This is a genomic window from Dyella telluris (assembly GCF_014297575.1).
GTDB lineage: Bacteria > Pseudomonadota > Gammaproteobacteria > Xanthomonadales > Rhodanobacteraceae > Dyella > Dyella telluris.
Window position 1 is genome coordinate 1,192,393 of sequence record NZ_CP060412.1, and the last position, 115,343, is coordinate 1,307,735.

The 115,343-nt window shown below is 65.6% G+C and carries 92 protein-coding genes and 2 riboswitches; of the genes, 32 read left to right on the top strand and 60 right to left on the bottom strand.

Annotated elements, in window-relative coordinates; genetic code table 11:
• Window positions 1-12: 12 nt before the first annotated feature.
• The 5 genes from H8F01_RS05590 (at window position 13) to H8F01_RS05610 (ending at window position 6,732) form a co-directional block, all read left to right on the top strand.
• Complete coding sequence (locus H8F01_RS05590; RefSeq protein WP_187058039.1) at window positions 13-552, top strand: shikimate kinase; 540 nt, start codon at window positions 13-15, stop codon at window positions 550-552.
• The gene (aroB, locus tag H8F01_RS05595; protein WP_187058040.1) at window positions 549-1,640 is read left to right on the top strand and encodes a 3-dehydroquinate synthase; all 1,092 of its coding nucleotides are present in this window, start codon (window positions 549-551) and stop codon (window positions 1,638-1,640) included. Before H8F01_RS05590 ends, aroB begins: the two co-directional genes overlap by 4 nt.
• Window positions 1,641-1,851: 211 nt before the next feature.
• On the top strand, window positions 1,852-2,112 hold the full coding sequence (locus H8F01_RS05600) for a WGR domain-containing protein (protein ID WP_187058041.1): 261 nt from the start codon (window positions 1,852-1,854) through the stop codon (window positions 2,110-2,112).
• Between the two features lie 113 nt (window positions 2,113-2,225).
• A complete protein-coding gene (gene hemE, locus H8F01_RS05605) occupies window positions 2,226-3,293 on the top strand; it encodes a uroporphyrinogen decarboxylase (protein ID WP_187058042.1) in 1,068 nt (355 codons plus the stop codon).
• A 631-nt stretch (window positions 3,294-3,924) separates the two neighbouring features.
• Entirely contained in the window at window positions 3,925-6,732 is a 2,808-nt protein-coding gene (locus H8F01_RS05610; protein ID WP_187058043.1) for a valine--tRNA ligase, read from the top strand.
• Between the two features lie 145 nt (window positions 6,733-6,877).
• Here H8F01_RS05610 and rimI read toward each other — a convergent pair whose 3' ends face one another.
• From rimI to pssA, 3 genes are read right to left on the bottom strand one after another with little or no spacing between them, the layout of a single operon-like run.
• Complete coding sequence (gene rimI, locus H8F01_RS05615; protein WP_187058044.1) at window positions 6,878-7,354, bottom strand: ribosomal protein S18-alanine N-acetyltransferase; 477 nt, start codon at window positions 7,352-7,354, stop codon at window positions 6,878-6,880.
• Between the two features lie 7 nt (window positions 7,355-7,361).
• Window positions 7,362-7,847 (bottom strand): hypothetical protein, encoded by a 486-nt coding sequence (locus H8F01_RS05620; protein ID WP_187058045.1) that lies wholly within the window; start codon window positions 7,845-7,847, stop codon window positions 7,362-7,364.
• Window positions 7,847-8,617 (bottom strand): CDP-diacylglycerol--serine O-phosphatidyltransferase, encoded by a 771-nt coding sequence (pssA, locus tag H8F01_RS05625; RefSeq protein ID WP_187058046.1) that lies wholly within the window; start codon window positions 8,615-8,617, stop codon window positions 7,847-7,849. Before pssA ends, H8F01_RS05620 begins: the two co-directional genes overlap by 1 nt.
• Before the next feature lie 198 nt (window positions 8,618-8,815).
• On the opposite strand from pssA, the gene H8F01_RS05630 reads away from it, so the two are divergent.
• From H8F01_RS05630 to H8F01_RS05640, 3 genes are all read left to right on the top strand, one after another.
• On the top strand, window positions 8,816-9,253 hold the full coding sequence (locus tag H8F01_RS05630) for a DUF4124 domain-containing protein (protein WP_187058047.1): 438 nt from the start codon (window positions 8,816-8,818) through the stop codon (window positions 9,251-9,253).
• 92 nt (window positions 9,254-9,345) lie between these two features.
• Window positions 9,346-11,043 (top strand): proline--tRNA ligase, encoded by a 1,698-nt coding sequence (locus tag H8F01_RS05635; RefSeq protein WP_187058048.1) that lies wholly within the window; start codon window positions 9,346-9,348, stop codon window positions 11,041-11,043.
• 379 nt (window positions 11,044-11,422) lie between these two features.
• Window positions 11,423-11,749 (top strand): H-NS histone family protein, encoded by a 327-nt coding sequence (locus H8F01_RS05640; RefSeq protein WP_187058049.1) that lies wholly within the window; start codon window positions 11,423-11,425, stop codon window positions 11,747-11,749.
• Window positions 11,750-11,818: 69 nt separating this feature from the next.
• On the opposite strand, the gene H8F01_RS05645 is transcribed toward H8F01_RS05640, so the two are convergent.
• The 21 genes from H8F01_RS05645 to H8F01_RS05745 form a co-directional block, all read right to left on the bottom strand.
• Complete coding sequence (locus H8F01_RS05645) at window positions 11,819-13,093, bottom strand: threonine/serine exporter family protein (RefSeq protein WP_187058050.1); 1,275 nt, start codon at window positions 13,091-13,093, stop codon at window positions 11,819-11,821.
• Window positions 13,094-14,497: 1,404 nt separating this feature from the next.
• A complete protein-coding gene (locus tag H8F01_RS05650; RefSeq protein ID WP_187058051.1) occupies window positions 14,498-14,944 on the bottom strand; it encodes an NfeD family protein in 447 nt (148 codons plus the stop codon).
• Between the two features lie 9 nt (window positions 14,945-14,953).
• Window positions 14,954-15,907, bottom strand: a complete 954-nt coding sequence (locus tag H8F01_RS05655; protein WP_187058052.1) for an SPFH domain-containing protein — start codon at window positions 15,905-15,907, stop codon at window positions 14,954-14,956.
• Between the two features lie 68 nt (window positions 15,908-15,975).
• The gene (locus tag H8F01_RS05660; RefSeq protein WP_187058053.1) at window positions 15,976-17,355 is read right to left on the bottom strand and encodes a sensor histidine kinase; all 1,380 of its coding nucleotides are present in this window, start codon (window positions 17,353-17,355) and stop codon (window positions 15,976-15,978) included.
• Window positions 17,356-17,383: 28 nt separating this feature from the next.
• Window positions 17,384-17,689 (bottom strand): hypothetical protein, encoded by a 306-nt coding sequence (locus tag H8F01_RS05665; RefSeq protein ID WP_187058054.1) that lies wholly within the window; start codon window positions 17,687-17,689, stop codon window positions 17,384-17,386.
• Between the two features lie 173 nt (window positions 17,690-17,862).
• Entirely contained in the window at window positions 17,863-19,200 is a 1,338-nt protein-coding gene (locus tag H8F01_RS05670; protein WP_187058055.1) for a sigma-54-dependent transcriptional regulator, read from the bottom strand.
• Between the two features lie 157 nt (window positions 19,201-19,357).
• A complete protein-coding gene (locus H8F01_RS05675; protein ID WP_187058056.1) occupies window positions 19,358-21,160 on the bottom strand; it encodes a DUF885 domain-containing protein in 1,803 nt (600 codons plus the stop codon).
• Window positions 21,161-21,249: 89 nt separating this feature from the next.
• Window positions 21,250-22,458, bottom strand: a complete 1,209-nt coding sequence (locus H8F01_RS05680; RefSeq protein ID WP_187059171.1) for an ABC transporter permease — start codon at window positions 22,456-22,458, stop codon at window positions 21,250-21,252.
• A gap of 11 nt (window positions 22,459-22,469) precedes the next feature.
• Window positions 22,470-23,792, bottom strand: coding sequence for an ABC transporter permease (locus H8F01_RS05685; RefSeq protein WP_187058057.1), 1,323 nt, complete (start codon window positions 23,790-23,792; stop codon window positions 22,470-22,472).
• A gap of 18 nt (window positions 23,793-23,810) precedes the next feature.
• Window positions 23,811-25,034, bottom strand: a complete 1,224-nt coding sequence (locus H8F01_RS05690) for an ABC transporter permease (protein ID WP_187058058.1) — start codon at window positions 25,032-25,034, stop codon at window positions 23,811-23,813.
• A gap of 11 nt (window positions 25,035-25,045) precedes the next feature.
• On the bottom strand, window positions 25,046-26,350 hold the full coding sequence (locus H8F01_RS05695) for an ABC transporter permease (RefSeq protein WP_187058059.1): 1,305 nt from the start codon (window positions 26,348-26,350) through the stop codon (window positions 25,046-25,048).
• 31 nt (window positions 26,351-26,381) lie between these two features.
• On the bottom strand, window positions 26,382-27,611 hold the full coding sequence (locus tag H8F01_RS05700; RefSeq protein WP_187058060.1) for an ABC transporter permease: 1,230 nt from the start codon (window positions 27,609-27,611) through the stop codon (window positions 26,382-26,384).
• A gap of 13 nt (window positions 27,612-27,624) precedes the next feature.
• Window positions 27,625-28,938, bottom strand: a complete 1,314-nt coding sequence (locus tag H8F01_RS05705) for an ABC transporter permease (RefSeq protein ID WP_187059172.1) — start codon at window positions 28,936-28,938, stop codon at window positions 27,625-27,627.
• A 66-nt stretch (window positions 28,939-29,004) separates the two neighbouring features.
• Window positions 29,005-30,237: an ABC transporter permease gene (locus H8F01_RS05710; RefSeq protein WP_187058061.1), complete on the bottom strand. Its 1,233-nt coding sequence runs from the start codon at window positions 30,235-30,237 to the stop codon at window positions 29,005-29,007.
• Window positions 30,238-30,247: 10 nt separating this feature from the next.
• A complete protein-coding gene (locus tag H8F01_RS05715; protein ID WP_187058062.1) occupies window positions 30,248-31,561 on the bottom strand; it encodes an ABC transporter permease in 1,314 nt (437 codons plus the stop codon).
• Between the two features lie 59 nt (window positions 31,562-31,620).
• Entirely contained in the window at window positions 31,621-32,343 is a 723-nt protein-coding gene (locus H8F01_RS05720) for an ABC transporter ATP-binding protein (RefSeq protein WP_187058063.1), read from the bottom strand.
• A 27-nt stretch (window positions 32,344-32,370) separates the two neighbouring features.
• Window positions 32,371-33,642, bottom strand: a complete 1,272-nt coding sequence (locus H8F01_RS05725) for an efflux RND transporter periplasmic adaptor subunit (protein WP_187058064.1) — start codon at window positions 33,640-33,642, stop codon at window positions 32,371-32,373.
• A 181-nt stretch (window positions 33,643-33,823) separates the two neighbouring features.
• On the bottom strand, window positions 33,824-34,516 hold the full coding sequence (locus tag H8F01_RS05730; protein WP_187058065.1) for a hypothetical protein: 693 nt from the start codon (window positions 34,514-34,516) through the stop codon (window positions 33,824-33,826).
• Between the two features lie 71 nt (window positions 34,517-34,587).
• Window positions 34,588-34,812 carry a hemin uptake protein HemP gene (gene hemP, locus H8F01_RS05735; RefSeq protein ID WP_187058066.1) on the bottom strand — a complete coding sequence of 75 codons (225 nt, stop codon included), beginning with the start codon at window positions 34,810-34,812 and terminating at the stop codon, window positions 34,588-34,590.
• 117 nt (window positions 34,813-34,929) lie between these two features.
• A complete protein-coding gene (gene bla, locus H8F01_RS05740) occupies window positions 34,930-35,814 on the bottom strand; it encodes a subclass B3 metallo-beta-lactamase (RefSeq protein WP_187058067.1) in 885 nt (294 codons plus the stop codon).
• Window positions 35,815-35,957: 143 nt separating this feature from the next.
• Window positions 35,958-36,926, bottom strand: coding sequence for a potassium channel beta subunit family protein (locus tag H8F01_RS05745; RefSeq protein ID WP_187058068.1), 969 nt, complete (start codon window positions 36,924-36,926; stop codon window positions 35,958-35,960).
• 148 nt (window positions 36,927-37,074) lie between these two features.
• Between H8F01_RS05745 and ahr the strand changes: the two genes are divergently transcribed.
• Both ahr and H8F01_RS05755 read left to right on the top strand, forming a co-directional pair.
• A complete protein-coding gene (gene ahr, locus H8F01_RS05750; protein WP_187058069.1) occupies window positions 37,075-38,082 on the top strand; it encodes an NADPH-dependent aldehyde reductase Ahr in 1,008 nt (335 codons plus the stop codon).
• Window positions 38,083-38,099: 17 nt separating this feature from the next.
• Entirely contained in the window at window positions 38,100-38,345 is a 246-nt protein-coding gene (locus tag H8F01_RS05755; protein ID WP_222615726.1) for a DUF6868 family protein, read from the top strand.
• Window positions 38,346-38,411: 66 nt separating this feature from the next.
• Here the strand turns inward: H8F01_RS05755 and H8F01_RS05760 are convergent, their stop codons facing one another.
• The 14 genes from H8F01_RS05760 to glyA form a co-directional block, all read right to left on the bottom strand.
• A complete protein-coding gene (locus tag H8F01_RS05760; protein WP_187058070.1) occupies window positions 38,412-38,987 on the bottom strand; it encodes a hypothetical protein in 576 nt (191 codons plus the stop codon).
• 1,672 nt (window positions 38,988-40,659) lie between these two features.
• Entirely contained in the window at window positions 40,660-41,214 is a 555-nt protein-coding gene (locus H8F01_RS05765; protein WP_187058071.1) for a phosphatidylglycerophosphatase A family protein, read from the bottom strand.
• Entirely contained in the window at window positions 41,211-42,188 is a 978-nt protein-coding gene (thiL, locus tag H8F01_RS05770) for a thiamine-phosphate kinase (RefSeq protein ID WP_187058072.1), read from the bottom strand. Before thiL ends, H8F01_RS05765 begins: the two co-directional genes overlap by 4 nt.
• 25 nt (window positions 42,189-42,213) lie before the next feature.
• Window positions 42,214-42,753, bottom strand: a complete 540-nt coding sequence (locus H8F01_RS05775; protein ID WP_187058073.1) for a GNAT family N-acetyltransferase — start codon at window positions 42,751-42,753, stop codon at window positions 42,214-42,216.
• Window positions 42,753-43,196 (bottom strand): transcription antitermination factor NusB, encoded by a 444-nt coding sequence (nusB, locus tag H8F01_RS05780; protein ID WP_187058074.1) that lies wholly within the window; start codon window positions 43,194-43,196, stop codon window positions 42,753-42,755. Before nusB ends, H8F01_RS05775 begins: the two co-directional genes overlap by 1 nt.
• Window positions 43,196-43,657: a 6,7-dimethyl-8-ribityllumazine synthase gene (ribH, locus tag H8F01_RS05785; RefSeq protein ID WP_187058075.1), complete on the bottom strand. Its 462-nt coding sequence runs from the start codon at window positions 43,655-43,657 to the stop codon at window positions 43,196-43,198. Before ribH ends, nusB begins: the two co-directional genes overlap by 1 nt.
• A 43-nt stretch (window positions 43,658-43,700) precedes the next feature.
• Window positions 43,701-44,666 carry a muramoyltetrapeptide carboxypeptidase gene (gene ldcA, locus H8F01_RS05790; RefSeq protein WP_187058076.1) on the bottom strand — a complete coding sequence of 322 codons (966 nt, stop codon included), beginning with the start codon at window positions 44,664-44,666 and terminating at the stop codon, window positions 43,701-43,703.
• Between the two features lie 169 nt (window positions 44,667-44,835).
• Window positions 44,836-45,930, bottom strand: coding sequence for a bifunctional 3,4-dihydroxy-2-butanone-4-phosphate synthase/GTP cyclohydrolase II (gene ribBA, locus H8F01_RS05795; RefSeq protein ID WP_187058077.1), 1,095 nt, complete (start codon window positions 45,928-45,930; stop codon window positions 44,836-44,838).
• A 154-nt stretch (window positions 45,931-46,084) separates the two neighbouring features.
• Window positions 46,085-46,726 carry a riboflavin synthase gene (locus tag H8F01_RS05800; RefSeq protein ID WP_187058078.1) on the bottom strand — a complete coding sequence of 214 codons (642 nt, stop codon included), beginning with the start codon at window positions 46,724-46,726 and terminating at the stop codon, window positions 46,085-46,087.
• A gap of 133 nt (window positions 46,727-46,859) precedes the next feature.
• Window positions 46,860-47,028, bottom strand: a riboswitch (FMN riboswitch).
• Window positions 47,029-47,169: 141 nt separating this feature from the next.
• Complete coding sequence (locus tag H8F01_RS05805) at window positions 47,170-48,186, bottom strand: Gfo/Idh/MocA family protein (protein WP_187058079.1); 1,017 nt, start codon at window positions 48,184-48,186, stop codon at window positions 47,170-47,172.
• Window positions 48,183-49,040, bottom strand: a complete 858-nt coding sequence (locus H8F01_RS05810) for a phytanoyl-CoA dioxygenase family protein (protein ID WP_187058080.1) — start codon at window positions 49,038-49,040, stop codon at window positions 48,183-48,185. Before H8F01_RS05810 ends, H8F01_RS05805 begins: the two co-directional genes overlap by 4 nt.
• Window positions 49,041-49,082: 42 nt before the next feature.
• Window positions 49,083-50,183: a bifunctional diaminohydroxyphosphoribosylaminopyrimidine deaminase/5-amino-6-(5-phosphoribosylamino)uracil reductase RibD gene (gene ribD, locus H8F01_RS05815; RefSeq protein WP_238481160.1), complete on the bottom strand. Its 1,101-nt coding sequence runs from the start codon at window positions 50,181-50,183 to the stop codon at window positions 49,083-49,085.
• Between the two features lie 1,182 nt (window positions 50,184-51,365).
• Entirely contained in the window at window positions 51,366-51,884 is a 519-nt protein-coding gene (nrdR, locus tag H8F01_RS05820) for a transcriptional regulator NrdR (RefSeq protein WP_187058081.1), read from the bottom strand.
• Window positions 51,885-51,969: 85 nt separating this feature from the next.
• Window positions 51,970-53,223, bottom strand: coding sequence for a serine hydroxymethyltransferase (glyA, locus tag H8F01_RS05825; RefSeq protein WP_187058082.1), 1,254 nt, complete (start codon window positions 53,221-53,223; stop codon window positions 51,970-51,972).
• Window positions 53,224-53,367: 144 nt separating this feature from the next.
• Between glyA and H8F01_RS05830 the strand changes: the two genes are divergently transcribed.
• The gene (locus H8F01_RS05830; protein ID WP_187058083.1) at window positions 53,368-54,435 is read left to right on the top strand and encodes an alpha/beta hydrolase family protein; all 1,068 of its coding nucleotides are present in this window, start codon (window positions 53,368-53,370) and stop codon (window positions 54,433-54,435) included.
• A 1-nt stretch (window position 54,436) separates the two neighbouring features.
• The gene (locus H8F01_RS05835) at window positions 54,437-55,036 is read left to right on the top strand and encodes a TetR/AcrR family transcriptional regulator (RefSeq protein WP_187058084.1); all 600 of its coding nucleotides are present in this window, start codon (window positions 54,437-54,439) and stop codon (window positions 55,034-55,036) included.
• Between the two features lie 86 nt (window positions 55,037-55,122).
• On the opposite strand, the gene H8F01_RS05840 is transcribed toward H8F01_RS05835, so the two are convergent.
• Window positions 55,123-55,938, bottom strand: a complete 816-nt coding sequence (locus tag H8F01_RS05840) for a DUF817 domain-containing protein (protein ID WP_187058085.1) — start codon at window positions 55,936-55,938, stop codon at window positions 55,123-55,125.
• Between the two features lie 259 nt (window positions 55,939-56,197).
• Between H8F01_RS05840 and ettA the strand changes: the two genes are divergently transcribed.
• From ettA to H8F01_RS05855, 3 genes are all read left to right on the top strand, one after another.
• Window positions 56,198-57,859, top strand: coding sequence for an energy-dependent translational throttle protein EttA (gene ettA / locus H8F01_RS05845; RefSeq protein ID WP_187058086.1), 1,662 nt, complete (start codon window positions 56,198-56,200; stop codon window positions 57,857-57,859).
• Between the two features lie 175 nt (window positions 57,860-58,034).
• The gene (gene pyrF, locus H8F01_RS05850) at window positions 58,035-58,847 is read left to right on the top strand and encodes an orotidine-5'-phosphate decarboxylase (RefSeq protein WP_187058087.1); all 813 of its coding nucleotides are present in this window, start codon (window positions 58,035-58,037) and stop codon (window positions 58,845-58,847) included.
• A gap of 91 nt (window positions 58,848-58,938) precedes the next feature.
• On the top strand, window positions 58,939-59,889 hold the full coding sequence (locus H8F01_RS05855) for an MBL fold metallo-hydrolase (protein ID WP_222615727.1): 951 nt from the start codon (window positions 58,939-58,941) through the stop codon (window positions 59,887-59,889).
• 7 nt (window positions 59,890-59,896) lie between these two features.
• Here the strand turns inward: H8F01_RS05855 and H8F01_RS05860 are convergent, their stop codons facing one another.
• On the bottom strand, window positions 59,897-61,084 hold the full coding sequence (locus H8F01_RS05860) for an acyltransferase family protein (protein WP_187058088.1): 1,188 nt from the start codon (window positions 61,082-61,084) through the stop codon (window positions 59,897-59,899).
• Window positions 61,085-61,770: 686 nt separating this feature from the next.
• On the opposite strand from H8F01_RS05860, the gene H8F01_RS05865 reads away from it, so the two are divergent.
• Complete coding sequence (locus H8F01_RS05865) at window positions 61,771-62,967, top strand: aspartyl protease family protein (RefSeq protein WP_187058089.1); 1,197 nt, start codon at window positions 61,771-61,773, stop codon at window positions 62,965-62,967.
• Window positions 62,968-63,138: 171 nt separating this feature from the next.
• Here the strand turns inward: H8F01_RS05865 and H8F01_RS05870 are convergent, their stop codons facing one another.
• The 3 genes from H8F01_RS05870 to H8F01_RS05880 form a co-directional block, all read right to left on the bottom strand.
• Window positions 63,139-63,930, bottom strand: a complete 792-nt coding sequence (locus H8F01_RS05870; RefSeq protein ID WP_187058090.1) for an AcvB/VirJ family lysyl-phosphatidylglycerol hydrolase — start codon at window positions 63,928-63,930, stop codon at window positions 63,139-63,141.
• Complete coding sequence (gene mprF / locus H8F01_RS05875; RefSeq protein WP_187058091.1) at window positions 63,927-66,491, bottom strand: bifunctional lysylphosphatidylglycerol flippase/synthetase MprF; 2,565 nt, start codon at window positions 66,489-66,491, stop codon at window positions 63,927-63,929. Before mprF ends, H8F01_RS05870 begins: the two co-directional genes overlap by 4 nt.
• A 190-nt stretch (window positions 66,492-66,681) precedes the next feature.
• The gene (locus H8F01_RS05880; RefSeq protein WP_187058092.1) at window positions 66,682-68,679 is read right to left on the bottom strand and encodes an OPT family oligopeptide transporter; all 1,998 of its coding nucleotides are present in this window, start codon (window positions 68,677-68,679) and stop codon (window positions 66,682-66,684) included.
• Window positions 68,680-69,414: 735 nt separating this feature from the next.
• Between H8F01_RS05880 and H8F01_RS05885 the strand changes: the two genes are divergently transcribed.
• On the top strand, window positions 69,415-72,528 hold the full coding sequence (locus tag H8F01_RS05885) for a TonB-dependent receptor (RefSeq protein ID WP_238481161.1): 3,114 nt from the start codon (window positions 69,415-69,417) through the stop codon (window positions 72,526-72,528).
• 366 nt (window positions 72,529-72,894) lie between these two features.
• Here the strand turns inward: H8F01_RS05885 and H8F01_RS05890 are convergent, their stop codons facing one another.
• Together H8F01_RS05890 and def are read right to left on the bottom strand one after the other, a co-directional pair.
• Complete coding sequence (locus H8F01_RS05890) at window positions 72,895-74,499, bottom strand: tetratricopeptide repeat-containing sulfotransferase family protein (RefSeq protein ID WP_187058094.1); 1,605 nt, start codon at window positions 74,497-74,499, stop codon at window positions 72,895-72,897.
• A gap of 94 nt (window positions 74,500-74,593) precedes the next feature.
• Entirely contained in the window at window positions 74,594-75,133 is a 540-nt protein-coding gene (def, locus tag H8F01_RS05895) for a peptide deformylase (RefSeq protein ID WP_187058095.1), read from the bottom strand.
• A 305-nt stretch (window positions 75,134-75,438) separates the two neighbouring features.
• Between def and H8F01_RS05900 the strand changes: the two genes are divergently transcribed.
• From H8F01_RS05900 to H8F01_RS05910, 3 genes are all read left to right on the top strand, one after another.
• Window positions 75,439-77,514, top strand: coding sequence for a carbon starvation CstA family protein (locus H8F01_RS05900; protein WP_187058096.1), 2,076 nt, complete (start codon window positions 75,439-75,441; stop codon window positions 77,512-77,514).
• A 10-nt stretch (window positions 77,515-77,524) separates the two neighbouring features.
• Window positions 77,525-77,719 (top strand): YbdD/YjiX family protein, encoded by a 195-nt coding sequence (locus H8F01_RS05905; protein WP_187058097.1) that lies wholly within the window; start codon window positions 77,525-77,527, stop codon window positions 77,717-77,719.
• Window positions 77,720-77,966: 247 nt separating this feature from the next.
• On the top strand, window positions 77,967-78,491 hold the full coding sequence (locus tag H8F01_RS05910) for a DUF2127 domain-containing protein (RefSeq protein WP_187058098.1): 525 nt from the start codon (window positions 77,967-77,969) through the stop codon (window positions 78,489-78,491).
• Between the two features lie 91 nt (window positions 78,492-78,582).
• On the opposite strand, the gene H8F01_RS05915 is transcribed toward H8F01_RS05910, so the two are convergent.
• From H8F01_RS05915 to xerD, 6 genes are all read right to left on the bottom strand, one after another.
• A complete protein-coding gene (locus tag H8F01_RS05915; protein WP_187058099.1) occupies window positions 78,583-79,482 on the bottom strand; it encodes a DMT family transporter in 900 nt (299 codons plus the stop codon).
• Window positions 79,479-80,384, bottom strand: a complete 906-nt coding sequence (locus H8F01_RS05920; RefSeq protein ID WP_238481162.1) for a glycosyltransferase family 2 protein — start codon at window positions 80,382-80,384, stop codon at window positions 79,479-79,481. The genes H8F01_RS05915 and H8F01_RS05920 overlap by 4 nt, the downstream gene beginning before the upstream one ends.
• Window positions 80,385-80,436: 52 nt before the next feature.
• Window positions 80,437-81,147 (bottom strand): hypothetical protein, encoded by a 711-nt coding sequence (locus tag H8F01_RS05925; RefSeq protein ID WP_238481163.1) that lies wholly within the window; start codon window positions 81,145-81,147, stop codon window positions 80,437-80,439.
• Between the two features lie 66 nt (window positions 81,148-81,213).
• Window positions 81,214-85,074, bottom strand: coding sequence for a phosphoribosylformylglycinamidine synthase (purL, locus tag H8F01_RS05930; RefSeq protein ID WP_187058101.1), 3,861 nt, complete (start codon window positions 85,072-85,074; stop codon window positions 81,214-81,216).
• Window positions 85,075-85,258: 184 nt separating this feature from the next.
• The gene (locus H8F01_RS05935; RefSeq protein ID WP_187058102.1) at window positions 85,259-86,008 is read right to left on the bottom strand and encodes a DsbC family protein; all 750 of its coding nucleotides are present in this window, start codon (window positions 86,006-86,008) and stop codon (window positions 85,259-85,261) included.
• Window positions 86,009-86,134: 126 nt separating this feature from the next.
• On the bottom strand, window positions 86,135-87,046 hold the full coding sequence (gene xerD, locus H8F01_RS05940) for a site-specific tyrosine recombinase XerD (protein ID WP_187058103.1): 912 nt from the start codon (window positions 87,044-87,046) through the stop codon (window positions 86,135-86,137).
• 7 nt (window positions 87,047-87,053) lie between these two features.
• On the opposite strand from xerD, the gene H8F01_RS05945 reads away from it, so the two are divergent.
• The 3 genes from H8F01_RS05945 (at window position 87,054) to H8F01_RS05955 (ending at window position 89,748) form a co-directional block, all read left to right on the top strand.
• Entirely contained in the window at window positions 87,054-87,611 is a 558-nt protein-coding gene (locus H8F01_RS05945; protein WP_338017294.1) for an RDD family protein, read from the top strand.
• Between the two features lie 42 nt (window positions 87,612-87,653).
• Window positions 87,654-88,397 carry a class I SAM-dependent methyltransferase gene (locus tag H8F01_RS05950; RefSeq protein WP_187058105.1) on the top strand — a complete coding sequence of 248 codons (744 nt, stop codon included), beginning with the start codon at window positions 87,654-87,656 and terminating at the stop codon, window positions 88,395-88,397.
• 97 nt (window positions 88,398-88,494) lie between these two features.
• Window positions 88,495-89,748, top strand: a complete 1,254-nt coding sequence (locus tag H8F01_RS05955; RefSeq protein WP_187058106.1) for a polyhydroxyalkanoate depolymerase — start codon at window positions 88,495-88,497, stop codon at window positions 89,746-89,748.
• Window positions 89,749-91,005: 1,257 nt separating this feature from the next.
• Here the strand turns inward: H8F01_RS05955 and ltaE are convergent.
• Complete coding sequence (gene ltaE, locus H8F01_RS05960; protein WP_187058107.1) at window positions 91,006-92,022, bottom strand: low-specificity L-threonine aldolase; 1,017 nt, start codon at window positions 92,020-92,022, stop codon at window positions 91,006-91,008.
• A gap of 148 nt (window positions 92,023-92,170) precedes the next feature.
• Between ltaE and H8F01_RS05965 the strand changes: the two genes are divergently transcribed.
• The gene (locus H8F01_RS05965) at window positions 92,171-93,934 is read left to right on the top strand and encodes a glucan ABC transporter ATP-binding protein/ permease (RefSeq protein WP_187058108.1); all 1,764 of its coding nucleotides are present in this window, start codon (window positions 92,171-92,173) and stop codon (window positions 93,932-93,934) included.
• 121 nt (window positions 93,935-94,055) lie between these two features.
• Here H8F01_RS05965 and lptG read toward each other — a convergent pair whose 3' ends face one another.
• Window positions 94,056-95,156 (bottom strand): LPS export ABC transporter permease LptG, encoded by a 1,101-nt coding sequence (lptG, locus tag H8F01_RS05970; protein ID WP_187058109.1) that lies wholly within the window; start codon window positions 95,154-95,156, stop codon window positions 94,056-94,058.
• Window positions 95,156-96,253, bottom strand: coding sequence for an LPS export ABC transporter permease LptF (gene lptF, locus H8F01_RS05975; protein ID WP_187059177.1), 1,098 nt, complete (start codon window positions 96,251-96,253; stop codon window positions 95,156-95,158). The genes lptG and lptF overlap by 1 nt, the downstream gene beginning before the upstream one ends.
• 210 nt (window positions 96,254-96,463) lie before the next feature.
• Between lptF and H8F01_RS05980 the strand changes: the two genes are divergently transcribed.
• Together H8F01_RS05980 and H8F01_RS05985 are read left to right on the top strand one after the other, a co-directional pair.
• Window positions 96,464-97,954 carry a leucyl aminopeptidase gene (locus tag H8F01_RS05980; protein WP_187058110.1) on the top strand — a complete coding sequence of 497 codons (1,491 nt, stop codon included), beginning with the start codon at window positions 96,464-96,466 and terminating at the stop codon, window positions 97,952-97,954.
• Between the two features lie 80 nt (window positions 97,955-98,034).
• On the top strand, window positions 98,035-98,457 hold the full coding sequence (locus H8F01_RS05985; protein ID WP_187058111.1) for a DNA polymerase III subunit chi: 423 nt from the start codon (window positions 98,035-98,037) through the stop codon (window positions 98,455-98,457).
• Window positions 98,458-98,569: 112 nt separating this feature from the next.
• Here H8F01_RS05985 and H8F01_RS05990 read toward each other — a convergent pair whose 3' ends face one another.
• Entirely contained in the window at window positions 98,570-102,166 is a 3,597-nt protein-coding gene (locus tag H8F01_RS05990; RefSeq protein ID WP_187058112.1) for a hybrid sensor histidine kinase/response regulator, read from the bottom strand.
• 168 nt (window positions 102,167-102,334) lie between these two features.
• Here H8F01_RS05990 and H8F01_RS05995 point away from each other — a divergent pair, with 168 nt between their 5' ends.
• The 3 genes from H8F01_RS05995 to H8F01_RS06005 are packed head-to-tail and all read left to right on the top strand — an operon-like array spanning window position 102,335 to window position 104,084.
• Window positions 102,335-102,952 (top strand): YceI family protein, encoded by a 618-nt coding sequence (locus H8F01_RS05995; RefSeq protein ID WP_187058113.1) that lies wholly within the window; start codon window positions 102,335-102,337, stop codon window positions 102,950-102,952.
• Window positions 102,949-103,521, top strand: a complete 573-nt coding sequence (locus H8F01_RS06000) for a cytochrome b (RefSeq protein ID WP_187058114.1) — start codon at window positions 102,949-102,951, stop codon at window positions 103,519-103,521. The genes H8F01_RS05995 and H8F01_RS06000 overlap by 4 nt, the downstream gene beginning before the upstream one ends.
• A complete protein-coding gene (locus tag H8F01_RS06005; RefSeq protein WP_187058115.1) occupies window positions 103,521-104,084 on the top strand; it encodes a YceI family protein in 564 nt (187 codons plus the stop codon). The genes H8F01_RS06000 and H8F01_RS06005 overlap by 1 nt, the downstream gene beginning before the upstream one ends.
• Before the next feature lie 95 nt (window positions 104,085-104,179).
• Here H8F01_RS06005 and H8F01_RS06010 read toward each other — a convergent pair whose 3' ends face one another.
• Window positions 104,180-104,416 (bottom strand): glutaredoxin family protein, encoded by a 237-nt coding sequence (locus H8F01_RS06010; RefSeq protein WP_425490080.1) that lies wholly within the window; start codon window positions 104,414-104,416, stop codon window positions 104,180-104,182.
• A gap of 232 nt (window positions 104,417-104,648) precedes the next feature.
• Here H8F01_RS06010 and H8F01_RS06015 point away from each other — a divergent pair, with 232 nt between their 5' ends.
• On the top strand, window positions 104,649-106,805 hold the full coding sequence (locus H8F01_RS06015; RefSeq protein WP_187058117.1) for a TonB-dependent siderophore receptor: 2,157 nt from the start codon (window positions 104,649-104,651) through the stop codon (window positions 106,803-106,805).
• A gap of 187 nt (window positions 106,806-106,992) precedes the next feature.
• Window positions 106,993-108,375, top strand: coding sequence for an L-serine ammonia-lyase (locus H8F01_RS06020; protein WP_187058118.1), 1,383 nt, complete (start codon window positions 106,993-106,995; stop codon window positions 108,373-108,375).
• Between the two features lie 243 nt (window positions 108,376-108,618).
• Here H8F01_RS06020 and H8F01_RS06025 read toward each other — a convergent pair whose 3' ends face one another.
• Window positions 108,619-109,626: a tetratricopeptide repeat protein gene (locus H8F01_RS06025; RefSeq protein ID WP_187058119.1), complete on the bottom strand. Its 1,008-nt coding sequence runs from the start codon at window positions 109,624-109,626 to the stop codon at window positions 108,619-108,621.
• Between the two features lie 279 nt (window positions 109,627-109,905).
• Between H8F01_RS06025 and H8F01_RS06030 the strand changes: the two genes are divergently transcribed.
• A complete protein-coding gene (locus H8F01_RS06030) occupies window positions 109,906-111,513 on the top strand; it encodes an APC family permease (RefSeq protein WP_187058120.1) in 1,608 nt (535 codons plus the stop codon).
• Window positions 111,514-111,747: 234 nt separating this feature from the next.
• On the opposite strand, the gene H8F01_RS06035 is transcribed toward H8F01_RS06030, so the two are convergent.
• From H8F01_RS06035 to metX, 3 genes are read right to left on the bottom strand one after another with little or no spacing between them, the layout of a single operon-like run.
• Window positions 111,748-112,833: a homoserine dehydrogenase family protein gene (locus H8F01_RS06035; protein WP_187058121.1), complete on the bottom strand. Its 1,086-nt coding sequence runs from the start codon at window positions 112,831-112,833 to the stop codon at window positions 111,748-111,750.
• Window positions 112,830-114,038, bottom strand: a complete 1,209-nt coding sequence (metB, locus tag H8F01_RS06040) for a cystathionine gamma-synthase (protein ID WP_187058122.1) — start codon at window positions 114,036-114,038, stop codon at window positions 112,830-112,832. Before metB ends, H8F01_RS06035 begins: the two co-directional genes overlap by 4 nt.
• A gap of 39 nt (window positions 114,039-114,077) precedes the next feature.
• Window positions 114,078-115,121: a homoserine O-succinyltransferase MetX gene (metX, locus tag H8F01_RS06045; RefSeq protein WP_187058123.1), complete on the bottom strand. Its 1,044-nt coding sequence runs from the start codon at window positions 115,119-115,121 to the stop codon at window positions 114,078-114,080.
• Between the two features lie 86 nt (window positions 115,122-115,207).
• Window positions 115,208-115,323: riboswitch (SAM riboswitch) on the bottom strand.
• Between the last annotated feature and the right edge of the window lie 20 nt (window positions 115,324-115,343).

Consider the following 115,343-nt stretch of genomic DNA (forward strand, 5'->3'; position numbering starts at 1 on the left):
TAGCATTCACCCATGAATCCATCGTGCAACCTGTTCATCGTCGGCCCCACCGGCGCCGGCAAGACGACCATCGGGCGTCGGCTGGCGGACCATTATGGGCTGAGCTTCGTCGATCTCGACCAGGAGATCGAGCGGGTCTGCGGTGTGCCGGTCAGCACCGTGTTCGAGATCGAGGGCGAGGCGGGCTTCCGCCAGCGCGAAAGCATGCTGCTGGCCGAGTGCAGCGCGCGCGGCGGCGTGGTGATGGCCACCGGCGCCGGTGCGGTGCTGGATGCGGCCAATCGCCGGCTGCTGGCCGAGCGCGGCTACGTGCTGTGGCTGCAGGCCACGCTGGAACAACAGCTGGAACGCCTGGCACAGGATCGCGCACGCCCCCTGCTGGCCGGCGTGGACCGCGCCGAACGACTGACCACCATGGCGCAGAAGCGCACGTCCCTCTACGAGGAAGTGGCGGACCTCGCCATCCCCGGCGAGCACGAAACCGTCCACGCGGCCAGTGCACGCAGCATCCTCCTGATCGACCAATACTGGCAGCGACAACACGCAGCATGACCACTACGCCCCGCACCATCGACGTCGTCCTTGGCGACCGCAGCTACCCCGTCTGGATCGGCCCCGGCCTGCTCAACGACCACGCCCGCTGGCGCGCCGCGTTGCGCGGCCGGCATGCGCTGGTGATCAGCAACACCACCGTGGCCCCGCTCTATCTGGAGCGCATCGCCGCAGGGTTCGAAGGCCTGAGCTGGTCATCGTTCCTGATCGACGACGGCGAGGCGCACAAGACCTTCGCCAACGTCGGACTGGCGCTGGATGCGCTGGCCAGGCTGGGCGCCACGCGTGATGCCTGCGTCATCGCACTGGGCGGCGGCGTGGTCGGCGACCTCGCCGGCTTCAGCGCGGCCTGCTGGATGCGCGGCATCGACTTCATCCAGATGCCCACCACCCTGCTGTCGATGGTCGACTCCTCCGTGGGCGGCAAGACCGGCGTGAACCTGCCCGCCGGCAAGAACCTGGTCGGGGCGTTTCATCAGCCGCGTGCCGTCATTGCCGACACCGATGCCCTGACCACCCTGCCCGACCGCGAATACCGCGCGGGCCTGGCCGAGGTGATCAAGGGCGCGGCCATTGGCGACCCGGCCTTCTTCGCCTGGCTGGAAGCCAACGCTGCCGCGCTGAATGCACGCGAGACCGGCCCGCTGATCGAGGCCATCGCGCGCAAGGTGCAGTACAAGGCCGGCGTGGTGGCGCGCGATGAAACCGAACAGGGCGAACGCGCCCTGCTCAACCTGGGCCACACCTTTGGCCACGCGCTGGAAACCGCCGGCAAATACAAAGTGCTGCTGCACGGTGAAGGCGTGGCCGTGGGCATGCTGCTGGCCGCGCAGTTGTCCGAGCGCCTTGGCATGAGCGAAGTGGCCGACACGGCGCGCCTGCATCGCCTGCTCGATGCCGTAGGCCTGCCCACCGCGATCCCCGCCGGGATGGACCCGGCGCAGCTGCTGGCACTGATGCGGCTGGACAAGAAGAACCTGGCCGGCACGTTGCGGCTGATCCTGTGGCGGGGCATTGGCCGCGCGGAGATCGTCGGTGGCGTGGATGAGGCGCAGGTGATGGCGGTACTGGAGGCGGCGGTTCGCTGACAAGCTCTGCTTCGCACCGGGTCGCGCACAAGTGCGCTCCTACAGGGAATGAGGGTTTTCTGTAGGAGCGCACTTGTGCGCGACCGCACCGCCTCACATCGCCTGGCCCCGGCACACCCCCGGCACGCGACGCATCGCCGCACTCGCCCCCCAGGCCCCAAGCCTTCTAGAATGCGGGTTCCACACGCCGCATTCCTTCGAACCCGACTCCATGCGCCTTTATCTGCAAGCCGTGACCGCGACCACCGAAGCGCCGCGCTACGTCCAGATCGTGCTGGAGCAGGATTTGCTGGGCGGCTGGACGCTGTATCGCGAATCGGGCGTACAGGGCGGCAAGGCCACGCTCAAGCGCGAACAGTTCCTGGAGCGCGACGACGCACTCGCCGCGTTCGAAAAGGCACGCGATGCGCAGATCAAGCGCGGCTTCCGCGTGATGTTCAGCCAGGGGCAGGACGGCCCCTACGGGGGTTGAGAAGTGAGTGAAGAGGAGTGAGCAGTGAGAGAAGGCATGCCTCGCCGCCACTTTCCCGCCCTTCTCTGACTACTCGCTCCTCGCCCCTCACTCCTCGCTCTATCAGGATTCCCATGACCGAAGCGCTCCAGAACGACCGTTTCCTGCGCGCCCTGCGTCGCGAAGCCACCGACACCACGCCCGTGTGGGTCATGCGCCAGGCCGGTCGCTACCTGCCGGAATACCGCGCCACCCGCGCCCGCGCCGGCAGCTTCATGGCGCTGGCCCAGAGCCCCGAGCTGGCCTGCGAGGTGACGCTGCAGCCGCTGGAGCGTTTCGAGCTGGATGCGGCCATCCTGTTTTCCGACATCCTCACCATCCCCGATGCCATGGGCCTGGGCCTGAGCTTTGCGCATGGCGAGGGCCCGCAGTTCGCCCACCCGGTACGCACGCGGGCCGACGTCGAAAAGCTCGGTGTGCCCGACATGGAAGGCGAGCTGCGCTACGTGATGGATGCGGTGCGCGTGATCCGCCGCGAACTGCACGGCCGCGTACCCCTGATCGGCTTCTCCGGCAGCCCGTGGACGCTGGCCTGCTACATGGTGGAAGGCCAGGGTTCGCGCGACTTTGCCCGCCTGAAGGCCATGTGCTGGAACGAGCCCACCCTCGCCCACCGCCTGCTCGATACGCTGGCCCATTCCGTGGCCGCTTACCTGATTGCCCAGGCCGCCGCCGGCGCCCAGGCGCTGATGGTGTTCGACACCTGGGGCGGCCTGCTCGGCCCCGCTGCCTTCCGTGAATTCTCGCTGCGCTATATGGCGCAGGTCGTCGAGGCGCTGAAGGCCCACCCGGCCAGCCGCGACCTGCCGTTGATCCTGTTCTCCAAGGGCGCCGGCCAGCACCTGGGCGCCCTGGCCGATACCGGCTGCGCCGGCCTGGGCGTGGACTGGACCATCGACCTGGCCGACGCCCGCCAGGCCGTCGCCGGCCGCGTTGCCCTGCAGGGCAACCTGGACCCGGCCGTGCTGCTGGCCAGCCCCGACGTGATCCGGCGCGAAGTGCGCCGTGTGATGGACAGCTACGGCAACCACCCGGGCCACGTGTTCAACCTGGGGCATGGGATTACGCCGGAGGTGAATCCGGAGCACGTGAAGGTGCTGGTGGATGAGGTTCATGCCTATGGGCGGCAACTGCGCGGTTGAGCCGAGCTTTTTCTCCCTCTCCCCTCCGGGGAGAGGGCTGGGGTGAGGGGTCAATCTAGCCTTACCGTTTCATTTGCGCCGTCATTCCTTCGAAGCCAGGAGGCGCTTTTCAACGGCCAAAGGGCTGGTCATCCCGTGACTTTGCGTTGGGTCTTCGCCTCAAGCGTTAGCGCGACCTGGCCGCCTACGCGGCGGGCGTTCCGACCTCCTGCCGGAGGCCGGGTCACTTTTCTTTGCTTGCCCAAAGAAAAGTAACCCAAAGAAAGGGCACCCCCATCGCGGCGCCGGCCGATAAAGCCGGCCGGTCCGTGAGGGTCGGCCGGGCTTTTCGACGGGGCTCCTGCCCCGACGAAAAGTGCCGGGCGTCCTGCCCGGCACCCCTGCGGGGCCTCCTCGTCCGCCCCTCACCACCGCTCAAGGGGGCCCGAAGGTCAAAAGCCCGGAGCCGAAGGCTCGTGCAGCTTCGCTGCACATCGCTCCTTGCTGCCCGTGGAAAGTTGCCAGCGTCCTTTTTTTCCGGGGCTGGCGCGGTTGCCTCCCAAAAATGGCACCCCGCCGCCCCCACCCGTACAATCGACCCTTTGACACCCATCCCCACGCGCCCGCCCCGGCGCGCAATCGCGAGCCCCTGATGGACAAGAGTTTCGAGCCCGGCCAGATCGAATCGAAGTGGTACACCGCCTGGGAAGCCAGCGGCGACTTCAAGCCGTCTGGCCATGGCGACCCGTACTGCATCCTGCTGCCGCCGCCGAACGTCACCGGCACCCTGCACATGGGCCACGCGTTCCAGCAGACCGTGATGGACATGCTGATCCGCTACCAGCGCATGCGCGGCATGAACACGCTGTGGCAGGTCGGTACGGACCACGCCGGTATCGCCACGCAGAAGATCGTGGAGAACCAGCTCGCGGTGGAGAACAAGACGCGCCACGACCTGGGCCGCGACGCCTTCATCGAGCGCGTGTGGCAGTGGAAGGAAGAATCCGGCTCCACCATCACCAACCAGATGCGCCGCCTGGGCGTCGCCGCCGACTGGTCGCGCGAGCGCTTCACCATGGATCCGGGCCTGTCCGAGGCCGTGCGCAAGGTGTTCGTGGAGTGGTATCGCGCGGGCCTGATCTACCGCGGCAACCGCCTGGTGAACTGGGATCCGGCACTGGGTACGGCGGTGTCCGATCTTGAAGTGAACAACGTGGAGCGCGACGGCCATATGTGGTCGATCCGCTACTTCACGGCCGATGGCACGGACAGCGTCGTGGTGGCCACCACGCGTCCGGAAACCATGCTGGGCGACGTGGCCGTGGCCGTGCATCCGGAAGACGAGCGCCACGCGCGCCTGATCGGCCAGATGCTGCGCCTGCCGCTGTCGGGCCGCGAGATTCCCGTCATCGCCGACGACTACGTCGACCGCGAATTCGGTACCGGCTTCGTCAAGATCACCCCGGCGCACGACTTCAACGACTACGCCATCGGCGCACGCCATGGCCTCACGCCGATCAACATCTTCACGCTCGACGCGAAGGTCAACGAGAACGCGCCGGAGAAGTATCGCGGCATGGACCGCTACGAAGCACGCAAGGCCGTGCTCGCGGACCTGGAGGCCGAAGGCCTGCTGGTGGAAACCAAGCCGCACAAACTGCAGGTGCCGGTGAGCCAGCGTTCCGATGCAGTGATCGAGCCGATGCTGACGGACCAGTGGTTCCTTGACCTGACCAGCGAAAAGGGTCGCAAGGAAATCACCGAGCCGGCGCTCGAGGCCGTGCGCGGCGGCGAGATCAAGTTCGTGCCGGAAAACTGGAGCACCACGTACACGCAGTGGCTGGACAACATCCAGGACTGGTGCATCAGCCGACAGCTGTGGTGGGGCCATCGCATCCCGGCGTTCTACGACGAGGCCGGCAACATCTTCGTGGGCGAGGACGAAGCGGACGCACGTGCGCACGCCACCACGCCGCCGGTGGGCGCGCTGCGCCAGGACGAGGACGTGCTCGACACGTGGTTCTCCTCCGCGCTGTGGCCGTTCTCCACGCTGGGCTGGCCGATGGACGGCCCGGTGAAGGACGAGCACGGCAACGTGGTCGCCAACTGGGAAACGGACAACGTGTTCCTGCCCAGCGCCGTGCTGGTCACCGGCTTCGACATCATCTTCTTCTGGGTCGCGCGCATGGTGATGGCGACCAAGTACTTCACCGGTCGCGTGCCGTTCAAGCACGTCTACATCAACGCCATCGTGCGTGATGCGGAAGGCCAGAAGATGTCCAAGTCCAAGGGCAATACGCTCGATCCGCTGGACCTTATCGACGGCATCGAGCTGGAGCCGCTGGTGGCGAAGTCCACCAGGTCGCTGCTGATTCCGCAGGTGCGCGAGAAAGTCGAGAAGCGCATCCGCAAGGATTACCCGGCCGGCATCCCCGCCATCGGCACCGACGCGCTGCGCTTCACCTTCGCCGCGCTGGCCAGCTACAGCCGCACCATCAACTTCGACATCAAGCGTGCCGAAGGCTACAAGGCGTTCTGCAACAAGCTGTGGAACGCCGCGCGCTTCGTGCTGATGAACCTGCCCGAAGGCGAACTCGCCGCGCCGGCCAATGGCCCGGTGACGGAAGCCGAACGCTGGATCCTCACGCGCCTCAAGCAGACGCTCAACGACGTGGAGCAGCACTTCGCCAGCTACCGTTTCGACCTGCTGGCACAGGAGCTCTACGAGTTCACCTGGAACGAGTTCTGCGACTGGTTCCTGGAGCTCTCCAAGCCCGCGCTCAACGGCGACGACGCCGCAGCCGCCGCCTCCACGCGCCACACGCTGGTGGTGGTGCTGGAAACCATCCTTCGCGCGCTGCACCCCATCGTGCCGTTCATCAGCGAAGAGATCTGGCACTCGGTGGCGCCGAAGCTCGGCCTGGACGCCAAGTTCCTGCTCGAGCGCCCGTGGCCGAAGGCCGACGAGATCGTCGCCGACGAAACCGCCACCGCCGAAATCGAATGGTTCAAGAACGTGCTCAGCGGCATCCGCCGCATCCGCGCGGAAATGAACATCGCGCCGGGCAAGACCATCCCGCTGCTGCTCGCCGACGGCGATGCCACCGATCGTGCGCGCGCAGCGAAATTCGCCGCGCAGATCAGCTTCCTGGCCCGCGTGGATGCACCGCAGTGGATCGAATCGGGTGCGGATGAACCGGCCGCCGCCGCCGCGGTGGTGGGTTCGATGCGCGTGCTGATCCCGCTCGCCGGCCTGATCGACCTGAGCGCCGAGAAGGCTCGCCTTTCCAAGGAAATCGCCCGCATCGAAGGCGAGATCAAGAAGTGCGAAGGCAAGCTGGGCAACGCCAATTTCGTCGCCAATGCACCGGCCGAAGTGGTGGCGCAGGAACGTCAGCGCATCACCGACTGGACCACGCAGGCCAACGCACTGCGCGAGCAGGCGCAGAAGCTGGGGTGAAAGCGAGGAAACAGTAGAGAGGAGTGAGAAGTGAGAGGGCGGCGCTCGTACGCGCACTCACCTCTCCTTTCTCCTGTCCTCCCGTGAAAAGCAGTGAGGAGTTGGAGGCTGGCGCTCTGCGCTCTCTCTCACTCCTCACCTCTCTTCACTCACTCCTGTCTTGAAGGTCCAGCGCCATCACGATGGCGTCTTCGCGACCGTCTTTCGCCGGGTAGTACTTCGGGCGGCGACCGATCTCCTCGAAGCCGATCGAGCGATACAGGCTCTGCGCCACGGGGTTGGACGGGCGCACTTCCAGGAACACCCGGGCCGCGCCGTTCCAGCGCGCGATATCCAGCAAGCGACGGAACAGGAACCGGCCCAGGCCCAGGCCGCGGTGATGCGGACCCACGCAGACGTTGAGCACATGTGCCTCGCCGGCGGCCACCGAAAGCACGCCATAGCCGGCGATGATTCCGTCCACCCACATGACCCAGCAGGGATGGCCGGCTTTCAGGCAGTCACTGAAGATGCCGGCCGTCCACGGGAAGTCATACGAGGCAGCTTCCAGCGCCGCCACAATGGGCACGTCGTCGCGACGCATGGCGCGGATTTCGGCGTGTGGACGGGCCACGGCGACCATGCAGGCGTTACTCCGCGGTAGAAACCAGGGCGCGGCGCAGGGCGCGCAGCGCATTCCATAGCCTACGCTTGCCGGCACCCGAGGTCAGCACGCTGGACGGTTCGTCTGCCAGCACGATATGGGCCTTGCTCAGCGTGGCGGCGGGCAATTCGCGCCCCAGCGCATGGGCCTGGGCTTCGCCGAAAACCAGATAGGCCCGGGCTTCCGGCACGGCTTGCAACTGGCCGTTGCTCACTTCGATGCGCGGTGCGCGGGCCACCGCCGGCCCGCAGGTCATCAGGGCCCGTCCGATCAGGTCGAGCTCCCGTGGCGAACACCCCGCCGGCAACACCACCACGCAGTCGCCCGCCGCGATGGCCGCCGAAACGTCGACCAGCGCCGTCTCGGGTTCCGAGGAAAACTGCGCCACGCTACGGCGCACCCAAGGGGTCACCCCGAGTGCGCGCAGCACGCGCTCGCGATGCGGCAGCGAACCCTGCGCGAGCCCGGCCATCAGGCGGCACCCCGGCGGCGACGGTGGGTGGCGCGACCCCACAGGGTCATCACCGGGCCGGACAGCAGGTACAGGCTGAACACGGCAAACAGCACGCGGGGCGGGTCGATGAAGAAGGGCACCAGCACCAGCACGCCGATCAGCACCCACAGGAACGGCACCCGGTCGCCCATCGACAGCGACTTGAAGCTGTAGTAGCGGAAACGGCTGACCATCAGCAGTCCCACCACCACGGCGATGACCGGCGTGATGAAGCACACGTCGGCGCCAAGCACGTTGAACTTGTCCATGCTCCACACGAAGGACATGCACACCGCGGCGGCGGCCGGACTGGCCAGCCCCTGGAAATAGCGCTTGTCGACCACGCCTACCTGGGTGTTGAACCGTGCCAGGCGCAGGGCGGCGCAGGCGGCGTAGATGAAGGCGGCAGCCCAGCCGATCTTGCCCCAGGTGGGCCCGAAATCCTTCAGAGCCGAAAGCGACCAGGTGTACATCACCAGCGCCGGCGCCAGGCCGAAGCTGATCAGGTCCGACAGCGAGTCGTACTGCACGCCGAATTCGCTCTGGGTATTGGTCAGGCGGGCCACGCGGCCGTCCATGCCGTCCAGCAGTGCCGCCACGAACACGGCAACGGCGGCCGAACTGTATTCCCCCCCGATGCTCGCCACGATCGCGTAAAAGCCGGCAAACATCGCGCCGGTCGTGATCAGGTTCGGCAGCAGGTAAATGCCCCGGTGACGCGGGGGGCTGAGGGGCTTACTGTCGGTCATGAACCAATCCGTGACGGAATGCGCGCAGTGTAAACCATCCTCCGCTTGAGTCCGGCCGGTGGGGATGCAAGGATGCTACCGGCCTCGCGGGGGGAGGTCGCCAGCCTGTCCGGCCAACGGACTCAGGTCCGGTAAACCCTCCGCACGAGCCCGCGTTGCTCAACTCATACGTCCCTGCCCTACGCTCCGGAGTCCATCATGCGTCGCCTGTTGATTGCCACCACGTTGCTGCTCGTCGCGCCTCTGGTTGCCGCCCAGGCGTACAAGTGGAAGGACGCCAACGGCACCGTGCACTATTCCGATGCACCGCCGCCGCAGGGCACCAATTTCAGCAAGGTGAAGACCAGTGGGTCGGTTGAGGCCCCCACCGCCCCTGCGCCGGAAAGCAGCGCCCAGGCCGGCGAATCCGACGCCAAGGCTGACAAGCCTGCGCAGGCCCAGTTGCCGGTGATGGACACCCCGGAGAACCGTGCGAAGCTCTGCGCCAATATCAAGAGCAACATGGAAGCGCTCAAGAGCGCCGCCCCGGTGGTGATGCAGGACGGCGGCCAGCAAAAGGTCATGACCGCCGACCAGCGCTCTCAGCAGCTGACCACCAACCAGACCCAGTACCAGCAGTACTGCTCGGGCGGCTGACCCCGGCAAACCCCGGGAAACTCGACGCAAGCTGCGGAGTCCGGTGCCGCAGGCCGCTATACTCGGCCTCTTTCTCCGCCGGATCCGCTCGCATGCGCCTCAGCCAATTCCACCTGGCCACCGTCAAGGAAGTCCCTGCCGACGCCGAAATCGCCAGCCATCGCCTGATGCTGCGTACCGGCATGATCCGCAAGCTCGCCTCCGGCCTGTACACCTGGTCGCCGTTGGGCCTGCGCGTGCTGCGCAAGGTGGAGGCCGCCGTGCGCGAGGAAATGAACGCCGCCGGCGCGATCGAAATGCTGATGCCCACCATCCAGCCCAAGGAGCTGTGGGAGGAAAGCGGCCGCTGGGCCAAGTTCGGCCCGCAGCTGCTGAAGATCAAGGATCGCAAGGAGCAGGAGTTCTGCTACGCGCCCACGGCCGAGGAAGTCATCACCGATTTCGCGCGCAACGAGCTGAAGAGCTACAAGCAGCTGCCGCTGAACTTCTACCAGATCCAGACCAAGTTCCGCGACGAGATCCGCCCGCGCTTCGGCGTGATGCGCGCGCGCGAGTTCCTGATGAAGGACGCCTACTCCTTCCATCTCAGCGCCGAATCGCTGCAGGAAACCTATGACGTCATGTACCAGGCGTACGCGCGCATCTTCACCCGCCTGGGCCTGAAGTTCCGCGCCGTGCAGGCCGATACCGGCGCCATCGGCGGCAACGCCAGCCACGAATTCCAGGTGCTGGCCGATTCGGGCGAGGATGCGCTGATCTTCTCGGACGGCTCCGATTACGCAGCCAATATCGAGAAGGCCGAGGCTCTGGCGCCCACCACCACGCGCCCGGCCCCCGCCGCCGCACTCCAGCGCGTGGACACGCCCACGCAGAAGACCATCGAGGACGTGGCCGCCTTCCTCAAGGTCACCCCGCAGCAGTGCGTGAAGACCATCCTGGTCCGCGGCAGCAAGGGCCTGGTGGCCCTGTGCGTGCGCGGCGACCACGAGGTCAACGAAGTGAAGGCCGGCAAGCTGGCCGAGATGCCGGGCGAGTCGGAGCTGGCCACCGAGGAGGAAATCCTCGCCGCCACCGGCACCCGCCCCGGCTTCATCGGCCCGGCCGGCCTGCCTGCCGGGATTCCCGTGATCGTCGACCGCGACGCGGCCGTGCTGGCGGACTTCGTCTGCGGCGGCAACCAGGACGGCACCCACTACACCGGCGCCAACTGGGATCGCGACGCCCACGTGACCCGCGTGGAGGACATCCGCAAGGTCGTTGCCGGCGATGCCTCGCCGGACGGCAAGGGCACCCTGCAGATCGCCCGCGGCATCGAAGTGGGCCATGTGTTCCAGCTCGGCAACAAGTACGCCGAGGCGCTCAAGGCCACCGTGCTCGACGAGAACGGCAAGGCGCAGGTGATGCTGATGGGCTGCTACGGCATCGGCGTCAGCCGCATCGTGGCCGCGGCCATCGAGCAGTGCCACGACGAGGCCGGCATCATCTGGCCGGAGCCGATGGCTCCCTGGCGCCTGGCGGTGTGCGTGATCAACCCGAAGAACGCGCCTGAGATCAGCCAGGCCGCCGATGCGCTGTACACGTCGCTGCAGGCCCGTGGCGTCGATGTGGTACTGGACGACCGTGGCCTGCGCCCCGGCGCCATGTTCGCGGACATGGAGCTGATCGGCATCCCGCATCGCGTGGTGGTCAGCGAACGCGGCCTGGCCGCCGGCACGCTCGAATACCGTGCCCGCAACGAAGCCGAAGCCCGTCCGGTCACGCAGGACGAGCTGTTCGCACTGTTGGGCTGAAACCCGCCCCGCACCATGGAAAACGGCCGCTGATGCGGCCGTTTTTCTTTATGTCCCGCGCTGCCATTTCCAATGGATTTTCCCGGCATGACGCCGCGGCATCCCATCCTGCTTATGGCAGGCGCAAGCAAACCCAAGGGCCATCGATTAATTGTCATGTGCCAGCGGTAATCACTGCCTGGCCTTTCCGGACAGGAGCGTCGGCATCCGCCGCTGTGCATTATCGGATTCAGGCGAAACAAATCGATTTTCAGAAGTATTTGCCAGATAAGCTTTGCAACAAAACCTTGAATAGGTAAAAATTGATAATTCATAAGTGGTACTGCCATACGGCGCAGCACCCATTCAAGCAGCCACACTCACCCCCCGGGAGTTACGCATGGCAGTGGATATCAAGAACCTCAACCATAATCAGCTCAACGACCTCATCACCAAAGCCCAGGCTCGCCAGGGCGAACTGCGCAAGGAAAAGGTCGCCAAGCTGCGTGAGAAAATCCACGCGCTGATCAAGGCCGAGGGTTATTCATTCGAAGATATTTTCGGCAACGCCCGCGGCGGCAAGACGCGTCGCAGCGGCGGCACCGTGGCCCCGAAGTATCGCAACCCGGCCGACCCCGAGCAGGTGTGGTCCGGTCGCGGCAAGCGCCCGCGCTGGTTCAACGATGCGCTGAAGGCCGGCAAGAAGGAAAAGGATCTGGCGATCTGATCGCCTGATCCAAAAAAAAAGAAAATGCCGGCCCATGGCCGGCATTTTTTTGCGTTTCCCGCGTGATTATCAGAGTGATCGCCGTGGTGCGATAAGCAGATCGCCAAACAGCAAACCCGCTACCAGCGCGATTAACAGGGTCACCAGCAACAGAAACGTATCCATGCCCAGCGTCGTATCGCGCTCCAGCAGATAGGACACACTGCGGAATCCCGTGCTTCCCGGCACCAGCAGGATGATCCCCGGTTCGCGGATGATCGCGCCCGGTCGATGCACGAAACGCGCGTACAGGTTGGCCAGGCTGCTGAGCAGCAAGCCCCCAAGGAACACGCCGAACGGCGCTGCCGGCAACTTGCCCGCCAGCGCACCGCCCCAGCGCGTGGCCAGATAGCCCACCACCACCGCCGCCATCACCACCAGCCAGTCCCGCCGCGCAGCGCGGAACGAAATGGCAAAGGCGAAGGCGCCGACGATCAACGCAGGGTAATCCGTCCACGACGGCAACGGCGGCAGCGCGTAATCGCGCCCCTCAATGCCAAAGGCCGTGCACAACGTGGTGGCGGCCACCGTGCCGAAGGTGAGCTTGATGAGCGTGGCGATAGCGCCACCCATGCGCGCCACGCCAGCCACCAGGTGCTGGCTGGATATCTCGCGCACCGCCGTGGTGAGCGCCATGCCGGGCATCAGCACGATCAGGCCAGCCAGGATCACCGACTTGATCGCCAGCGGCACCACGAACTGGCTCACCACGATGGCAATGGTGGTGGCCACCAGCGCGCTGATCGCCTCGCTGGCCACCGCCAGTCGCGGCCGCGTGGCGGAAAGCACGGTAATCGTGCCGATGATCAGGCCGATCAGCGCCGCCGTGATCAGGTCCGCCCAGGAGCTGTGCAGCAGCAGCGCCACCACGCTCGCCGCAGCAAGCCCGTAGCTGGCGATCACGCCCGCCTGCGCGCGGCGTGTATCCGGCCGCCCCAGCTCGCGCAACTGCCGAAAACCCTCGCGCAGATCGATGGCGCCGCCAATCACCTGGTCGGCAATGGCATCCGCATCACTCAGCCGCGCCAGGTTCACGTCGCCCGGCGCCAGGCGCATCACCTGCGTGACCTGCGCCACCTCGTCCTCGCCCTGCGCCAGATCGGTGAACGAAATGATGATGGCCGTGGGACTGGACCACACATCCGCCAGGAGCCCAAGCCGCTGCGCCGCCCCGCCGATGGCATCCTCCAATCGCGGCGCTGCCGTGCCGTACTGGTGCAGGCGCCGCGCGAGTTCCAGCAGGAAGGCGATGCGCGTGTTAAGTGGCGCCAGGGCCAGCGGCGTCAGGACGACGGGAGGATTCATCGCGTCGTGATCCGGGCGGAGCGGGCCGTGGATGGAGTCGCGTGGCGGTTGGCGATGGTCAGGAGCATGGGGGTAGTAGAACGGATTTGGACGGCTATGTCAGGGGGAGGTGACATGAGTGATTTGGTGTTTGTAGGGGAGCGCTTGAGGGGTGGCGTGGTTGTGGCGGTGTCAGATGCTCGATCTTCTGGGCATTTATCCGGCCGCATCAGGCTTTGATTCAACATCTCTTCCTTTGGTGGTCATTGCAGCGGAGGGTGGAGAGGTGTTTCGACAGCCGCAGGTTTGGATCACCCTCGGATCAGAGCCGTCATTCCCGCGAACCCCGAAAAGGGGGCAAGACGGGAGGCGCTTTTCAACCGCCGAAGGGCGGATCATCTTGTGCCTTTGCTCGTGGCCTTTGCTCGTGGCCTTCGGTCTCGTGCGATGCCGCCAGGTTGCCGCTTACGCCGCGGGGGCGTTTCGACCTCCTGCCGGAGGCCGAGTCACTTTTCTTTTGCTGGCCCAAAAGAAAAGTAACCCAAAGAAAATGGCCTTAAAGGCTGGCAGCATGCCGATGGGATAAGCCCGGGCGGCTGAGGAGCGTTGTTGCTTGGCACCCTTCGCCTCTACACAGCGGGTACTGCAATGCGCTTCGCAACGCGCCGAAGCGGAGAGGACTTAACGCGGAGCGTCGTGCCGCGAAGCGGCACATCCTTCCTTGCCACTAGGGTGTTCACGTTGAACATCCCCTGTCGCTCGTCCTCTCCCGTTCGGGAGAGGACTGGGGTGAGCACTGAGGTGAGAGCGGCTCAGGCCCGATATCAGTGCGAGACCCACTGTAGGAGCGCACCTTGTGCGCGACCGCAGCGTCCTGTCGATACCGCTCCGTCAGGTGGTCGCGCACAGGGTGCGCTCCTACAGACAAGCTAAGCCGGCGCTCAACAGACCGTCGCCCCTCGACGCGATGTGCAGCGCAGCTGCACGAGCCTTCGGCTCGGGCTCCGGCTCTGGCTTTTGATCGTCAGGCCCCCTTGAGCGACGGTGAGGGGCGGACGATCAGGCCCCGCAGGGGTGCCGGGCAGGACGCCCGGCACTTTTCGTCGGGGCAGGAGCCCCGTCGAAAAGCCCGGCCGACCCTCACGGACTGGCCGGCTTCACCGGCCAGCGCCGCGATGGGGGTGCCCTTTCTTTTGGTTACTTTTCTTTGGGCAAGCAAAGAAAAGTGACCCGGCCTCCGGCAGGAGGTCGGAACGCCCGCTGCGTAGGCGGCCAGGTCGCGTTAGCGCTAGAACCCGAAGGCCAAGAGCACAGTCACTGGATTCCTGCCTTCGCAGGAATGACGTTGAGGGGAATACAGCTTGAGGCGAGCACCCACCCCTCACCCCAACCCTCTCCCCGGAGGGGAGAGGGAGCAAAGCCCCCCTACTCCACCGCCCTCACCAACAACGTCGTCCCATTCACCCCCACCACCTCCACCATGCTCCCCACCGGCAGATCCGGCCCCGACACCAGCCAGAGCCCGTCACCCACCTGTGCCTTCCCCCGTCCATGGACAATGGCTTCGGCCAGTACATACCGCTGTCCGACCTTCTGCTCACCACGACGGTTGAGCAGCGCATCGCCCGGTTCGTCGCGCATCAGTCGCGGACGCAGTGCGTACCAGTACACCGCGCACGACAGGAAGGCGAGCACGGCGAATACCAGCGCCTGCGCCAGCATCGACATGCCGGGCAGCACCAGCACCACGACGCCGGTAAGGCCGGCGGCAATGCCGATCCACAGCATGAAGTAGCCGGGCATGACCACTTCGATGGCGATCAGCACCAGTGCAACGATCCACCACAGGTAATGCAGCGCGATCTGCTCCATGGCGGTGGCTCAGCTCATGGCCGGCGGCGTGCGGCGGCCGGTGTTGCTGGCCTGTTGCTGGCTGAGTGAGTCTTTGGTGAGCTCGGCGATGCCGGCCAGCGAGCCGAGAATGCCGGTGGCTTCCACCGGCAGCAGCAGGGTCTTCTGGTTCGGCGAATGCGCCATCTCTTTCAGCGCCTCGACGTACTTGTTGGCAACGAAGTAGTTCAGCGCGTTGACGTTGCCGTTGGCAATCGCCTCGGACACCATCTTGGTCGCCTCGGCTTCGGCCTCGGCCAGGCGGATGCGGGCCTCCGCTTCGCGGAAGGCGGCTTCCTTGCGGCCTTCGGCGGCCAGGATGGTGGACTGCTTTTCGCCGTCGGCCTTGAGCACGGCGGCCTGGCGGAAGCCTTCGGCCTCCAGGATGTTGGCGCGCTTCTCGCGCTCGGCCTTCATCTGGCGGGCCATGGAATCGACCAGGTCGCGCGGCGGCGCAATGTCCTTGATCTCGATGCGGTTGACCTTGACGCCCCACGGGTGCGTGGCTTCGTCCACCACCTTCAGCAGCTTGGCGTTGATGGCGTCGCGCTGGCTGAGTGATTCGTCCAGATCCATGGAGCCCAGCACCGTGCGGATGTTGGTCATCACCAGCGCCAGTGCGGCCTGTTCCAGGTTGGCCACTTCATAGGCGGCCTTGGCCGCGTCCAGCACCTGGTAGAACACCACGCCATCCACACGCACCACGGCGTTGTCCTTGGTGATCACGTCCTGCGACGGAACATCCAGCACCTGCTCCATCATGTTCATCTTGCGGCCGATGCTGTAGATGAAGGGCACCAGGAAATGCAGGCCGGGGGTGAGCGTGCGGGTGTAACGGCCAAAGCGCTCCACCGTCCACTCGTAACCCTGCGGCACGATGCGCACCAGCTTGGCGAGCACGATGAACGCCACCACCACCACGACCAGAGCAAACAGCTGTCCCATTGCCAGATCCCCGTTCCATGAAGAGAGGGGTCGAGTATAGGCGAGCGGAAAGGCGCCGGATGAAGCGCTCAGCGCGACCCCAGCGGCAACAGCAGGCTGACCCGCAGGCCACGCTCTTCCCGGTTGGCCAGCGCGATGCGGCCACCGTGGGCTTCGGCGATCTCGCGCGCCAGCGCCAGGCCCAGGCCGGTACCGGAGCGCTTGGTGGAATAGAACGGCAGCAGGGCCTGCGCCAGCACGGTCTCGCTCATGCCCGGGCCACGGTCGGCCACTTCGATGCGCACGTCGCGGCCGACCACCGCCAGCGAAATCGTCACTTCGTCGTCCGTGCTGCCCGATTCATGGGCGTTCTTCACCAGGTTGATCAGCACCTGCTCGATCTGCGCGGCGTCGAACCAACCCGGATGCTCCGGCAGAGAACCGCGCAGCTGGAACTTGCAGTGCAGAGACAGGTTGTCGAGGAACGGCTTCCAGTCGATCGATGTCGGCTGCGGCGCCGGCAGCTTCGCAAAACTGGCGTAGCCGGCGATGAAACCGTGCAGGTGGCGCGCGCGCTCACCGATGGTGGCGAACACGCCGGGCAGGCGTGCGGTATCGCCGCGACGCGCCAGCTCGGCGCCCGAATGGGCCATCGAGGAAATGGGCGCCAGCGAGTTGTTGAGCTCGTGGCTGATCACGCGAATCACGCGCTTCCACGTCGCCACTTCCTGCCGCGACAGTTCGCGCGTCATGCGGCGGAACAACTGCAGGCGGTGTGGCCGCCCCTGCAGGCGGAAGTTGCGTTGCGACAGGTGGAAGGTTTCCTCGCCGCCGTCCATCTCCACCGTGAGCAGGGCATCCTCGCCGCCTTCCACGGCGCGACGCAGGGCTTCGGGGCTGTCGCTGATCAATTCGGCGAAGTTCAGACCGTGCAGCGTGCGCCCTTTGTTGAACAGATGGCGCGCCGCGATGTTGGCGTAGGTCACGCGACCGCTGGCGTCGGTCAGCACCAGCGCCACCGGCGTGTTCTGCACCACGGTGTCCAGCAGCAATTCGCGCTGGGTCAGATTCTGGCGTTGCTCGCGCAACGTCTGGCCCAGCGCGTTGTGCATGCGGATCAGCTCGCCCAGCTCGTCACGACGCGTGGCGGCGATGGAGAAGCTGAAGTCGCCATCACGATAACTGGCCACGGCGCCTTCCAGCGCACGCAGCAGCTTGGTGATCGGCGACATCACGCGATGGCCCAGCCACAGGGACAGTGGCAACAGGAACGCCATCGATACCAACAGGCCGCCGTAGAAACCGAAGTGCGCCGGCGTGCCCAGGTCGATGCCTTGCTGGCGCATCCACACCAGCACCTGCGGCAGCGGCCACTGGGTGACGCCGGCATAGATCAGCGCCCCCGACACGCCGGCAAAGCCCAGCAGCATCACCATGCGCGACTCGAGCGAACGCAGGCCCAGCCGCATCAAACTTCTCCCCTGTGCCGCGCACGCATCAGTGACACGCGCCACCCGGGCCCATGGGCACGCAATTGACGTGTGCGCCGCGGCCGTTGTTGATGATCACGCGAATCGGCGTCTGGTCTGGCGGTGCATTGTCCTTCATGGGTCCCTCGCTGAAGTTGAAGCGCTGTGCGTCCTTGGCCGCCGTGCTCAGCGTGTCGCGATATCCGGCCACGGCCGTGCTCGCCGGCGCCGGTGTGGGTATGCGCAGGTAGCCACTGGACGGCGGCGCCACGCCCTGTGCCGCCACGCTGGTGCACAGGCACCCGATGACCAGAAGCAGGTAGCGACAGCGCATGACGGACTCCATCGACCCTCTGCACATCATCCTCGGCCTTCATGGCGAGGGCAATTGTCCCCACCGTTGCCTTCTTCTGCGGGAGCGCAGCCTATGCGCGACGAGGTTCGCCAGAGGCCATCGCGCACAGGGTGCGCTCCCACAACAAAGCTACCGCAGTGAAACGGCCTGCCTCAGGCCTGCGCCAGGCCGTAACGCTCCATGCGCCGATACAAGGCCTGCCGTGACAGCCCCAGCGACTGGGCGGCGCGGCTGACCACGCCGCCGGCCTTGTCCAGGGCCGCCTCGACGGATTCACGACTGGGCTCGTCCAGGTTGCGCGCACCCGCCACAGCCACCTGCGGCAAGTTGAGCTGTTCGGGCGTGATGCGGCCATCGCCCGCCAGCAAGGCAGCGCGCTCGATGGCGTTCTTCAGTTCGCGCACGTTGCCCGGCCACGGATAGGCCAGCAGCGATTCGCGCGCCGCTTCGGTGAGTTCCGCGCGACTGTCCAGGAAGAAGTCGGCCAACGGCAGGATGTCGTCCACGCGCTCGGACAGTGGCGGCAGATTCACTTCGATCACGTTGAGGCGGTAATACAGATCCTCGCGGAAGGTGCCCGCGCGGATCATCGCCTTGAGGTCGGCGTTGGTCGCGCTCAACACGCGTACCTTCACGCCGCGCGTGCGGCCGGAGCCCAGCCGTTCGAACTGGCCGGTTTCCAGCACGCGCAGCAGCTTCACCTGGCCGGACAACGGCAGGTTGCCGATTTCGTCGAGGAACAGCGTGCCGCCGTCGGCCATTTCGAAACGGCCTTCGCGCGCCTTGTTGGCGCCGGTATAGGCGCCCGCTTCGGCACCGAACAGCTCCGCTTCGATCAGTTCACCGGGCAGCGCGCCGCAGTTCACGGCCACGAACGGGCCGCGCTTCACGCCCGAGTTGGCATGCACGATGGCGGCGATGCGCTCCTTGCCGGCGCCGTTGGGGCCGGTGATGAGCACGGGCACGTCGGAACGCGCCACCTGGCAGGCCAGGTCCAGCGTGCGCGCCATCGCTTCGGAGGCGAACACGATGCCATTGAGGTCATAACGACGCTGCAGGTCTTCACGACGCTTGCGGCGCTCGTTGCGGGCGCGGGTGACTTCACGCGTGGATTCGGACAGCTCCAGCAGGTTTTCCACCGTGGCGAGCAGCTTGGCATCGTCCCACGGCTTGGCGAGATAGTCGGCCGCGCCGGCCTTGACCAGTTCCACCGCCGTTTCCAGGTGCGTCCATGCGGTGAGCAGGATCACCGGCATGTCGGTATGGCGCTGGCGGAGCTCGCGGAACAGCGCGATACCCTCCTCGCCCGAGGTGGTATCGGCGGTGAAGTTCATGTCCTGGATCACCACGTCCACCCGCTCCGTCTCGAGCATGGCCAGGCCTTGCTCGGGCGTCAGTGCGGTCAACGGGCGGATCTCATGCAGGGAGAGCGCCAGTGACAGCGCCTCACCCACGGCAGGGTTGTCGTCGATGATCAGTACGGTTCGCATTCGTCGCTTGCACATGTAGACGTGGATGCAGCTCCACGCCAAAAGGTTGCCATCATTCCGTCGATTCGTCGCGGCCGATGGGTCGGCCGCCCTTCCGGGCGGGTCGAACCGGGTACTGCGCAAGCGCGCGCCGCCCTACGGCGGCGCGCGCCCTGGATCAGCCCCCTGCCGGGTGCGCCGGTGCCTTGCCTGCCTTCACGGCAGCCACCCAGGCATCGGTGCGTGCTTCCAGCACGTCCAGCGGCAGCGCACCGCCGTCGAGGATTTCGTCGTGGAAGGCGCGGATGTCGAACTTGTCACCCAGCTCCTTCTTGGCGCGTGCACGCAGCTCGAGGATCTTCAGCTGGCCCATCTTGTACGCCAGCGCCTGGCCCGGCCACGTGATGTAGCGGTCGGTTTCGGCCTGCACATCCGGCTCGTCCTCGCTGGAGTGCGCGTGGAAGAAATCCACCATCTGCTGGCGCGACCAGTGCTTGTAGTGCACGCCCGTGTCCAGCACGAGGCGATCGGCGCGCAGCAGTTCATCGGACAGGTGGCCGTAGTACGAGAGCGGGTCCTTGTAGAAGCCCAGCTCATGACCGAGCTGCTCGGCGTACAGCGCCCAGCCTTCGATGTAGGCGTTGTAACCGGCCTGCTGGCGGAACGGCGGCAGGTCCTTCAGCGTCTGCGCGATGGAGATCTGCATGTGATGGCCCGGGATGCCTTCGTGATAGGCCGTGGACTCGATGCTCAGCACGCTGCGGTTCTGGTAGTCGCCGGTGTTGACGAAGATCTGGCCCGGACGCGAGCCGTCCGGCGTGCCCTGGTGGTATTCGGCGGCAGCAGCTTCCTTCTCGCGGAAGGCTTCCACCGGCACCACCTCCACCTTGGTCTTCGGCAGCAGGCCGAACAGCTTGGGCAGTTCCGGCTGCATGCCGGCCAGGTAACCGCGATAACGGTTGAGGATGTCCTCGCGCGAGGTGGCGTGCACCTTCGGGTTGGTCTTGAGCGATTCGCGGAAGCTTGCAAGGTCCTTGAAGCCCTGCTGCTTGGCCACTTCCGTCATCTCGCCTTCGATGCGCTTCACTTCGGACAGGCCGATCTCGTGGATGCGCTCCGGGCTTTCCTTGGTGGTGGTCATCTGCTCCACCTGGAAGGCATAAATGGCATCACCGTTCGGCAGCTGCCACACGCCCGGCTCGCTGCGGCCATGCGGCGCGTAGTCGTTCTTCACGAACGCGCCAAGCTTGGCGTAAGCGGGACGAACCTGCTGGTCGATGGCGGCAAGGATGGCGTCGTGCAGGCGCTTCTGGTCAGCGGCGGACACCGTCTTGGGGAAGTGCTTCAGCGGCTCGGCGAAGACGCTGTCCATGCCGGCTGGCTTGCCGATGCTGTCGATCTGCGTGACGACTTTTTCAAGCAGGTACTTCGGCGGCATCATGCCGTTCTTCAGGCCAAGGCGCGCATTGTCGGTGGTCTGGTCGAACAGTGCGGGCACCGCCTTCAGGCGCTTGAGGTAGTCGTCGTATTCCTTGGTGTTGTCGAACGGGATGGAACTGATGAAGCCGGCCAGCTGCAGGTGCACGCCGCTCATCTGCTCCAGCGGCATCTCGTCCACCTTCAGCTCATGCGCCTTCAGCGCGTCGGAGAGCTTGCGCACCATCAGCTGCTGGTTGAGCTTGTCCTCTTCGGAGAAACCCGTGGTGTCGATGGCCTGGAAGCGCTTCAGGAAGGCCTTGTCCGCGTTGTACTCACGCTCGGCGGCAGCCGGCGACACGTCCGACCAACGGTCGTTGTAGCGCAGGTCGCCCAGGATCGTGGCGAATTCCGGCTGCGTTTCCAGGCCGTGCTGCCACTGTTCGGCCAGCAGGTCATTCAGCGCCTTCACGCGGGTCGGTACGTCCGCCGTGGCGGCCTGTGCCGCGGCGCAGGCCGCCGACATCACTACCCCCGCCAACAGCATTCGCGGTCCAATCTTCATGGGTACACCCTCGGGTTGAGATACCGCCTATTCTGCACACACGCCGCCCGCTTGCCCGTGCCGAACCGCACGGAGGGCTGTTCAGGTCCCTAGACCGACCGCGTGGCCACCACCGGGGGCACCCGGGCCGCACGCAAGGCCGGCGCAAGCACCGCCAGCTGCCCCAGCCCCCACAGCGCCAGCGCCCCCACCGGCAGGTAGTAAAGCGGTAGTCGCGGCACTTCGTAGAACTTCATCAGGATCAGGTTGAGCGCGAACGTCATCACCGTGCCGATCACGATGCCAACGCTGACGATCAGGAAGTTTTCGGCCTGGAAGTAACGCAGGATGTCGCCGCGCGTCGCACCGATGGCCCGGCGGATGCCGATCTGCTTCTGGCGTTGCTGCACCCAGAAGCTGGCCAGCCCCACGATGCCCAGGGAGGTCACCAGCAACAGCGCCACGATGACGCCGGCCAGCATGCCCACCATGACGCGGGTCTGGCGGAAAAAGTCTTCACGCAGGTCGGGAAGCGTCCGGCTCTGCGCCAGATTGAGTACTGCCTCCGGTGCCGCCTTCTGCGCCGCATCGCGTGCTTCCCTCAACACCCGCGGCAGGTCGGACGGCGCAGCGCGCACGATGTAGACGCCGTTGAGCACTGTCCCCGGAGCCAGCGGCGCAAACACCGACCATTCCGCGGCATCGGCACCGCGGCGACCACCCGGGTCGGGGCGCGCAAGGTGGGCGAGCACGCCGACCACCCGCAGATGGAACTTGTCCGACCAGAACTCCTTGCCCAGCGGATCCTGCCCGGGCCACAGGCGTTCGGCGAAGCTGCGGGTGATCCACACCGGCGTATCTGGCGGAAGCCAGATATCGGCGGGCCGGAAGTCGTCGGCCTGGAACGTACGCCCGGCCACCAGCTTCAGGCCCATCGCCTCCGCTGCGCCAGGCCCGCCGAGATAGAAATGCGGCACGGCAACGTAGTGCTCCCGATCCAGCGTGATGCCGTTGTCGCCGGCCCGCTCCGAAAATGGCGCCGCGTTGACCGCGGCCACGGCCTGCACGCCCGGCACTGCCTTCAGCGCCGACATCACCCGCGCATTCAGGCTGCTGCCGTTGCAGCCATCGCAGTCCAGATGCACCAGTGCCAGCGACGATTCGTCGACGCCGCTCTGCAGGTGCAGCATCTGGATCTGCCCGATGATCAGGAAGCAGGCATTGCACAGCACGGCGCAGGCCAGCGCGATCTCCAGCGCGATCAACGCCGTGGCGAGGCGATGCCGACGAAGCGCGGCAAGTATGGGAGCGAAGTGCATCATCGTCGGCCTCAGAGGGTCTTGAGTTGCCACGCCGGCACCACACGGCAAGCCCGCGCGGCCGGCAGCAGGCCGGCCATCAGGCTGGCGCCGATGGCGGCCAGGAAGGTCAACGTGAACATGGGAATATCCAGCCGCGCGAGGTCGGCGTAGGCCACCGGCTGCTGCCGTATCAGCCACAAGCCCAGCAAGGTGAGCAGCCAGCCGAACGCACCGCCGATCAGGCCGATCATGCCGGCCTCGACCATGTACTGCGCAAACACCGACACGCGGCTGGCGCCGAGCGCACGCCGCAACCCGATCTCGCCACTGCGCCGCAGGAATTTGGCGAGCAGCAAGCCCACCGTGTTGAGCAGGCAGATCGCCAGGAACGCCACCGCCAGCCAGGCCTGCAGGCGCACGTCGCCCGGCAGCACGCCGTTGAAATCCAGCCACTCCATCAGGCTGCGCATGCGTGTGTTGCCGGCGTGGGTGAAGCGCCCCAGCGCCATCTGCTGCGCCGCGTAGTCGGCAACGAAGCGACGGTAGTCGGCCACCTTCGACGCGTCATTGAGCTGCACCCACAGCGCCACCCACGCGCAGGGCGAATTCACCAGGTGCCCGGCGCGTTCCGGCAGGTGCCAGCATGTGAACTGCTGGAAGTTGCCGTCGTTGATCTCCAGGCCACTGAAGAACGGCGTGATGATGTTCTCCGGCTTGCTGTAGAAGTCGCTGGTGTCCCCATCGGCAAAACGACCGCCGCGTACTGCGTAGAACTGTGGCGACGGCCGCCAGGGCTTGAGCACGCCGACGATGCGCACGTCGCTGTCGCGCAGCCGCAGCGTGCGACCCACGCTGTTCTCGCCGTGGAACAACTTCTGGTTGAGATCATCGGTGATCACGGCCACGCGCGAACGCGCCACATCGTCCTGCCCGCTCCACGGCCCGCCGTAACGAAACGGCACATCGAACATGGTGAAGAAGTCCGTGGTGGTCGACAGCATCATGGTCAGCACCGGTGACTTGACGGCATCACCCGGATTCAGTCGCACCATGCTCTGCACCGTCAACGCCTGCCGGTCGGCGCGCTTCGCATTCCACATATCCACGGCGGACTGGTAGTCGAGCATGTCCAGCGGTTCCTTGCTGTCCTTGCCCTTGGTATCCGCATCCACCTGCGGGTAGTAGATGAACTGGCTGCGTCCCGGCAGCGGATCGCCGGAAAGCAGGTGCACCACGGTCAGCGTGGTCATGCTGGCGCCGATGCCCACGGCGATGGCCAGCACCATCAGCGCCGTAAGCACCTTGTTGAGTCGCAAACTGTGAAACGCCAGGTCGAGGTAGTAACCAAACATTCCCTTGTCCTTTGCCCGTCAGACCGAACGCGTGGCCACCACCGGCGGCACCGCCGCCGCGCGCATGGCCGGCCCCAGTACCGCCAGTTGCCCGATGATCCACAGCGACACCGCGCCTACCGGGAAATAGATGCCGGGCAGGCGCGGCAACTCGTAGTGCACCATCAGCAACAGGTTGATGCCGTAGGCCAACACCATGCCTACGGCAATGCCGATCGTCGCCAGCAGGAAGTTCTCCGTCTGGAAGTAGTGCAGGATGTTCGAACGCGTGGCACCCAACGCCCGACGCACGCCGATCTGGCGGCGGCGTTGCGCCACCCAGAAACTGCCCAGGCCAACAATGCCCAGCGCGGTCACGATAAGCAGCGCCACGCACACGCCGATCAGCAAGCCGGCCATGGCGCGGTCGTTCTGGAAGAAGTCGTGACGCATGTCGTCGAAGGTATGCTTCTTCAACACCACGCGATGCTGGTTGATCTCCTTGAGCTTGGCCACGGCGGCGGCCAGCACGCGGTCGCGGTCTTCCGGCGTCTTGGTGCGGATGACGTATTCGCCGCGCGCCATGCGCATGGGAAAGATCATGCTGTAGCTCTTGGTGGAGTCGTCCCAGATGGACGGCCGCACCAGTTCCTTGACCACGCCGACCACGGTCATCGGGTAATCCAGCAGGTAGAACTGTTTGCCCAGTGCCTGCTGGCCGGGCCACAGGCGGTTCGCCATGCCCTGCGTGATCAGCACCACGTGGGGGAGCGCCTTGGCATCTTTCGCCGCCGCGCCGCGCACCACATCGTCGAAGTCCTTGTAGTCGTCTGATTGCAGGTCGCGCCCGGCAACCAGCTGCATCCCGAAGGTGGGCACCATGTTCTCGCCGGAGTACATGGTGGCGTTGAGCGTGGAGAGCTTCTGCTTCGGGTCCAGCTTGATGCCCGTGTTCGACGAGGAGTTGCCGAACGGCACCTGGGCCACCGAGGCGACTTCGGACACGCCGGGAATCTGCCGCAGTGCCGCCAGATCGGTCAATGTGCGCGACTTCTGGTCGCTCACGGCACCGATGTCGGCCACCTGGATATGCAGCAGGCGGTGCTCGTCCACCCCGCTGTCCATGTCCATGCGCTGCAGGCGCTGGTTGATGATGAACACGGCATTGCACACGATGGCGCAGGTCAGCGCGATCTCGATGACTACCAGAAACGCCGTGATCTTGTGCCGGCGCAGGGTCGAAAGAATCGGAAGAATTTCCATGGTTTCGCTCCTTACTGGCTCTTGAGCTGCAGGGCCGGGGTGATCTGGCACGCGCGCCATGCGGGCAGCAGGCCGGCCAGCAAGGTGGAGCCGATGGCCAGCACGAAGGTGGTCAACAGCATCGCCAGATCCAGATGTGCCAGCGAGGCATAGTCGGAAGGCTGGCGCCGCACCAGCCACAAACCGGCGAAGGCCAGCAGCAGGCCGCCGAGGCCACCGGCCAGGCCGATCACGCCGGATTCGATCAGCAGCTGCATGAACACCTCGCGCTTGGATGCACCCAGCGCGCGCCGCACGCCCAGTTCACCGGCGCGGCGCAGGAACTTGGCGAGCATCAGGCCAATGGTATTGACGAGACATACGAGCAGGAAACCGAACGCCAGCCAGGTCTGCAGGCGCACGTCACCCGGCACCACCTTGTTGATGTCCAGCCATTCCATCAAGCCCGGCAGCTGCACATTGGGGGCACGCATGAAGCGCCCCAGATCATGCTGTTCCTGCGAGTAGTGGACCAGGTATTCCTTGTAGGCGGCGACCTTGGCCGCGCTGTCCAGCTGCACCCAGAACTGCAGCCACACGCAGGGCTGGGTTTCCGCATGGTCTTCATCGCCGCCACCGGTGCCCCAGCAGTCTGTGGAACCGTCGTGTTCAAGGCGGATATCGCGCGAGGTGGTCAGCGGCACGAACACGTCTTCCGACGCGGCATACCTGCCCGTATCGATATCGTAGAAGTGCGGGTTGGGCCGCCATTCGTCCAGCACGCCAATCACGCGGAAGGCGGTGTCCTTCATGCGCAACGTCTGGCCGGTGCTGTCCTTGCCGCCGAACAGCTTCTCGTTGAGCTTGCGCGAGATCACCACCACACGCGCCTTGGCATCGTCCTCTTCCACGCTCCAGGGTCGTCCGTAGAGGAAGGGCACGCGGAACATCGGGAAGAAGTCGCTGGAGGTATAGCGCGCATCGCTATAGAACGGATCGACGCTCGATTGCGCCGGCTGGACAGGCACCGAGCCGCCCGTCATCAGGGCCTGCCGGTCCGCGCGCTTGGCATGCAGCATGTTCATGCCGTCGATCCAGGTCACCTGGTAAGGCGGATCCTTGCCCTCTTCGTAGGCATCCATGTCGCGCGGATCGATGCGCGGATAGAACAAGGTGCCGCTGGCACCCGGCAAGGGATCGCCGGACAGCACGTGCAGCACGGTCAGCGTGGTCATGCTGGCGCCGATGCCCAGCGCGATGGCAAGCACCATCAGCGCCGTGAGCATGGTGTTGCGCCGCAGGCTGCGCATGGCCAGGTCCAGGTAATAAGTGAACATGGTCGTCCCCTTTCTCAACGGTTTCGTGCGTTCAAACCGACCGCGTGGCTTCCACCGGCGGCACGCGCGATGCGCGCAGCGCCGGCGCAAACACCGCGCCCTGCCCCAGCAACAACAGGATCACCACACCGCCGATCAAATACGCCAGCGACAGGCGATGCATCTCGAAGCGGGTCACCATCCACAGGTTCATGGCGATGGCGAGCACCGTGCCCGCCAGCACGCCGGCACAACTGATCAACAGGTTCTCGGTCATGAAGTACTTCAGGATGTCCCGGCGCGTGGCGCCCAGTGCGCGCCGCACGCCGATCTGCCGGCGGCGCTGCCCCACCCAGAAACTGGTCAGGCCCACGATGCCCGCTGCGGTGACCGCCAGCAGTACCACGCTGATCACGCCCATCAGGATGGCTATGCCACGATCGCTTTCATACGCACGCGAACGCACGTCGTGGAAGCTGAGCACGCCATCCTCGTCGTTGATCACGCGACGCGGGTTGTGCGCGAACAACGCCTTGCCCGCGGCGCGCATCACCGCCTCCTGCTGGCCCGGCCTGGTGCGCACGATGTAGAACGAGCCCAGCGTCATGCTCAGACGCTCGGGGATGATCACGGAGCGATAGGCGAAGTCCGAGGCCCAGCGCTCGACACTCTGCGCCTGCAGCAGCTCGACCTCACCCACGATGGTGGTCGGGCCGCCGATCAGGTAGATCGTCTTGCCCACCGCATCGCCGGCCGGGAACAGCTTGTCCGCCAGCGCCTTGGTCACGACGACGGTCGGCGGGGCGAGCTTGTAGCGCATGTCCATGTGGCCGATTTCGTCCGCACGGAAATTACGTCCTGCGATCAGCTTCAGGCCCAGCGTGTCGATGAAGTGCTCGTCGGCAAAATAAATCGTTGCCCCGGAGGTGTCCTGCAACTGGTCGGGCTTGAGCTTGATGCCGTCGTCCCAGCCACCGCCACGCAGTGGATAGGAGTTGCTCGTCGTCACGTCCTGCACGCCCGGCAGCTGGCGCAGTACCTGCAGGTCCTCGCGGATCATGGCGTCGACACGGTCGGTACCCGGCGTGCCGACCCACTCGTTCTGGATGACGAAGAGGTTGGGTTCGTCGATGCCGGTCGGTTCGGACAGATGCGCCACGCGCTGATGGATGATGAACAGCGCGTTGCAGACAATGGCGAGCGTCAGCGCGATCTGCAGCGCGATCAGGAAGGTACCGGCCTTGTGGCGGCGCAGCGCGGAAAGAATCGGCTTGATCTGCATGTCCGTCCCTCCCTCAGTTGGATTTCAGCTGCCAGGCCGGCTGTACTTGCGCCGCCCGCCAGGTGGGATAGAACGCCGCGAGTACCGTCGCGGAAATGGCCAGCAACAAGGTGAGCAACACCAGCGAGGCATCCAGGTGCGCCAGCCGCGCAATCTGCGGCTCGAACACCATGCCCAACCCCAGCATGCCCACTGCCGTCAGCACCAGGCCCAGCGCTCCCCCGGCCAGGCCGACCATGGCCGCCTCCGCCAGGAACTGCCGATAGATATCCGCGCGTGATGCACCCAGCGCGCGGCGCACACCGATCTCCGGCGCACGGCGCATGAATTTCGCCAGCAGCAGGCCAATGGTGTTGACCAGGCAGATCACCAGGAAGCCCAGTGCCAGCGACAGCGAGATGCGGCTTTCCGGCGGCACGGCATGCTGAAAGTCCAGCCATTCGCGCACGTCGCGCAGGCGGTTGTTCGGCGCCCAGTTGAAACGCCCGGCTGCGCGCTGCTCGCGCGCATAACCGTCCAGGAACTGCCGGTACGCCTGCACCTGCGCGGCATCGTCCAGTTCCACCCACGGGCTGATCCACACGCATTCCCCCTGCAGCCAGCTGTCCCAGCTGTCGCCGCGCTTGCCGTCGCTGCCGCAGTTGTTGTTGCCGTAGGTGTCGATGCGCTGCGCAATGGCGTAGGTGAAGGGGATATACACCTGCGCCGGGTCGGCAAAGATCCGGCCATCGAAGATGTCGTAGAAGCGCGGCTTCGGATCCCAGTGATCGGTGACACCCACGATGCGGTACTGCCGGTCGTCCAGCGTCATCCGGCGCCCCACGCTGTTCTCACCACCAAACAACTTCTGGTTCAGCTCGCGGCTGATCACGATGACCGGCTCGCGGCCTTCGTCCTGCTCGTTGCTCCAGCCGCTGCCGTATTGGAACGGCACATCGAACATGCTGAAGAAGTCGGCATACGTGGCGTAGCCGGCGGCCTTGAACGGCATGCGATGCGCATCCTCGGGCATCACCGAAAGACCCACCGGAAACAGCATGGTCTGGTGCGTAGCCTTGTGGGCGTGCATCAGCGCCATGGCGTCGGTGTACGTGAGGGCCGACGGCGGCTCGCCGCGACGGTTGTACTGCGGCCCACGGTTGTCGACCAGCGGCACGAACAGCCGGGAGGACTTCTGCGGAATCGGATCACCCGACACGGCACGGAAGACGGCGAACGTCACCATCGACGCCGCCACGCCAAAGCCGATCGACATGATCATCAATGCCGTCAGCAGGACGTTGCGTCGAAGACTGGTCGCGCCCAGTCGCAGGTTATGGACAAACATGCCGCTCATGACCCTTTGATTTCCTCCGAAGCTCTTCACCATGCGTTCCGCCGGTTGCCACGCGCATCACACCGAGCGCGTGGCTTCCACCGGCGATACCCGCGATGCACGCATCGCCGGCGCCAGCACCGCGCCCTGCCCCAACAGCAGCAGCACCACCACGCCCACCAACACATAGGCGATGGAGAGGCGTGCCATCTCGAACTGCGTGACCAGCCAAAGATTCATGCCCATGGCGAGCAGCGCACCGATCAACACGCCGGCCACGCCAATCAGCAGGTTCTCGGTGAGGAAATAGCTCAGGATGTCGCCCTTGGTCGCACCCAGGGCACGGCGCACGCCAATCTGCTTGCGACGCTGGCCCACCCAGAAGCTGGTAAGGCCCACGATGCCGGCTGCCGTGATGCCAAGCAGCACCAGGCACACCACGCCCATCAGGATCGCCATGCCGCGATCGCCCTTGTACGCGTGCTCACGCACTTCGGCGAAGGTGCGCACGCCGCGGTCGTTGGGAATCACACGCATACGGTTCACCTTCACCAGCGCGGCCGGCGCCGCCTTCAGCACATCGGCCAGCTGGCCGGGCTTGGTGCGGATCAGGTAGTTGGTAAACGAACTGGTCAGCTGTACCGGTTGGATCAGTGAGTTCTCGTAGAACGAGTCGGACCACGTGCCATTCCACGGCACTTCCAGGCGATCCACGATGCCGATGATGGTGCTCGGCTTCTTGGAGTCGCCGATGTACACCGTCTTGCCCAGCGCGTGGCCATCGGGATAGAGCTTGTCGGCCAGGGCCTTGCTCACGATGATGGATGCGGGGTCCGGCACCGCCTGCGGATCGGCCTCGATGATTTCATCGGAGCGGAAGTTGCGGCCTTCGATCAGCTTGGTGCCCATGGTGGGCAAGGTGTGCTCGTCACCGAAGTACTGCGTGGTGTGCGCCTTGGAATCCTTCGCGTCCACGTCGGTACGCACGCCGGTCGACCAGCCGCCACCGCGCAGCGGATAGGAATTGAGCGACACGGCATCCTGCACGCCCGGCAACTGGCGCAAGGCCTGCAGATCCATCTTCACCAGCGGGCCGGCCTTGCTTTCCTCTGTACCGACAAAACGGGTCTGGATGGCCATGAGGTCGGTTTCCACCAGGCCGGTCGGGCGCTGCACGCGTTCGAGGCGCTGATGGATGATGAAGAGCGCATTGCACACGATCGCCAGGGTCAGCGCGATCTGCATGGCGATCAGGATGGTGCCTGCCTTGTGACGCTTGAGCGCGGCGAGAATGGGCTTGATCTGCATCATGGTCGTCGCCTCAGTTCGATTTCAGCTGCCACGCCGGCTGCACCTGCGCAGCACGCCACGTGGGATAGAAGGCCGCCAGCACCGTCGCCAGCAGGGCGACCAGCATGGTGAGCAGGATCAGCGACACATCCAGCGTGGCCAGCTTGGCGATATCCGGCTCGAACACCAGCGACACGCCGAGCACGCCCAGCCCGGTGAGCACCAGGCCCACCACGCCACCGGCAAGGCCAATGGCCGCCGCTTCGATCAGGAACTGCAGGTAGATCTCCTTGCGCGTGGCGCCCAGGGCACGGCGCACGCCGATTTCCGAGGAGCGACGCATGAACTTGGCCAGCAGCAGGCCCACCGTGTTCACCAGGCAGATCAGCAGGAAGCCCAGCGACACCATCAGCGACACCTTGGCTTCCTGCGGCACCACCTTCTGGTACTCCAGCCACTCGGTGACGTTGCGCAGGCGCGTGTTCGGTGCCCAGCGGAAACGCCCGGCGCGCTGCTGTTCGGCGGCGTAGCCGTTGAGGTACTGGCGATATGCATCGGCTTCGGACTTGGTCGGCAGCTCGGCCCAGAAACCCAGCCACACGCATTCGGAGCGGATCCAGGCGTCCCAGCCATTGCCCGCGTCATGGTTGCAGTTGTTGTTGCCGTTGGTCGGCGTTTTCAGTTCCACGGCACGCGTGAACGGAATGAACACCTGGATGGGATCATCGAAACCGTTGGTGTTGATCACGTCGTAGAACACCGGCTCGGGGTTCCACTTGTCCGCCACGCCAACGATGCGGTAGTCACGACCATTGAGGTTGATGTTGCGGCCCACACTGTTGGCGCCGTTGAACAGTTTCTCGTTGAGCGACCTGCCGATCACGGCGACCGCGGCGTGCGAGTCGTCCTCGCTGGCCGTCCAGCCGTGTCCGAACTGGAAGGGCACGTCGAACATGCCGAAGGCATCCGCATACCAGCCGTAGCTGGTCTCGCGGAACGGCAGCATGCCCGCGTCCTCCGGCACCACCGACATCGCCGCCGGGTACAGCGCGGTCTGCCGCGTTGCCCGCTTGTCGCGCATCAGGTTGATGGCGTCGGTGTAGGTCATCGCGTTGGGCGGCTCGCCCTTGTTGTCCTTGGCCGAATCCGGGCCCCAGTTGTCGATCTGCGGCACGAACAGCTGCGAGGACTTGTTCGGGATGGGGTTGTTGGACGTCGCACGGAAGACCGAGTACGTGGTCATCGACGCGGCCACGCCGCAACCGATCGCCAGCACCATCAGCAGGGTCAATAGCGGGTTCTTCCTGAGACTGCGCAAGCCAAGCTGGAGGTAGTAAGCGAACATGGTCGTCCTTCGTGGCGAAAGCCGCCTCCCGCCGCAGCGGGAGGTGTCAGGGGCAGGCGTCAGGCCCGGGAGTTGGCGCGTGCGTTGTGCACGGCCTGGTGGAAGCGCGGGTCTTCCGCCAGATCCACCACCTGGCCATCGATGATGTGCACATTGCGCTGGGCGCGCGCGGCCAGCTCCGGATCATGCGTCACCATGACGATGGTGGCGCCCTCGCGATGGATCTCTTCGAGCAGTTCCATCACGCCACGGGCCATCTGCGTGTCCAGGTTGCCGGTGGGTTCGTCCGCGAGAAGCAGGCGCGGCGAGCCGGCCAGTGCGCGGGCAATGGCCACGCGCTGCTGCTGGCCGCCGGAGAGTTCCGCCGGATAGTGCTTGGCGCGCGAGGCCAGGCCCACGCGTTCCAGCGCGTCCATGATGCGCTGCTTGCGTTCGGGTGCCTTCATGCCGCGATAGCGAAGCGGCACTTCCACATTGTCGAACACGTTGAGGTCGGGGATCAGGTTGAACGCCTGGAAGATGAAGCCGATCTTCTCGTTGCGGATCTTCGAACGCTCGTTGTCGTTGAGGTTGCTCACCTCCACGCCATCGAGGTGGTACTGGCCACCGGTGAAGGTTTCCAGCAGACCGGCGATGGTGAGGAAGGTGGTCTTGCCCGAACCGGACGGACCGGTCACGGCCACGAACTCGCCTTCGTTCACGTTGATGTTGAAGTCGCGCAGCGCATAGGTCTCCACCACTTCGGTGCGGTAGACCTTGGACAGATGGGTCATCTTGAGCATGGTTTTGTCGTCCTTCGGTGGTGGTGATTAATTGGAGATCACGACGCGCTGGGCGCCCTTGAAGCTGTCGGTACCGGAGATCACGATGCTGTCGCCTTCCTTCAGGCCATCGAGGATCTCCACCTTGTCGATGCTGCTGGCGCCGACGCGGATGGGGTGTTTCTCCGCGACGCCGTCGCGAACGATGTAGGCATAGCTGCCGCCGGATTCGTCGACGAACGAGCCGCGCTGCACGGTGAGCACGTTGTCGCGCTTGTCGAGCAGGATGCGCACGGACAGGCGCTGGTTCTGGCGCAGCTGCTTGGGCGTGGCGCCGTCGAAGCGCAGGCGGGCAGCCACTTCGCCATTCACCACTTCGGGCGAAATGGCGCTGACCAGGCCCTTCCAGGTGCTGCCGTTGCCGCTGATCTCGCCGACCATGCCGATGCCCAGATCACGCGCGAAGCTTTCCGGCACCTTCATCTCCACTTCGAGTGCGGAGAGGTCGATCACGCTGACCAGCTGCGCGTCCTTGGCCACGGTGGCGCGTTCGGCGATGAACAGCTGGCCCACCTGGCCATCCACCGGCGACTTCACGTTGAGGTCGTCCACCTGGCGCTGCAGATCCTTCACCAGCAGCAGCTGGCGATCATGCGCGAGCTTCTTGGACTCGATGTCGAAGTTGAGGCTGTCGGTGTTGGTGGAAAGATCGGTCTTGGCGTGATCGAGGGTGATGTTCGCCTTCTGCAGTTCGTCCTTGGCCTTGTCGACATTCATGCTGGGCACGGCGCCCTGTGCAAAGGCCTTCTGGTAGCGCGCCAGGTCGCGCTGGGCGCCCTGCTCATCGATCTGCGCGTTGTCGTAGGCCTTCTGCAGTTCGCCGCGGGTCTTGCGCGCGTCGATCTGGGCGCGCAGGTAATCCACCTGCATGGCGTCGGCAGCGCTTTCTTCCTGGGCGAGCTTGTTGGTCAGCTCGGGGCTGTCGACCACGGCAAGCACCTGGCCCTTCTTCACCGCGTCGCCGGCGTGCACCTTCAGCGTCACGGCGCCGCCGTAGGTGGCATAGAGCGTGGGGCTTACTGCCGCCACTACCTTGCCTTCGGCGGCAATGTCGCGGACGAAGGGGCCACGTTCAACGGTGGAGAAGGCGAGGCGCGAGCTGCTCACCGAGGCATCGGCTGAAAACAGCCGGCCAATGCGCGGGCCGAACAATGCCAGCAGGGCCAGCACGGCCACGCCGGTGCCGATCAGCATCATCCGGCGCTTGCGGTTGGGTTTGACCTCGACCAGTCGGTCTTGTGCAGAGGTATCGCGAATCATCGATGGGTCCCTGGCCGCGGACAATGCGGCCCCTGACCCTTTTCAGCAATCCGCGTGCCAACTCTGGAAAGCCGATTTACTTACGGCTTTTCAGTCACTTGGAAATGCTGCACGCGAGCGTACAGCTGTCCGCGGACACCACCACGGACAGACGGACAAGCGTCCGCGGACGATGCCGGCGCTAATCCAGCGCGGGCGCCAGCTCCACCGCGGCGGCGCGGGCCACATCGCGGGCGATGCCCCGGCCCAGCGGGGAAAGCTGCCCCAACGGCAGGGTATCGAGCAGGTCCAGCGAGGCGAGCCGCGTGGTGCGGAAGCACAGCAGTTCGGCAATCGCCGCCTGGCAGGCCACTTCGCCCGGACACACCGGCGCCGCAGGCAGCGAGGTGCCACCGGTGAGCAAGGCGTCCCACGCCAGATAGTCGGTATCGGGCAGCAGGTGCAGGCGCGCGCAGAACGCGCCCGTGGCGTCGAGGCAGTCGATCCATTCGCGCGGACCGTCGGCACCGATCGTGCTGGAGGCGCGCAGTTCTTCGGTCTGCAGCAGCGGGGCAAGATCGCGCCGCGCTACCAGCCAGCCCGGTGCAACCTCCCCGGTCGCGCCGCGCAGGCGGCAGGCTGGCAGGTACAGCACGCCACCCAGCAGCGGGAGGCGCGCGGCAAGTTCCGCGCCGGACATGCGCACCGACGCGCGGCTGATGGTCCAGGCGGTGGTGTCGGCCGACGGCCGGACCGAGGCAAAGGCGTGCGCTAGCCAGCCAAACATCATCGAACTCCTTGGCAGGAAACGACCCGGCTGGCGTTCAGCGAGAAGCGCGTGGCGATAGGCCTTGGGAATGACGCCGGCGCGTGGCCGGCCGAGAGGGGCATCCATGCCCGTGAAACTTCCTCGAGGGACGGTGCAACCGTCGGTGTCCCCCGCCGCGGCGTGGGACACCACAACCTTCATTTGGTGAGGATCAGCTTGTCGTTGCGGGTCAGGCGCAGGTGGTACTCGCTGCCCTCGTGCTGGATCACCAGCTCACGCTCACCCTGCAGCAGCACCTGGCTGGACACGCGGCGCACCGCCGTGTCCGGCGCCACGCGGGTCTTGGGCTTCAGGCTGAGCAGGCGGAACGGGCGAGCCAGCACATCGGCACCCGGGGGGAGGGACAGGACCGTCGAGGACATGGGGGAGCTCCGCAGGAGAGTGGTGACACCTTGATGATAATCATTCTCATTTGAGTGTCAACCCTCTGATTCAGGGGCATCCTTCCGGATGCCCTCCGCCCATGGCGGCGACTGGCGTCAGGGCCTGGCGCCCTGCCCGGCCTGCTCCTTGGCCAGCTTGGCGTCCAGCCGCCGGCTCCCATCGTCGGCATACGCGCGGCATGCCCCGCTATCGATCAGCGGATCAGGCTTGCCTGCGGCATCGCGGCGCGCGACCCGTTCGAGAAAATCGCTCTGCCCGGGATGCGGCGACATCAGGATGTCGCAGGGCAACGCCGCGATCACGGCAATGCCATGACGGTAGTTGGCGACCCGCTCCGGATGCGCCGGATCGCTGTAGCGATAACTGCCGGCGGTGAAGGCACCCAGGCTGTCGGCATACACCATGTGCAGGCAACGATTGCCCTCGCACGATTGCCACGTCCATGTCGTGCTGCCCGGCGTGTGGCCGGGCGTGTAGTGCGCCGTCACCGCCACATCGCCAACGCGCACCACGCCAGTGTCGGCCACGATGTCGACATGGGGAATGGGCGGGTACGCCGATGCTTCGCCGAACTGCGGGTCATCCGGGTCGTGACCGCCCAGCATCAGCTCCTTCGCGCCCGCCTCGCTGGCGGCAACGCGGGCGCCGCTGTCGCGCGCGATGGCAGCGATGGCGCCGGCGTGATCGAAATGCGCATGCGAGTTGAGGATCAGCTTGATGTCATGCAGCTGGAAACCCAGCGCCTTGATGTTCGCCTCGACCTGCGCCGCGTTCTGCGGCAGCGTGCCATCGACCAGCACCAGGCCTTTGGACGATCCGATGAGGATGGCGCTGAGCCCCTGCGTGCCCACGTAGTAGGTATCGCCGTAGATGCGGAACGGCTTCTGCGCCTGCGTCCAGTCGGGATGATCGTCGGCGTGCGCCGTGGCGGCGGCGAGCAGCGCGAGACAAGCCAGCCATGCGGTGCGTAAAGGCTTCATGCGGTGGCGATCCTTTTGAGAGTCCACGAAGGATGCCAGCGCATCTTGAACACCACGAGCAGAAGTCGGGCGATCGCGGGACGAAGTGTGGCGAAGCTGGGGCAGCGCCACATGACCAGACGTTCGACGGTGGCGATGCCGCGTTACGCCACCGCCTGCGCGATGTGCTTGAGCACATCCGCATCCAGCTTCGGCAACAACGCCAACGCACCCAGGTTCTGCTCAAGCTGTTCCAGCTTGCTCGCGCCAAGCATCACCGTGGACACGTGCGGATTGGCCAGGCACCACGCAATGGCCAGCTGCGCCATCGACACGCCAAGCTCCGCCGCGATGGGTGCAAGCCGGCGCACCTTGTCCAGACGGGAGCTGTCGTGCTCCAGCACTGCTTCGCGCAGCCACTCGTAACCGGGCTGCGCCAGGCGCGATTCGGTCGGCACGCCCTGATTGTACTTGCCGCTCAACAGGCCCGAAGCCAGCGGTGACCAGATGGTGGTGCCCATGCCGTAGGTGTCGTACAGCGGCGCGTATTCCTGCTCCACGCGTTCGCGATGCAGCAGGTTGTACTGCGGCTGTTCCATGGTGGGCGCGTAGAAGTGGTTTTCCTTCGCTGCGCGATGCGCTTCGACGATCTCGTCCGCCGACCATTCGCTGGTGCCCCAGTAGAGCACCTTGCCCTGCCGCACCAGCGTATCCATCGCGGCCACGGTTTCGACAATGGGCGTATCCGGATCGGGACGATGGCAGAAGTACAGATCCAGGTGCTCCACGCGCAGCCGCTGCAGGGCCTGATGGCAGGCTTCGATCACGTGCTTGCGTGACAGGCCGCGCTGCGTGGGCAGCGGGTTGTCTACCGCGCCGAAATACACCTTGCTCGACACGCAGTAGCTGTCACGCGGAAAACGCAGGTCCGCCAGCACGTCGCCCATCAGGGTCTCGGCCAGGCCGTTGTTGTACGTCTCGGCGTTGTCGAAGAAGTTGATGCCGTGATCGTGCGCCATGGCCAGCAAGTCGCGCGCCAGCGAACGCCCCACCTGCGTGCCGAACGTGACCCAAGCGCCGAAGGACAGCGCGGACAGTTGCAGGCCGGATTTGCCAAGACGTCGATATTGCATGGGGGCGCTCCGAGGGGTGGAAGACCTGCGAGCATGCCAAGAGCATGCGTGCTTCGTCCATCGCCGCCGATTACACGCAACGGCAACACTGCCCAACCTAGACTCGCGGTCTTTAGCGCAAACCTCCCCCTCGGACCGGAGCGACCCCATGTCGACGATGAAAGGCTGGGCAGCACAGCAGGCCGGCGCACCGCTGGTGCTCTCGGAGTTCGACCTGGGGCCGCTGGGCGCCGAGCAGGTGGAAGTGGCGGTGGACTACTGCGGCATCTGCCATTCCGACCTGTCGATGATCAACAACGAATGGGGCATGTCGCGCTATCCGTTCGTGCCGGGTCACGAGGTGATCGGCCGCATCACCGCGCTGGGCACCGAGGCCAAGGGCCTGCGCATAGGCCAGCGCGTCGGCATCGGCTGGAGTTCGGCCAGCTGCATGCACTGCAAGCAATGCCTGTCCGGGCACCAGAACCTGTGTTCCGAGCTGGAGGCCACCATTGGCGGTCGCCACGGCGGCTTTGCCGACAAGGTGCGCGCGCACTGGGCCTGGGCGATTCCCCTGCCCGAGGGCATCGACCTGGCCAGCGCAGGCCCGCTGCTGTGCGGCGGCATCACCGTGCTCAAGCCCTTCCTCTCCTACGAGATCAGCCCGACCGCCCGCGTGGGCGTGGTGGGCATCGGCGGACTCGGCCACATGGCGGTGAAGCTCGCGCGCGCCTGGGGCTGCGAGGTCACCGCCTTCACTTCCACTGCCGCCAAGGCGGACGAGGCGCGCAGCTTCGGCGCACACAACGTGGTGTCCAGTCGCGACTCCGCGGCTATCGCCTCACTGGCACGCTCGCTGGACCTGTTGCTGGTGACGGTCAACGTGCCGCTGGACTGGAGCGCCATGATCAACACGCTGGCGCCGCGCGGACGCATGCACGTGGTGGGCGCGGTGGTCGAACCCATTCCGGTATCGATATTCCAGCTGATGGGCGCCGAACGCGAGATTTCCAGCTCGCCCACCGGCGCGCCCGAAGACATCGCCACGCTGCTGGCATTCGCCACGCGGCACGACGTGCGCCCGCAGGTGGAAATGTTCCCCATGTCGGAGATCAATGCCGCACTCAAGCACCTGGCCGATGGCAAGGCGCGATACCGCATCGTGCTCAAGGCGTAAGAGTCAGCGAGTCCACCATGATCACCATCGAACTGTTGCGCAACGTGCTCGGCTGGGCCGGCCTGTTCAACCTGTTGCTGGTGACGGTGTGGTTCTCGCTGTTCCTGGGCATGCACGATCGCATGTACGCGTGGCACCGGCGCTGGTTCCGGTTGAGCGTGGAAACTTTCGACGCCATCCACTATGCGGGCATGGCGTGGGCCAAGATCGCGACCTGGATCTTCTTCATCCTGCCGTACCTGGCCCTGCGCATCGCCAGCTAGGGCGCACTGGGCGTGACGGCCGCCTTGCCTGGCGGCCGTCACGGCAGAGCCCTTCACTGCATCGGCTTACGGAAGCGTATGGACGTCCGTGCGCTTGTCGATGCCCTGGTCCGCCTCCGGACGCCACATGGTGGCCTTGAGCGCGTCACCGGTACCCCAGGCCTGCAGTGCCGCGATCAGCGTGGCGTTGTCGCCGTCCTTGCGGACATAGAAATCGAGATGACGGAAATCATCGCAGGCCGTATCGCAGTGATAGCTGGAAAAGCCCAGCGCCTCGATCTGGCCGTATTCATTGACGATGACCGCCGTGGCGCTGCCACCGCACTCGCGGGCCGGGCAGGCCGTGAACAGAAAGCGGTTGTCGGACAGCACCTGCACCGTCGGCGACGAACCACCCAGGCCCGACAGCGCCTGCTCGCTCACCGAGCGATTGCCGCGGAAATAGTTGACCTTGCCATCGCCGGCAAAATGCCCCAGCGCCGTGGCGAAACCGTTCGCACGCGACAATTGGTTGGCATCGCTGCACGTGGACGGATCGATCAGGCGGCACGGGCCATGCGCAGCCGCCGACGCGGCGAACGAGGCACACGGCACAAGGAGCAACAGCAGGACGAAACACGCAAAACGCGCGAATTTGCACATGACATTTTCCCCCTTAGAGTGACTTTCCCTCTAAATCCGCATCAGGCTGCATCCCTGCCGGCCCCGGCGATCAAGCCGATGGCATACGTCGCTGCCGGCGCCTGACGCCAACAAACTGCTCACTGTGTCGGCAACGATTGCCCTGCCCCGGGCAAAGCAACGCCCCAACCCCGGATTCCGCCGACAACGGCAGGCACCAGCAGCCACTGGTCGAAGAGACGTAACGGATGTCCCAACACGGTGGGACTCAAGCCGGCCCGACCACACACCCCCGATCGAACCGCCGACTACCGCTACCCCTGCGAGCAGAAAGCCGTTGGCATGCCGTCCCTGTCGGGACCTGATGACGGGTGAAAAGTATCAGCCGAAACCAATACCACACCCTTCAAAAAGCCGTACAGACGGGACCACACGTAATAGTTAATGCGCTCAAAGAGCGATTTTCCATAGGAATTTTGGTCAATGGCGCGCGAGGAAGGCGGAATTTGCGGGGGAAAGAGGCTGTGCGCAGTACCGCCGCGAGGCATACCACTGCAACTCATTCCGCCCCCCATGCAGGGTGAGCCAGCAGGCCAGTCAGCGGCGAACGGCTGGACGGATGCGACCCCGCGCCACGCTCTCTCCTTTGTGGCGCGTTGCGAATCGCCTCGACGTAGAAGCCATGTCCAATGTCGTAAGCAGTCTGGTCTCTGGTACGCACGAGGCGAAGATCAGGCACCTTGGCTCTGGATCCCGGCCCTTGCCCTCTTTTGTGGGCTGCGCCCGGACGAGGACGTCCAAACGTTCCCGCGAGCACCCAACCCTCTCCCCGGAGGGGAGAGGGAGAGGAGTTGTGGGCAGGCCGAAAGGGACGAAAGTCGTGACGACGATTCATGACGAGTCGCCGATTGCCCTGAAGGACGCGCAGCGACGCTCCGCTTTAAGTCCTCAGCGCTTTGGCGCGTTGCGAAGCGCTACGAGGTACCCGCTGTGTAGAGGCGGAGGTTGCCAAGCAACAACATTTCTCTGCCCATCGGGCTTATCCCGACAGAATGCTGCCAGCCTTTAAGGCCATTTTCTTTGGGTTACTTTTCTTTTGGGCCAGCAAAAGAAAAGTGACTCGGCCTCCGGCAGGAGGTCGAAACGCCCCGCTGCGTAAGCGGCAACCTGGCGGAGTCGCCACATACCGAAGGCCAGAGCAAAGGCACTGGATGACCAGCCATTCGGCTGTTGAAAGGCGCCTCCCGCTTTCGCGGGAATGACGGCTCTGATGAGAGGGTGAGGCTAGGTGATCAGCCCTTCGGCCGTTGAAAAGCGCCTCGCTGGGATGGCGATTGAGATGGGGCGATGGGGCGAAGACCAAACACTGAGGCGCTGGATCCCGGCCTGCGCCGGGATGACGATATTGATGAGACATTGGGGCCAGATGGCCAGCCCTTCGGCAGGCCGAGAGCAAAGGCGCTGGATGACCAGCCATCCGGCTGTTGAAAAGCGCCTCCAGCTTCCGCTGGGATGACGGCTAAAGAGTGAAGCGGTGAGGCGAGGTTGCCCCCTCACCCCAACCCTCTCCCCAAGGGGGAGAGGGAGCTAGGCAGCGGAGGGTCCGGACGGGAGTCGCTCCCGTCCAGGTTCTGGAAAGGAGCACCCAAATGCATGCCCCCGCGCCCCTGTAAGCGAGACCACCCTCCACCCATCAACTCAACGCGTTCAACACCACCGCCAACACCACCGCCGCAAACACCCCCGCCACCACGTCATCCACCATCACCCCCACCCCGCCCTTCAGGCGACGATCCAGCAGGCGAATCGGCCACGGCTTCCACACGTCGAAGATCCGGAACAGCACGAAGCCGATCACCACCGACCACCAACCCTCCGCGACCGCCGGTATCAGGGTGATCCACATGCCCACGAACTCGTCCCAGACGATGCTGCGGTGGTCTTCCACGCCCAGGGCGCGCCCGGCGATGCCGCACACCCACACGCCGGCCGCAAACGCCACCACCACGGCGAACATATAGAGCTGCATCGGCAGCATGCGCAGCGCCAGCCAGGGCACGATGGCGGCCAGCGAACCGAAGGTGCCCTGGGCAAAGGGCGCCACGCCCGAGCCGAAGCCGCTGGCGATCAAGCCCACCGGTGTCGACAGCAACAGGCGGCGCTGCTCCGGGGTGAGCGTCTTCTTGTCACGCTCAGCCTTGCGGGCCTTCTCTTTCTCGATCTCGATGTCGTTGTCGATGTCGTTCATGCGAAATGGTCCCATCCCCGATGCGTGGTTTCCAACCATTGGCCGTGCTCGTCACGTACGCGCACGCCGGCACCTTCAACCATGCGACCGATGCGCGTGGCACCGCAGCCCAGGCGCGCAAGGTCGGTCTGTACCTCGGCCACCAGCGCCGGTGGCACGGTAAAACACAACTCGTAGTCGTCGCCACCCGCCAGCGCGAAGTCGCGCACGGCGCGTTCATCGAAGCTCGCCATCAGCATCGACGAACGCGGCAATAGCTCGGCGTCGATCTCCGCAGCCAGGCCGCTTTCCCCGCAGATATGCCCGAGATCGGCGAGCAGGCCGTCGGAAATGTCGATGCAGGCGCTGGCACGCCCGCGCAGCGCAAGCCCGGCCGACAGCCGTGGCGTGGGCCGGTGCAGGCGCTCGATCAGGTACGCGGCGCGGCCATCACCTTCGTCCACCCGTGCACCACGCTGTACCAGCTGCAGGCCGCCGGCAGCATCACCCAGCGTGCCGGTGACCAGCACCACGTCACCTGCCCGCGCGCCCGCGCGCACCAGCGCCTTGCCCGGCGGAACAAAGCCATGCACGACGACGCTGATGGTCAGTGCGCCGCGCGTGGTGTCGCCACCAATCAGCGCGAGGCGATGCGGTTGGGCCAGCTGCGCGAAACCGTCGGCATAGCCATCGATGAATTGCCGCAGCTGTTCGGCGGGCTGTGCAGGCAGCGTCAGCGCCAGCAGCGCCCATGCGGGGCTGGCGCCCATGGCCGCGAGGTCCGAAAGATTCACCGCCAGCGACTTCCAGCCGATATCCGCCGCGGCCGTGCCGATGGGGAAATGCACGCCTTCGACCATGGTGTCGACGGCGATGGCCAGCTCCTGCCCGGCGGGCGGCGCGACCACGGCGGCATCGTCGCCGATGCCCAGCTTTACGTCTTCACGTCCTTGCGCGGTGCGTTCGCGGATGCGGTCGATCAGTCGGAATTCCATGGCGACCTCATCGAATCGGCGGGACCTATCGACTGAAGACGATGGTCGGACTGCCGTGGTAAGTGGTGTCCTGCCAGCGCGTGAAGCCGGCCTTTTCGGCCACCCGGATGGATGGCAGGTTGTCGGGCGAGATGATGCATACGGCGCGCCGGCCGGCGAAGTTCGCCTCGCCCCAGGCAACGGCGGCCGCCACCGCTTCGCTCGCATAACCCTTGCCGTGCACGTGCGGGGCGAGTACCCAGCCGAATTCCAGCATGCCTAGCAGCGAGGGTTCCATGTCGCGCATGAAATCGGCGAAACCGATGTCGCCGATGTACCGGCCGGTGGATTTTTCTTCCACCGCCCAGTAGCCGTAGCCCAGCACGTTCCACAGGCCCATGTACTGCAGGAAGCGCCGCCAGACTTCTTCGCCGGTCAGCGCTCGCCCGCCAATGAAGCGGGTCACCTCAGCATCGGACCAGATGGCGAGCCGCTCGGCATGATCCTCGGCGCGATGCGCACGCAGGCGCAGCCGCTCCGTCTCGATCACGGGAACCACGGACAACCCTGCCGTGGCGCCGTCCATCAGCCGCGCTTTTCCGTGGAACGCAGCGAAGCAGCCAGCTTGTCCAGCACGCCGTTGACGTAGCTGTGGCCGTGGTCCGCGCCGAAGCGCTTGGTCACTTCAATGGCCTCGTTGATGATCACGCGGTACGGCACGTCCGGGCGGTACTTCAGCTCGTACGCGGCCAGGCGCAGGGCGGCACGCTCGATCGGGTCGATCTGGCCGACTTCGCGGTCCACGTAGGGCTTCAAGGCATCGTCGATGGCTTCGACATGGCGCTCCACGCCGTGCAGCAGATCCTCAAAGTACTCGAGGTCGGCCACTTCCATGTCCTGCTCATGGCGGAACTGGTCGATCACGGCGTTCATGCGGCTGCCGCCGATCTGCCAGGCGTAGATGGCCTGCAGCGCGCGGCGACGCGCACGCGAGCGGGCGGCCAGGTCGATGCCTTCGGGACGTGTCATCACAGCTTTCCGTAAAGATTGACCATTTCGAGCGCGGCAAGCGCGGCATCCGCGCCCTTGTTGCCGGCCTTGGTGCCGGAACGCTCGATAGCCTGTTCAATGTTGTCGGTGGTCAGCACGCCGAACGCCACCGGCACGCCGGAGGCATAGGCAGCCTGGGCCAGGCCCTTGGCGCATTCGCCGGCCACGTAGTCGAAATGCGGGGTGGAACCGCGGATCACCGCACCCAGCGCGATCACCGCGGCGTACTTGCCCGAGTTGGCCACCTTGTGAGCGGCCAGCGCGATTTCCCACGCGCCCGGCACGCGGATCAGCTCGATCGCGTCGTCCTTCACGCCGTGGCGCACCAGGGTGTCACGCGCGCCGGCCACCAGGGGCTCGACGACAAAGCCGTTGAAGCGGCCGGCGACGATGGCAAAACGGCCTTTGGGCGTGGCGAAATCGCCTTCGATGGTCTTCATGAATCGTGGTTTCCTGGGATCGGGGCCCGGAGGGCCGTCTATTTTACGGAATTTGAGGGAATGTGCCCGGAACGGGCCGTGAAATCGCCGGATCGAGGGTCGGATGCCCCCGGAAACTCAGGCTGGCCTGCCCGTCCGCCACCTGCAGGCGGGCCGGCACACCGAACGGCAGGGTGAACTTGTCCGCCTCGTGGCCGAACGGCAGCCCGTGGACGATGGGCAGGCCCGCCACCCGGGCCATCTGCTCGAAGACCGCCCCTGTGTCGTAGCCGTTGTCGTAGGTGTGCGGGCGGCAATGGGTGAAATGGCCCAGCACCAGCGCCCTCTGTCGGCCCAGCACACCGGACAGGTGCAGCTGGTACAGCAGGCGCTCGATACGGAACGGCGGCTCGCCCACGTCCTCCACGAACAGGATGCCGCCGTCGATGGCCGGGAAATACGGCGTGCCCAGCAGGCTGCACAACATGGCCAGGTTGCCGCCCCACAGTGGGCCTTCCACGTCCACCTGGGCCTGCGTGGGAGTCGCCCAGCGGGCACTGGCCTGTGGCTCACCCACGGTGTGCCAGAAGTGCTCCCACATCAGGCCATTCAGCGCCGGCGCGCCGAAGTCCGCACCCAGCATGGGGCCGCCGAAGGTAACCAGCCCACCTTTCGCGTACAGCGCCATCTGCAGGGCGGTGAAATCGCTGTGGCCGACCAGCAGGGTGTTCGTGCCGGCAAGGCGCTCGCGCAGGGCGTCGTAGTGGAGGTGCTCCAGCAGGCGCGTGGCGCCGTAGCCCCCGCGCACCGACAAGGCGATGTCCGGCAGCACCGGCATCGTCGCCAGGGCATTGAAGTCGGCCGCGCGAGCCTCGTCGCTGCCGGCGAAGCGATGTTCGACGCGATCCAGCACCTCGGTGCCATCCACGTTGCAGCCGGCGGCACGCAGGCGTTCGACGCCACGCGCCATGGCGTCGCGATCATGCGGATAGCCCGACGGGGCGATAAGGCGGATGGTCGGATGGGTCATGGGGTTCGCTGGAAGTTGAAAGCCCGAGTATGCCGATGGCGGCATGGCGAGGAAGTGGCAAGGCTGGGCCAACCTTCTGTAGGAGCGCACTTGTGCGCGACAACCGGACGAAACCGCAGCGGCGCGGCGCGGCGATCGCGCCCAAGTGCGCTCCTACAAGAGCTTTTCGCTATGACACGTACTCGGTCACTTCCAGCCCAAAACCACCCAGGCCGACCATCTTGCGCGGCGTGCCGAGCACGCGCAGCTGGTGAATGCCCAGATCCGCCAGGATCTGTGCACCCAGGCCGAGCTGGCGCCACTCCTGCTGCTGCGCTTCTTCCGGCGCCTGCTCCGCCGGCTGGCGATGGAGGCGACGCAGCAGCGCATCGGCGGTGTCTTCGCCCGACAGCACCAGCAGCGCCCCGCGCCCTTCGTCGGCAATGCGACGCAGCGCGGAGGTCACGGTAAGGCCAAGGTCATCGCGATGCAGGTGCAGCACATCCGACAAGGTGTTGCGCACGTGCACGCGGGTGAGCACCGGCTGGCCGTCGTCCACGCTGCCGCGGGTGAGTGCGAAATGCAGGCCGTGGCGAATGGCATCGCGATAGGCCACCAGGCGGAACGCGCCGAATTCGGTATCGACGTCGCCTTCGTAGACGCGCTGCACGGTCTTCTCGGTTTCCAGGCGATAGCGGATCAGGTCGGCGATGGTGCCGATCTTCAGGCCATGCTTCTTGGCGAACACTTCAAGCTCGGGGCGACGCGCCATCGAACCGTCTTCGTGCAGGATTTCGATCAGCACGGCCGACGGTTCCAGGCCAGCCAGCGCGGCGAGGTCACAACCGGCTTCGGTATGGCCGGCACGCGTAAGCACACCACCCGGCTGCGCCGTGAGCGGGAAGATATGGCCCGGCTGCGAGAGATCCTGCGGCTTGGCATCGGACTTCACCGCCACCTGGATGGTGCGTGCGCGGTCGTGGGCTGAAATGCCGGTGGTGACGCCTTCGGCCGCTTCGATGGAAACGGTGAAGTTGGTCTGATACGGCGAGGTGTTGTCCACCACCATGGGCCTGAGGCCCAGCTGGCGGGTGCGCTGCTCGGTGAGCGTGAGGCACACCAGGCCGCGTGCTTCGCGCACCATGAAGTTGATGTCTTCCGGGCGCACCATCTGCGCCGCCATGATCAGGTCGCCTTCGTTCTCGCGATCCTCGTCGTCGAGGATCACGACCATGCGGCCGGCGCGGATGTCTTCGAGGATTTCGGGGATGGTGTTGAAGCTCATGGGGATATCCAAAAATGTTGTGCGACAGCGCTGCCTGTTTTCGTCATCCCCGCGAAGGCGGGAAGCGATTTTCAACAGCCGAATGGCTGGTCATCCAGCGCCTTGAGTAGGTGCGAAAGTCACTGGGTCCCCGCCTTCGCGGGGACGACGAGACTCACGCAAAGCCGTGCTGCTTGAGGAACGCCGCATCGAGCTTCGGCGCGTCGCCGCCGGCGATCAGCCGTTCGATGTAGCGGGCCACCACGTCCACCTCGATGTTCACCGCATCACCTGCACGACGCGCATGGAACGCTGTGTGTTCCACCGTATGGGGAATAAGGTTCACCCCGAAGCGGTGGCCGTTCACCTCGTTCACGGTGAGGCTGGTGCCATCGATGCAGATGGAGCCCTTGGCGGCGATGTAGCGCGACAGCGTGGCGGGCACTTCGAACACCCAGCGCAGCGAGCGGCCGTCCGGCGTGATCGAGACGACCTTGCCCACGCCGTCCACATGGCCGGACACCAGGTGGCCGCCCAGGCGGTCGGCAAGCCGCAGCGCCTTTTCCAGGTTCACCGGATCACCGGCCTTGTGCTTGCCCAGCGTAGTCAGCGACAGGGTTTCGTTGGAGACATCCGCGCTGAAACCGCGCGGCTCCAGCGTCACGGCGGTCAGGCACACGCCGGACACGGCGATACTGTCGCCCAGCTGCACGTCGGAAAGGTCGAGGTCGGCCGTATCGACGTAAAGGCGCACGTCGCCGCCGCGCGGTTCAAGCCGCGCGATGCGGCCCACGCTCTGGATGATGCCGGTGAACATCAGCGCACCTCCCGGACGGAGGCGGCGAACAGATTGCAACGATGCTTGGACATGAAACGTTTCCCGCGTTGAAAAACATGCGAAAAACGCCCCAAGGCGTATGGCAGGCGCGCGCCCGCGAAGGCGTGCGCCGTACCGTCTTCTCTCATCCGGACTTTCTGGAAGCCATCGCTGGCTGCCAACCGTCGGCTCCGGCATTGGACCGGATCTGCTGACCTTCCGGTGACCTGGAAGCGCTCGCGGGCTCGCACCCTAAGGTGCCTACCGCCGGTGGGGAGTTTCACCCCGCCCTGAAGACGTCGTTTGTGGTTTTGCCGGCGAACCGGCCGGGGGAATTCTACCACCAACCCCGGCAGGTGCCGCCCATCCGGTTGTCCACGCGGGCGAACACCGCGTTGCAACCCGGGGCCTGTCCAGGGCCCACCGGGCCGGGTGCGCCTGTTTCAGGCGCCGATCGCCTGGCCGCTGTCGCGACGGTACTCGCGCAGCACCTGGTCCATCACCCAGCTGGTCCGTGCGCCGCTTTCCGCCGTGGACGGGCACGCGCCCTTCTGCCCGGTCAGCTCGGCCACGATGGTTTCGATCAGTGGCTGCTGGATATGCGGCGGATTGGCCACGCGGTACTCATGTGTGCCGTTGGCGTTTTCCACGTGGATCGGACCGTCGCCGAAGGTGGCGAAGGTGATGCGGCCCTGATCGCCGATCACTTCGATCTGATCGTGGTGTTTGAAGCTGTCGAAGTTCCAGATGCCCGTGCCCAGCATGCCGTTGCCGAAGGCGAACGACATGGCCACACCGTCTTCCACGCCGTAGGCACCCAGCTGGTTGCTGGCCTGGCCGCTCACCGACACGATGGGGCCGAACAGCCAGTCGATGATGTCCAGCGTGTGGCAACCGATGTCCAGAAACACGCCACCGCCGGAAATCTCCGGCCGCACATGCCACGGCAGGTTCGCCGGATCGTGGTAACGCGGGTGATGCGGTTCGTACAACACCGTATTGACGATGCGCGGCTTGCCGATGGCGAGCTGGCCGAAGATCAGTTCGCGCACCTTGCGGAAGCGCGGCAGCGCGCGCCGGTAATAGGCGATGAACACCGGCACGCCAGCCTGCTTGCCGGCCTGGATGATCGCCTCGCACTCGGCATGGTCCATCGCCATCGGCTTTTCCACATAGACGGACTTGCCGGCGGCAATGCTCATCAAGGCGTAGTGCTTGTGGGTGGACGGCGGCGTGGCGACGTAGACGGCGTTGACGTCCGGGTCCGCGATCAGCTTCGCGGCATCGTCGTACCAGCGCGGCACGCCATGACGCTCCGCATAATCGCGCGCCTTGTCGCCATCGCGACGCATCACCGCCACCAGCGCGGAGTTCGGTGTCTTGCTGAAACCCGGGCCGCTCTTCACCTCGGTGACGTTGCCGCAACCGATGATGCCCCAGCGTACTGCTGCCGTCGTCATGTGGTCTTGAACTCCTGCTTGAGGAACTGCTGGTGGTAGGCGTGGAACACGTTCACTTCCGGGTGACGTGCGCGCTCGACCAGATGCGCACGTAACGCCTCGCGCACGCATGGCTCTAGCGACGAAAGATAGTCGAGTGAGTATTCGGTATGGTCGAGCACGCCGAAATGCAGCGTCGGTGCGTGCTGCGTCGAATGGAACCCCAGGTGGATGGTGATGCGGCGATCCTGCAGCACGCCACCCCAGCCGCGATGCACGGCGTAGTTGTTGTAGAACACCGCCTCGCCCGCCTGCACCACGATCTGCTTGCCGGCCGACAGCTCGGCCGCATCCACCGGCGCGATCTTCTCGCTGGTTCCGAAGATGGCACGCTCCTGGGCATCGAGCTGGCGACGATGGCTGCCGGGCACGATCCACAGGCAGCCATCCGTGGTGAGCGGCATGTTCATCTGCACGTAGTTGTAGTGGTAGCGGTCGCTGAACCAGGTGGTGTCGATCTGTTCGTCCGGCACCTGCAGCACGTCGCGATGCCAGCCCTGCCGATAGTCGACGCCAGCCTCACCATAGAACAGCGAGGCACCGTCCACGATGATGCCCTCGCCCAGCAAGTCGCGGCACACCGCCAGGATGTCTTCGTTGCAGATGATGTCCTGGATGCCGCGAATGGCTTTCCCCGGCTGCAGGAACTGCAGGTTGCTCATGCGCTGCTGCGTCTCGCCGCGCTCGCGGCGCGCCTGGTCCACCGCACTGACATAGCGCGCGATGCTCGCGTCGTCGAGGATCCTGCGGATCAGGTAACCCTGTTCGCGGAAGAAGGCGCGCTCGGCGTCGCTCAGGGTGGTGGGTTGCGTCATGGCTGCTTGCATCCGGACTATCAGACTCGCTCAAAATGGCCGTCACGCAACGGGGCGCAACTGCAGCCGCAGGTCGTCGCCCAGCACACGCCGGTCGATGGTGCGCAACTGCCATCGCGAGGCCATGTCCGATAGCGCCGGCAATCCGAGCAAGGGTTGCGCATTGTCGCCCAGCAGCACCGGGGCCACGTAGATCAGCAGTTCGTCGACCAGGCCGGCAGCGAACAGCGAGCCGCACAGACTGGGACCGGCTTCCACGTGCAGCTCGCCGATCTGGCGACGCCCCAACTCGTTCATCACCTCATGGAGATCCATCGCGCCGCCCCTCTCCGCCACCACCGCCAGTTCAACGGCCTGGAATCGCGGATCCACCGGCGCGTACTGTTCGTTGTGCAGCACCAGGGTGGGCACCGTGCCGTCCAGCACGTGGCTGTTCGAAGGCGTGCGCAGGCGGTTGTCGAGGATTACGCGCCAAGGCGGCGTAAACGCCTCGCCTTCAGGCAGGCGCACCGTCAGGAAAGGGTTGTCCGCAAGCACCGTGCCCGACGCGGTAAAGATTGCCGAACTGCGCGCACGCCAACGCTGCACGTCCGCACGCGCGGCTTCGCCGGTAATCCATTTCGACTCGCCGTTGGCGAGCGCGGTACGGCCGTCCAGACTCATCGCCAGCTTCACACGCACCCACGGACGACCACGCTCGATGCGGCTGAAGAAGCCGATGTTGAGTTCGCGCGCGGCATCCCGCATCAGACCGGTTTCCACGGTGATGCCGGCATCGCGCAGCTTGCCGATGCCGCGACCGGCCACCTGGGGGAACGGGTCTTCCGATGCAATGACGACGCGCGCCACGCCTGCGGCGACCAGCGCGTCCGCGCAGGGCGGCGTGCGGCCATGGTGGGCGCAGGGCTCCAGCGTCACATACGCCGTCGCGTCCTTCGCCTTCTCACCCGCCTCCCTCAGCGCATAGACCTCGGCATGTGGTTCACCGGCGCGCTGGTGGTAACCCGTGCCGACCACCTGCTCGCCATGGGCGATGACGCAACCGACGCGCGGATTGGGGTGAGTGGTGTACAGGCCGCGCTCCGCCAGTCGCAGGGCGTGGGCCATGTGGGTGTGGTCGATGGCGGTGAATGGGGGGGACATGGAGGGGCGGTGGTTTGGGATGGGTGGTGGAAGTTTAGGGGATGTGGGTGAAAGGGATGGTGGGGATGAGGGTCGTGGGATTGGGGGAAAGGGGTTGGGTGAGCTGACCACCTTGACTCGACGCTTCACCCTTTGCCGTTTTCCGGGCGAAAGGTGGGGTCCAGGGCCTTTGCTCTCGGCCTTCGGCCTCGTGCGATACCGCCAGGTTGCCGCTTACGCCGCGGAGGCGTTTCGACCTCCTGCCGGAGGCCGAGTCACTTTTCTTTTGCTGGCCCAAAAGAAAAGTAACCCAAAGAAAATGGCCTTAAAGGCTGGCAGCATGCCGATGGGATAAGCCCGAACGGCTGAGGAACGTTGTTGCGTGGCAACCTTCGCCTCTACATAGCGGGTACTGCAAAGCGCTTCGCAACGCGCCGAAGCGGAGAGGACTTAACGCGGAGCGTCGTGCCGCTGCGCGGCACATCCTTCTGTGCCACTAGGGTGTTCACATTGAACATCACCTGTCGCTCGTCCTCTCCCGTTCGGGAGAGGACTGGGGTGAACACTGAGACGAGAAAGAAACGGGCCTCACACGGTGCGAGACACCCCTGTAGGAGCGCACCTTGTGCGCGACCGCAGCGCCATGGCGGTTCCGCTCCGTCAGGTTGTCGCGCACAGGGTGCGCTCCTACAGACAAGCTAAGCCGGCGCTCAACAGGCCGTCGCCCTGCGACGCGATGTGCAGCGCAGCTGCACGAGCCGTCGGCTCTTGACCTACCCTCCCCTTGAGCGGCGGTGAGGGGCGGACGACAGGCCCGCAGGGGGATCGGCAAGGATGCCGATCCCTTTTCGACAGGACATGGAAGTCCTGTCGAAAAGCCCGGCCGACCCTCACGGACTGTCCGGCTTCACCGGCCAGCGCCGCGATGGGGGTGCCTTTTCTTTTGGTTACTTTTCTTTGGGCAAGCAAAGAAAAGTAACCCGGCCTCCGGCAGGAGGTCGGAACGCCCGCCGCGTAGGCGGCCAGGTCGCGATAACACTAACCCCGGAGGCCAGGAGCAAAGTCACTGGATGACCCGCCCTTCGGCGGTTGAAGAGCGCCTCCTGCCTTCGCAGGAATGACGGTGAGGAATACATAAGTCGGGGCGAGCACCCACCCCTCACCCCAACCCTCTCCCCGACGGGGAGAGGGAGTTAGGCCGCGTCAGGACTTCTTGCGTCTCGCGACGCTTTCACCCAGCAGCGACAGCTGCAACGCCTCCAGCTCCGGCAGATCGCGCTCCAGCTTCTCGATCTCCTCGCGGAACGCCTGCACGTCTTCGAACTTCCGATAGACGGAAGCAAAACGCACATACGCCACCTGGTCGAGCTTCTTCAGCTCGCGCATCACCAGCTCGCCCACCTGGCGCGACGGCACTTCGCGTTCGCCGCAGCGTCGCAGGTCGTTGACGATCTCGCGCACGGCGGTGTCCACCGAGTGGGTGGGCACCGGGCGCTTCTGCAGGGCGCGCTCAAAGCTCACGCGCAGCTTGTGCTCGTCGAACGGCTCGCGGCGTTCGCCGCTCTTCACGATGGAAGGCAGTTTGAGTTCGGCCGTTTCGAACGTGTTGAAGCGCTCGCTGCATTTCGGACACTCGCGACGACGACGCACGGTGGCGCCGTCTTCGGTAAGGCGTGAATCGATCACGCGGGTGTCTTCGTGCTGGCAGAAGGGGCAATGCATAAGGTCAGGAGTGAGAATTGAGAAGTGAGAAAACAGAGGGTTGGCTCTCTCTCACTTCTCACTCCTCTTCACTCGCTTCTCGCTCTCAGCCGTACACTGGGAACTTGTGGCACTGCGCCGTGACCTTCTCGCGCACCGCGGCGATGACGGCGTCATCCTTCGGCGCATCGAGCACGTCGCAGATCCAGTTGGTCAGCTCGACCACGTCCGCTTCCTTGTAGCCGCGGGTGGTGACGGCGGGCGTGCCCACGCGCAGGCCGGAGGTGACGAAGGGCTTGCGGGGGTCGTTCGGCACGGCGTTCTTGTTGACGGTGATATGTGCCTTGCCCAGCGCCTCTTCCGCGTCCTTGCCGGTCACGTCGCGACCGATCATGTCCACCAGCATCAGGTGGTTTTCGGTGCCGCCGGAAACGATCTTGTAGCCGCGATCAAGGAAGGTCTTGGCCATGGCCTTGGCGTTCTTCACGACCTGGGCCTGGTAGTCCTTGAAGGCCGGTTCCAGCGCTTCCTTGAAGGCCACCGCCTTGGCGGCGATGACGTGCATCAGGGGGCCGCCCTGGATGCCCGGGAACACGATGGACTGCAGCTTCTTTTCGATCTCTTCGCCGGCATCCTTCGCCACGATGATGCCGCCGCGCGGGCCGCGCAGGGTCTTGTGCGTGGTGGAGGTCACCACGTGTGCATGCGGCAGCGGGCTCGGATACACGCCAGCGGCCACCAGGCCGGCGACGTGTGCCATGTCCACGAACAGCAGCGCGCCGACCTTGTCGGCGATGGCGCGGAAGCGCGCCCAGTCCATCACCTGCGAATAGGCGCTGAAACCGGCCACGATCATCTTCGGCTTGTGTTCGACGGCGAGGCGCTCGACTTCGTCATAGTCGACCAGGCCCTGCTCGTTCACGCCGTACTGCACCGCGTTGAACAGCTTGCCGGAGACGTTGACCTTGGCGCCGTGGGTGAGGTGGCCACCGTGGGCCAGGCTCATGCCCAGGATGGTGTCGCCGGGGTTGAGCAGGGCGAGGTACACGGCCTGGTTGGCCTGCGAACCGGAGTGCGGCTGCACGTTGGCGTAGGTGGCGCCGAACAGCTGCTTCAGGCGGTCGATGGCCAGCTGCTCGGCAACGTCCACGTATTCGCAGCCACCGTAGTAGCGCTTGCCCGGGTAACCCTCGGCGTACTTGTTGGTGAGCACGCTGCCCTGCGCCTCCATCACGCGGGGGCTGGCGTAGTTCTCCGAAGCGATCAGCTCGACGTGGTCTTCCTGACGGCGGGCTTCGTCGGCCATGGCCTGTGCCAGTTCATTATCGTAACCGGCGATCGTCTCGTGCTTCGGGAACATCCTGACCTCGATGGGGTGGCAAGAAGGGGCTGGAACGCGAAATTGTAGCTGTGATGTGCTAAAGCGGCCACCTCGGGACACTTGCGGGGCTATTGCGTACAACGTACCGTACATCGCACGCAACCAAGACCACGGACCCTCGCCATGCCGATCGTGCCTTCGCTGTACCGGTTCGCCCTGTTCCTCGTGCTGTTGATGCCCCTGCCCCTGCTGGCCACCGAGGTGACCGGGGTCGGCATCGCAGGCATCCGCATTCCCGACCCGGTCAGCGGCCGGGACACGGAAGGCGACGTGTTCTATCCCTCGTCCCAGCCGGTTCACGGCACCACGGCGCTGGGGCCGTACAACGTGGCGGCGACGCCAGACGCACCCGCCCTGCCCGGCGCCTGGCCGCTGGTGGTCATTTCCCATGGCAATGGCGGCAGCGACCTGGGCCACCATGACCTGGCCGCCTATCTGGCCAGCCACGGTTTCGTGGTGGCCACACTCAACCACCTGGGCGACTACTTCCGCGACACCAGCAAGGTCGGTCAGATCGAAGTGCTGGCGGGGCGTCCCATCCAGGTGCAGTCCACCATCACCACCGTGCTGGCCGACCCTCGATGGAAGGCGCTGATCGACCCGGATCGCATCGGCGTTGCAGGTTTCTCCGCCGGTGGCTACACCGCGCTGATGCTGGCGGGCGCCCATCCGCAATTCGACCGCTTCATCGCATTCTGCAACCGTTACCCGCAGAACAAGGACGTGTGCGGGCACCGTGCCGATTTCGAGGCCAACGCCGCCAAGCAAGGCAAGACGCTGGAGCAGATGCTCAACGACATGCAGGGGCAACTTGGCCGCTACGGCGATACGGCCGATCCGCGCGTCAAGGCCATCTTCGTCATGGCGCCGCTCAGCCTGGTCTTCGGCGAGCACGGCTTCGACCACGTGCGCATTCCGGTGTACCTGTACTACGGCCAGAACGACCGGGTGCTGCCGCCCGAAGCCAACGCCAAACACATCCAGCCGCTGATCAAGACGCTGGCCGGCGTGAAGGAAGTGCCACACGCCGATCACTGGGTGTTCCTGCCGCCCTGCTCGGCCCAGTTGCAGAAGGAAATTCCGCCGATGTGCGTCGACCCCGCCGGCGTGGACCGCGCGAAAGTGCATGCGCAGATCGACGCCGACGCGCTGGCGTTTTTCCGCAAGGCGCTGGACGTAAAGGACCACTGACATGCCCCGTGCCCTGAGCGAGCAGGAAACCGAAGCCTTCCGCGAACGGCTATGCGACGCCGCCGCACGGCTATACGTGGACGAAGGCCCGGGCGCCGTCACGCTGCGGCGACTGGCCGGCGAACTGGGCGTGGGCACCATGACGCCCTACCGCTACTTCGACAACAAGGAAGACATCATCACGGCCGTGCGCACGCGCGGCCTGAACCGGTTTTCCGAGGCACTGGAGCGCGCACTCGATACGCCGGGCGATGGCCGCACCCGCAGCCGTGCCGTGCGCGATGCCTATATCGCCTTTGCCCGCGGCAACACCGCCACCTACCGGCTGATGTTCGAATACCCCGAAACCCGGCGTGATGACCCCGCTTACCGGCAGGCCCACGAACGCATGTGGCGCACCATCGCCGCGCATGTGGAAGTGATGATCGCCGAAGGCACGGTGGAGGCCGACGCGCCCATCCTCGGCCACCAGATCTGGGCTGCCTTGCACGGCGCCGTGATGCTGGAAATCGCCGGCATGCTGCCCGAGGGCTTCGATGCCGCGTCGCTGCACACGCGCACCGTCAGTGCGTTGTTCGACACCGCGCGACCGACGGTCTGACCCGCTCTTTTGCAGGAGCGCACTTGTGCGCGACGAGCCCGGGCGGCAGTGGTGACGCAACCACGCGGTCGCGCACAAGTGCGCTCCTACAGGGAAGAGCGTCGGCGGCGCGCCACGGCGGACACCAGCACATAGCTGATCACCATCAGCAGCAACCAGGCGCCGAGTTTGCCCAGCGGCACCATCGCCCATCCGTTCCGTTGCGTGGGATAGCGCCAGGCCGCCGCGAACGTGCCCAGGTTCTCGGCGATCCAGATGAAGGACGCCACCAGCACGAAGCCGAGCAACAGCGGCATGCGACGGTACGTGCGGCGGATGCGGAACAACACCCACGTCCGCCCGAACAACGCCGCCAGCGCGACAAACAGCAGCCAGCGCAGATCCGGCAGAAAGTGGTGCGTGAAGAAGTTCACGTAGATCGCCAGCGCCAGCCATGCGGTGGCACGGAACGGCGGATGCCGGATGAAGCGGAAGCGGAACAGCCGCCACGCCCGGGCGATATAGCTGCCGATGGCGCCGTACATGAAGCCGGTGAACAGCGGCACCCCGCCTAGGCGCAGCAGGGATGGCTCCGGATAGACCCACGAGCCCATGGCGGTCTTGAATACCTCCATGGCCGTGCCGACCAGGTGGAAGCACAAGATCACCGTGACTTCATCGCGCGTCTCCAGGCCCAGTGCGACCAGCAACACCTGCAACGCCACCGCGGCCAGCACCAGGAAGTCGTAGCGCGCCAGCGCCCCATGGGGCGGATACCAACACCAGGTGGCCAGCAGCAACGCCAGCATGCCGGTGCCGAACAGGCAGGCCCGCGCCTGTTTCACGCCAAAGCAGGCCAGTTCATGCAAGGCCACGGCCCAGTCGCCCTTTTCCCGGGCCCACCCCGCCACCATCTCATCCATGGCGACCAGGGCATGCCGCCTCGTCGCCCAAACCGCGCCTGCCGTGCCCACCTGGTGTCACTCCCCCGGGAAATGGGCAGGTTGGCCGCGGCAACCGCCAGCCCGGTGACAGCACATGGCGAGGCCCGGGCAAGACCGTTGCAGGGCCCGGGCAACGTCACCGGATGGCCCCCAACAACCGCTATAATGAGTGGTTTACACCCACTCTGATCGCACCGCCTGCCCCTTGGCCGGCGCCGCGTACGCCGCCGGAGGCTCCATGCAGTACATCTACACCATGAACGGGGTCAGCAAGATCGTTCCCCCGAAGCGCCACATCATCAAGGACATCTCGCTGAGCTTCTTCCCCGGCGCCAAGATCGGCCTGCTGGGCGTGAACGGCGCGGGCAAGTCCACGGTGCTGCGCATCATGGCCGGCGTCGACAAGGACTTCCAGGGCGAAGCCCGTCCGCAGCCGGGCATCAAGGTCGGCTACCTGGCGCAGGAGCCGCAGCTCGATCCGGAAAAGACCGTTCGTGAATCCGTCGAGGAAGGCGTCTCCGTCATCCTGGATGCGCAGAAGCGCCTGGAAGAGGTCTATGCCGCCTACGGCGAAGAAGGCGCCGACTTCGACAAGCTCGCTGCCGAACAGCAGGAGCTGGAAAACATCCTGGCCGTGAACGATGCGCACGCACTGGAGCGCCAGCTGGAAGTGGCGGCCGACGCACTGCGCCTGCCGCCGTGGGATGCCAAGATCGGTCCGCTGTCCGGTGGTGAGAAGCGCCGCGTGGCGCTGTGCCGCCTGCTGCTGTCCAAGCCGGACATGCTGCTGCTGGACGAACCGACCAACCATCTGGACGCGGAATCCGTGGATTGGCTGGAGCAGTTCCTGCAGAACTACCAGGGCACCGTGGTGGCCGTCACCCATGACCGCTACTTCCTCGACAACGCCGCCGAGTGGATCCTCGAACTCGACCGCGGCCGCGGCATTCCGTGGAAGGGCAACTACACCGAATGGCTGGAGCAGAAGGACGCCCGCCTCAAGCAGGAAGCCTCGCAGGAGAAGTCCCGCCAGAAGGCCATCGAGAAGGAACTGGAGTGGGTGCGCTCCGCTGCCAAGGGCCGTCAGTCCAAGGGCAAGGCACGTCTCAACCGCTTCGAGGAACTGAACTCGGTCGAGTACCAGCGCCGCAACGAAACCAATGAAATCTTCATTCCGCCGGGCGAGCGCCTGGGCCAGGAAGTGATCGAGTTCAAGAACGTCAACAAGGCGTTCGGCGACCGCGTACTGATCGAAGACCTGTCGTTCAAGATTCCGCCGGGCGCCATCGTCGGCGTGATCGGCCCGAACGGTGCGGGTAAATCCACGTTCATGAAGATGATCATGGGCAAGGAACAGCCGGACTCGGGCGAAGTGAAGCTGGGCCACACGGTCAAGCTGGCCTACGTCGACCAGTCGCGCGACGCGCTCGATCCGAAGAACAACGTGTGGCAGGAAGTGTCCGGCGGTTCGGACATCCTCACCATCGGCAACTTCGAGATCCAGTCGCGCGCCTACATCGGCCGCTTCAACTTCAAGGGCACCGACCAGCAGAAGATCGTCGGCCAGCTGTCCGGTGGTGAGCGTGGCCGCCTGCACATGGCCAAGACCCTGCTGCAGGGTGGCAACGTGCTGCTGCTCGACGAACCGTCCAACGACCTGGACGTGGAAACCCTGCGCGCCCTCGAAGACGCGTTGCTCGAGTTCCCGGGCTGCGCCGTGGTGATCTCGCATGACCGCTGGTTCCTCGACCGTATCGCCACGCACATCATCGCGTTCGAAGGCGACTCGCACGTGGAATTCTTCCCGGGCAACTACAACGAGTACGAAGCGGACAAGAAGCGTCGTCTCGGCGACGAGGCTGCCAAGCCGCATCGCGTGAAGTACAAGAAGCTGGCGTAAGAGCGCGCTCTACTCCCTCTCCCCTCCGGGGAGAGGGCTGGGGTGAGGGGTCACGCTGGCCCCTGTCCCCCAAAAGAACCACTGCACAATGGAAGGACATCGCAAGATTGTCCCCTCACCCTACCCTCTCCCCGGAGGGGAGAGGGAACAGAAGACCGAGGCAAGGAAACAGACCATGCACTTCATGCAATCCCTGCAACAGGCATGGGCTGACCACGACTCCCTCGTCTGCGTCGGCCTCGATCCGGAACCTGCAAAGTTCCCCGCGCACTTCAAGGGCCGCGCGGATGCCGTGTTCGAATTCTGCCGCGACATCGTCGATGCCACCGCCGACCTCGTCTGCACGTACAAGCCGCAGATTGCCCATTTCGCCGCGCTGCGCGCGGAAGATGCGCTGGAGCGTTTGATCGCGCATATCCACGAAAAGCATCCCGGCGTGCCGGTGATCCTGGACGCCAAGCGCGGCGACATCGGCAGCACGGCGCAGCATTACGTCAGCGAAGCCTTCGACCGCTTCAAGGCGGATGCGGTCACGCTGAACCCGTACATGGGCCGTGACTCGGCACAACCTTTCCTCGACCGTGCCGACAAGGGCGTGATCCTGCTGTGCCGGACGTCCAACCCGGGTGGCGCCGATTTCCAGGCGCTCGACTGCGGCGGCGAACCGCTCTACGTACGCGTAGCCGAAACCATTGCGCGCAACTGGAACACCCATGGCAACTGCGCGCTGGTCACCGGCGCCACCTGGCCGGAAGAACTGGGCAAGGTGCGTTCCGTGGTGGGTGACGTGCCGCTGCTGGTGCCGGGCATCGGCGCGCAGGGTGGCGACGTGGAAGCCGTGCTCAAGCATGGCCGCACCGCCAACGGCACCGGCCTGATGATCAGCTCCTCGCGCGCCATCCTTTACGCCGGCAACGGCGAGGACTTCGCCCAGGCCGCACGCAAGGCCGCCATCGAACTGCGCGACGCGATCAACGCCTGTCGTTGATCGTCATGCACGGCATCCCGGCCAACCCGGGGTGACGTGGCCTTTCCGTGCATTAGGCTTGGGCTACTGATATCTCCGCCTGGAGAGCCTCATGGTCATGCCTCCCCGTTTCTCGCGTCGCCGCCTCCTGCAGGCCACAGGACTCGCCCTCGCGGCGGGTGCACTGTCGCCGTGGCGCGTTCGCGCGAATGCGTCGCCCCGCTCCCGCCTGATCCTGCTCGGCACCGCCGGCGGACCGACGCCCAAGGCGGACCGTGCCGCGCCGGCCAGCGCCATCGTGGTGGATGGCGTGACCTACGTAATCGATTGCGGCAATGGCGTGGCGCGCCAGATGGTGAAGGCCGGGCTGGACCTCGGCTCCATCCGCGATGTCTTCATCACCCACCAGCACTCCGACCACACGGCGGACTACGGCAACCTGCTGTGGCTGGCGTGGTCCGGGCCGCTGCATACGCCGGTGGATACCTGGGGACCGCCGCCGCTGGCCGAGATGACGCGGCTGTTCCTGGCCATGAACGACAACGATATCCGCACCCGCATGGCCGATGAAGGCCGCCCGCCACTGGCACCCTTGATCCGCCCGCACGAACTCAACGGCCCGGGGCTGGTCATGCAGGATGCGCGTGTCAAGGTCACGGCCGCGCTGGTGCAGCATCCGCCGGTGGAACCGGCTTTCGCCTATCGCTTCGACTGTCCGGATCGCAGCATCGTGTTTTCCGGCGATACCCGTCCGTCGGAGAATCTCGTTGCGCTCGCGCGTGGCGCCGATGTGCTGGTGCACGAAGTGATGTACCTGCCCGCGCTCGACACATTGATCGCGACCGAACCCAACGCCACGCGTCTGCGCGAACATCTGCTGGCCAGCCATACCACGACCGAACAGGTCGGCCGTATTGCCACCGAAGCCGGCGTAAAGACCCTGGTGCTCAACCACTTCGTACCGGGCGGCAACCCTCCGGTACCGGAGGAGACGTGGCGCGACGCCGTCGCGCCCCACTTCAAGGGGCGCATCATCGTGGGCCGGGACCTGATGGAGATCTAGACGTCCATCACGCCGGCACGGCGGAGGCTACCGGCATGGGCAGCATGCGCGCGCGCAGGCGCTGCTCCGCCGGCACCGAGATATAGCGCTCCACGGCCTTGCCCAGCAACCAGCACAGCGGCAGTGCCGGCAGGTACCACAGGTAACCGTGCGCCAAATCGCTGCCCATCGCCTTGTACAGGCGAACGATCGCCGTCACCACGAACATGTGGGTGAGGTAAATCTCGTAACTCAGGCGGCCCCAGGAACGCAGCCAGCCCAGCCCGCGCCATGGCGCGCGACCGGCGGGCGCCCAGTAACTTGCCAGCACCAGGCACAACGCAGAAGCCGTGAGCAGCAGCATGTAGCCGTTGTGCATCGTCTGCCACAGCAGCTTGCCCTCGAACATCACCAGATAGAGTCCGGTGGCACCGGCCACGCCCAGTGCGGACGCCACGCCGCGCGGCACGGTTTTCCAGCGCTGCGCGAGCAAGGCGCCCAGCACGCCCGTGGCGATGGCGGCCATGCCCGGCAGATAGGCCTTCTCCTGCCAGATGTCATTGTCCGCCAGCGCCGCGCGTGTCCACGGCAACGATATCGCCAGCGTGATCAGCATGGGCGCCAGCACCCAGGTGCGGCGCGTGAGCAGGCAGACGATGGGGAAGCCAAGGTAGAACACCTCCTCGATCGACAGCGACCACAGCACGTCCCAGCCGCCGGGCAGGTAGCCCGTCATGCCTTCGTACCAGTTCAGGTGAAAACCCAGCGCGGCGACGATGGCGCGCGGCAGCGACTGCCCTTGCCGTTCGATAACGTAGTCCTGCACGCCCAGCAGATGCAGCGCGCTGAGCACGGCGACCAGCAGCAACAGGCAGGGCGCGATGCGGGAGAACCTTCGTGCGTAGAACGCGCGCAGGTCGATGTTCGCCAGCGAACCGCTGCGACGCAATGCGTTGCTGGTGATCAGGAAGCCGGAGATGACGAAGAAGATGAACACGGCTTCGTAGCCGTTGAAGTTGAGCGCGTTGAGCAGCTTCAACGGCAGGAAATCGATCAGCTCCGTCTGGCGCAGACGGATGCGCAGGCCAATGTGGTGAAGCACCACCAGCAGGATCGACAACCCGCGCAGCAGGTCGATGCCGGCATTTCTCCGGCCATCGCCAACGGAGCCATCACCCGAACTGCTCCAGCCGGACAACCCGAATCTGGACGGCATGCTTGAAGGCTTAGTCATCTGGGAAACCAAGAAGTCTCTGATTGAAGACGGCCATGGCCTGCCAGCTAATACCGGAACTTCCAAACCGGCAGGAACGGCGCAGACATGGAACGAAAACGGATGACATATACGGCCGTGCTACTGGCATGCACGGCATGCAGTGCCGCGTGGTCGCAGACGACGATGCGGGACACAAAGGCCACCGCCAACCCGTCCGCTGCAGCGCCCTACGCTGCGCCTACGCCGACAAGCCGGATTGGCAAGGCCATCGGCGGAGCCTTCAACGCCGCCGCCGCAAGCTCCGCATCAGTTGCAAACGACGGCCGCGACCTCCACGCCACCGCGCCCGTCTGTTCAGATGCCCCCACACCCAACGCACGCTCCTGCAGGGACCTCCCCAACGCCACGGATAAGCACGGAATCCCCGTACAAAACAGCGCACAGGGTAACAGCGAACTCCGTTGGTGATCGCCAAGGATTGCCATGACCCACGCCGGCAGACTCGCCTAGCCACCATCGTGATGCGATGTAAAGCGGGCATGCGCTGCCTGGGAGTGCGCCGCTGAGTAGTCGAGCCCCTGTCTTCCGACTTGCACGCCCGGTGCAGATCGTCCGTGGCAATCCAAACAGGGTGATGAGCCGCCCTCTCTTCAAGCCGAACACGCCTTACGCAAGGAACGCACGATATGAAAAAGAAGAACCTGCCCTTCACGCTGTCGGTGATCACCGCGCTATTGACGGCCTGCACACCGGCGCAGCAGGACCAGCAGGCCACGCCACCCAAGGCAACCGACGAGCCACTGCTGACCACGGCACTGCGCCCGTATGCGCAACCACTGGTGCCCGTGACCATCGACGGCAAGACCTATCACTTCATACTGGATACCGGGGCGCCGTACACGTTCATCGATACGCGTACAGCCGCCGCCCTGACCAAAGCCATGCCGGACGCGGAGGTTCCCGAGTACTTCCGCCACTACATTGGCGGGCTCGGCACGCTGGGCAACGACCTGGACATCCACCAGATGACGTACTGGCAGCCCAGGCCGTTGCTCATTGGCCGCCAGCCTGTCGCAAACAGCGTGCCCTGGGTCGGCATGGATCTCTCGGCGTTCGACCAGTCCTACGGGACGCACGTCGATGGCCTCCTCGGGGCCACCGCCTTCCGGCAGCTCAACTGGAGCACCGACAACCTGACCGGGACGCTGACCATCGATGCCTTGCCGCCTTCCACGGCGGGCTACGAGCGCTGCGCTCCCTACGAGGATGCCTTCGGGGCAGGCCCCGACCTGACCATCCAGCTGGCCAATGGCAACGGCGGTCCGATGCGGATCGACACCGGTGCCAGTTACGACAGCATCTCGGCCGATACGCTACGCGTGCTCGGCGAGCAGGGAGCGAACGTCGAGAAGATCGGCCAGGCTACGCGGCTGGCCGCGAGCGGACCTTACGACGCCAACGTCTACCTGGTCGGCGGCCTGCAGTTCGGCGACACGCCCATCGGCAAGCTGAAGGTGTACGAAAGCAGCGGTGCCAACAACCTGGGCATGAGTTTCCTTTCCCGCTTCGACAAGTACGTCTTCATACCCAGCGAGATGTTGTTCTGCTACACCACCCGTCAGCTCGGCCGCGATGACCAGCGTCCAGTCCGCCAGCTCGAGCTGAGCGCAGAGCAGGGGCATCTCGTCATCGGCACCGCCAACCGTTCTCCCGAAGGCCTGGCCAGCGGGCTGCAGGTGGATGACGTGCTGCTCACCGTCAACGGCAACGCCGTCAAGGCGATCGATATCGAAGCCATCCGCCATCAGCTCGCGGATGCGCCATCGGGCTCGCTGACCCTGGGCATTGAACGCCATGGCGAAGCGATGATCATCAAGCTCTGAATACATGCCGCCGGCCGGCGGCGGATCAGTGGCTTCGAGCGCACACCGTCGCCCCGCCAGGAGGGGCGACAAGCGGTGGATGGAGAACCTGTTGCCTGACGAGGTGCTGTTGTAGCCTCCGGCCGGATCGCCTTTCGTGGCGATCCGCCGTGCTTTTCCCGCGATTCGCCGTTACGGCGACGTGCTCGCCGGCAAGTCGTGGATCATCTGCTGCGCCAGGCCTTCGTAGTTGTAGTCGAAGTGGTGGTCGCCGGTCTTTTCATAGACCTTCACCCACGACGGCAACTTGGGGTCGGCGCAGATCGTGTCCGCCTTGTCCTGGATACCGTAGTAGCACACCAGCGGCGGCTGGCCGTTGAGTGCCTGGAGCGGTGGCATGGCGTCGTAATGCTTCACCGGATTCAGCCACTGGAAGAAATCCTGCGTCCAGGTTTTCCACTTGCCCTCGCGCGCCGAGATATAGCCTTCCATCTCGATCTCGAAGTTCACGTCCTGGCTGGGTGAAAGCAGCACGATCTGCGCGATGCGCGCGCGACCTTCCGGGCTGAGCTTGCCGACCACGGTGGGCAGCACGTCGGCACCGAAGGAGAACCCGATGAGCCAGATGCGCTTCTTGCCGTTCTGCGCCAGCGTGCGCGTGATCAGCGCATCGAGGTCTGCTGCCGAATCCTCCGCGCTCTTTTCGCGCCAGTAGTACTGCAGCAGGCTCACGCCCTCCACCGGGATGCCGTGCGAGGCGATGATCTTGCCCAGCGACTGGTCCAGGTCGCGCCAGCCGCCGTCACCCGAATAAAAGATCGCCACCACGTCCTGGCGCCCGGCCAGCGGCGTGACGCCCTGCTGCGCCGGCACCTGCACCAGCGATTCGTCCATGCTGGCGTGATGCCACGGATGCCAGGCCAGCAGGCCCGCGCAGGCGGCAAACACCAGAACCCAACCGGTCCACTTCCAGAGTCGTTTCAACGGCGCACCATGCCTGACAGCCCACCCGAGATAAGGCTCGCCACATTGGCGAATACCAGCGGAAGCGCGATGCCGTTGGGCACCGCCAGATAACGAGGTTCCCACACGGGATCGAATTTGTCCTTGTACTTGTGCAGCCCGCGGAAGTTGTAGAACCGCTCGCCACGACCGAACAGCATGGCCCCCAGGCGGCTCCACAACGGCGCACTGCGCCGGTTCTGCAGGCCGGAGAACGGTGCCATGCCCAGATTGAACCAGCGGTAACCTTCCTGCTTGGACCACTGCATGAGGCTGATGAAGAGGAAGTCCATGACGCCGGCCGTGCCATCGGGAAGATGGCGCATCAGGTCCAGCGAGGCCTCTTCCTTGTTGTCGGTCAGGAACAGGTTGGCGAACGCCACCAGCTGCTCGCCCTGGTACACCAGCGCCATCGGCGTGCGCTCCAGGTAGCGCGGCTCGAACGTGCCCAGCGAGAAGCCCTTCTCGCGCACGCCCTTGTCGCGCATCCAGGCGTCCGAAATCTTCTTCAGCTGCGGCATAAGGCCGGCCACGGCATCGGCGGGCACGATCTCCATGCGCATGCCGTCGCGGGTGAGCTTGTTGATGGTGTTGCGCAGTACCTTCTTGGACTTGCCGTCGAGGTTGAAGCCGGACAGGTCCACGCGCGCTTCCTCGCCGATCTTGAGGAAGTTCATGCCCACTTCCAGGTACAGGTCCAGGTCGTCCTGGCGTACCTGGTAGAACAGCGGCCAGCCACCGGCGCGTTCGCACTGGTCGCGGAAGGTCCACACCAGTTCGCGGCGCGCATCTTCGTCTTCGCCCACCGGATCGCCCATGGCCACCCAGCTGCGGCCTTCCACGTCGTACATGATGAAGGCGCGGTTGTCGGCATCGAACAGCAGCGTCTTGTCGCCCATCAGCGCCAGGTGCGCCTGCGCGGAGTTGTAGTTCTTGATCAGCGGCAACGCGCGCTGCAGGTCGTCCTCGCCGGGCAGGCTCAGATTCGGACGCGCCGGACGCACCAGGCTGGCCAGTGCAAACAGCAGGCCCGCCGCCGCGGCGCCTACCAGCGCGCGCAACGCACGCGGGGCACCGCCGTGATAGAAGCTGAATTCCCACCACAGGTTGTTGCTGTATTCGACGTGCTTGTAGCTGAAGCCGACCAGCCAGCCGGCGCACACCAGCACCGCGACGATGGCGATGATCCAGCCCCAGGAAAAGCTCGCGCTGAACATGGAGGCGCGGCGGTAGAACAACTTGTGCGCCGGTGCGAGGGCCAGCGCCAGCAGCGAAAGCAGGGTCGCTTCTTCGTAGTCGATGCCCTTGAGCAGCGACAGCACCGCGCCCAGCACCAGCAGCACCAGGGTGAGCACATAAGCCGCATCAAGGCGTCGCTGCAGGCCGCGCGCCAGGATCAGCAGCATCATGCCGACCACGCTGGACAGGAAGTGCGACACCTCCAGCACGGCCAGCGGCAGCACGTCACGCAGAATCGCCATGCGCGCCGGCAGCGCCGAGGTGGCGCCGGAGAACAGCAGCACCGCGCCCGACACCATGGTCAGGCCGGCGAAGAACGGCGGCAGCAGCGCGGTGAACCAGGGCGCCAGCTGGGTCTTCTGGCGCAGGCCACGCGCTTCGCGCCACAGCACCACCACCGTGGCGGCGAACAGCGGCAGGAAGTAGTAGATGAGTCGATAGGCCGCCAGCGCACCGAGGATGGGCGCTTCCAGCCCCTGGTTACCTTCGGCGCCGAAGCCCGCCAGCATCACCGCCTCGAACACGCCCAGGCCACCGGGCACATGGCTGATCAGGCCGGCGATCTGCGCCAGCACGAAGATGGCGAGGAAATGACCAAAGCCCGTGTCCACCTGGTTGGGCATCAGCAGGTAAAGCACGTAGGCGGCAAGACCCCAGTCCACCGCGCCCACCAGCACCTGGCGCAGAGCCACCAGCGTGCCCGGCAGGCTGACGCGCCAGCGCCAGATCCGCAATGGACGTCCAAGCAGGCGACTGCCGGCGATCCACAGCAGGGGAATCAGCGCGAGCACAGCGCCGACAGGAATGCGCAAGCCAGACAGCGGCAACGATGCCGGTACCGGCACCAGCAGCAGGGTGAATCCGGTCAGCGCGCTCAGGCCCAGCCAGAAACTGAGCGTGGTGTAGACCACCACCTTGGCCACTTCCGCGGTGGAAAGGCCGGCCTGGATATAGAAGCGGTAACGGATGGAACCGGAGATCAGCAGCGCCATGCCCAGCGCATTGCTGAAGGCATAGCTGATGAAGGAAATCAGGCTGACCTGCGCCCCCGGCAGATGCTTGCCGATGTATTTAAGGCCGAACCAGTCGTACAGGATCATCACCCCGTAGCTGCCCGCCGTGAGCAGCACGGCCAGCGCGAGGCGGTAGTTCTCCAGACCGTGGACGTAGCGGGCCACCTCGCGGTAGCTGACTTCGCTGGCAAGGTGGTGCAACGCCCACAGCGCCAGGCACAGCATGGCCACCGAAAGCAGCGGACCGGCAAGCCTGCGCAACCGGGCCATCAGGCCAGGCCGGGCGTGCATGTCACCGGAAATCGGGGCCTCCGCCCCTGTCTGCTCCACCACGCGTTTACCGCCTCCACATGACCGTCGCGCAACGCTGTCGCTGCGACCGTCTAGGATAGCCGGTCAACGTGCTGTCCTGTTCGATCGTCGCATGCAGGCATGACATTTGGTCGCGCCCCCTTCAGGTGGGGGCGCGAACCGGGATGCCTCAGGACTTGTTGCCCAGGCGATTGGCCATCCGGCTGATCCAGCGGTACATGAAGAACACGATGGCGGCGAAGGCGATGCCACCGGTCCACTGGGCGTAATCAGCGAAGCTCTCCCCAACCAGCGCCAGCGGCGCGGCCTTGCCCGAGAAGCCGACGATGAAGGCGATGACCACGCCGATCACGCTCTCGCCCACGATCAGGCCCGAGGCGAGCAGCACGCCCAGCTGCTTGGTGCTCTCCGGCCGGGCCGAACGGTCGGCGCGACGGTCGAAGTACCAGCCAACCACCGAACCCACCACCACCATCAGCGTGCTGACGGTGGGCAGGTAGATGCCCAGGCCCACGGCCAGCGGCGGGATGCGCACGCTCTTGGTGGTGCGCGCGAGGATCTCGTCGATGACGATGATGGCCACACCGATCCAGATGCCCGTGATGATCAGGCTCCAGTCGATGTTGTTGGTGATCACGCCCTGCGCCAGCGCGGAGATCAGGCCGGCCTGCGGCGCCGGCAGCGCATGCGCGCCTGCACCGGCCACGCCGACGAAACCGTAGGCCTTGTTGAGCAGGTCCAGCACCGGCGGAATCACCGCGGCGCCGGCAATCACGCCGATCACCAGTGCCACCTGCTGGCGCCACGGCGTGGCGTCGACCAGCTGGCCGGTCTTCAGATCCTGCAGGTTGTTGTTGGCGATGGCCGCCACGGTGAACACCACCGAGGTGATGAACAGCGCGAACGCCACCAGCGCCTTGCCCTCTTCCGGACCCACGTGCGGCTTCACGAACGCCACCAGCAGCAGCGCGGCAGCGATCACCACCAGGATGCCCACGCCCGACAGCGGGCTGTTGGACGAACCGATCAGGCCGGCCATGTAGCCGCACACGGTGGACACGAAGAAGCCCATCAGCACCACGAAGGCCACGCCGCCGATGGCGAGCACGCCCACGTGGTCACCCAGACCGCTGGTGGTGCCGAAATAGCCGAGCAGCCAGCCGATCGGCACGAAGCAGGCCAGCGTGATCACGCCCACGATGCCGATCGGGATGTCGCGCTCGGTGCGCGGCAGCGAGTCGGCCTTGCCGGCCTTGCGCACGCGCGAGGCGGCCATGGCGGAGGTAAGGCCGCTGATCACCGGCTTCACCAGCTTGGCCAGCGTCCAGATGGCCGATACGCCGATGGCGCCGGCACCCACGAAGCGCACCTTGTGGCTCCAGGTCGCGTTGGCCAGCACATCCACCGACGAGGACAGGTCGCCCAGCACCGAGTAATGCGGCACGCCCCAGCCCCAGCCGATCACCGCACCGATGAGCATGGCGATACCGACGGAAATGCCCACGAGGTGGCCGATGGCGAACAGCGCGAAGGAAAGGTTGAAGTCGAAGCCGCTGACCGCGCCCTTGTCGTTCACGCGGAAGTTGCGCACGAAGTCCGAGGCGAACACCTGGGTGGCGACCACTACGGCGAACAGCGCCGACACGATGGAGCCCCAGAGCACCGCGAGCAGGCCGGCACGGCCCTCTTCCACGCTGTTGGCATCCGCGTCGTCGCCGGCACCCACCTTCAGTACTTCGGCGCAGGCCAGGCCTTCCGGATACGGCAGGTCGGTATCAGTGACCAGCGCGCGGCGCAGCGGGATGGAATACATCACGCCCAGGATGCCGCCCAGCGCGCACACCGCGAAGGAGGTCCAGAACGGAAAGTCGGCCCACCAGCCGATCATGATCATGCCTGGCAGCACGAAGATGATCGAGGACAACGTGCCCGCCGCCGAAGCGATGGTCTGCACGATGTTGTTTTCCTGGATGGTGGAATCCTTGAACCCGCGCAGCAGGGCCATGGAAATCACCGCCGCCGGAATCGAGGTGGCGAAGGTCAGGCCGGCCTTGAGGCCGAAGAAGACGTTGGCGGCCGTGAACACCACCGTGATGATGACGCCCAGGATCAGACCGCGGACGGTCAGCTCTTTGCGCGATTCGGTTTGGGAAAGATGGCCGCTCACGAAAGTCGTCCCGTCATGTGTCTGCTCCCCTGTGGCCGCCCGGGCGGCACGGATACGTCAAACCCGCCGGACGGCGGGCCAGCGCGTAGGGTTGCCGGATTCTCGGGGATTGGCAACGGGTTGACGAATGGCGCCAGCACTGCGTCAGAGCACCATCCGGCGGGCACCCAGCGGCGCACGCGCAGCGCTACTGCACACTCTGGCGCTACCGCGCTGGCGTCATCCGGGCAAACCGGAAACCGATGCCGATCCCAATCCTGACGACAACTCGCGGCATGTGCCGGATACACGCCCGCACGTCGGGGCAAGGATCCCCTTGAAGGCATCGCCGGGCGCGCATGAGTGCTTCCTGCCCAGGCACCCGGGGAAATAAATCCAGAACTCGTCTCAGGCCCGGAGACACGCTTCGCAAGAATGCGAGCAAGGGTATTAGCCCTACTTTTAAATGAAAACAATACGTTAAAAACTACTTCAGACCTGATCCAAACGTCAGCGCGACGTCAGCAATAACTTGCTGATTATTCGTAAATAATTGTGGTTTACATGTCAGGCGCAAGACACTTATGGTCGAACGATCTGATGGCCTGCATGTCCCGCGGCATTGCACCGCCGGTCCTGGCCATCGGAACTGGGGAGCAAGACCGTCGATCGCATTGATCTTCTAACGGGGAGAGGTACATCGTGAGTGTTAAAAAAATGTCTCCGGCATCTCGCATGCCGGCGCGACGGACGGCTTTGGCCGTCGCTATCGCCATGGGTTTCGGTGTTTCGGGCTACGTGCACGCACAGTCCACCACCGGCACGATTTCGGGCCAGGTGCCCGTAGCCGCTGGGGAGTCGGTTCATATCGTGGGTGGTTCGGGTTTTGACCGCACCGTGCCGGTCGACAAGTCCGGCCGTTACAGCATCACCTTGCCGATCGGCAAATACGATGTATCGCTGGTCCGCGATGGCCAGACCATCCAGACCAAGCAGGGCGTCACCGCGCTGGCCGCCAGCGCCGTGGCTGTGGACTTCGCTTCGGGCGAAGGCTCCAGCAACGCCAAGAATCTCTCCGGCGTGACCGTGGTGGCCAACGCCATCCCGGCGATCGACGTCAGCTCGACCACGCAAAGCACCGTCATCACGCAGGAACAGCTCAAGCAGCTGCCGCTGGCGCGCAACAGCGCCGCCATCGCCCTGCTCGCCCCGGGCGTGGTGCCTGGCGCCACCGCTGACGGCACCGGCCCCACCGGCGAACCGCTGGTGTCCTTCGGTGGCTCCACCGTGGTGGAGAACGCGTACTACATCAACGGTTTCAACACCTCCGACCCGATCTCCAACTCGGGCGGCATCAGCCTGCCGTACGGCGCCATCGCCCAGCAGGAAACGCTCACCAACGGTTACGGTCCGGAATACGGCCGCTCCACCGGCGGCGTGATCAGCCAGCTGGGTGCCAGCGGCACCAACCAGTGGAAATTCGGCGGTGCCGTGTTCTGGCAGCCGGAGGACCTGCAGGGCACGCCGGGCAACACGTACTTCAGCAACCCGAACGTCACGCCTGCACTGGCCGCTTCCAACTCGGCCTATGCCAACCGCACGCCGGGCAACCTGTACGACTACCGCAATGACAACACCGCATGGAACACGGTGTATGACGTCTACCTCGGTGGCCCGCTGATCAAGGACAAGCTGTTCTTCTTCGTGGCTGCCGAAGCCGCGCGCAGCGCCACGGAAACCGTGAGCCGCAATGTCGGCGCGCCGCACGAGTACCACAACAACTTCAAGGATCCGAAGTACTACGCCAAGATCGACTGGAACATCACCGACAGCAACATCCTGTCGATCACCGGCGCGAAGAACACCCACGAGTTTTACGGCGACACCTACGCCTACGACTACAGCACCAAGAAGGCCGGCGCCTTCAACGCTTACCAGCAGTCGACCAAGGACACCTTCAACCTGGGTGTCGCCAACTTCACCTCGTACATCACCGACGACCTCACGTTGAACGCGATGTACGGCAAGATGAAGGGCACGTATGCCTCGTCGCAGCCGGGCGCATCGTCCAACCCGGAGATCCTTGATTCGGGGGATCAGAACCCGGCGTACTGCCCGACGGCCAACTGCACCAACGATCAGATCACCAACTATTCGAACAACCCGAACCATCAGTCGATGGAAACCAACACGCGCCTCAGCCTGACCTACAAGCTGGGCGACCACACGCTGAAGGCGGGTATCGACAACCAGACCTCGAAGGACATCGAGGACGGCAGCATTCCCAACGGTCCGGGCTATTACTGGGACTATGGCTATATGGATCCGGGCAACCCGGTCCTTGGCACCGACCCCAACGTGAGCCCCTACGTGGCGCCCTCACCCAATGGCTACTACGTGCAGAAGGGCATCTACATCACCACGGCCACGGTACGCGTGTCGCAGCGTGCGCAGTACATCAGCGACGACTGGCAGGTCACGCCGAACCTGCTGCTGAAGCTCGGCCTGCGCAACGACCAGTTCACCAACTACAACCCCGACAGCGAACCCTATGTGCGCCTGACCAAGCCGCAGTGGGCGCCGCGCCTGGGCTTCAGCTGGGACATCATGGGCGACTCCAGCATGAAGCTATTCGGCAATGCCGGCCGCTACTATCTGGCGCTGCCGACCGGCGTGGCTCTGCGTGAGGCCTCCGCCTCCACGTACACCGGCCAGTACTACACCTATACCGGCATCGATGCGAACGGCATCCCGACCGGCCTGACCCCGCTGCAGTCGTATGGCCTCACCCAGGGTCTCGGCGTGCCCGTGTCGGGCAACTACGAGTACGGTCAGCCGCTCGATCCGAAGACGGTCTCGTCAACGAACCTGAAGGCGTCCTATCAGGACTCCTACGTGCTGGGCTTCCAGCATCAGTTCAGCGAGTTCTGGGCCTATGGCGTGACCGGTACCTGGTCGAAGATGAACAACATCATCGACGACACGGCCGAAGGTCCCTACGCCATCTGCGCGGCCGCGCTCGCGCAGAACCCGGGCCTGGCCAACCAGCAGCCGGTGAATGCGCAGGCGGCCTCCATGGCCAACTGCGGCAACCTGCTCAACGTCAACGGCAGCATCCTGATCAATCCGGGCAAGACCAACACCTACAAGATCACCAACGTCAACGGCGGCTATGCGTATGCGTCGGTCTCGCCGGCTGATATGGGCTTCCCGCAGGCTTACCGCCACTACTACTCGCTCGAGATGTATCTGGAGCACGTGTGGGACGGCAAGTGGCGCGCCAAGTTCGACTACGTGTGGTCCAAGAGCTACGGCACCACCGAGGGCCCGGTGCAGTCGAACATTGGTCAGGCATCCACCTCGCAGTCGGCCACCGAACAGTGGGACTTCGGCCAGCTGATGCAGTACGCCAACAGCGTGCAGCCCAATTCGCGCAAGCATGTGTTCAAGGCCTACGGCACCTATCAGTTCCTGCCGGAGTGGTCGCTGAGCGGCGTGGTGACGCTGGCTTCGGGCGCGCCCAAGACCTGCCTTGGCCTGTATGGCACGGACGAGACGGATCCCGTTGCTTATGGCAACTCCTACCACTGGTGTGGTGGCCAGCCGACGCCGATCGGCACCACGGGCTATACGCCGTGGCTGCACACGATCGATCTGGCCCTGGAATATCGTCCGGAGTGGGCGCAGAAGAAGCTGGCGTTCCAGCTGCAGGTGCGCAACCTGCTCAACGAGCAGAAGGAAACCGCGGCGTATCCGTCCTACGGCGCCACGGGCGCTCCCAACGTGTCCTACGGTGCGCCGTACGTGGCCGGTTACACCACGGTGGAATCCCCGCGCGTGGTGCAGCTCGGCGTGACGTACGACTGGTAAGTGAGGGTGATGGTCGGAGTGGCCGCGTTTGGCCACTCCGAGTGAACAGAAGCCGCCGGTTATCCGGCGGCTTTTTTTGTTGATGTCGCTGATCTGGCACGGCGCTTGTGATCTAGTGGCGGCCGGCCACCTCCACTTCTTCGCACCGCAACGACAAACCTCACCGTCATCCCCGCGAAGGCGGGAGGCGCTCTTCAACAGCCGAAGGGCTGGTCATCCAGCGACTTTCGTTCTCGCCAACCGTTTCAAAAGGCAAAGGCACTGGATCCCCGCCTTCGCGGGGATGACGGTGAGGGAGGCTGCAACGGTGAGGGAGGCTGCAACGATGAGGGAAGCGATGTTGCTTGGGGAATCTGGCTGGATGGCCTAGAGCACGCCGGCCACGTGCAACCTTGCACGCAACGGCGCGAGCTGTGCTTCGTAATGCGCCAACCGCGAATTGTTCTTCTGCAAAGGCTGACGCACCTGCGCCGCACTCGCCGTACTGAGCACGGTACGCGACGTGCTGTGGAAGTCGAGGCACGCAGGGTCAAAGGCCAGTCCACAGAAGTCCAGCAAGCGACGGATGCGTGCTTCCGGCTCGGCCACCAGCGCTTCGTACGAATGCTCCAGCACCTGTCCCGGAAAACGCCGCTGCCAGAAATCACACAGGCGCACGTAGTCGGTGTAGTAGCTCGCCATCTCGTCGAGGTCGTAACTGAAGTACGAGCCCGTGCTGAACAACTGGCGATAGCACGCAAAGCAGGTTTCCACTGCATCACGCTGGCAGTTGATCACGCTCGCACCGGGCAGCATGGCCAGCGCCGCGCCAAGGTATTGCCAGTTGAGCATGTTCTTGTCGGTGAAGCGCGGCCGCACCTGGCGCCAGCGCGCCGTGCGCTCCAGGTATTGGCGCCCCAGGCGCGCCCAGTCATCCGCCGTGGCGGTGGATGCCCATTGCGTAAACGGCATGCCACGTCGCTGCGATTCCGCGTCGATGATCTGCGGCAGATCGGTGATTTCGTCAGCGCCTTCGACCTGCGGGTGCGACGCAAGGATCTGCTCGGTCAGCGTGGAACCCGAGCGCGGCAGGCTGACGATGAAGATGACCTCCTGCCCCAGCGTGGCATCGACCGGCGCGGGTGAGGGCTGGGCGAACGCTGCCATGATGGCATCGACATGACGCCGCTCCGCCGCGGCATCCCAGTGCAACGAGCGGCGCTTGAGCGTATTGGCTTCGCGCAGCACGTCAAAGGACGCTGCGTAGTCCGCGCGATCTTCCAGTGCCTTGGCCAGCGCGAAGCCGATGGCGACGCGCGCATCGCCCGCCACCTCCGGCTTGCGGAACAGGCGCTGCAGCTGCGCGGTGTCCTGTTCGCTGAAGGGTTCGGTCTTGAGGTTGGCCAGGGCGTGCCAGGCCACGTGGTTCTCCGGCTGCCGGCGCAGCACCTCGCGATAGTTGGCCACGGCCGCCGGAATCTGGCCCAGGCTCACCTGCGTATCGGCCAGGCTGTTGCGCGCGAGCACATGCGCAGGGTCGATCTGCAGCACGCGCTCGAACGCACGGCAGGCTTCCTCGCGGCGCATCTGCACCTTGAACGCCTTGCCCAGGTTGAACCATGCCGGCGGCATGCCGGGCGCCAGCTCGCATGCACGCTGGAACGAAGCCAGCGCCGATGCCGCATCGCCGCGCTCGAATTGCGCGATGCCCTGATACATCAGAGTGGCGGCGTCATCCGGGCGAAGGCGCAGCGATTCGTTGAACGCCCTGATCGCGGCGTCATGCTTCCCGCGCATCTGCGCTGCCACGCCCAGCAGCATGTGGCCCTCGGCGCTGTCCGGCGCCATGGCCAGAAGGCTGGTCAAGGCACGCTCGGCAGACTCCGGCTGGCCATGCGCCAGCGCACCGCCCGCCTCCTGCAGGAAGCGGCGCGCCGCTGGCGACAAACCCGCCGCGCGATCCACCGGCGAGGGGGCCTGCTTTGCCGTCATGCGTGTGCCTTCGGAATGAGTGTGCGGAGGATGAAACTATAGGGGACGTCGCGCCCGGCGGCACCGCCGTTTGCTCGTGCACCCGGCGAAGCGCTTACTCGTCCGCGCCCGGGTCCATCCCCGGGAACAGCACTTCGGTGTAACCGAACTTGCTGAAGTCGGTGATCCGCGACGGGTACAGCCGGCCGATCAGGTGATCGCACTCGTGCTGCACCACGCGGGCATGGAATCCTTCCGCGGTGCGGTCGATGGGCGTTCCCTTCGGGTCCACGCCCTGATAGCGGATCAACGTGTAGCGGTTCACCGCGCCGCGCAGGCCCGGCACCGACAGACAGCCTTCCCAGCCCTCCTCCATGTCCTGCGACAGCGGCGTGATCACCGGGTTGAGCAGGATGGTGCGCGGCACGGCCGGGGCATCCGGATAGCGCTCGGAGCTGTCGAAGCCGAAGATCACCAGCTGCAGGTCCACGCCGATCTGCGGCGCGGCCAGGCCGACGCCACCGGCATCGTGCATGGTGTCGAACATGTCGGCAATCAGTGCCTCCAGTTCGGCGCTGCCGATCATCGCGTCGGGTACCGGCGGCGCCACGCGCAGCAGGCGCGGGTCGCCCATCTTCAGGATGTCGCGGATCATTGGAAACCTCGTCGGAACGGAGCCGTACCGGGGCGGGGAACCCCGCGGGCAAGTCGGCAGATGGGCGACTTATACCAGCAATACCGGCAGATCACCGGTTAAGCGGTGTGAGGATTCCATCAGTCGGCGTGCCCGGTTCGCGCCGCCATGCCCCGGTGTTCGACTGACCGCTGACGCTGCACTGCGGCACGACGGCGGGCTCATGCCCATTCGACCAATGGCTAATGCATGTGGGCTCATAATGGCGTTGACCCCCGGCCTGCCCGGGACGACCCTTGCGGGTGACCCTCCAGGAGCCAACGCGAATGTCTACGGTCGTCGTCAAACCAAGTCCCGCAGGAAAGATCCTCTGGGCCGCCATCGCCATTGTCGGCGCCTGGTGCCTGGGCGTGGTCGCGCTACGCCGTGGCGAACCCATCAACGCGATCTGGCTGGTGGCTGCCGCCATCGCGGTGTTCGTCATCGGCTATCGCTTCTACAGCAAGTTCATCAACGACAAGGTGCTGTGCATGGACCCGAGCCGGGCCACGCCAGCCGTGTTGCGCAATGACGGCCTGGATTACGTGCCCACCGACAAGTGGGTGGTGTTCGGCCACCACTTCGCCGCCATCGCCGGTGCCGGTCCGCTGGTGGGCCCCGTGCTTGCGGCGCAGATGGGTTACCTGCCCGGCACGCTGTGGATCCTGTTCGGCGTGGTGTTTGCCGGCGCCGTGCAGGACTTCATGATCCTCGGCCTTTCGGTCCGCCGCGACGGCCGCTCGCTGGGCAACATGTTGCGCGACGAACTCGGCCCGGTCGCCGGCGTGGTCGCCATGTTCGGCGTGCTGGTGCTGATGATGATCGTGCTGGCCGTGCTGGCACTGGTGGTGGTCAAGGCGCTGACGCACAGCCCCTGGGGCACGTTCACCGTGGCGGCGACCATCCCGATTGCGCTGCTGATGGGCATCTACCTGCGCTGGCTGCGCCCGGGCAAGATCCTGGAAGTGTCGATCATCGGCCTGGTGCTGCTGCTCGCCTCGATCTGGTTCGGCTCGCACGTGGCCGCGTCGCCGACCTGGTCCGTCGTGTTCGACTTCGACGCCAAGTCGCTGGCCTGGCTGCTGATCGGCTACGGCTTCTGCGCCTCGGTGCTGCCGGTGTGGCTGCTTCTCGCACCACGCGACTACCTCAGCACCTTCCTGAAGATCGGCACCATCCTGTTGCTGGCACTGGCCATCTTCCTGGCCGCGCCGACCCTGCAGATGGCGGCCGTCACCAAGTTCATCGACGGCACCGGCCCGGTGTTCCAGGGCAACCTGTTCCCGTTCCTGTTCATCACCATCGCCTGCGGCGCGGTGTCGGGCTGGCACTCGATCATCGCCTCGGGCACCACGCCCAAGCTGATCGCCAATGAAGGCGAGGCACGGATGATCGGCTACGGCGGCATGCTGATGGAGGCCTTCGTCGCCATCATGGCGCTGGTGGCCGCCGCATCGCTGCATCCGGGCGTGTACTTCGCGATGAATTCGCCGGCCGCGCTGATCGGCACCACCGCGCAGGACGCCGCCACGGCCATCAGCCAGTGGGGCTTCGTGGTGTCGCCGGACGAACTGCTCAACACCGCCCGGGACATCGGCGAGAAGAGCATCCTCAGCCGCGCCGGCGGTGCGCCGACGCTGGCCGTGGGCATGGCCCAGCTGCTTCATCGCATCATTCCCGGCGAAGGCATGATGGCGTTCTGGTATCACTACGCCATCCTGTTCGAAGCGCTGTTCATCCTCACCACGGTGGATGCCGGCACGCGCGTGGGCCGCTTCATGATCCAGGAGATCGCCGGCCTCATCCACAAACCGCTGCAGCACACCGAATCGTGGACAGGCAACCTGCTGGCCACGGCCATCTGCGTGGGCCTGTGGGGTTACTTCCTGTATCAGGGCGCGGTGGATCCGCTGGGCGGCATCAACACCCTGTGGCCCTTGTTCGGCATCGCCAACCAGATGCTGGCAGCCGTGGCGCTGATGCTGGCCACCGTGGTGACGGTGAAGCTCAAGCGCGAACGCTACGTGCTCGTGCCCGGCATCCCGGCGATCTGGCTGGTGATCTGCACGCTCACCGCCGGCTGGGAAAAGCTGGTCGGGCCGATCAGCTTCACCGCCGCCGCGCAGAAATACGCGCAGGCAGCCGCGGACGGCAAGATGCTGGCGCCGGCCAAGACCGTGGAGGAAATGCAGCGCATCGTCACCAACAACTACGTGGATGCCGCGCTGACGGGCATCTTCATGTTGCTGATTCTTGCCATGCTGGGCTTTGCCATCCGCGCCATCGTCAAGGCCTGGGGTATCAACCATCCCACCGCCCACGAAGAGCCGTACGTGGCGCTGGGTACCGTGACCACCCGCTGAGGGTCAGACCATGAAAGCGAAGCTTGCGGCAATCAGGCATTGGGCGGTACAGACCGCCCGGCTCTGCTGCGGCGTCCCTGATTACGACGTGTACGTGAAGCACCTGCGCGACCACCATCCGGATCGCCCGGTGCCCAGCTACAAGGAGTTCTTCAGGGAACGGCAGATTGCCCGGTACAAGGGGACTGGGGGGCGGTGTTGCTGAGGTGGCTGCGAAACCGGAAGCCCTCGGCAAACCTGCGTCGTCCATCTTCCCTCACCGTCATCCCCGCCTTCGCGGGGATGACGGTGAGGGGTCATGAAGGTAACAAGGCGAATACCGCGCACCACGCAAGGCCATGCCCCGGGCATGGCCTTGTTGTTTGTGAACCGGCCCACATGCCTTAGGCTTCGGTTCCCCAGGGCTTCATCATGCCGCGGCCATGATGGCCTCTTGTGATCCACGACTCCCCATGAGCGAACACCACCACCATCCCCATCTGCAGCCCACCTCGGAGATCGAAGCGCAGCACAGCCTCGGCCTTCGCATCATCGCCATCTACAAGGCGGTGAAAACGGTGTGCCTGATCCTGGTGGCCGCCTTCGCCTTCCACCTGGACCGCGAGCAGAACTTCGAGAAACTGGTGCACTGGCTGGAGCACCTGTCGCTGACCGACAGCAACGGCCTGCGCTGGAAACTGGTGGAGCTGCTGCAGTCACTGGGGCCCAGCAAGTTCGTCGCCATCGGCCTGGTGGCGCTGGGCTACGCCGCCATCTTCGCCACCGAAGGCACCGGCCTGTGGCTACGCAAGCACTGGGCGGAATGGTTCACGGTGATCGCCACCGGCTCGCTGATCCCGCTGGAGCTGTACGAAACGGTGCACAAGTTTTCCTGGCTGAAGCTGGGCGCACTGCTCGCCAACATCGCCATCGTGGTTTATCTGGTGCGCATCGCGATGCAGCCGCATCCGCACAAGCCGAAGAAGAGCGACCCGTAACGCCCTTGTAGGAGCGCACTTGTGCGCGACCGCAGCGCCTACTCGATACGGTATCGCGGGTTGGTCGCGCACAAGTGCGCTCCTACAGAACTCACACCTCGTGGTGCAGCCCTTCTGCCTTCACCGCCGCGCTGCGCGGCGCCAGCTCCACCAGGTACATCGCCGCCAGCACCAGGGCGCCACCGACCAGCATGCGCCAGGTCAGCGCGTCGTTGCCAAAGGTCACCGCAAAACCGGCCGCGAACACGGGTTCCAGCGTCATCACGATGGCGGCACGCGTGGACGACAGGTGCGCCTGTGCCCAGGTCTGCACCAGCATCGCGCCGGCACCCGCCGCCAGCGCCATGTAGACCACGGCGGCCCACGCGCCCCGATCAGGCGGCAGCGACGGGCCGGAGGGCAAGGTCGCCAGCAGGCAGATGATGGCGATCATCAGCATCTGCACCGTGGACAGGGCGAACGCGCTGCCGGGACGCGACCATGTGCCCAGCCCCACGATATGCAGGCCGTACAGGGCGGCCGATGCCAGCGTGAGCCACACGCCGTAGCCAATGCTGAAGCCATGCAGCGCCAGCAGGCCCAGGCCGCCCACCGAGAGCAGCACGGCGATCCAGGTCACCGACGGCAGGCGCTGTCGCAACAGCACCGTGCCGAGCAAGGGCGTGAACACCACATACATGCCGGTGACGAAGCCGCTGATGCTCGCCGACGTGTGTTCCAGCCCCGAGGTCTGCAGCAGCTGCGCGATGCCATAGATGGCTCCCAGCGCCAGACCCTGCCACCACTCGCGCCGGCTCAGGCGCAGCAGCGGCCGATGGAACAGCACGGCCATCGCCAGCGCGGCGATCAGGAAACGCACGGCCAGGAAATCGGCCACGGCCATGCGCCCCACCAGGTCCTTGATCAGGAAAAAGGTGGAGCCCCAGATGGCGGTGACGGAAACCAGACCCAGGGTGGCCAGCGCCGAGGTACGCGACGCCGCTCCGCTCACGCCGTGTCCTTCACGCGCTTGCGCGTGGCCAGGCGCCACAGCTGGCCGGGAATCTGCAGCAGGAAATGCGACCAGATACCCAGCCACACCACCGCCGAGACCCAGGGCTTGCCCGCATCCGGATCGAACTTGCGGAACCAGCGCCACATGCCGCGATGCTTGTGGCGGCTCACGAACACCGGCCGATGCCGACTGGACGAACCCTTGCCGTGAAGCACGCGCACGTCGCCGGCCAGCATCACGCGATAACCCGCGTCGCGCACGCGGCGGCACAGGTCCAGGTCTTCGCAATGCAGGAAATAGGCTTCGTCGAAGCCGGCGAGATAGTCGAACACGCGGCGTGGCATCAGCATCAACGCACCGGACACGGCCTCGGCCTCGACCAGCTCCTCCGGCATGGGGCCCTCGATGTTGATGCCCTCGCCCGCACGCTTGAACAGCGTATTCAACGCGCGCCGCATCAACGGGTCGCGCCGGTAGGAGGCCGGATCGGGCGTGCCGTCCTCGTCGCACACCACCGCGCCGATCACGCCGGCACGCGGATGCGCTGCCAGCAGCTCCAGCAGGCGCTGCAGCTTGGCGCTGTCGATCAGGCAATCGGGGTTGAGGATGAGCAGCGATTTGCCGCTTGCCTTCGCGGCGCCGCGATTCATCGCCGGGCCAAAGCCGAGGTTGGCATGGTTGTAGATCACGTGCAGCCGATCGTCACCCTGATGTGCACGCGCGATCGCCTGCGGAATGCCGTCCGCTGAGGCGTTGTCCACCAGGATCATTTCCAGCGGCACGTCGCACGCCAGCACCCGCCGCACGCAGTCGCGCAGGCTGGGACCGCTGTCAGCCGCCACCACGATCACGCTGAGCGGCAATACGGAAGCCAGGGAGGGAGATGCGTCGGTATTCACGGTCACCAGTTTGCGTTGTCCAGTACGTCCCAGGGGATGATCGTGCCGACCATCATCGCGGGCCCAGCCCCAGTGCTTCGTGAAGAGGCATCGGCACGCCGTCCACGCCGCGCGCCAGCCAGGGCCGCTCGCCTTCCCAACCGCTGAGTTGCCAGCCCGGCATGCGATGCATGCGGCCGCTCTGGCGATCCCACAGCACTTCGCCGCGGCCGCCCGGCAGGTTGGCGGCGAACCACCGGCCACCCGGGCTGAAGCAGTAGTGCGGGCTGGCCTTGTCGATGACCATGCCCTGTTCGAAGACGAAACGCCCCCGCCCGTTGCCGGTGGACTCGAACCGCGCCTGGCCTGCCGCACTGTCGAAGGCTTCGCCCGCTTCACGCCAGTGTGCGCGGGCCAGCTCGATGATCTGCGCCGGCGGCCCGACCGGGGCCATCGCCAGCTCGCTCCATTCGGGTGACGGCGGCCCGGAAGGGACACGTCGCACGCGATGGTCGAGCAGCGATTCCATCAACACGACCAGCGAGAAACCGACCAACGCCCCGAGCAAGGCAGCACCCCAGGCGATCAGGTCACCACCCAGCGCGCGCTGCACGGCGAACAGCAGGCCCGGCAGGCCCCAGCGCAAGGCCCGGCGGCACAACTCCGCGTAGTGGGCGATGCGCCGGTCGAACAGCACCGCGCCTGCCACCGCCAACAACACCAACGGCAAACCCAACCACCAGGGCAGCAGCGCAACCACGCAGGTCCACGCTGCAGCAGGCAAGATCCGCGCGAACCAGTGCGCGAAGGCAGCCACGCTAGACGGTAAGCCCGGCGTGGCTGGACCGCATCAGCCGCACCACAACCGTGCGTTGCGGAACATGCGCATCCACGGTGAATCCTCGCCCCACTTCTCCGGATGCCAGCTCATCTGCACGCTGCGGAACACGCGTTCCGGATGCGGCATCATGATGGTCACGCGGCCGTCGGCAGCGGTGAAGCCCGTGAGGCCGCCCGGCGAACCGTTGGGGTTCAGCGGGTAGTCTTCGGTGGGCTTGCCGCGATTGTCGACGTAACGCAACGCACTGCCGGCCTTCGACGGGCTGCAGCTGTACGGGAAGCTCACGCGGCCTTCGCCGTGCGCCACGGCCACCGGGATGCGCGAACCGGCCATACCCTTGAAGAAGATGCTCGGCGAATCGAGCACTTCCAGCGTGGCCACGCGCGCTTCGTACTGCTCCGAGGCGTTGCGCAGGAACTTCGGCCAGTGCTGTGCACCGGGGATGATGTCCTTCAGCTGGCTCATCATCTGGCAGCCGTTGCACACGCCCAGCGCAAAACGCAGGTTATTGGCGAAGAACTCGGTGAATTCCGCGCGCAGGAATTCGTTGTACAGGATGGACGTGGCCCAGCCACGACCCGCGCCGAGCACGTCGCCGTAGGAGAAACCACCGCACGCGGCGAAGCCGTTGAAGTCGCCCAGCTTGATGCGGCCGTTGGCGAGGTCGGACATATGGACGTCCATGGCATCGAAGCCCGCACGCGTGAACGCGGCGGCCATTTCCACCTGGCCGTTCACGCCCTGCTCGCGCAGCACCGCCACGCGCGGCTTGGCGCCGCGGCTGATATACGGTGCAGCAATGTCTTCATGCGGATCGAAGGTGAGCTTGGGGGTGATGCCCGGATCGGCATCGTCCAGGCGCCACTCGTTCTCGGCATCGGCGGACGTCGGGTTGTCGCGCAGGCGCTGCATGGCGTGGCTGGTCTCGTTCCACGCCTGGAACAGCGTGCGCCAGTTCCACTTGAACAGCGTGTCGCCGTTCTGGAACAGCTTGATGCCCAGCTTTTCCTTCGGACGACCAATGCGGTACGCCATGCTGGTCAGGCCATGCTTGACCAGCAGCGCCTCGAAGGCCTCGCGGTTGGCCGTGGCCACCTGCACGACGGCGCCCAGTTCTTCGTTGAACAGCGCACGCAGCGTGGCTTCCGCCCAGCCGTCCAGATGGATCTCCAGACCGCAGTGGCCGGCAAACGCCATCTCCAGCAGGGTCACGATGGCACCACCGTCGGAACGGTCGTGATAGGCCAGCAGCAGGCCGCCGGCATTGGCTTCCTGCACCAGCTCGAACAGGGCCTTCAGGCGCTTGGCGTCGTCCAGATCCGGCGGCACGCCGCCGCCGCGGTTGAACACCTGCGTCAGCGCGGAACCGCCAAGGCGGTCGCGGCAGGCACCGAGGTCGAGCAGCCACAGTTCGGAGTCGCCGCGATCCAGGCGCAGCTGCGGCGTCAGCGTGCGGCGCACGTCGGTGACGCGGGCAAAGCCGGTGATCACCAGCGACACCGGCGAGACGGTGCGCTGCGTGGTGTCACCGTCTTTCCACACGGTCTGCATGGACAGCGAGTCCTTGCCCACCGGGATGGAGATGCCCAGTTCCGGGCACAGTTCCATGCCCACGGCCTTCACCGCATCGAACAGCGCGGCATCTTCGCCGGGGAAATTCACCGCGGCCTGCCAGTTCGCCGACAGGCGGATTTCGCCCAGCGAGGCAATCGGTGCGGCGGCCAGGTTGGTAATGGCCTCACCCACGGCAAGACGTGCGGCATCCGGGCTGCTGAGCAGCGCCACCGGTGCGCGCTCGGCCATCGCCATCGCTTCGCCGGTGTAGCTGTCGAAGTCGGTGATGGTGACGGCGCAATCCGCCACCGGCACCTGCCACGGGCCGACCATGGGGTCGCGTGCGTTGAGGCCGCCGACGGTGCGGTCGCCGATGGTGATGAGGAAGCTCTTGCTGCCCACGGTGGGCAGGCGCAGCACGCGCATCAGCGCTTCGTCCATGCTGATGCCGGTGAGGTCGGGCACCAGGTCGATGCGCGGCTTCAGGCGCGTGGCGTCGCGATGCATGCGCGGCGGCTTGCCGAACAGCACATCCATCGGCAGGTCGATCACCAGCGTGTCGGTGCGCGGATCGCGCACCACCAGGCGGCGCTCGGCGGTGGCTTCGCCAACCACGGCGTACGGGCAGCGCTCGCGTTTGCAGTACTCCTCGAACTCGGCGAGATCTTCCACGCCGATGGCGAGCACGTAGCGCTCCTGCGACTCGTTGCTCCAGATCTGCATGGGCGACAGCGACGGGTCATCGCACGGCACGCGCGAAAGATCGATGCGGCCGCCGACGCCGGCGTCGTTGAGCAGTTCGGGAATGGCGTTGGAAAGGCCACCCGCGCCCACGTCATGCACGCTGACGATAGGGTTCTTGTCACCGCGCGCCCAGCAGCTGTCGATCACCTGCTGCGCGCGACGCTCCATCTCGGCGTTGTCGCGCTGCACGGAGGCGAAATCCAACTCCTTGCTGGAGGTGCCCGCGGCCACCGACGAGGCGGCACCGCCGCCCAGGCCGATCAGCATGGACGGACCGCCCAGCACGATCACCTGATTGCCCGGCTGCACGTCGCGCTTCTGCACGTGGTCGGCGCGGATGTTGGCCAGGCCGCCGGCAATCATGATCGGCTTGTCATAACCACGGCGCACGCCGGCTTCGCCGGTTTCGTGCTCGTAGGTACGGAAATAGCCACCCAGCGCGGGGCGGCCGAATTCGTTGTTGAACGCAGCAGCGCCCAGCGGGCCGTCGCGCATGATCTCGAACGCGGTAGCCATGTGCGGCGGCAGCGGGCGATCCACTTCCCACGGACGCGGCAGGCCCGGGATGCGCAAGTCGGACACCGAGAAACCGGTGAGGCCAGCCTTCGGCTTGGCACCGCGGCCGGTGGCGCCTTCGTCGCGGATCTCGCCGCCGGCGCCGGTCGCGGCACCCGGCCACGGGGCGATGGCGGTCGGGTGGTTATGCGTTTCCACCTTGATCGCGTACTCGATGCGCTCCGGATGGGCGCGCCACACGCCATCGTGGTCCGGGAAGAAGCGCTTGCCCTCGTAGCCCTCGATCACGGCCGCGTTGTCCTTGTAGGCGGACAGCGTGTAAGCCGGCGAAAGCTGGTGGGTGTTCTTGATCATGCCGAACAGGCTCTTGTCCTGAGCCTCGCCGTCCAGCGTCCAGCTGGCGTTGAACACCTTGTGGCGGCAATGCTCGGAGTTGGCCTGCGCGAACATGAAAAGTTCGGCATCAGTCGGGTCGCGCCCCAGTTCGGCGTAGCGGTCAACGAGGTATTCGATCTCGTCGTCGGCCAGCGCCAGGCCCAGTTCCTTGTTGGCCTTGTCCAGCGCGCCCTGGGCATCGGAACCCAGCGGGATGTACACCAACGGACCGGGCTGGCCGCCGAGGAACAGGCCCTTGGCCTGATCCAGGCCGGTCAGCACCGACTGCGTCATCGCATCGTGCAGCACGGCCAGCACGGCGTCGTACTGATCCGAGCCGGCGGCGGGCAAGCCGGCGACCTGCCAGGCTACGCCGCGCTCCACGCGGCGCACATCAAAGCCGGCGCCATGCAGGATGTCGGTGGCCTTGCTGGACCAGGGCGAAATGGTGCCCAGACGCGGGACGACCCACAGGGAGGCGGCCTCCGGCGCACCCTCCTTGGCTTCCAGCACTTCCAGCAGGCGACGATGCTGCTCGCCCTCCGGCGCGCGGTCGGCGTCGATGAAGTAAACGAACCACGAAGCCTGCACACGCGTGCCACGATGAATGGCCTCCAGGCGTGCGTTCAGACGTTCGAGACGAAAAGGCGAGAGGGCGCTCTGCCCGTCGAGTGCGATCATGCGGGGAACGGGAGGTAGGCGAAAACGCCTATTGTACCCCAAGGCGGGTCAAGACTGCCGCGACGCAGCATCACGGTGCTTCAGGCGGGCGAGATGGAAAGTCTCGCCAGCATGACGACTCAATACCTTGTTTTTGCTGCAAATAGACCGCCAGGGACGCCGGCGGCGCCCTGGCCAGGCTGGTTCAGCCGCCGGTCTTCAGTGCCTGCAGCAGCTGATCGGGGCTCATGTAACCACCGAGCACGCTGCCATCTTCGGCAATGATGGTGGGGGTGCCGCTCACGCCCAGCTTCACGCCCAGGTCGAACTCGTCCTTCACCGGGTTCGGGCAATTGGTGGCCTTGGGGGCCTTGCCCTGCTTGGCGGCGGTAAAGGCGGCCTTGCGGTCGCTGGCGCACCACACGCCGACCATCTCGTTATAGGTCTGGGTGGTCTTGCCGGCTTCGTTGGTCACGCCTTCGCGCGGCCAGGCCACGTATTCCACGGCGATGCCGGCCTTGTTGAAGTCGGCAATGTGGGAGTGCAGCTGGCGGCAATAGGCGCAGTTGACGTCGGTGAAGACGGTAACGCGATACTTCGGGTTGGCCGGCGCGAACACGATGCGGTCGGCCTCCGGCACCTTGGCCAGCTCGGCCTTGCGGAAATCCGCCCAGCTGTCTTCGCTGATGTTCTTCTTTTTCGACAGGTCGATCACGTCACCATTGAGCATGTACTTGCCGTCGGTGGAGACGTAGACCAGATGGCCCGACGCAATGATCTGAAAGAAACCCGGCATCGGCGCCGGACGGATCGAATCGATCGTGGCATGCGGCACCAGCGCCAGCAGGGCCTTGCGCGCGGCGGCATCCGGTGCTGCGGCCGCGCCATCGGGCGCCGCGCAGGCATTGAGGGTCAATCCGCCGACGCACAGCGCCAGCAACCATTTCTTGAACATCGCAAACCTCGTTGACATGCCACCGCGCTGGGGGGGCGCGGGTAAAAACATATTCTCGCACAGGCACATGAACGCGTATGCGGGCCGTTTGGCACACCGCGGAACCGATGCCAGGCCTCTACCCGGTCAGCCGCGCGGATGGTGCTGGGCGTGCAGGCGCTTGAGCCCCTCCTTCGCCACCAGCGTATAGATCTGCGTGGTGCTCAGCGCGCTGTGGCCCAGCAGCATCTGCAGGGCACGCAGGTCCGCGCCGTGGTTGAGCAGGTGGGTGGCGAAGGAATGGCGCAGCACGTGGGGCGAAATGCGCTTGGATACGATGCCCACCGTGATCGCGTAGCGCTTCACCAGGGTCCAGAACATCTGCCGCGTCATGCCCTCGCCGCGCTTGCTCAGGAACAGTGCCGCGGGCTGGCGTCCGCGCGCCAGCACCGGCCGCGCGGCGGCCATGTAAGCCTCGATGCGCTCGGCCGCCATTTCACCGATCGGCACCAGCCGGTCCTTGCCGCCCTTGCCGGTGACGCGCACCACACCCTGCCGCAGATTCAGCGACGCCAGCGGCAACTCCACCAATTCAGACACGCGCAGGCCCGAGGCGTACATCAATTCCAGCATGGCGCGGTCGCGCAGCCCCAGCGTGGTGCCGACATCCGGCGCCTCCAGCAGGCCTTCGATTTCCCGTTCGGCCAGCGCCTTGGGCAGGCTCCGCGGCGTCTTGGGGCGTTCTATCAGCAGGGTGGGATCTTCAAAGCCTGGCTCCATCCGCGCGACATGCGCATAGAAGCGACGGAACGACGACTGCCGCCGCGCCAGCGAGCGCACCGCCACCGGCTGGCTGCCGTGATACGCGGACAGGTGATGGCGCTGCGCGCTGCGCAGGCTCTGGCCCTGGGTGCCCAGCCAACGGGCGAGACCTTCGAGGTCGCGACGGTACGCGTCGAGCGTGCGGTCGGACAGGCCATCTTCGGACCACACGCGCTCGATGAAGGCATCGATGCTGCGACGGTCGGCTTCGGCGATACTGGGTTCTTCCTGCTGCATGGATGCGATGCTCGCCGTCCGCCTCGCCTCGTGCAAGCGCCCTGTTGCCGAGGCTGCCCAGTCGATGAGTTCCACCACCGCTTCCGACGTGTATTGCCCGCTGTGGCGCCGCCTGATGGCGCTGCTCTACGACCTGCTCGCCGTGGTGGCCATCGTGATGGTGGTGGGCTATGTCTGCCAGCGCGTTACCGGCGGCACGCTGGTCACCACCGATGGCCATGCACACATCGCATGGTGGTACCAGCCACTGCAGGCGCTGGTCGTATCGGCTTACTTCCTCGCCTCGTGGCTGCGCGGTGGGCAGACGCTGGGCATGCGCCCGTGGCGCATCCGCGTGACGAATGCCGACGGCCAGCGCATCTCGGCCGTGCAGGCCATCGTGCGCCTCGTGGTCGCTGCCGCGCCGATGCTGTTGCTGGGCCTGGCACCCGTGATCGGGGCACGCGGCGCCACCTGGGCCGTGCTGGTGGCATGGATCGCCTGGTTCGGCTTCGCCGCGGCGGATTCGCGGAAACGTGCGCTGCATGACGTGGCGGCAGGCACGGAACTACGCAGAATTGCCTGATTTTCATTCTCAGGTCAGGTGTTTTCTGACAACACTTGGCGCATGCCGACGGTTGCAATCCCACGCCCCACCGATGCCGAACTGAAGCGCACCAATCAACGGTTCTACGACGCGCTGTGGTCGGGCGCACGCCTGGTGGACCCAAGCCGCTTCAATACCTGGCCCATGGTGCGCGACCTGGCCATGGCCCTGCCGCGCCGGCTGGAGATCGCGCCGGGCCTGCGGCCCCGCCTGCCGCTGGACGGCACCTGCTTTGTCGACATCAGCCTGGCCGCCCTGCAGGCGCTACGCGCCGAGGGCGCCAGCGCGATACGCGGCAGCATCAGCGACCTGCCCTGCCCCGATGCCAGTTTCGACCTGGTCTGCGCGCTGGACATCCTCGAGCACGTGCAGGATGACGAAGGCGCGCTGCGTGAATTGTCCCGGGTCACCGCGCCGCAGTCCCGTCTGCTGTTGTCCGTGCCCTTGCACGAGTCGGCATGGACGAGTTTCGACGAGTTCGTGGGCCACTACCGCCGCTACGAACCGGCCCAGATCACCGAGCGGCTGGCGTCGCATGGCTGGACGATCGAACGCAGCGCCGTCTACGGCATGCAACCCAGCTCCGGCCTGCTGCTCAAGCTGGGCCAGTGGTCCCTGTCGCACCGGCGCGAGCGCGCCATGTGGTGGTACAACCGGGTGATCATGCCGCTGGGCCTGTACCTGCAGAAACCGCTGCGCTGGCAGCCTGGCCTGCCCGCCAGCGAAGGCGTGGACGAAGTGCTGCTGCTTTGCCGGCGCACGTAAGCGCCTGATTCATCTGGATTGAGACAATGCGGCAGCGCAGCACAAGCCTGCCAAACCGGGTAAGATGCCACCCTCTGACCCCGCCCGGTTTCAACTCATGCTCTATCAGATCCACGAGTGGCAGCGCGCTTTTCTTGGCCCCCTGAGCCATTACGCCGAAGCCAACGCCAAGATGCTGAGCGACGTCACCAGCCCGTTCTCGCATATCCCCGGCGCCCAGCGCATGGCGGCGGGCTACGAGCTGCTGCACCGGCTGGGCAAGGAATACGAGAAGCCCGCGTTCAACCTGACGCAGGTCGCGGCGCACGGTCAGGAAATCGCCGTGATCGAGCGGGTGGTGCTGGACAAGCCGTTCTGCCAGCTCAAGCGCTTCAAGCGCTTCAGTGATGATCAGGAAACCATCGAGAAGATGAAGAACGAGCCGACCGTGCTGGTCGTCGCTCCGCTCTCGGGTCATCACGCCACGTTGCTGCGCGACACGGTGCGCACCCTGCTGCAGGACCACAAGGTGTTCATCACCGACTGGGTCGATGCACGCATGGTGCCCGCCAGCGAAGGCGCGTTCCATCTCGATGACTACGTGGCCTATATCGAAGACTTCATCCGCCACATCGGCGCCGAACGGCTGCACATCATCTCGGTGTGCCAGCCCACCGTGCCAGTGCTTGCCGCCGTGGCGCTGATGGCGGCCCGCGGCGAGAAGACGCCGCTCAGCATGACCATGATGGGCGGCCCGATCGAGCCGCGCAGCAACCCCACCGGGGTCAACAACCTCGCCACCAATCGCCCACTCAGCTGGTTCCGCGGCAACGTGATCCACACCGTGCCGCCGAACTATCCGGGCAGCGGGCGCGAGGTGTATCCGGGCTTCCTGCAGCACGCCGGGTTCATCGCCATGAACCCGGGCCGCCACATGAATTCGCACTGGGATTTCTACGAAAACCTGCTGCGGGGCGACCAGGACGACGCAGACGCGCACCGCAAGTTCTACGACGAGTACAACGCCGTGCTCGACATGCCAGCCGAGTACTACCTCGACACCATCTCCACCGTGTTCCAGCAGTTCCTGCTGCCGCGCGGGCTCTGGGATGTGTCCGGTGAGCGCGTGACGCCATCGGCCATCAGCACCACGGCGCTGTTTACCGTGGAAGGCGAGCTGGACGATATCGCGGGGCTGGGCCAGACCGAGGCGGCGCACGACCTGTGCAGCGGCATTCCCGCCAACCGTCGCGAGCATCGCGTGGTGGAGGGGGCGGGTCACTACGGCATCTTCAGTGGTCGCCGGTGGCGGCAGACGGTGTATCCGCAGGTGCGGGAGTTCATCCGGAAGTTTGATACGCGGGGCGCGTGATCGGCTGATGTCGCCCGGTGGCTGACCTTGTATGGGTCAGCCGGTTTTTCGGCGTGATGGTGTCGCGTTGTGGCGACCCGGCTCGCTGTTGGCTGTCAGGATTGCGTCCGCTTTCCTATTCGCCATTTCGGCGAATTCTTTTCTACTCGCCGTTCCTGCCACCAACTCTCCTACTCGTCATCCCGGCGCAGGCCGGGATCCAGAGCAGTGGTGCCACGTATTGCCTCACCCTCTCATCAACGCCGTCATCCCAGCGAAAGCTGGGATCCAGTGCCTTGGCTCTCTGCCTTCGGTAGTCACGCAGGCGTCAGGTTGCCGCTTACGCAGCGGGGGCGTTTCGACCTCCTGCCGGAGGCCGAGTCACTTTTCTTTGCTGGCCCAAAGAAAAGTAACCCAAAGAAAATGGCCTGAAGAGCTGGCAGCATTCCGTGGGGATAAGCCCGACCGGTCGAGGAACGTTGTTGCTTGGCAACCTCCGCCTCTACACAGCGGGTATCGCGTAGCGCTTCGCAACGCGCCAATGCGCTGAGGACTTAACGCGGAGCGTCGTGCCGCTGCGCGGCACCTCCTTCCTTGCCACTCGGGTGTTCACGTTGAACATCACCTGTCGCTCGTCCTCTCCCGTTCGGCAGAGGACTGGGGTGAGCACTGAGGCGAGAAAGAAACGGGCTTCACACAGTGCGAGACACCCCTGTAGGAGCGCACCTTGTGCGCGACCGCAGCGTCCTGTCGATACCGCTCCGTCAGGTGGTCGCGCACAAGGTGCGCTCCTACAGACAAGCTGAGTCGGCACGCCATTCGCCGTGACACCCTGCGACGCGATGTGCAGCGCAGCTGCACGAGCCTTCGGCTCCAGGCTCTTGACCTACCCGCCCCCTTGAGCGGCGGTGAGGGGCGGACGACAGGCCCGCAGGGGGATCGGCAAGGATGCCGATCCCTTTTCGACAGGACAGGGATGTCCTGTCGAAAAGCCCGGCCGCCCCTCACGGACTGGCCGGCTCCACCGGCCAGCGACGCGATGGGGGTGCCTTTTCTTTTGGTTACTTTTCTTTGGGCAAGCAAAGAAAAGTGACCCGGCCTCCGGCAGGAGGTCGGAAGCCCGCGGCAGGCGAACCCGGTCGCGGTAACGCGCGAGGCCAAAGGCCAAGAGCCAAGTCACTGGATGACCCGCCCTACGGCGGTTGAAAAGCGCCTCCAGCTTTCGCTGGGATGACGAGATGGAGACGATGAGGCACACCTCCAAAAACCAAACCCACCTCACCCCGCAAAAAACGTCCGAAACGCCACCACCGTCCGCGCCACACCCTCATCATCCACATCCAGATGCGTCACCAACCGCAACGTCGGCAAGTAACCGATGCTGATGCGGATACCCGCCTCCCGCAAATGGACGTCCAACTCCCGCAACCGATCTGCCGGCACGTCAATGAACACCATGTTCGTGTGCTGCCCAAGCAGCTTCACGCCGGGGATATCACCCAACCCGGCCGCCAGCGCCGCCGCACGCGCGTGATCGTCAGCCAGGCGGTCCACGTGATGATCCAGCGCATACTGCGCCGCCGCGGCCAGCATGCCCGCCTGGCGCCAGCCGCCACCGGCCACCTTCTTCCAGCGCCGCGCTTTTTCGATCAGAGCCGCGGACCCGACTAGCACCGAGCCGACCGGCGCGCCCAGCCCCTTGGACAGGCAAACCGAGACGCTGTCGAAGTGCTTCGCGATCTCCCGCGCCGGCACGCCACAGGCCACGGCGGCGTTGAACAGGCGGGCGCCATCCAGATGGATGGCCAGGCTGCGTTCGCACGCGAAGTCATGCGCGGCTTTCAGGTAGTCCAGCGGCAGCACGCGACCGTGCCAGGTGTTCTCCAGCGCGAGCAGGCGCGTGCGGGCAAAGTGCGGATCGACCGGCTTGATCGCCGCGGCCACCTTGTCCAGGGGCAGGCTGCCATCGGTGTCCTGCGGAATCGGCTGTGGCTGGATAGAACCCAGCACGGCCGCACCGCCACCTTCGAACTTGTAGGTATGCGCATCCGCACCCACCAGGTATTCGTCGCCGCGTTCGCAATGGGACATCAGCGCCACCAGGTTCGACTGCGTGCCAGTGGGCACGAACAGGCCGGCCTCGAAGCCAAGATCGGCGGCAAGGCGCTGCTGCAGCGCATTGACGGTGGGGTCTTCCCCGTAGACGTCGTCGCCTACCGCGGCATCAAGCATGGCGGCGCGCATGGCCGGCGTGGGACGGGTAACGGTGTCGCTGCGCAGGTCGATCAGGTCCACGGTGGTCTTCCGCTGGGAGAAACAGACCTGAAGCTTGATCGCTCGCCACAGTGGGGGCAAGGCCCGCTGACGCGCCACCAGGGCTTGGGCTAGCCTTGTTGCATGGTCTCCGCATGACGTGGGGACACGGGTCGATCGGAGCCACGGCATGTCGTTCCTGGGTCTCTATCTGCGTGTCATCGCCCTGCTGGCGCCGGAACGGAAGCTGGCGATCACGCTTGCGCTGGCCAACCTGGCGCTGGCGGGTGTGTTCTTCCTGGAGCCGGTGTTGTTCGGTCGCGTGGTGGACGCGCTGGGCAGCACGCACGGTGGCGATGCGCCGCGCCTGATCGGCCTCTGGGCCGGCGTCGGTTTTGCCGGCGTACTGGCGAACGTGTGGGTGTCGCTGCATGCCGACCGGCTTGCGCACCGGCGGCGGCTTGCCGCCATCGCGCTGTTCTTCGAACACGCCGCATCGATGCCGATGTCGTTCCACGGCGAGTACCACACGGGTCGTCTCTCGCGCATCATGAATGTCGGCGTGAGCAATCTGTTCAACCTGTGGCTGAGTTTTTTCCGCGAGCATCTCGCCACGCTGCTGTCGATCGTGGTGATGGTGCCGGTGGCGCTGTGGCTGAACTGGAAGCTGGCGCTGCTGATGATCGCGCTGCTGCTTTGCTTTTCCATCTTCAATGCCGTGGCGGTGCAGCGCACGCACAAGGCGCAGGGCGAAGTGGAAGAGCTGCACCACGAGATCGCCACGCGCGCCGGTGACGTGTTCGGCAACGTGACGGTGGTGCAGAGTTTCACGCGCCTGGCGGCGGAATCGCGCGCGCTGCACGATCTGATGACGCGCACGCTCAACGCGCAGTATCCCGTGCTGCGCGGCTGGGCGATCCTCTCAGTACTCAACCGGGCGGCGAGCACACTGACCATCGTGGCCATTTTCGCGGTTGGCGCCGCGTTGCATGCGCGCGGCGAGATCAGCGTGGGCGGCATCGTGAGTTTCGTGGGTTTTTCGATGCTGCTGATCGGGCGACTGGAGCAGTTCGCCACCTTCCTCTCGAACCTGTTTTTCCAGTCGCAGTCGCTGCGCGATTTCTTCACGGTGCTGGATCGCAGGTCGGAGATCGAGGATCGCCCCGGCGCCATCGCCCTGCCCCGCGTCCGGGGCGAGGTGGTGTTCGAGCAGGTCAGCTTTGGCTACGACCCGGTGCAGCCGGCGCTGCACGACCTGAACTTCCGCGCACCGCCGGGCAGCACGATTGCATTGGTAGGCCCCACCGGCGCCGGCAAGAGCACGGCGCTGAGCCTGCTGTACCGCGCGTACGATCCCAGCGCGGGACGCGTGACGGTGGATGGCCACGACGTGCGCGACGTGACGCTGGAATCGCTGCGCCAGAACATCGGCGTGGTGTTCCAGGACGCGGGCATGTTCTACCGCTCCATCCTGGACAACCTGCGCGTGGGCAACCCGGATGCCGACCCCGGCCAGATCGAGGCGGCGGTGGCGTCGGCCGAAGCCGCGGCCTTCATCGCGCGCAAACCCGAAGGGCTGGAAACGCTGGTGGCCGAGCGCGGCCGCTCGCTGTCCGGTGGCGAGCGCCAACGCCTGGCCATTGCACGCGCCATGCTGAAGGACGCGCCCATCCTGATCCTCGACGAAGCCACCAGCGCACTGGACAACGCCACCGAGGCACGCATCCAGCGCGCACTCGACCGGCTGACGGTGGGGCGCACCACTTTCGTAATCGCGCACCGCCTGTCCACGGTGCGACACGCCGACCTGATCCTGGTGCTGGATCAGGGGCGTCTGGTCGAACAGGGACGTTTCGATGAACTGATCCGCAAGGGCGGCCTGTTCGTTCGCCTGGCGGAAGATGGGCAGTTCGTGGCGGACGCGGAGGATGCGCCCGCGAGCGGGGAGGAGTGACGAACGAAACCCGGGAGCCATGCAGGAGCGCACTCGTGCGCGACCGATGAGCCAGGTCGATCCCGCTCCGTCGGACGGTCGCGCACACGTGCGCTCCTACATGGAGTACAACGCGCTGACGCTACCCGTGCTTGCGGAAGTACACCCAGGCGATCACCGCCAGGATCACCGCAGGCAGCAGATTGGCCACCAGCGGCGGCACGCCGTACACGGTGCCGAAGTTCACCATGGCCTTCTGCAGGAAGTACCAGCCGATGGCCAGCAGCATGCCGATGAACATGCGCTTGCCCAGGCCGCCGGAACGCAGCGTGCCGAACGAGAACGGCATGGCCAGAAGCACCAGCACCAGCACGTTCACCGGATACAGCGCGCGGGTCCAGAACGCGGAGGCATAGACGCCCGGGTTCTGCCCGTTCTGTTCCAGATAGCTGATGTTGCGGCGAAGGTCGCGCATGGGCAGGTATTGCGGCTGGATCACCGACTGCTCAAGCACCTGCGGATTGAGCCGCGAATCCCAGGTCTGGCTCGCCGCCGTCGTGGAGTGCGTACCGGCATCGTCCAGCGTGGTGCTGCGCACCTTGCTCATCACCCACTGGCGGCCGTCGTGCTCGGCGGTCTGCGCCCAGTCGAAGCGCTTCACCTGGCCGTCCGGCGTGAGCGTGAACACGCGCACGTCGAGCAGCTGCACGGTGTTGTGCGTGGCGGTGCGCTTGGCTACCCAGCCCTTGGCGTTGATGACGCGATCACCATCACGCGCCCACAAGCCGGAGGCGCCACCCAGGCCCACGTTGTTCGACTTCAGGCGCAGCTGCATGGCCTGCGCCTGCTGGTCGCCCCACGGTGCCGCGGTTTCGCCCAGGATCACCACGGCCACCACCAGGATGGCCACCACGCCCACGGCCGAGGCCGCGATGCGCAGCTTGGACAGGCCGCAGGCACGCAGCGCGGTGAGCTCGTTGGTAGCCGCCAGGCCACCCAGGCCCAGCAGGCCGCCGATTAGCGCCGCGTTGCCGAACATTTCGTACAGGCGACGCGGGAACGTGACCAGCACGTAGACCACGGCGTTGGTCACGGTGTAGCCGTTCTTGCCCACGTTGCCCAGCTGGCGCAGGAACTGGAATACCGCGTCCAGGCCGGTGATCACCAGCCAGACCGTCAGCAGCGAGCCCAGCACCGTGGTGCCGACCAGCCAGTCGACACGGCGAATGCGCAGCGAAGCCATCAGGCACCCGCCTTGCGCGGTTTGCGCGGCGAGTACTGGTTCTGGAACATGCGGACGGCCACGGCGAACACGATGGCGGTGATCACCCACATCGGGAACGAATGGTGCCAGTGGCCCTTGATGATCTGGCCGCGGCAGATCGCCAGCAGCAGGTAATAGAAATAGAACGTGAGGATGGCCAGGAACAGTCGGCCAAAGCGCGGTTCACGCGGACTCTGTCGCGACAGCGGCAGCGCAAGCGTCAGCAGCACCAGCGTCATGAACGGCGCAATGGTGCGCCAGGCGAATTCCGCGCGCGAATCGGGGTTGTCCGTGCGCAGCAGCTGGGCCAGCGTCATGGAGTGCGCGGGATCTTCGTCGTCGCTGTCGGACTGGACGTTGTCCAGCGAGGCGTCGTTGCGCTCGTACTTCATCTTGCGCCAGTTGTCCGCGCCCAGCGGGATGTCGTACTGGTAGCCGTCCCACAGTGCCAGGAAGCGGCCGCTGCCATCGGTTTCCTGATAGAGCTGGCCGTGCTTGCCGGTCACCAGCTTGATATGGGGAACGTTGTCGCGCCCGGTGCGCTCGGTGGCAATGAAGGTATTGCCCAGCGTGCTGCCGTCGCGGCTCAGCTCATCCACGAAAATGATGCCGCCCTTGCCCGGCAGCGGCGTGAAACGGCCCGCGTCGAGGCCCGCCGCGATCACCGAGCGGTTGGCCGCAGCCACCAGCTGGTCCGAGGTGCGGGCCGCCCAGGGGCCCAGCCACAACGCCACCGTACCCACCAGCACCGCCACGGTCACGGCCAGGATGCTCACCGGGCGCAGCAGGCCCGAAGCGCCCATGCCCGAGGAGGCCAGCACGTGCATCTCGCTTTCGCGGTACATGCGGCCCAAGCCGTTGAGCACGCCCAGGAAGGCCGACAGGGGCAGCAGCGTGGACAGGCCGTCCAGCATGTTCAGGCCCAGCACCTGGAACATCACGCTGGCCGGAAAACTGCCATTGGCAACCTGCTGCAGCACGCGCGCGAACGAGGTGCCCGCCATGATGGCCAGCAGCACGATGGCGGTGGCGGCGACGGTTTGCGCCAGCTCACGCAGGAAATAACGATCGAGGATGCTCAGAACCGGTCCTCAGGCATGGAACACCCCGCGCAGGCGCGCGGGCGGGGAAACAGCAGTGAAGTGTACGGGCTGGCGGCCTGTTCTTGGGGACTGTTTCTCGACATGCGATAAGATGAAGGGCTTGGCGCCGCCCCAACCCCGGGCGTGGCAAACCCCAAGTCTAGCCTGTCCGACCCTTTCCGGACCTTTCTGCAGGACATCTCCATGACTCTCCAGTTCAGCCTTGGCTCCGCCGCCCCCGAATCCGTCGACACCCCTTGCGTGGTGGTCGGCGTCTACGAGAACGGCCTGCTCACCAGTGCCGCCGCCCGTGTGGACACCGCCGCGAACGGCGCCATCAAGCGCCAGGTGGAGAGCGGTGACATCAATGGCAAGGCCGGCACCACGGCGGTGCTGTTCGCGCCCGAGGGCGTGGCAGCCAAACGCGTGCTGGTGGTGGGTCTGGGAACGCAGAAGACGTTCGACGGTGCACGCTACCAGAAGGTGAATATCGAGGCCGCGCGCGCCCTGGGCCGCCTGCCCATCGCCAGCGCCGTGTCCTACCTGGCCGAAGTGGACGTGCCCGGCCACGACGCCGCCTGGCGCGTGCGCGTCGCCGCCCTGGCCGCCGATTACGCCGCCTACCGCTACACCGCCACCTTCAAGCCGCGCGAAAAGGCCGCGCAACCGGAGCTTGGCACCCTGACCTTTGCCGGCGGCGACGACGCCAAGGTCGGCCTGGACCAGGCCGCCGCCCTTGCCCAGGGCGTGCGCTTCGCGCGCGAGCTGGCCAACCTGCCGCCGAACATCTGCAACCCTGCCTACATCGCCGCGCAGGCCGAACAGTTCGCCGCGCAGCATGACAAGGTCAGCTGCACCGTGCTTGACCACGAGAAGATGGGCGAGCTCGGCTTCGGCTCACTGCTGGCCGTGGGCCGCGGCTCGGCCAACAAGCCCAAGCTGGTCATCCTTGAATACAAGGGCGGCGCCGAAGGCGACAAGCCGTATGCCTTCGTCGGCAAGGGCATCACCTTCGACACCGGCGGCATCAGCCTGAAGCCGGGCCCGGGCATGGAAGAAATGAAGTTCGACATGGGCGGCGCCGCCGGCGTGCTCGGCAGCTTCGTGGCCACCGTGAAGCTGGGCCTGCCGGTGAACCTGGTGTGCGTGGTGCCGGCCGTGGAAAACATGCCCGACGGCGACAGCTACCGCCCCAGCGACGTGCTCACCAGCCTGTCGGGCCTGACCATCGAGGTGCTCAACACCGACGCCGAAGGCCGCCTGATCCTGTGCGATGCGCTCACCTACACCGCGCAGACCTTCCAGCCGAAGGTGCTGATCGATGCCGCCACGCTGACCGGCGCGTGCGTGATCGCGCTGGGCAAGCACGCCAGCGGCCTGATGAGCAAGCACGACGACCTCGCCGCCGAGCTGATCGCCGCCGGTGAGCACACGCTGGATCGCGCATGGCGCCTGCCGCTGTGGGACGACTACCAGGTGCAGCTGGAATCGGGCTTCGCCGACGTGGCCAACATCGGCGGCAAGAATGCCGGTGCCATCACCGCCGGCTGCTTCCTCGCCCGCTTCACCGAAGGCCAGCGCTGGGCCCACCTGGACATCGCCGGCACGGCATGGGACGAGGGCCGCAAGGGTCTGGCCACCGGCCGCCCGGTGTCGCTGCTGGTGCAGTGGCTGATCGATCAAGCCAGTAAATAAGCTATAGAAGTGAGCAACGAGAGAAGGCAGGGCCCTGCCTTCTCTCACTCCTCTTTCCTCTCCACTCACTTCTCGCCCCTATGCCTCGCGCCGATTTCTACCTGATCGACAAGCCGCGCTTCCGCGAACAGCCGCTGTTGCTGGTGTGCGAGCTGGCCAAACGCGCCAACGCCGCGCAGCAGCCGACCTTGATCCTCGCACGCGATTTCGCCCAGGCCGAAGCCATCGAAGAACTGCTGTGGGAATTCGACGAAGACGGCTTCATCACGCACCAGATCGCCGGTGACGATGACGACCACGTCACCGCCGTGCTGATCGTGCCGCCCGGCATCGAAACGCCCGACCGCCCGATGCTGATCAACCTGCGGGAGGAGTGCGCGCCCGGCAACTACCAGCGCGTACTGGAAGTGGTTGCCGCCGACCCCGCCGAACGCGAGGGTTCGCGCACGCGCTGGACCGAGTACAAGCGCCTCGGGTTCGACGTGACCAAGCACGATATGTAACGCCCCTGGCTCTCTGTAGGAGCGCGCTTGCGCGCGACCGCAGAGCTCCTTATCACCGCAGACGGCGAGCATCGCGCGCAAGCGCGCTCCCACAGAAGACGATCGGTGCGGCTTAGCCGCCCACCGGCTCCCGCGTCGCCACCGGCTGTGCCTGAATCGCATCCTCCAGCTGTTCGCCGGTCAGGGGCTTGCGCAGGAAGCCATCCATGCCCGCCTCTTTCGCGCGCGCCTCTTCGTCACCGCCCGAGCGCGCGGTGATGGCCACGATGGGAATATGGCGGCCGGGCTCTTCGCGCTGGCGGATCAGCCGCGCAATCTGAAAACCGTCGATGCCCGGCAGGTCCAGATCCAGCAGGATCACATCGCAGGTGGACTGCGCCAGCTCCGCCAGTGCCGCCAGGCCATTGCCGACGTAACGCACGTCGTGACCGGCGCGCTCCAGCAGGCCGCGAATGACGGCTGCAACGATGGCGTCGTCCTCCACCAGCAACACGCGCAGCGGCAACGCGTCCATGCGATCGTTCCGCGGCGTCGGAGCGCTGGCTGGTTCCTGCGTGGCCGGCAACGGCAATTGCACGTGGAAAGTGCTGCCGAACGCCACCTTCGATTCCAGCTTGATGCTGCCGCCCATCATGGCGACCAGCTCGCGACAGATGGCCAGGCCCAGTCCGGTGCCGGAGCGACGCTGCGGCCCGGTGACCTGTTCGAAGCGCTGGAACAGGCGCGACTGGCTGGCTTCGGGGATGCCGGGGCCGGTATCGATGATGCTGAAGCGCAGCCCATCGTCGGTGCGGCGCACGCGCAGCGTCACGCCGCCGCGCTCGGTGAACTTCAGCGCATTGTTGGCCAGGTTGAGCAGCACCTGCTTGATGCGCATCGCGTCGCCGATCATGCGCGCCGGCAACTCGCGCGGCAGGTCCAGCTCAAAGCGCAGGCCCTTGGCGCGCGCCTGCCCCAGCTCCATGTGCGCGATGTCCTCGATCAAGGCGCGCGGATCGAACGGCGCGTACTCCAGGTCCAGCTTGCCTGCTTCGATGCGCGCCAGATCCAGGGCGTCGTTGACGAGCTTGAGCAGCATGCCGCCGGAACGCTGCATGGCTTCGGCATAGTCGCGCTGGGTACGGCTGAGTGGCGTGCTCAGCAGCAACTCGGCCATGCCCATCACGCCGGTCATGGGCGTGCGGATTTCGTGACTGAGCGTGGCGAGGAACTGCGTTTTCGCCGCACTGGCCTGCTCGGCCAGGTCGCTGCGCTGTTCGGCCAGCAACACCTGCTGGCGCTCGGCAAGGCGACGACGCCACGCGTGCAGGGCCAGCCATGCCAGCAACACCACCATCACCACATACGCGCACCAGGCCCACCAGCGCGTCCACGGCGGCGCTTCCACATGGATGTGCAACGGCCTGGCCAGCTGCGCCCATACGCCATCGGCACCGGAGGCCATCACGTCCAACGTGTAGTCGCCGTGCGGCAATCCGGTCAGGTCGCGTTCGCCGCGATTGCCCGTGTCGACCCATGCACTGTCGATCCCGGCCAGCCGGAAGCGGTAACGATTGGTCGTGGGATCGACGTACGAGAACACGCGCGAATCCACGGTGAGCCCGGAATCGTTCCAGCCGATGGACAGTTCACCGTCGGCGGGCACCGGCAAGTCGCGCAACGCACCATTGCGACGCACCTGGATGCGGGTGACCGCCATGCGCGGCGGCTCGGTTCGTGTCGATGTCCGGTTCGGGTTGAAGCCCAGTACGCCGCCCAGCGTGGGCGAATAGATCATGCCGTCACGCATGCGGGCAAAGCCGCGCAGGAACTCGCCGTTGCTGACGCCATCCTGCAGGCCCATCTCGCGGAATTGCCCCGTGGCGCTGTCGAAACGCCACAGGCCGTCGCGACCGAAGATCCACACGCGCCGATGCTGGTCCACGGCCAGGTCGACCACGTTGATGGATGGCCAGCCATGCCCGGCATCGATCTTGCGATCCAGCGCCAGCGCATCGCCCACGGCGTGGTAGTGCTCCAGCCCGTCAGGGCGGGCCACCCACATGCCGTCGTCGGTGAAGTCGAACGCGTCCACCGCCTGGCGGTTGTCCACGCCGGGCACGGGTTCGAAATGATCATTCGTGCGATCCAGCCGCAACAGACCGCCGTCGCTCGCGTACCAGAACGTTCCGTTCCTGAGCGTGAGCTGGGAACCCCAGCGCGCTTTCTCTTGCGCAGGCTCGAACTTCACCGGCGTGATGGCCAGCGTGTCCTGGTCGATCCGGAACAGGCCTTCGCCAAAGGTGCGTGCGTAGAGCTTGCCGTCCGGCCCCAGCTCGACTTCCAGCGGGTGCTTCATGCCCTGCTGAGCGCCGTTGACTGCATCCAGCTTGCCGTGGGTGTAGCGATACAGTTCGCCGCGCACGGTAACCCACAGGCGCGCCGGAGCGTCTTCGGTCAGCGCGAGCACATCGCCGCGCAGCCCGGAAATCACGTGATCCACCTTGCCGGTATCTGGCCAGAGCCGGTCGACGCGGCCATCGCGTTCGCCCACCCAGATGGCGCCATTGCTGCCGCGCGCCACGGCATAGGCCACCGAATCGCGCAGGCTGTTGTCGTCGTCGGGAATATGGGTGAAGCGACTGACGCTGTCCCAACCCGGTGCAAGGTACCCCACGCCACCGTCGAACAACGCGATCCACAGGCCACCTTCGCTGTCCTGGCGGATCTGCCACACCCAGGTGCCCGGCAGGTTGCCGTTGAGCACGGGCTGGTTGGTGATGGCCTGGATCCTGGCGTCATGGCCATCCTGCAGGAACAGCCCTCGCTGCGTGCCTATCCACATGCGGCCGGCGCGATCGCGCGCGCTGCTCAGGATATTGGTGTCGGGCAACTCGCCCACGCCGATCGGGTGGGCCACGTCGTCGGCGCCCACGACATACAGGCCATGCGTGGACGACACGCGGATCTCGTCATCCTCGCCTTCGATACGCCACGCATCCAGTGCCTTGTCCGCGGCACCCGTGAGGATGGGATGAAACGTGCCGGCGGCATCGCGACGGAAAACGCCGTTGTCAGCCCCCACCCAGAGCTGGCCGCGCCTGTCCACGAACAGCGCGCCCACAGTGCCGATCGCGCTGGGTATGTCGCCGGTCACCGTGATGTGATCGAAGCCGCCGCCATCGGGATGCATGCGGTCCAGCCCCTGCGCCGTGCCGACCCAGATCGTGCCGTCGCCGGTCTGGGCGATCGACCACGCCTTGTCGCTGGCCATGCTCGCCGGATCGCCGGCGTCATGCCCCCAGTGCCGGAACGTGCCCGTGTCGTGGTCGTAGCGGTTGAGGCCCGCTTCCAGGCCAGCCGCCCAGAGAAATCCGGCGTGGTCGAACATCAACGCCGAGATGCCGTTGTTGAACAACGACCGCGGATCGCCCGCCACATGACGGAACACCTGGAAGCCGACGCCGTCGTAGCGTGCAATGCCGCTCTTGGTGCCGAACCACATGGTGCCGTCAGGTGCCTGCACCACGGTATAGACACTGCTGCTCGGCAAGCCATCGCCCGTGCCGAAGCGGCGGAACTGCGGCGTTGCGAGAGCGTCGTTGCCGGAGGTGGCCACCGATGCGGGGGATGCAGCCGTCGGCGCCTGCACGGCCGCCGGCCCGGGCACGACCACCGACGTGGACGCCCCCATGAACAGGACCGCGCTGAACAGCAAGGACGGCAACATGCATTTCCCCCAGGATTTTTCGATCATGCCAGACCCGCCGGGCGGGAACGAGCCTGGCTTTTGGCCGACACGGCCGGCTCTGGCATGGAGCCGACGTTGCCCGGAGGGAAACAATCCGTTCGGGGGCCGCGGCTGGCAACACCCAGACGGATCGTCCAGACTCCCGCCATGCCAACGCCCCGCCTTCCCCGCCGGCTTCTATTCGCGCTCGCGTGCGCCCTGGCACCGCTTGCCGTGACGGCCGCGCCGGTCACCTACCGCTACGACACCACCCATAGCCAGATACTTTTCAGCATCGACCACAACGGGTTCTCGCGCCCGTTCGGGCGGCTGCATATAGCGCAAGGCTGGTTGCGTTTCGACGCGGATGACTGGAGCCGGTCCGCCACCGAACTGGATATCGACCTGGCCAGCCTGGACATGGGTGCCCCCGCCTGGAATGCCGCGGTGCTCAAACCGGCCTATCTGGATGCCGACAAGGCACGCCTGGCGCATTTCGCCAGCACCTCGGTGGAACGCAAGGACGAGACGCACGGGGTGCTGCACGGCAACCTTACGCTACGCGGCGTGTCACACACGGTGGATATACCGTTCACCTTCAACCGGCTGGGCACCACCATTTACGGCATGCATACCGTGATCGGGTTTTCCGGCACGGCCATGCTGCAGCGAGACGATTACGGCATGACCGCCACACCCAACTCCGTCGGCCACAGCGTCAGCGTGTGGCTGGAGCTGGAGGCCATCCAGGAAGACACTCACCAGAGCAACAAGGAACAGCCATGAGTTTTCGCAATACCGACCGCCAATGGGGATCGGTCGCCAAGTTTTTCCACTGGACCATTGCCCTGCTGATCATCGGCAACGGCATCTTCGGGTTGCTGATGGACCTGGCCCAGAACCCGATGCAGAAGATCAACTGGCTGGCGCTGCACAAGTCGATCGGCCTGACCGTGCTGGCGCTGTTCCTGCTGCGCGTGCTGTGGCGCTTCTTCAACCGCACGCCGAAGGATGAGCCCGCGCCGCGCTGGCAGCACCTGGCTGCGCACGCCGTGCACATCACGCTTTACGCGCTGGTGGTGCTGCTGCCGTTGAGCGGCTGGTGGTTCAACTCCATCGCCGGCAAGCCGCTGCAGTTTTTCAAGCAGTTCAACCTGCCTGCGCTGACCGCCGCCAATCCCGAGTCGCGCCATCTGTGGCACGAAGTGCACGAATACCTGTTCTGGTTCCTGGTGCTGCTGCTGGTGCTGCATATCGGTGGCGCGCTGAAGCATCACCTGATCGACCGCGACAACACCCTGCGGCGCATGCTCCCCTTCGCACGCCTGCGCCAGACCTCCCAAGGAGAACGTTGATGAACCGCTCTGCGCTTAAATTCGCCGTCCCCATGCTTTTCGCCCTGGCGTTGCCCGGCTTTGCCAGCGCGGCCGACTACGCCGTGCAGCCGGCCGGCAGCAAGCTCGGCTTCAGCGGCAGCTTCCAGGGGCAGTCGTTCGACGGCAGTTTCGGCCAGTGGACCGCCGCCATCAGCTACGACCCGGCCAAGGTCGCCAGCTCCAAGTTCGACGTGGAAGTGGACCTGTCCAGCGTGAAGACCCGCGACAAGGACCGCGACGGCGCCCTGCCCGGCTCGGATTTCTTCAACGTGGCCAAGTTTCCCAAGGCGCACTTCGTAACCACCGGTTTCCGCCAGAACGGTGCGCAGGTCATCGCCGACGGCAACCTGACCCTGCGTGGCGTGACCAAGCCGGTAAGCCTCACCGTGGTGTTCAAGCCGGCGGGCACGGGCGCAACGCTGGATGTCACCGGCGCGGTGAAGCGTCTTGATTTCGGCGTGGGCGGTGGTGATTACGCCGACACGTCGGTGATCGCCAACGACGTGAAGGTCAACGCGCACCTGGTGCTTAGCGCCAAATAAGCTTCGCTTTTCCCACTGTAGGAGCGCACTTGTGCGCGACAGCGGCTCCCGAGTGACCGGGGAGCCGACCGTCGCGGTCGCGCACAAGCGCGCTCCTACAAGGGGGTATCGGCCACAAAGGCCCGTACCGCTGCCGCATCGAACGGCCAGTCCAGCTCCCGCCCGCTCCCGCTGTCACGCAGCACCGGCACCCGTGTGCCGTAACGCGCTTCCAGCGCCTCATCGTCGTCCACCCACAGGCTGTCGAAATCGGGCGCACGCGCCTCGGCCATCACGGCCAGCGCCTGGTCGCACAGGTGGCAGTAGTCCCGCTGATAGAGCACGTATCGCATCGGCATAGGGGCCGGAAGATACCGTGCCGATCCAACCGGCGACACCACACCCTGCCGCGCCGCCCCGTGTAGCCCCACCCGTTCCCAGCGCGATCTCGCCCAGCTGGAGACTGGTAAATTCAAATGATAATTACTATCATTTGCGTATTCAGGGCCCAGCGAGGCCCCGCCGGACGCCAGACCGCCCCGGCCTTCTCCCCCCGATACCTACACGACATCCAAGGCCTTCCTGATGCCCTCGCTTGCGCGACCGTTCCCGTACCGCACCCTTGCCCTGGCGCTTTCCCTGGCCCTGTCCGCTCCACTGCTGCATGCCGAGGATGCGCCGGATGCTGCCGACACCACCAAGGTGAAGAACCTTGAAGGCGTGCAGACCACGGCCACGGTGACGGGCGATGGCGATTCGTACACCACCAAGACGCCCGCCGGCGCCACGCGCCTGCCGCTGACGCTGCGCGAGACACCGCAGTCGGTGAGCGTGGTCACCGACCAGCAGATGAAAGACTTCAACCTCACCAACATCAACGCCGTACTGGACAACACCACGGGCGTGAACGTGGAGCGCGTGGAAACCGACCGCACCTACTACAGCGCGCGCGGCTTCGACGTCACCAACTTCCTGATCGACGGCGTCGGCCTGCCGTTCCCCAATGGCGAACAGGAAGGCGATATCGATACGGCCCTGTACCAGCGCATCGAAGTGCTGCGTGGTGCGAACGGCCTGCTGTCCTTCACCGGCAACCCGTCAGCCACCATCAACTTCGTGCGCAAGCGGCCCACGGCCGATTTCCAGGGCGACGTCGGCCTGACCGTAGGCAGTTTTGACAATCGCCGGCTTGATGTCGACCTCTCCGGCCCGCTCAACGATACGCATAGTGTCCGTGGCCGCCTGATCGCGGCCGACCAGGACACCGACAGCTATCTGGACCGCTACAACCTGCGCAAGCAGGTGCTCTCGGGCATCGTGGATGCCGACCTCACCAGCAGCACCTTGCTCACGGCCGGCATCAGCTATCAGAAGAACAAGACCCACGGCGGCATGTGGGGCGCGCTGCCGCTCTACAACACCGATGGCACGCCCACCGATTACAGCCGCGATACCAGCACCTCCGCCGACTGGTCGCGCTGGAACGTCGCCGATACACGCAGCTTCCTGGAACTCACCCAGCAGCTGGGCAATGACTGGAGCCTCAAGGCATCACTCACCTACCGCCGCATCGCCGAGGACAGCAACCTGTTCTACGTCTACGGCACGCCGGATGCGCAGACCGGCCTGGGCCTGTACTCCTATCCTTCGGCGTACACCAGCGCGGAGAAGCAGTACGTTGCCGACGTGTACGCCAGTGGCCCGTTCCAGCTCGGTGGCCGCACGCACCAGCTGGTGCTGGGCGCGAACTGGGCCAAGGACGACGTCCACCAGTTCTCCAGCTATGGCCAGGGCATCGGCACGCCGCTGCCGCCGCTCGACCAGTGGACGGGCAATTACCCGGAACCGCCGTTTGACGCTTCCTACGGTAGCGGCGATTTCCATATCAAGCGAAAGACGCTCTACGCCACCGCGCGCTGGAGCCTGGCCGACCCGGTCACGCTGATCACCGGCGCCAGCCTGGTGCACATCGAGCAGTACGGCGACAACTACGGCGTGCCGAGCAACTACGACAAGACCCAGACCACGCCGTTCGTCGGCCTGGTCTATGACTTCGCCAAGAACTACTCGGCGTACATCAGCTACGCCAAGCTGTTCAATCCGCAGACGCAGACCGACGTGAACAACAAGGTGCTCGATCCGGTGACCGGCGCCAACCTCGAGGTCGGCGTGAAGGGCGAGTGGGTCGACGGCCGCCTGAATGCCACGTTCGCGCTGTTCCGTTCGCGCCAGGACGGCCTTGCCGAATACGCGGGCCACAACATGGCGACCAACCAGGATTACTACAGCGGCATCAACGCCATTTCCAAAGGCTACGAATTCGACGTGAGCGGCCAGATCACCGACAACTGGCAGGTGAGTGGCGGCTACACGCAGCTGGGCCTGGTCGATCCGGAAGGCCGCAACGTACGAACCTACGTGCCGCGCCGCATGTTCCGCCTGGCCACCAGCTACCGCTTCGACGCCCTGCCCGGCTTCAAGGTCGGCGGCACGCTGCGCTGGCAGGACCGCATCTACCGCGACCAACAGGACGTGGCGCTCGACGGCAGCGAGATCTTCACCACGCAGGGTTCCTATGCGGTGCTGGGCCTGATGGCCGGCTACGACTTCGGCCAGCACTGGAGCACCACGCTCAACCTCGACAACGTGACCAACCGCAAGGTCATCACCAGCCTGTACTGGTCGCAGGGTTTCTACTCGGCACCGCGCAGCGTCATGGCAAACGTGCGGTATAGCTTCTAGGAGTGAGTGAAGAGGAGTGAGAAGTGAGCAAAGGGCGGGGCTCAGGCCTTCTCTCACTTCTCACTTCTCTACACTGTTTTCTCGCTCCATACGCAAGCGCATTGGCCGGCCGCGCTGCGCCGCGTCAACGAAGACCAACCGGCACGCGTAGAATGAGCGGTTCTCCCCGCCCACTCCGCGTGCTTCCATGGCTGTCAGCGTTTTCGACCTGTTCAAGATCGGCATTGGTCCGTCCTCCTCGCATACCGTCGGCCCCATGCGTGCCGCGGCCCGTTTCGCCGAACGCTGGCTGGAAGAGAAAGGCGTGCTCGACCGCGTGGTGCGCGTGCGCGCCGAGCTGTACGGCTCGCTGGCCATGACCGGCCGTGGCCATGGCACCGACAAGGCGGTGCTGCTGGGCTTCGAGGGCGAGCATCCGGACACGGTCGATCCCGATCACATTCCCGACGCGCTGCATCGCATCCGCACCACGCACCGCCTGCGCGTGCTGGGCAAGCATGAAATCGAGTTCGACGAGAAGCGCGACCTGGTATTCAACAAGCGCCAGAAGCTGCCGTTCCACACCAACGGCATGCGCTTCTCCGCCTACGACGCCGAAGGCCACGAACTGGCCACGCGCGATTACTACTCGGTGGGCGGCGGCTTCGTGGTGAACCACGACGAGGCGGCCGAAGACCGCATCGTGGCCGACACCACCGAGCAGCCCTACCCGTTTTCCACCGGCGACCAGCTACTGGAGCTGTGCGAGAAGAACCAGCTCACCATCGCGCAGCTGATGATGGAGAACGAAAAGGTATGGCGCCCCGAAGCGGAAACGCGCGCCGGCCTGCTCACCATCTGGAAGGCCATGCAGGATTGCGTGAACCGCGGCCTGCGTTCGCCGGGCGTGTTGCCGGGCGGCCTGAAGGTAACGCGTCGCGCGCCGCAGATGGCCGAAGACCTGCGTTCGCAGCCGGAAGCCTCGCTGAAGGATCCGCTGACCATCCTCGACTGGGTCAACCTTTACGCCCTCGCCGTGAACGAAGAGAACGCCGCGGGCGGTCGCGTGGTGACCGCGCCGACCAATGGCGCGGCCGGCATCGTTCCCGCTGTGCTGCACTACTACCACCGCTTCATTCCGAAGGCCGACGAGAACGGCATCGTCGATTTCCTGCTTACCGCGGGCGCCATCGGCATCCTCTACAAGGAAAACGCATCGATCTCCGGCGCGGAAGTGGGCTGCCAGGGTGAAGTGGGCGTGGCCTGTTCCATGGCCGCCGGCGGCCTTACCGCAGCGCTGGGTGGCAACGTGCTGCAGGTGGAAAACGCTGCCGAAATCGGCATGGAACACAACCTGGGCCTGACCTGCGACCCCATCGGCGGCCTCGTGCAGATCCCCTGCATCGAACGCAACGCCATGGCTTCGGTGAAGGCAATCAACGCCAGCCGCATGTCGCTCAAGAGCGACGGCAAGCACCGCGTGTCGCTGGACAAGGTCATCGCCACCATGCGCGACACCGGGCGCGACATGAAGGACAAGTACAAGGAAACCTCGCGCGGCGGCCTGGCGGTGAACGTCATCGAGTGCTGAGGACAGTGCGGGTTGGGTGATCCCGGACGAAGGCCGGGGTCATCCACAGCGTGATGTGAGCCGCTGCGGCGCCCCAACTGCCGATCATTCGCGGCACTGTAGGAGCGCACCTTGTGCGCGACCCGGGAACTGCAGCTCGACGCAGTTAATGGCATTCGCGAAGGACGTCACCGCTTTGACACTCCGTAGGCTGTCGCGCACAAGGTGCGCTCCTACCTGTGCCGCTACCGGCTGTCATGATGCTCACGACCCCGCCGGCGCTGCCGGCAGCTTCGCCGCGTCGGCATCCACCCGTCCCTTCAGCTCGGTGAGCTGCGAGGGCGTGAGCTTCGCTGCCGCACGGGCCAAGTAATCACCGGCGCTGCCGAGCTCCTTCTGGCTGTCCATGCGTTGCGCCAGTGAAATCTGGTACCAGCCCTCGGCCGGGTTTTCCGCCACGCCGGTGCCCGTCACGTAGGCCACGCCCATCGCGTAGTGGCCCTCCATCCCGTTGCCCGCCATGGACTTGCGCGCCAGCGTGACGCCACGCGCCGCATCCACCGGCACACCCTCCTTGCCGGTGATGAGGAAGTAGCCCAGCAGGCCCGCCGCCTTGGCGTTGCCGCTATCGGCGGCTACCTGTAACCAACGCATGCCCGCAACGGGATCTTTCCGCCCGAATGCACCATTCAAGTAGAGCTGGCCCAATACCAGCTGCGTATTGGCGTCGCCCTTCCGGGCTGCCTCGGTCAACAGCTTTTCGGCCAGCGCGGGATCCTTGGGCAAGCCCCAATGGCCCGACAGGCGTGCCATGCCCATCACTTCCATGCCCTTGGGCGCCCCCTTGTCCGCGGCCTTCTGTGCCCACTGCATGGCCTCCTGCTGCGCATTGCCGTCAATCTCGAGCACCACCGACAGGGTGGCCATGTCGTCGGCGTTCTGACTGATGGTGACGCTCTTGCGCAGCCACTCGAGGCCGGCGGGCACGTCGCGAGGCGTCCCCACGCCCGCCATGGTGGCGAAGCCAAGTTGCCAGGCACCTTTGGCGTTGCCGGCCATGGCCGCCTTGCGATACCACCCGGTGCTGGCCACTTTGTCGGCGGGTACGCCATCCGTCTCCAGCGCACGACCCAGCTCGACCTGCGCCTGCGCGTCCCCCGCCTCGGCGCGCTGCTGCAGCGCCTCGCGCGTTGCATCCCCGGGCGCCGCCATGGTCCACGCCGGGCATGCCGCCACGGCCACCATCACCACCAGCCATGCCGCACGGATCATGGTGCGCCCTACCTCTGTGGGGAGGGCCCGATACTAGCCCGCCGCCACGGCGCCGCCAATTTGCCAGTCGCCCGAGTCGTTGCTCCGTTCGCGCACGTACCGATTCATGCGCCGATTCAATGACCTGGGTGCTGCGCTGCGCCACGGCCCGTGACTCCTGACGGGCTGACAGCCGCAGGACCGGTCTGTCATCATCGCCCCCTTGTGTCGCCCGGGAAGGCGGCTTTCACTTGTGTCGCCCCGGGGGCGGCCCGTCGATCCACTGACCTGGGGACCTGCATGTCTCAATCTCCGATCCGCCGCGACGTCGGCCCATTCGCCCTCATGCTTACCGGCCTGGGCTCGATCATCGGCTCCGGCTGGCTGTTCGGCGCATGGCGCGCGGCAGGCCTGGCCGGCCCCGGCGCGGTATGGGCCTGGGTGCTGGGCGCGGCCATCATCATGACCATCGCCCTGACCTACGCCGAACTGGGTGCGATGTTCCCCGAATCCGGTGGCATGGTGCGCTACAGCCACTACTCGCACGGTTCACTGGTCGGCTTCATCGGCGCGTGGGCGAACTGGATCGCCATCGTCTCGGTGATCCCGGTGGAGGCCGAAGCCTCGGTGCAGTACATGGCCTCGTGGCCGTGGAAGTGGGCGCAGGACCTGTACATGCACATGCCTGACGGGCATGGCGAACTGAGCCTGCCAGGCCTGTACATCGCCGCCGTGCTGGTGCTGATCTACTTCCTGGTCAACTTCTGGAGCGTGAAGCTTTTTGCGCGCTCCAACACGCTCATCACGGTGTTCAAGCTGGTGGTACCGGCAGCGACCGGCCTCGCGCTGATCGCCAGCGGTTTCCACTCCGAGAACTTCTCCGTGGGCGTGCATGGTGATGCACACGCCATCGACTTCGCGGCGGTGCTCACCGCCGTGGCGACCGCAGGCATCGTCTTCAGCTTCAACGGCTTCCAGAGTCCGGTGAATCTGGCTGGCGAAGCGCGCAATCCGGGCAAGAGCATTCCTTTTGCGGTGATCGGTTCGATCCTGCTGGCGACCGTGGTGTACCTGATCCTGCAGGTGGCCTATCTCGGCGCGGTGCCGCCGGACATGCTCGCCAAGGCCGGCTGGCACGGCATCGATTTCCGCTCGCCGTTCGCCGAGCTCGCCATCATCGTCAACCTGCACTGGCTGGCGATGCTGCTGTACGTCGACGCGTTCATCAGCCCCAGCGGCACCGGCATGACCTATACCGCCACCACGGCGCGCATGATTTACGGCATGGAGCGCAATGGCACGTTGCCGAAGGTGCTCGGTCGCATCCATCCGAAGTGGGGCGTGCCGCGTCCGGCAATGTGGTTCAACCTCGCCGTCTCGTACCTGTTCCTGTTCAAGTTCCGCGGCTGGGGCACGCTGGCGGCGGTGATCTCGGTGGCGACGATCATTTCCTACCTGACCGGCCCGGTGAGCGCGATGACCTTGCGCCGCACCGCACCGAACCTCCATCGCCCGCTGCGCATCGCCGGCCTGCCGATTCTTGCGGGCGTCGCCTTCATCATGGCAACGGAGCTGCTCTACTGGGCGCGCTGGCCGCTCACCGGCGAGATCATCATGCTGATGATCGTGGCCCTGCCGGTGTACCTGTTCTACCAGTTCAAGGCCAACTGGCATGACTTTGGCCGACAGCTCAAGGGCGCATGGTGGCTGATTTTCTACCTGCCCACGCTGGCGATCGTTTCGTGGGTGGGCAGCGTGGATTTCGGTGGCAACGGCTTCATCCCGTATGGCATCGACCTCGCGGTGGTTGCCGCGGTGGGCCTGGTGTTCTACGTGTGGGGCGTGAAGTCCGGCTGGCGCACGCCGTCGGTGGAAGAGGCCGAGGCCAATCCGCACGTGCACGACTGAACCGTACGCAGCAACGGATGACATGAAAAACGCGCGGCGATGAGCAGCGCGTTTTTTTGTATCCGAGTTGCCAGCATGCGTGAGCACCGCGCGTCGCGATGGAACCGGACCTTCCCTACCGTCATTCCCGCGAAGGCGGGAATCCAGTGCCTTTCTGGGTCATGCGATGTGCTGAAAGTCGCTGGATTCCCGCCTTCGCGGGAATGACGAGCGAGAAGCCAGCGGTGTTGCGATTTACGCCAGCGCCAGCACATCCCCCAGCAAAGCCTGCGCCGTCACTTCCGGCCCGGCGCCCGGCCCCTGGATCACCAGCGGCTGGGTGTTGTAACGCGTGGTGCTGAGGGCGAACTGGTTGTCGGTGCCGTAGAGACGCGTCGCCGGATGGTTGGCCGGCACTTCCACCAAGCCGACGCGTGCACGGCCGCGCTGATTGAGACGCGCGAGGAAACGCAGCGAACCGCCACGTGCCTTTGCCTCGGCAAACCGCGCGGCGAGCGGCTCGTCGAGTTCTTCCAGTCGGGCGAGGAAGGTTTCCACGTCCACGCCACGCAGGCTTTCCGGTACCAGGCTTTCCACTTCCACTTCGTCCGGTCGCAGCGCGAAGCCGGCGCAGCGGGCGAGGATGAGCAGCTTGCGCGCCACGTCTTCGCCGGAAAGATCACAGCGCGGATCGGGCTCGGTGTAACCCAGTTCACGCGCACGACGCAGCAGGGCCGAGAACGGCTGGCTGCCGTCGTACTGGTTGAATAGATACGACAGTGAACCGGAGAACACGCCTTCCAGCGTGAGCAGGGCATCGCCGCAATGACGCAGGCGACGCAGCGTGGAGATCACCGGAAGTCCGGCGCCCACCGTGGCCGAATCACCGTAACGACCGCCGCTGGCCAGCGCCGCCTGCAGCGTGCGCCAACCCGGGAGATCACCACCGGCCAACGACTTGTTGGCCGTGACCACGTGATAACCGCGCGCCAGCCACTCGGAATGGCGTGACGCCAAGGTGCCGCACGCGGTCGCATCGATCACCACCTTCACCGCGGCGTCGTGTGCATCGAGCGCGGCAAGCAGCGCCGCATCGTTGCGAACGTCGCCGTGCGACTTGAGTTTCTCGCGCAGGGCGCGGTCCGCGAGATGCTCCGCCTGCGTCTGCTGACGACGCGAATTGGCCGCGCCCACCAGCCGGATCGATGCCGCCGCCGGCGTATTGAGCAGCTTGAGGAAGGCGCCACCCACCACGCCGGTGCCGAGCAGCACGGCGGCAATGGCCGGCGACGCCAGCGGATTGGATGCAACCGCGGCCTCCGTCGTCAGCACGGCGCTCATGCACTCACCCGGCGTTTCCCGTGAGCCACGGCCTCGGCGCGAGCCAGGGCGGCGTCGATATCCGCCAGCAGATCCTCACCATCCTCAATGCCCACCGACAGGCGCAGCAGCGTGTCGGCAATGCCAGCGGCGCGACGTGCTTCCGGCGCCATGGAGGCATGCGTCATGGAAGCCGGATGGGCCACCAGGCTTTCCACGCCACCCAGCGATTCGGCCAGCGAGAAGTAGCGCACGCCATCGACAAAGGCCGCCACCTGCGCTTCGCCGCCTTCCAGCTCGAAGCTCAGCATGGCGCCGAAGCCCAGCTGCTGGCGGGCCGCCAGCGCATGACCCACATGGCTTTCCAGGCCCGGGTAATACACCTTGCGCACGGCCGCATGGCCGTCCAGACGCTCGGCGATGCGCACGGCGTTTTCCTGGTGCTGGCGCAGTCGCACGTTGAGCGTGCGCAGGCCACGCAGGGTGAGAAAGCTGTCGAACGGTGCACCGGTGAGGCCATTGCAGTTGCCCCACCACTTGAGCTGATCGGCCACGGCCTGATCGCGCGCCACCACGGCGCCGCCCACCACGTCACTGTGACCGTTGATGTACTTGGTGGTGGAGTGCACCACCACGTCCGCGCCCAGCGTCAGCGGCTGCTGAAGGGCCGGCGAGAGGAAGGTGTTGTCCACCACCACCAGTGCGCCCACCGCGTGCGCGGCCTGCGCCACATGGCGGATGTCGGTGATGCGCAGCAGCGGGTTGGACGGCGTTTCCACCCACACCAGCGACGGCTTCAGCGCGAGACCGTCCGCCAGCGAGTGGGCGTTGGTGAGATCCACGAACTTGACCTGGAAGCGGCCCTTCTTCGCCCAGGCATCCAGCAGGCGCCACGTGCCGCCGTAGCAATCATGCGCAGCCAGCACCAGCGAACCGGCAGGCACCAGCTCCAGCGCCAGCGCCACGGCCGCCATGCCACTGGCCGTCACCACCGCGCCTACGCCCTGCTCCAGCTCGGCCAGCGCTTCGCCCAGCAGGTCACGCGTGGGGTTGCCGCTGCGCGAATAGTCATAGGCGCGCTTGCCACCCAGTCCGTTGAAGGCGTAGTTGGTGGACAGGTGCAGCGGCGGCACCACGGCACCGTGCTGGGTGTCGGACTCGATGCCGGCGCGCACGGCGCGGGTATTCAGGCCAGGCGGGGTACAGGGGACGGTGGTGTCGCTCATGGTGGATCTCCGTGCGTATCGCGTTCTTTGAATTCGGGGTCAACAACCGGCCAGCGCATCGCGCAGCAGCGGCGCAAGGCGGTCGGTTTCCTTGAGGAAGGCGTCGTGGCCGTACGGCGACTCGACCACTTCCAACGTGGCCGGGCCATGCAGCCGGCGCTGCAGCTCGCACAGGTCGGCCAGCGGCACCAGTCGATCGGACGGAAAGCCGATCAGCGTGGCGGGCGCGGCCACCTGTTCGGGTGTCACGTCGTGCAGGTCGATGGATTCGGACAGCGCCAGGAAGCGCTCCACGTCGAAGCGCTCGACGAAACGACGGCCGGCGTGCTCGAGGTAATCCTCGACCGGAAAGTGGAAGCGGCCATCACGGAACTCCGGCGCGGCGCTGAAGCGCTTGGCGAATTCCTCGCTGCCGCGGTAGGTGGTCATGGCCAGCTGGCGGGCCAGCGACAGCGCCTGGTCGGCCTGACCGCTCGCCAGCCCCAGCCGCACGATGTTGCGCTGGATGGAACGCTGCGCTGTCGCCAGCGGGTGCGGACGATGTGCGCCAGCCAGCAGCACGAGGCGGCCCAGCGCATAGGGATGACGGGCAGCGAAGGCCAGCGCGACCATGGCGCCGTAGGACGAGCCGATGAAGGCATGCACGCGGTTGATGCCCAGCGCCTCCACCAGCGCGGCGAGCGCGTCGGCCTGGTCTTCGCTGGATACGGCCTGCACGCCGGTGAGGTCAGCCGGGGTCACCCAGTCGATGGAGAGCACGCGGTAACGTTCCAGGTCCAGCGGCTGCCCGCTGCCCACCTGATCCTGCCACCAGCCCGGGGCGGCCTCGCTGTCCAGCGCCACCACGTCACGGGTGGCGGAGATGCCGCCCTGCACGATCACCGTGGGTGCATCCGGGGCACCGCACCACAGGTAGCTCACCTCCACTTCACACGGCGCACTGCCGTACTTGGGCGTGATGACGAGGCGACGGGTGCTGCGATGGGTGGTAAGGCCCGGGGTGGCGGGATCCAGCCGCATGCCACCGATGGCCGCAAGGGAAGCGGACGCGACGGGCGGGGCGATCTGCGGTTGGCTGGACATCTGGCTCTTCTCCGGGTCGGCATCGATCTGCGGACCGGAGAGGAGAGCAAGCCACAACCGGCACGAGGCTCGGCGGTGCGGATTTGCCCTCATCTCGCGGCTTGCGCCCTAGGCGCTGCCGCAGGAATTGGCACCGTCGCGGAAAGTTCCGCAGGTTGCCCCGGCTTCAAAGGGCCTGTCCCTCCGCCGGTCTCGATGAGTGGGTAGGAATCTAACGGCCGC

Excerpts from the sequence above, each read along its gene's own strand:
- H8F01_RS05590 (WP_187058039.1), top strand. The coding sequence starts at position 13 with ATGAATCCATCGTGCAACCTGTTCATCGTCGGCCCCACCGGCGCCGGC.
- aroB (WP_187058040.1), top strand. The coding sequence starts at position 549 with ATGACCACTACGCCCCGCACCATCGACGTCGTCCTTGGCGACCGCAGC.
- H8F01_RS05600 (WP_187058041.1), top strand. The coding sequence starts at position 1,852 with ATGCGCCTTTATCTGCAAGCCGTGACCGCGACCACCGAAGCGCCGCGC.
- hemE (WP_187058042.1), top strand. The coding sequence starts at position 2,226 with ATGACCGAAGCGCTCCAGAACGACCGTTTCCTGCGCGCCCTGCGTCGC.
- H8F01_RS05610 (WP_187058043.1), top strand. The coding sequence starts at position 3,925 with ATGGACAAGAGTTTCGAGCCCGGCCAGATCGAATCGAAGTGGTACACC.
- rimI (WP_187058044.1), bottom strand. The coding sequence starts at position 7,354 with ATGGTCGCCGTGGCCCGTCCACACGCCGAAATCCGCGCCATGCGTCGC.
- H8F01_RS05620 (WP_187058045.1), bottom strand. The coding sequence starts at position 7,847 with ATGGCCGGGCTCGCGCAGGGTTCGCTGCCGCATCGCGAGCGCGTGCTG.
- pssA (WP_187058046.1), bottom strand. The coding sequence starts at position 8,617 with ATGACCGACAGTAAGCCCCTCAGCCCCCCGCGTCACCGGGGCATTTAC.
- H8F01_RS05630 (WP_187058047.1), top strand. The coding sequence starts at position 8,816 with ATGCGTCGCCTGTTGATTGCCACCACGTTGCTGCTCGTCGCGCCTCTG.
- H8F01_RS05635 (WP_187058048.1), top strand. The coding sequence starts at position 9,346 with ATGCGCCTCAGCCAATTCCACCTGGCCACCGTCAAGGAAGTCCCTGCC.
- H8F01_RS05640 (WP_187058049.1), top strand. The coding sequence starts at position 11,423 with ATGGCAGTGGATATCAAGAACCTCAACCATAATCAGCTCAACGACCTC.
- H8F01_RS05645 (WP_187058050.1), bottom strand. The coding sequence starts at position 13,093 with ATGAATCCTCCCGTCGTCCTGACGCCGCTGGCCCTGGCGCCACTTAAC.
- H8F01_RS05650 (WP_187058051.1), bottom strand. The coding sequence starts at position 14,944 with ATGGAGCAGATCGCGCTGCATTACCTGTGGTGGATCGTTGCACTGGTG.
- H8F01_RS05655 (WP_187058052.1), bottom strand. The coding sequence starts at position 15,907 with ATGGGACAGCTGTTTGCTCTGGTCGTGGTGGTGGTGGCGTTCATCGTG.
- H8F01_RS05660 (WP_187058053.1), bottom strand. The coding sequence starts at position 17,355 with ATGCGGCTGGGCCTGCGTTCGCTCGAGTCGCGCATGGTGATGCTGCTG.
- H8F01_RS05665 (WP_187058054.1), bottom strand. The coding sequence starts at position 17,689 with ATGCGCTGTCGCTACCTGCTTCTGGTCATCGGGTGCCTGTGCACCAGC.
- H8F01_RS05670 (WP_187058055.1), bottom strand. The coding sequence starts at position 19,200 with ATGCGAACCGTACTGATCATCGACGACAACCCTGCCGTGGGTGAGGCG.
- H8F01_RS05675 (WP_187058056.1), bottom strand. The coding sequence starts at position 21,160 with ATGAAGATTGGACCGCGAATGCTGTTGGCGGGGGTAGTGATGTCGGCG.
- H8F01_RS05680 (WP_187059171.1), bottom strand. The coding sequence starts at position 22,458 with ATGCACTTCGCTCCCATACTTGCCGCGCTTCGTCGGCATCGCCTCGCC.
- H8F01_RS05685 (WP_187058057.1), bottom strand. The coding sequence starts at position 23,792 with ATGTTTGGTTACTACCTCGACCTGGCGTTTCACAGTTTGCGACTCAAC.
- H8F01_RS05690 (WP_187058058.1), bottom strand. The coding sequence starts at position 25,034 with ATGGAAATTCTTCCGATTCTTTCGACCCTGCGCCGGCACAAGATCACG.
- H8F01_RS05695 (WP_187058059.1), bottom strand. The coding sequence starts at position 26,350 with ATGTTCACTTATTACCTGGACCTGGCCATGCGCAGCCTGCGGCGCAAC.
- H8F01_RS05700 (WP_187058060.1), bottom strand. The coding sequence starts at position 27,611 with ATGCAGATCAAGCCGATTCTTTCCGCGCTGCGCCGCCACAAGGCCGGT.
- H8F01_RS05705 (WP_187059172.1), bottom strand. The coding sequence starts at position 28,938 with ATGTTTGTCCATAACCTGCGACTGGGCGCGACCAGTCTTCGACGCAAC.
- H8F01_RS05710 (WP_187058061.1), bottom strand. The coding sequence starts at position 30,237 with ATGATGCAGATCAAGCCCATTCTCGCCGCGCTCAAGCGTCACAAGGCA.
- H8F01_RS05715 (WP_187058062.1), bottom strand. The coding sequence starts at position 31,561 with ATGTTCGCTTACTACCTCCAGCTTGGCTTGCGCAGTCTCAGGAAGAAC.
- H8F01_RS05720 (WP_187058063.1), bottom strand. The coding sequence starts at position 32,343 with ATGCTCAAGATGACCCATCTGTCCAAGGTCTACCGCACCGAAGTGGTG.
- H8F01_RS05725 (WP_187058064.1), bottom strand. The coding sequence starts at position 33,642 with ATGATTCGCGATACCTCTGCACAAGACCGACTGGTCGAGGTCAAACCC.
- H8F01_RS05730 (WP_187058065.1), bottom strand. The coding sequence starts at position 34,516 with ATGGATGCCCCTCTCGGCCGGCCACGCGCCGGCGTCATTCCCAAGGCC.
- hemP (WP_187058066.1), bottom strand. The coding sequence starts at position 34,812 with ATGTCCTCGACGGTCCTGTCCCTCCCCCCGGGTGCCGATGTGCTGGCT.
- bla (WP_187058067.1), bottom strand. The coding sequence starts at position 35,814 with ATGAAGCCTTTACGCACCGCATGGCTGGCTTGTCTCGCGCTGCTCGCC.
- H8F01_RS05745 (WP_187058068.1), bottom strand. The coding sequence starts at position 36,926 with ATGCAATATCGACGTCTTGGCAAATCCGGCCTGCAACTGTCCGCGCTG.
- ahr (WP_187058069.1), top strand. The coding sequence starts at position 37,075 with ATGTCGACGATGAAAGGCTGGGCAGCACAGCAGGCCGGCGCACCGCTG.
- H8F01_RS05755 (WP_222615726.1), top strand. The coding sequence starts at position 38,100 with ATGATCACCATCGAACTGTTGCGCAACGTGCTCGGCTGGGCCGGCCTG.
- H8F01_RS05760 (WP_187058070.1), bottom strand. The coding sequence starts at position 38,987 with ATGTGCAAATTCGCGCGTTTTGCGTGTTTCGTCCTGCTGTTGCTCCTT.
- H8F01_RS05765 (WP_187058071.1), bottom strand. The coding sequence starts at position 41,214 with ATGAACGACATCGACAACGACATCGAGATCGAGAAAGAGAAGGCCCGC.
- thiL (WP_187058072.1), bottom strand. The coding sequence starts at position 42,188 with ATGGAATTCCGACTGATCGACCGCATCCGCGAACGCACCGCGCAAGGA.
- H8F01_RS05775 (WP_187058073.1), bottom strand. The coding sequence starts at position 42,753 with ATGGACGGCGCCACGGCAGGGTTGTCCGTGGTTCCCGTGATCGAGACG.
- nusB (WP_187058074.1), bottom strand. The coding sequence starts at position 43,196 with ATGACACGTCCCGAAGGCATCGACCTGGCCGCCCGCTCGCGTGCGCGT.
- ribH (WP_187058075.1), bottom strand. The coding sequence starts at position 43,657 with ATGAAGACCATCGAAGGCGATTTCGCCACGCCCAAAGGCCGTTTTGCC.
- ldcA (WP_187058076.1), bottom strand. The coding sequence starts at position 44,666 with ATGACCCATCCGACCATCCGCCTTATCGCCCCGTCGGGCTATCCGCAT.
- ribBA (WP_187058077.1), bottom strand. The coding sequence starts at position 45,930 with ATGAGCTTCAACACCATCCCCGAAATCCTCGAAGACATCCGCGCCGGC.
- H8F01_RS05800 (WP_187058078.1), bottom strand. The coding sequence starts at position 46,726 with ATGTTCACCGGCATCATCCAGAGCGTGGGCCGCATCGCGCGGCTTGAA.
- H8F01_RS05805 (WP_187058079.1), bottom strand. The coding sequence starts at position 48,186 with ATGACGACGGCAGCAGTACGCTGGGGCATCATCGGTTGCGGCAACGTC.
- H8F01_RS05810 (WP_187058080.1), bottom strand. The coding sequence starts at position 49,040 with ATGACGCAACCCACCACCCTGAGCGACGCCGAGCGCGCCTTCTTCCGC.
- ribD (WP_238481160.1), bottom strand. The coding sequence starts at position 50,183 with ATGTCCCCCCCATTCACCGCCATCGACCACACCCACATGGCCCACGCC.
- nrdR (WP_187058081.1), bottom strand. The coding sequence starts at position 51,884 with ATGCATTGCCCCTTCTGCCAGCACGAAGACACCCGCGTGATCGATTCA.
- glyA (WP_187058082.1), bottom strand. The coding sequence starts at position 53,223 with ATGTTCCCGAAGCACGAGACGATCGCCGGTTACGATAATGAACTGGCA.
- H8F01_RS05830 (WP_187058083.1), top strand. The coding sequence starts at position 53,368 with ATGCCGATCGTGCCTTCGCTGTACCGGTTCGCCCTGTTCCTCGTGCTG.
- H8F01_RS05835 (WP_187058084.1), top strand. The coding sequence starts at position 54,437 with ATGCCCCGTGCCCTGAGCGAGCAGGAAACCGAAGCCTTCCGCGAACGG.
- H8F01_RS05840 (WP_187058085.1), bottom strand. The coding sequence starts at position 55,938 with ATGGATGAGATGGTGGCGGGGTGGGCCCGGGAAAAGGGCGACTGGGCC.
- ettA (WP_187058086.1), top strand. The coding sequence starts at position 56,198 with ATGCAGTACATCTACACCATGAACGGGGTCAGCAAGATCGTTCCCCCG.
- pyrF (WP_187058087.1), top strand. The coding sequence starts at position 58,035 with ATGCACTTCATGCAATCCCTGCAACAGGCATGGGCTGACCACGACTCC.
- H8F01_RS05855 (WP_222615727.1), top strand. The coding sequence starts at position 58,939 with ATGGTCATGCCTCCCCGTTTCTCGCGTCGCCGCCTCCTGCAGGCCACA.
- H8F01_RS05860 (WP_187058088.1), bottom strand. The coding sequence starts at position 61,084 with ATGCCGTCCAGATTCGGGTTGTCCGGCTGGAGCAGTTCGGGTGATGGC.
- H8F01_RS05865 (WP_187058089.1), top strand. The coding sequence starts at position 61,771 with ATGAAAAAGAAGAACCTGCCCTTCACGCTGTCGGTGATCACCGCGCTA.
- mprF (WP_187058091.1), bottom strand. The coding sequence starts at position 66,491 with ATGCACGCCCGGCCTGGCCTGATGGCCCGGTTGCGCAGGCTTGCCGGT.
- H8F01_RS05890 (WP_187058094.1), bottom strand. The coding sequence starts at position 74,499 with ATGACGGCAAAGCAGGCCCCCTCGCCGGTGGATCGCGCGGCGGGTTTG.
- def (WP_187058095.1), bottom strand. The coding sequence starts at position 75,133 with ATGATCCGCGACATCCTGAAGATGGGCGACCCGCGCCTGCTGCGCGTG.
- H8F01_RS05900 (WP_187058096.1), top strand. The coding sequence starts at position 75,439 with ATGTCTACGGTCGTCGTCAAACCAAGTCCCGCAGGAAAGATCCTCTGG.
- H8F01_RS05905 (WP_187058097.1), top strand. The coding sequence starts at position 77,525 with ATGAAAGCGAAGCTTGCGGCAATCAGGCATTGGGCGGTACAGACCGCC.
- H8F01_RS05910 (WP_187058098.1), top strand. The coding sequence starts at position 77,967 with ATGAGCGAACACCACCACCATCCCCATCTGCAGCCCACCTCGGAGATC.
- purL (WP_187058101.1), bottom strand. The coding sequence starts at position 85,074 with ATGATCGCACTCGACGGGCAGAGCGCCCTCTCGCCTTTTCGTCTCGAA.
- H8F01_RS05935 (WP_187058102.1), bottom strand. The coding sequence starts at position 86,008 with ATGTTCAAGAAATGGTTGCTGGCGCTGTGCGTCGGCGGATTGACCCTC.
- xerD (WP_187058103.1), bottom strand. The coding sequence starts at position 87,046 with ATGCAGCAGGAAGAACCCAGTATCGCCGAAGCCGACCGTCGCAGCATC.
- H8F01_RS05945 (WP_338017294.1), top strand. The coding sequence starts at position 87,054 with ATGCTCGCCGTCCGCCTCGCCTCGTGCAAGCGCCCTGTTGCCGAGGCT.
- H8F01_RS05950 (WP_187058105.1), top strand. The coding sequence starts at position 87,654 with ATGCCGACGGTTGCAATCCCACGCCCCACCGATGCCGAACTGAAGCGC.
- H8F01_RS05955 (WP_187058106.1), top strand. The coding sequence starts at position 88,495 with ATGCTCTATCAGATCCACGAGTGGCAGCGCGCTTTTCTTGGCCCCCTG.
- H8F01_RS05965 (WP_187058108.1), top strand. The coding sequence starts at position 92,171 with ATGTCGTTCCTGGGTCTCTATCTGCGTGTCATCGCCCTGCTGGCGCCG.
- lptG (WP_187058109.1), bottom strand. The coding sequence starts at position 95,156 with ATGGCTTCGCTGCGCATTCGCCGTGTCGACTGGCTGGTCGGCACCACG.
- H8F01_RS05980 (WP_187058110.1), top strand. The coding sequence starts at position 96,464 with ATGACTCTCCAGTTCAGCCTTGGCTCCGCCGCCCCCGAATCCGTCGAC.
- H8F01_RS05985 (WP_187058111.1), top strand. The coding sequence starts at position 98,035 with ATGCCTCGCGCCGATTTCTACCTGATCGACAAGCCGCGCTTCCGCGAA.
- H8F01_RS05990 (WP_187058112.1), bottom strand. The coding sequence starts at position 102,166 with ATGTTGCCGTCCTTGCTGTTCAGCGCGGTCCTGTTCATGGGGGCGTCC.
- H8F01_RS05995 (WP_187058113.1), top strand. The coding sequence starts at position 102,335 with ATGCCAACGCCCCGCCTTCCCCGCCGGCTTCTATTCGCGCTCGCGTGC.
- H8F01_RS06000 (WP_187058114.1), top strand. The coding sequence starts at position 102,949 with ATGAGTTTTCGCAATACCGACCGCCAATGGGGATCGGTCGCCAAGTTT.
- H8F01_RS06005 (WP_187058115.1), top strand. The coding sequence starts at position 103,521 with ATGAACCGCTCTGCGCTTAAATTCGCCGTCCCCATGCTTTTCGCCCTG.
- H8F01_RS06010 (WP_425490080.1), bottom strand. The coding sequence starts at position 104,416 with ATGCGATACGTGCTCTATCAGCGGGACTACTGCCACCTGTGCGACCAG.
- H8F01_RS06015 (WP_187058117.1), top strand. The coding sequence starts at position 104,649 with ATGCCCTCGCTTGCGCGACCGTTCCCGTACCGCACCCTTGCCCTGGCG.
- H8F01_RS06020 (WP_187058118.1), top strand. The coding sequence starts at position 106,993 with ATGGCTGTCAGCGTTTTCGACCTGTTCAAGATCGGCATTGGTCCGTCC.
- H8F01_RS06025 (WP_187058119.1), bottom strand. The coding sequence starts at position 109,626 with ATGATCCGTGCGGCATGGCTGGTGGTGATGGTGGCCGTGGCGGCATGC.
- H8F01_RS06030 (WP_187058120.1), top strand. The coding sequence starts at position 109,906 with ATGTCTCAATCTCCGATCCGCCGCGACGTCGGCCCATTCGCCCTCATG.
- H8F01_RS06035 (WP_187058121.1), bottom strand. The coding sequence starts at position 112,833 with ATGAGCGCCGTGCTGACGACGGAGGCCGCGGTTGCATCCAATCCGCTG.
- metB (WP_187058122.1), bottom strand. The coding sequence starts at position 114,038 with ATGAGCGACACCACCGTCCCCTGTACCCCGCCTGGCCTGAATACCCGC.
- metX (WP_187058123.1), bottom strand. The coding sequence starts at position 115,121 with ATGTCCAGCCAACCGCAGATCGCCCCGCCCGTCGCGTCCGCTTCCCTT.